Source organism: Citrobacter sp. Ce119 (genome assembly GCF_030334525.1).
Lineage (GTDB): Bacteria > Pseudomonadota > Gammaproteobacteria > Enterobacterales > Enterobacteriaceae > Citrobacter > Citrobacter europaeus.
In genome coordinates this window covers 1-102,816 of the sequence record NZ_JAOWDR010000048.1, presented here as the reverse complement: position 1 = coordinate 102,816, position 102,816 = coordinate 1, and the positions used below count along the sequence as shown (strand labels likewise).

Sequence of the window (102,816 nt, the reverse complement as noted above, 5' to 3'; positions counted from 1 at the left end):
TACTGCTGTCACTATATGCAGCACCGTCCGGTGCCTGAGACGGCGCGTTTTGCAGAACACCCGCAGCAGTGGGGTCATATCCACTGGCCGGAAGCGCTTGACGTTGAATCACGGACGGCACCGAATAATGATTCAACCGCCGGTGTGTAAGAATGTAATCACACTTTTCCGCAATCAAATCTTATTTATCTCTGTCGCAATAATAAATCATGCCCGTAAATTTAAAGTTGATTCCACCGGTGGCTCAGAAACCTAAACTTCCGATCGGCAGACGCTGGTTGAAAGGTCTGACTGGATTACTGGTGATAGGTTCCGGTTGGGCTTATTTTACCGGGTTGTCATTTCATTCGTCGGTATTCTGGATATTTTCAGCCGGGCTCCCGCTTACCGTGTGGCTGGTTGCAATATGGCTGCGTATTATGGTTTACCTTCCCGTGTTAATTCAGGCCCAGGCCTGGGATCGACGAAGAGAGGAGTTATTACTGCGTGAAATTCGTCGTGGTCGTCGCGCATTGCAGATATTGCACAGCGCATTTATTACGCCACACAGTGAGCACCAGCCAACGGGCAGCTCTTCTGTAAATATGTTAAAGCAGAATAAGCCTCTCCTGCATATGCAACCATCATGGCATGGAATAGAACGTTTTCGCCATAGTCGCTTACCCCTGGAGCCAGGGATGAAGCGAGATGACCTGGTTAAGCAGATATTCGACAGATTAATGGCTGGAATTGCACGACATCTTAACCAACTGCCGGACCATCAGCCCATAGCGCTATTGTTTGAAACCAATACATCACTATCTCGCCAGCGGTTGCACACGCTTTGGTGCAATGCCTGGCAACAACGTGATATTCGTCAACCCATCGAGCCTGTGACCGGGTACGGGTTGAACGTTATTGATAGCTGGCTGGACAGTCGAATCCACGAAGAAACGGTATTACTGATCATCGCGCTGCAGGTTGCTCCAGACGATCCAGATGGGACCGGGGAGGCGGCCGTTGCACTGCTGTTTGGCAATCGCATGACCCAAAATATCCTTCCTCCTCTGGCATGGGTTCATCGACCGGAAGCGAGTTTTGCCGACACGTTGGCAGAGAGCATTGCTCAAGCGTTGGATTGGGTGCCCGTTCAACCTGAAGATGTCCACGATCTCTGGTCATCCGGTCTGTCGCACCAGCAGCAAAGTACGATAGCTGCGCTGAATGCGCATCCGCCTCTTCAGGGGATAGAGATGAATAGCCGGTTATATAACCTTGACCGAACGTTAGGTGAAACGGGGTGCGTTGCCCCCTGGCTGGCTATCGCTGCCGCAGCACAAGGTACAAAAGAGTCGCAACTGATTATGAGTGGTGAAACAGGGAGCACAAAAATGTGGAGCGTGGTGGTTTCACCTTGTCAGACTGCAAAGGAGAAGGTCTAAGTGATGCGGTTTTTATTACCGATTAAAAATCCGACAGTGCGTTACTGGCTGATAGCAATGGCACCTATGCTGATTTCGGCAATTGCCTGCCTGATAATCTGGTACTGGCCAGAAAAAGTCGGCATGTTGCCGGGAAGCCTGAAACATTCTCGCTGGATAACCGGGTTGGGGGCGACAACTGCGGTAACCGGTGTATATGCGGTATTGACCTGGTTTAGCGCGCGATCTTCTGGTCGCCAGAGTTTCGACCTTACCCGGGCGCATATCCAGGGTGATGATCAACCTCGCATTAGTGAGAGTTACCAACATCACCAGCAGTCGACCCCATTTGCGGATATGTACGCGTATCTACACCGTCAGTATGGACTCTTCTGGCGTCAGCGGGTGCGTGTAATACTTGTCATCGGGGAAGAGACTGAAGTCGCATCGATTGCGCCAACGCTTGCCGAGAAACAATGGCTGGAAGGTGAGGGTACCGTACTGATTTATGGTGGTAGCCCGCAGGAATCAGTAGATCTCGGACCTTTATCGACGTTGCGTAAATTACGCAGTGCCCGACCTGTGGACGGAATCATTCTGTCGCTCAGCTACGAACAAGCATCAAGCGCTCAATGGATGAGTGATTCGCGACGAAGCCTGGAGCAAACAGGTAACGCATATCACTGGCTACCGCCAATATGGTTGTGGCAAACGGACCCGAGCATGCAAGGGACCCGCATTACTCAGGCGGTAGGTGTTTTCTTTCACGAAAAGACTTGCCCGGAGAGTGTTGGTCGCGAGCTAACCCGTTTGCTGCCGCAGCTATGTGAACAAGGGATGCGTCAGATTTTTACTGATAACCGCCATGATTATCTATTGCGACTTGGGCAGTGGCTGAAGTTGGGAGGGATTGAAAGCTGGCAGCGGATCCTCACGCCGTGGCTGTCTGGTAAGCAATGGCGGATGCCCATATGTGGGCTGATGTTTAGTCCCTCTGTAACGGTCGCGGCGGCGTCAGTTATTCATGCGCATTACTGGTCACCACCGGCCGCGTTTCATGGCGTACTGAAAAGGGGGGCTCAGGCTACTGGGCGGCATATGGGGTTATCCCGAGGTCGGATAATGTGTTACGTGGTGGCGGTAGTTATCGGTCTGTGGGGCGTTGGCAGCCTGATATCGTTTGCCGCCAATTATTATCAAATGACTTCCCTGACAAACAAAGCGCAGCAGTTGGCGATCGGTGAGCAGGTATCAGATGCTGAACTGATACAACTGAATGAACTGCGAAATGATATTGAGCGCATTCAGACACAAAAAAACACAATAGGGTGGCGTCATTTTGGTCTGAATCATGATACTGAATTATTGGCCGTTTTACTCCCGATTTATGGGGTGGCAAATAATCGCCTGATGAGAGACGAGGCTGCGCGGGTGTTGTCTGAAAAACTCGATGCTCTGACGCATCTTCCGCCGGGAAGTCAGCAACGCGCTGACCTGGCAAAATCGGCATACGATCAGCTTAAAGCCTGGCTGATGATGGGCCGCCCGGAAAAGGCCGACCCCGCCTTTTTTTCTCAGGTGATGACGCTGACACAACCGACGCGTAAAGGGATTTCTACCGGTATCTGGCAGAGTCTGTCGCCGGACTTGTGGGGATTTTACATGCAAACTTTACCTGGGCAGCCTGACTGGAAAATTATCCCAGATGCACAGGTGATGGTGGCAACCCGGCAGATCCTGCTAGCGCAGATTGAACAACGTAATGGCGATAATGCTATATATCTGAAAATGCTGGGATCCGTTTCCCGCAATTTTCCGGATATGCCCTTGGCGCAGATGACGAATGATACGGATGCCGCGCAATTGTTTACCACTTCGGAAACCGTTCCTGGGGTATTTACCCGCCAGGCATGGGAAGGGCAGGTGCAGCAGGCAATAGCTGACGCAGTGGCATCACGCCGCGAAGAAATTGACTGGGTGCTGAGCGACAATCAAAAAAAAGGTCGTGCTGAGGTTTCTCCTGAAGCATTAAAACAACGACTGACAGATCGCTATTTTAGCGAATACTCTGGGTCATGGCTTAAGTTCCTCAACAGTTTACGCTGGAAGCCGGCGCGAAATCTTTCAGATGTTGTGGATCAGCTTACGCTAATGAGCGATGTACGCCAGTCACCGGTAGTTGCACTGATGAATACTTTGGCATGGCAGGGGCAGGCAGGAAAAAAACGTGAAGCCCTGTCCGATTCATTGATGAAATCGGCAGAAAAAATATTGCAGAAAGAAGAGGAGGCACCGGTTATTGACCAACATGCAAACGATATGACCGGTCCGTTAGATGAAACGTTTGGCCCATTACTGGCGATAGCCGGTAAGGGTGATACGCCGAATAACCTAACGACTGAAACCTCATTAAGTTTTCAAACATTTCTCACTCGCGTGACCCGAGTCCGCCTGAAGCTGCTCCAGGTCACTCATTCAGCCGATCCGCAGGTCATGATGCAGCAACTGGCACAGACGGTGTTTCAGGGCAAAAATATTGATCTTACCGATACGCGGGAATATGGCAGTTTGTTAGCAGCGGGGTTAGGAGAGGAGTGGAGTGGTTTTGGTGACGCGCTTTTTGTGCAACCCCTGACGCAGGCATGGGAGCAGGTCCTGCAACCATCGGCTGCGGGAATAAATGAGAGCTGGCAACGTACGGTTGTTTCTGACTGGCAGGAAGCAACAGATGGCCGATATCCGGTGAGTGAGGGGCGCAGTGATATTCCACTGCCGGTTCTGGCTGAGTTTATTCGACGTGATACCGGAAAGATCGACCAATTTCTTCATGAGAATCTCGCGGGTCTAATGCACCGTGAGGGGCGTCGCTGGGAAGTAGACGAAATGAATACCCAGGGATTAATTATTAATCCGGAATTTATCCAAGCCGTTAACCGTCTTGGTGAGGTTCGCGACGCCTTATTTGCTGATGGTAGTCAGGGGATGCGTTTTGAGCTGCGCGCGCGCCCAGTACCGGACGTTGTGGAAACGATACTTTCCATTGACGGACAGCGACTGCACTACTTTAACCAGATGGAAAGCTGGCAGAGTTTCCGTTGGCCGGGAGAAAGCCAGAGACCCGGCGCCATGCTGACCTGGACAACCACGCAGGGAGGGGCAAATCTTTACGGGGACTATCCGGGAGAATTAGGCTTAATTCGTTGGCTGGAACAAGGACGAGCGGAGAAACGTGATGATGGAATGTGGCAACTCACCCTCAGTGCGCCAGACGGTAAAAAACTGTGTTGGTTAATGCGCACTGGGCCAGGCGGTGGGCCGCTGGCATTATTAAAATTGCGAGGTTTTGTCCTGCCGAAGGATATTTTTTTGGTGAGTCGCCAACGAAATTCAGACGCTGGAATAAACTAGCCCAGCCTTCAGATGCTCAAATACGTTCCTGACGAATGTGTCCCTCTTATGTCACTTCAACGAAACTCGAAATCTATCGGTATATAAAAATAATATGCTGACGATAAAGAGCAGTAAGGAGAATATATGGCTGGATGTTATTTGGTTGTAGGCGATAAAACCACCTGCGGAGGGGTAATTATTGAAGGTGATCCCACGCATACTATTATGGGGATACCTGTAGCAAGAGAATTTGACCGGGTTACCTGTGGGCGTTTTATTGGCATATTCAGCATTGTTGGCGGAATTGTGCCCGATACTATCAACGGTCGAATGCCTGCCGGCTCGCAGGAAAGTCAAAGTACCTGTCCATGTCAGTCTTTGTTTATTCCTTCCATGATAACTGACACCTACACTATTTAATAAATGAGTATTCCATGGATGATTTAACCCTGCGTTACTTTGACGCCGAAATGCGCTACCTGCGCGAAGCGGGCGAGGAGTTTGCCCGCGCCCATCCTGACCGGGCGGCGATGTTGAATCTGGATTGCCCTGGTGCTCGCGATCCTTATGTCGAGCGGTTGTTTGAAGGCTTCGCTTTTCTTATGGGGCGGCTGCGGGAAAAACTGGATGACGACCTACCGGAACTGACCGAAGGGTTAGTGAGTTTGCTATGGCCGCATTATCTGCGGACGATCCCTTCGTTAGCGATTGTGGAGTTGACGCCACAATGGCGCGAGATGAAAGAGCGGATGGTTGTAGAGAAAGGATTTGAGGTGCTTTCTGGCCCGGTAGGTGATAAGCGCACCCGCTGTCGTTACACCACTACTCGGGATGTCACATTGCTGCCGTTGTTGCTGGAGATGGCGCGACTGGACACCGATCCGGACGGACGTTCCGTGATCAAACTGCGTTTTTCCTGCAGTGAGCTGGCCGACTGGCAGCAGGTAGATCTGAGTCGACTTGCATTTTATCTCAATGCCGATGCGCCGCTGGCCTGTGCATTACATGAAGCGTTGTCGCTAAATGTGGCGACTATACGTTTGCGATTGCCAGGACAGACAGATGATCAAGCGCTGGAAGCCTGGTTCACGCCAGGGGGATTTGGCAATGAGGATAACCTCTGGCCGAAGGATAGCGGTGCGTTTGGCGGTTATCAGCTGTTGTTGGAGTACTTCACTTTTCGGGAAAAATTTATGGCGCTGGCGCTCTGCGGACTTGAACAGGTTGTTCTCCCGCAAAGGCTCCCCTGGTTCGAACTTGATGTCGTTTTGAAACGCCGCTGGGATTATGACTTCACCTTCAGTGAAAAACATATCCGCCTGCACTGTGTGCCAGTGATAAACCTTTTTCCTCTGGAGTCTGACCCGCTGACCCCTGATGCCTTGCAGACCGAATATTTGTTACGTCCGATGCGTATTCAGGATGGCCACACTGAAATTTACTCTGTAGATTCCGTTATTTCGTCAAAGCACTCCGGGCATCAGGTTTTTGTGCCATTCACCAGTTTTCGCCACAAAGGGGGAATGTTACGCCATGACGCACCAGAATATTATTATCACACCCGAGTAAAACGTGGCCCTTCCGGTCTACATGATACCTGGCTAATCCTCGGTGGTAAGGCTTTTGATAACTACAGCGTACCTGAAGGCGAAAGCCTGTCATTAAGTCTTACCGGTACGAACGGTCAACTACCTCGTCGGGTATTACGCAGTACGTTGCTCGACACCGTTGTAAAGTCTACCGCGGCGAATGTCCGAGTCCGTAATCTGACGGCGCCAACGCTTCCCTGTTATCCACCAAACCGTGACCGTTTTCACTGGCGTGTATTAAGCCATCTGGGGAGCAGTTTTCTGTGGATGATGGATAACCCGGAAGTATTGCGTGGAACTCTGGCGCTTTATGACTGGACGGACGATGAAATGAATCGACGCCGTCTGGCCGCTATTGTTGACGTTAAGCACAGCGAAACGGAGCGTTTCGAGCGCGGGCATCTGCTACGCGGTGTGCAGATAGAGGTCACCCTTGATAGCAATGGTTTTGCCGGCCGCGGAGACATCTGCCTGTTTGGTGAAATGCTCAATCGCTTTTTTGGACTCTATACCGACATCCACCTGTTTAATCGGTTGATTCTGATCTTACAACCTACGGGGGAGCAGCTAGCATGGGACGAAAATCCGCGCAACCCAGGGATGCGCTAACATCACGTCTGAAAGAAGATATTAGTCGTATTAATTTTTATCGATTTTGCCAGCTTCTGGAAAACCACGGCGCTCACCGACTGGGGGAAAGTGATAACCCGCATGATGATATGGTGCGTTTTCGTCCCCATCCTGGTGTAGGGTTTCCCGCTAGCGAACTGAAAGCTATTGAGTGCGATCCTGAGCATCCGGATGCCCCTCTTACGGTCCGCTCAACCTTCATGGGGCTTTACGGTGTGGATTCACCGCTGCCGACAACATACATAGATGACATCACGCAAAGGCGCGATGGTCACGAGGTACTGGAAACCTTCCTCGATATTTTCAACCATCGTATTTTGACGCAGTTTTACCGCATCTGGCGAAAATACAGTTACCCAGCCACTTTTGAAGCGGGGGGGCGCGATAGTACTTCGCGCTGCTTATTGGGACTCATTGGCTTAGGGATCGCCGGTACACAGGAGCATATTGCCACACCGTCATCGCGTTTCCTCGCCCTGTTGGGGATTATGCGCCAGCCCGGGAGAACGGCAGAAGGTATTGCCCGGTTGGTCAACTTACTGGCGCCGAACACGCGTACTGACGTCATAGCACACGATCTGCGTACGGTGGCGATTCGACAACCTGCAGGACTGTTTGATGAACAACCATTAAGGCTGGATGGCCATACGATACTGGGGGATGAGGCAACCGATGCAGCCAGTCAGTTATTAATTTCACTCGTGACTGATGATGCAACAGAAACGGAGGGCTGGTTACCCGATGGGGGGCTTTTGACCGACTTGCTGGTATTACTGCGTGTTTATCTGGGGTGGCGCTATCGGGCGCGGATTATGTTGACTCTTCCCACCCGTCTGCTTCCTGAGCCTGTGCTGGGTGAGTCACCTGTGCGACTGGGTCTTACCTGTGTTAATGGTCTGCAAAAAGGAGACAGGGACTTACCGGACGACTTCACGGTAGAACTTGAACATTACCGTGGTCTGACACCCGCTATGATAAATAAGGGCATAAAGCGTGTTCATTACCGTTTTTAAAATGAAAAATATTCTTCCCGTACTGGCATTAATACTCAGTGGCTGCGGCTTCTTTCAGTCAGTAAGTGACGGTACCCGCTCCGCTGCAAGCTCTCTTTTTTATAAACAGATTAAGATATTACATCTTGATATCTCTGGCCGGGCCGCGCTCAATACTGACAGCCGCGAGCAAAACAGCGCGCCACAGTCGGTTATAGTGCGTATTTACCAGTTAAAAGATGAGAAGCGTTTTAATCAGACTCAGTACGAACAACTGGTCGGTTACGGGGCTAACCTGTTAAAAGAGGATTTACTGGCTGAGCAGTTTGTGGTGGTTAAGCCCAATAGCGCCGTGACGCAGGATATGCCGATGGAAGAGGGAACACAATTTGTGGCGATTGTGGCTCTGTTTCGCGATCCTGATATGACCAAGGGCAACTGGCGGTTGGTGGTCAAACGCAACGATCTTGACCCCGATGAGGCACGTAAAATCGTGCTTGATGGCCATAGTATGACGATGCTGCCAGAGGAAAAGTAATCCCTCATAGAAAAGGGCGCATCGGCGCCCTCTGTTTTATTAGTCAGTGAACGGGATGATGATTTCGCCCGGTTTCACCTCAATACCTTTCGCCAGTTTTTTCGCCAGCGCTTCACCCTGGCTACTGTCATCCTGCAGAATATACGCTGGCTGCTGATTGAAATAGTTTCGCAGCGACTGATTCAAATAAGGCATCAGCGTTTGCAGCACCGACTGCATTTTTTCCGGTGTGACGATGGCATCCACAACTTCCATCTCTTGCAGATAAATCGCGCCTTTTTCTTTATTGAAGACCGGTAAGGCTTTGAGTTTCAGCTTCATGGTCGCTTTTTGAGTGCCAAACAGCGAGTTCATGTCCAGGTTGGCATCACCGGTCAGCGTCACTTTATTGGGTTCTTCACGGCCTATCTGGCTGGCGAGATTGTTTAGTACGATATGCGCTTCAGCGACGCCAGGCAATCCGATATCTTTAGAAAAGTTATTATGTTTCGCCAGGGCCTGATTAATCTCTTGCTCGCTAACCGTGTATTGCGTGAGTTGATTACAACCAACCAACAGGCCGCTGACAATGAGCGCAGCGGCAAAAAGAAGCTTTTTCATGGGGTTCCTCAACATGATGCTTGTGGTGTAATCGTGACACAAAGCATCATCGAGTACCAGCGCCGCGGCTACCAGCAGAAAAAACTGAAAAATGCGCGTACGCCGGATTGGCTATCAGGCGTCAGGCTCCAGCATACCCCTCGTTGGGCGTTTGAGGCTGAATTGCCAGCCCAGCGCCAGGAAAGTGATGAAGCCGATGATACCGAGCATCATCCAGGGCAGTTCAGGCTGCGCCAGGGCTTTACCCATGTCAAACAGCCAGCCGCCGCCGACATAACCAATTGCGCCACCGATAGCGAGCCCCAGTCGACTGAATCCCATATAGCTTCCTCGGGCACGTGCATTCGCCAGCGAGGCGCTCAGGGTTTCACGCGCCGGTTCGGCGATGATCGAGCCAATATAGAAGGTGCAGATCAGGGTAAACAACTGCTGCAAATTCCCGACCAGCCCGATGGGCATCATGCTCAGAGACATCACCAGCAGCCCGGCCATCAGGCGATGCTCAAGGCGAAAGCGTTTTTCGCTCCAGCGAGCAATCGGGTAGAGCAACGTTAAAGAGAGGCACGCCTCGATGGCGTACATCCATTTTACAGCAGCCGGTGAGCCAGCGATGTCGTTCACCATGATTGGCAGCATCAGCATCACCTGCACTGCCAGCATGTAATAGCCTGCCAGCGTCAGCACATAGGTGACAAAGCGCTTGTCATGCATGACATGGCTCATCCCTTCGCGCACCGGTATTTTTACCGTCGACAGCTTCCATGCCGGGAGCAGCCAGGCGTTAAACGCCGCGCACAGAACGAATAAAATTGCGCCGGTGGCACATACCAGACGAAAATCGTATTGCAATAACCAACTGCCGAGCAACGCGCCGACCACGGCCCCGGCGCTATCCTGCATCATCAGAATAGAGAAAAAACGCCCGCGCTTTTCCGGGCGGATCAGTTTGACCACCAGCGCCGAGCGGGGAGGGTCGAACAGCGTACCGCCCAGCCCGGAAAGAAAGCAGGAAAACCACAGCAGCCACGGCTCATGAGCAATGCCCATGGTGGCAAATCCGGCAGCGCGCATCAGCATGCCGGTGACGATCATTGGTTTGGCGCCGAAACGGTCCGCAATAGCGCCGCCGAAAATACCCAACCCCTGCTGGATAAATTGACGTAATCCAAGTGCGATACCGACCATCACGGCAGCCCAGCCCATTTGGTCGACGAAACGAATTGAGATCAGCGGGAAAACGACGAAGAAACCCAGCACGACCAGCATATTATCGATGAGAAGGAAGTATTTACCCAGGTTCCTTGCCTGCGAGACTTGCGACATTTCCCCTCCAGGGAAAAACTCGTCACTCTGGATAGAGTTTAAAAGATAAGCACCTCCTATTCTGCGGTGTCGTCATCGCTTTTCCCACCCTTCGCGGGACAATATTTTTTTATCAAAAGTCCGTCTTGATAGAGAGTTTTCATCAAAATGTGTGAATAATTCAAAAAATGGCATTTTGCTCTTTTCACAGGGTGTATTCGCACAGGTATAGTAATGCGAATAGCGTATTGAAGACGTTACGGGAAGGAGTAGGTATAGAATGTTTGGCTATCGCAGTAACGTGCCAAAAGTGCGCTTAACCACGGACCGCCTGGTCGTGCGTTTGGTGCATGAGCGTGATGCCTGGCGTCTGGCAGATTATTACGCAGAAAATCGTCATTTCTTAAAACCCTGGGAACCCATTCGCGATGAAAGCCACTGCTATCCGTCCGGCTGGCAGGCGCGTCTGAGTATGATCTCTGAGTTTCATAAACAAGGCACCGCTTATTACTTTGCGCTGCTTGATCCGGAAGAAAAAGAAATTATCGGCGTTGCTAACTTCTCGAACGTGGTGCGGGGATCCTTCCACGCCTGCTATCTCGGTTACTCCATTGCGCAGAAGTGGCAGGGACAGGGACTGATGTATGAAGCCTTAACGTCGGCCATCCGTTATATGCAGCGCACGCAGCACATTCACCGCATTATGGCTAACTACATGCCACATAATAAACGCAGCGGTGACCTGCTGGCGCGACTGGGTTTTGAAAAAGAAGGATATGCTAAAGACTACCTGCTGATTGACGGGCAGTGGCGCGATCACGTGCTGACGGCGTTGACGACATCAGAATGGACCCCCGGCCGCTAAGTTTCAGATGCAGCCATGATTAATGGAGAAGACGATGAAATACGAATTAACCGCCACCGAAGCACGAGTGATTGGCTGTTTATTAGAAAAACAAGTGACTACGCCTGAACAGTATCCGCTCTCCGTAAACGGAGTGGTAACCGCCTGCAACCAAAAAACGAATCGTGAACCGGTGATGAACCTGTCGGAATCGGAAGTACAGGATCAGCTTGATAACCTCGTGAAGCGGCATTTCCTGCGCACGGTAAGTGGCTTCGGCAATCGCGTCACGAAATATGAGCAGCGGTTCTGCAATTCGGAGTTTGGCAATCTTAAACTCAGCGCGGGGGAAGTGGCGCTCATCACCACGCTGTTGCTGCGCGGCGCCCAAACGCCGGGTGAACTGCGTAGCCGCGCATCCCGTATGTACGAATTCAGTGACATGGCCGAAGTGGAGTCGACGCTGGAGAAGCTGGCGACCCGGGAAGATGGTCCTTATGTCATTCGCCTGGCGCGCGAGCCGGGCAAACGGGAAAGCCGTTATATGCACCTGTTTTGTGGTGACGTTGATGAAGCAATTGCCGCGGCAGATGAACCTCCGGTAGCAACGGGGGATCTGCAGGCGCGCGTTGAGGCGCTGGAGTCAGAAGTTGCGGAGCTCAAACAGCGGCTTGATTCCTTACTGGCGCATTTGGGAGACTAACGTGAATAAATTACGCATCGGCGTTGTCGGCCTCGGTGGGATTGCACAAAAGGCCTGGCTACCCGTGCTGGGCGCTAGTGCCGACTGGACGCTGCAAGGGGCATTTTCACCTTCGCGGGAAAAAGCGCTGCGTATCTGTGATACCTGGCGGATCCCCTACGTTGATTCTCTGGTGAATCTGGCGCAAACCTGCGATGCGGTTTTCGTTCATTCCAGTACCGCGACGCACTATGCGGTAGTAAGTGAACTGCTAAACGCCGGGGTGCATGTGTGTGTGGATAAACCACTGGCGGAAAATTTACGCGAGGCAGAGCAATTAGTGGAGTTGGCCGCGCGGAAAAAGCTGACGCTGATGGTCGGGTTTAACCGTCGATTTGCGCCGCTTTATCAGGATCTCAAAGCTCAGTTGGCTAATGCGGCGTCTGTCCGTATGGATAAGCACCGTACGAACAGCGTCGGGCCGCACGATCTGCGCTTCACTCTGCTGGACGATTATCTGCACGTAGTCGATACCGCATTGTGGCTGGTGGGAGGAAAGGCGCAGTTAAACAACGGCACGCTGTTAACCAATGAATCCGGTGCGATGCTTTATGCGGAACACCATTTTTCTGCCGGGCAAATGCAGATAACGACCAGTATGCATCGCCGCGCAGGTAGTCAGCGTGAGTGTGTGCAGGCGGTGACGGACGGCGGCCTGATAGACGTAACTGATATGCGGGAATGGCAGGAAGAGCGTGGGCAAGGCGTGGTGCACAAACCGATCGCAGGCTGGCAAACCACTCTGGAACAGCGGGGTTTTGCCGGATGCGCACGTCATTTTATTGAGTGCGTGCAAAATCAGACGGTTCCCCAGACGGCAGGCGAGCAGGCGCTACTGGCCCAGCGCGTTGTCGAAATGCTGTGGCGGGAGGCGATGGCTGAATAACCCCCTGTAACATCTGGCGGTAGTAATTCATTGTAATCCAGGTACTATATGCCAACTCAAAAATAACACCTCTTTTCAATCATAGGCTGGTTTGTTGGCCTGGTAAGATGCTGCGGCGTCGCCATCAGGCACAGCAAAAGTGTCGGATAGCGGCGAGCATGCCTTATCTGACCTACGGGCAGGTTTGTCGGGGTTTTGCCTCAGAGTCTGGAATACAACATAGATGAATTTATTAAAGTCGCTGGCAGCCGTCAGCTCGATGACGATGTTTTCACGTGTGCTGGGTTTTGCGCGTGATGCGATTGTCGCCAGAATCTTTGGCGCAGGGATGGCGACAGATGCCTTTTTTGTGGCATTCAAACTTCCTAACCTGCTGCGCCGAATCTTTGCTGAGGGCGCTTTTTCGCAGGCGTTTGTGCCTATCCTGGCTGAGTACAAAAGTAAGCAAGGTGAAGATGCGACCCGCGTGTTTGTCGCTTACGTTTCCGGGCTGTTGACCCTGGCGCTGGCCGTGGTGACGGTCGCCGGGATGCTGGCTGCCCCGTGGGTGATTTTAGTCACCGCGCCTGGGTTTGCCGACACCGCCGACAAATTTGCGCTGACTACTCAACTGCTACGCATAACCTTTCCGTATATTCTGCTGATCTCACTGGCTTCGCTGGTTGGTGCGATCCTTAACACCTGGAACCGCTTTTCTATTCCGGCGTTTGCGCCGACTTTTCTGAATATCAGCATGATCGGTTTCGCGCTGTTTGCAGCACCTTATTTTCATCCTCCGGTGCTGGCGCTGGCGTGGGCCGTTACGGTTGGCGGTGTGCTACAGCTGATTTACCAGCTGCCGCATCTGAAAAAAATTGGCATGCTGGTGCTGCCGCGGGTGAACTTCCGCGATGCGGGTGCGATGCGCGTCGTCAAGCAAATGGGCCCGGCGATCCTTGGGGTTTCCGTCAGCCAGATTTCACTGATCATCAATACGATTTTTGCCTCGTTTCTGGCCTCTGGCTCGGTTTCATGGATGTACTATGCCGACCGTCTGATGGAGTTTCCGTCCGGCGTACTTGGCGTAGCGCTGGGGACTATCCTGCTGCCATCGCTGTCCAAAAGCTTTTCCAGCGGGAATCATGATGAGTACTGCCGGCTGATGGACTGGGGGCTGCGTTTATGTTTTCTGCTGGCATTACCGAGTGCCGTCGCATTAGGGATTCTGGCCAAACCGTTGACGGTGTCTCTGTTCCAGTACGGGAAATTTACTGCCTTTGACGCCGCCATGACTCAACGCGCGCTGGTGGCGTACTCGGTCGGTTTGATTGGCTTGATCGTGGTGAAAGTGTTGGCCCCAGGTTTTTATTCGCGCCAGGATATTAAAACGCCGGTCAAGATTGCCATTGTCACGCTGATTATGACCCAGGTAATGAACCTGGCGTTTATCGGACCGCTGAAACATGCCGGGTTGTCGCTGTCGATTGGTCTGGCGGCGTGTCTGAACGCTTCACTACTGTACTGGCAGTTGCGTAAGCAGAAAATCTTCACCCCGCAACCGGGCTGGGCCTGGTTCCTGACGCGACTGGTGATTTCTGTACTGGTGATGTCGGCGGCGCTGGTCGGGATGCTATACATTATGCCGGACTGGTCGCAGGGAACGATGTTGTGGCGCCTGCTGCGTCTGATGGCTGTCGTAGTGGCAGGTATTGCCGCTTACTTTGCCGCGCTCGCCGTGCTGGGCTTTAAAGTGAAAGAGTTTGTGCGCCGGACGGCGTAACAGATCAATGCCGGATGGCGGCTTAACGCCGTATCCGGCCTACAAAACGCGTAGGCCTGATAAGCAAAGTGTTATCAGGCTTGCATCAGATAGAGAATTTTTTCCCGCCGCGGTGCGCAGCAGAGGTTTGACCGTTTGCGCCATACAGCGCCGGTTCCTGGTGCGGTTTCAGCACTTGTATTGCTTGTTGATTGCGCTCGATCTGTCCTTCCAGCAGCCAGCCATTGTGCTGATTGAGGTCGCGTAGGTGCTGTGTTTTCATGGTGATGGTTTGCCAACGCTCGGCAATTTCATCATTAGCGCTGCGCGTGGCATCATGCTCCAGACGGCGCTGCTGCTCCAGATAATCAAGGGTTGCCAGCAAAGAGCTTTTTTCTTCTGTAATACGCTGAAGCAGGCTGCCGTTGATATATCCTGCGGAAAGTTGCTGCTGTTCAGCATCCATTACCGTTTTCAGGTCATTGAGGACGGTCGTCATCTGGTCAAGTATTTCTGACAAACGAGTCATACTTTATTTACTCTGTAAGTAGCTCTGCGCCTCGCGGATCAGCGAGTCGGCAATTTTTCCAGTGTCCATCTTCAGCTCACCGTTACGGATCGCGGTTTTCAGTGCTTCGACGCGTTCCATATTGATGTCATTGGTGCCGGGCTGCATCAGTTTAGCCTGGGCGTCGCTCAGCATGACGCTGGTGCTGGTGGTGGCGGTGGTTTTTTCCTTCCGCGCTTTTTGTACCGGCGCATCGCTGGTTTCACGTGGCTGAACGGTACTTACTGGTTTCAATGGTGAGGTACGATCAATGCTCATTTTGTTTTTCCTCATCGAGGGGTTACGCTATAGCGGCCCGCTGTAATCATTGGTTGTTTATCTATCGGCACACGCTAAAAAATCTTTAACCTATTATAGGTTAATCAGAATATTCCCATCAGAATCGACGATGCCGCTCACCACCTGGCCTGAAACCATCCGCACTCGCGCATTCTGTGCAACGGCGGCATTGTTCAGCGCTTTGCCTTCGGCATTCACCCGAAAACCCTCTCCGTTGGCGATAACCAGTACGCGCTGACCGGCCTTGATCCGCCAGGCCTGGCGCAACATTGAAAGCTGTATCGGTTGACCTGGCACCAGATCGCGCAGGCTTACGGCATCCTGTACTTGACTCATATCCAGCACCGCGCGCGGTGGTAGTTGGTCCAGTCGACCTCGTTTTAACGTTACGCTGGCCTGAGTCAGGGCGCTACCCCGGGCTACGGGCGCGGCGGCTACCACGTAGTTTCCTGTGGCCTGCACGTTCACCTGCAGATAACGTTTTTCGTTGGCGCATCGCGCCAGCACGTTCACATTGCCCCACAGTTTTGCACTGCCGGACACGCTTAATGCGGGTTGCTCGCAGCTCGGCAGTAAGTTTGGTGACGTTCGGATAGTGACCATCACCTCATCGCTAAATCCGGCCAGACGCTGGGAGAACCATGCTGTTAGCTGAGAATTCAGGTCTTGCGCCAGCGTCATAGGGCTGAACAGCAGTGCTGCAACGACTATTCCACGTTTAAACGTTTGCATCAAAACCTCGTGCTTTTTCAGGTAGTGGCAGGATTTTACCTGTGTGACGCAGTCATCAACGCAACAAATAGCGACGCATTTTGCGTTTATTCCGGCGATAACGCGCGCGTAATGGGATTTAAGCTGTCGGCTGAATTTTGTCATTTGCGGAGGAGATATGCTCGATAAGCTCGACGCCGCCTTACGTTTTCAACAGGAAGCGCTGAATTTGCGCGCCCAACGCCAGGAAGTATTGGCGGCCAACATAGCCAATGCCGACACGCCGGGGTATCAGGCGCGTGACCTGGATTTCGCCAGTGAATTGAAAAAAGTCATGGTGCGAGGACGGGAAGAAACCGGCGGTGTCTCGTTGACGCTGACCTCTGCACAACACATTCCGGCCCAGACCGTTTCCGCTCCTTCTACGGAGCTGCTCTACCGTATTCCTGACCAGCCGTCTCTCGATGGTAACACGGTGGATATGGACCGGGAGCGTACGCAATTTGCCGACAACAGCCTCAAATATCAAATGGGGCTAACCGCGCTGGGTGGACAAATCAAAGGCATGATGAACGTGCTGCAAGGAGGGAACTAATTCGTGGCGCTGTTAAATATTTTTGATATCGCAGGCTCTGCGCTGACGGCTCAGTCTAAGCGTCTGAACGTGGCGGCCAGCAACATGGCGAATGCGGATAGCGTCACCGGACCCGACGGTCAACCGTATCGTGCGAAGCAGGTTGTTTTTCAGGTTGATGCCGCGCCAGGCGCAGCAACCGGCGGCGTGAAAGTTGCTGATGTCATTGAAAGCCAGGCGCCGGATAAGCTGGTTTATGAGCCGGGTAATCCGCTGGCCGATGCGAATGGTTACGTAAAAATGCCGAATGTGGACGTCGTCGGCGAAATGGTCAACACCATGTCAGCCTCGCGTAGCTACCAGGCAAACGTCGAAGTGCTCAACACCGTGAAAAGCTTGATGCTCAAAACGCTGACGCTAGGCCAGTAAAGGAGGCGCACATGTCTATTGCTGTAAAAATGAATGACCCAGGCACCACTGGCGTTAATGACGCCACGGGGAAGAATTCGCTGACGGGCAGCAACGCTGCTGATCTGCAAAGCAGCTTTCTGACGCTGCTGGTTGCACAGCTGAAAAACCAGGATCCAACTAACCCGCTGCAAAATAACGAACTGACCACCCAACTGGCGCAAATCAGTACCGTGAGCGGAATAGAAAAACTGAACACCACGTTGGGGTCGATCTCCGGACAGATCGACAACAGCCAGTCGCTGCAGGCCAGTACTCTGATTGGCCATGGCGTCATGATCCCGGGCACTACCATCCTGACCGGTAAAGGTACGGAAGAGGGCGCCAAAACCACCACCACGCCGTTTGGCGTTGAGCTGCAGCAACCAGCAGATAAGGTTACCGCAACCATTACCGATAAAGATGGCAAGGTGGTACGCACCATTGATATTGGCGGTTTGAAAGCGGGCGTTCATACCTTTACCTGGGACGGCACCATGACCGATGGCACGGATGCGCCAAGCGGTTCTTACAACGTGTCAATTGCTGCCAGTAATGGCGGAACGCAACTGGTGGCGCAGCCGCTTCAGTTTGCGCTGGTGCAGGGAGTTATTCGCAGTAACGGCGGTAATACGCTGGACCTGGGCACCTATGGAACCACCACCCTCGACGAAGTACGGCAGATCATTTAAGCCTTCACACTTATCAGGAGTAAGTCATGGCCTTTTCACAAGCGGTCAGCGGTCTGAACGCTGCAGCGACCAACCTCGATGTCATTGGTAACAACATCGCCAACTCCGCCACCTACGGTTTTAAGTCCGGTACGGCATCCTTTGCCGATATGTTTGCCGGTTCTAAAGTGGGTCTGGGCGTTAAAGTTGCGGGTATTACCCAGGACTTTACCGACGGCACTACGACCAACACCGGTCGCGGGCTGGATGTTGCTATTAGCCAGAACGGTTTTTTCCGCATGGTAGACAGCAACGGTTCCGTATTCTTTAGTCGTAATGGTCAGTTTAAGCTCGATGAAAACCGAACGCTGGTTAACATGCAGGGGCTGCAATTAACGGGATACCCGGCTGCCGGTACGCCGCCAACTATTCAGCAGGGCGCAAATCCAGGCCCAATCACTATCCCGAATACGCTGATGGGGGGAAAATCCACCGAAACGGCGACGATGCAGATCAACCTGAACTCATCAGCAAAAGTTCCGACGAATAAGTTTTCGCCGTCTGATGCTGACAGCTATAACAAACGTGCGCCGCTGACGGTATTTGACAGCCAGGGAAACCAGCACGACGTTAACCTTTATTACGTTAAAACCGGTGATAACACCTGGGATATCTGGACTCAGGATTCCAGCGTAGCAAACTCGCCGCTGGTGAAATCAAGCCAGATGACCTTCGACACCAATGGCTCTCTGGAGGCCGTTAAAGGTTATACCGAAGTGAAGCCGACGCCTCCTGCGACTGAATCAACCTGGACGCTGGGCGCGGCAAATGCAACACCTTCGTTTTCGATCACTACCGGCACGATAAACGGCGCAGTCCCTGCGACATTCACTCTTAGCCTGCAGAACTCTATGCAGCAAAACACGGGTACAAACAGTGTGATTGCCGCTACGCAGAATGGCTACAAGCCGGGCGATTTGGTTAGCTACCAGATTAATAATGACGGTACCGTGGTTGGTAACTACTCCAACGAGCAAACGCAGGTTTTAGGACAGATCGTGCTGGCAAACTTCGCCAACAACGAAGGTCTGGCTTCTCAGGGCGACAACGTCTGGGCTGCGACTCAGGCTTCCGGCGTGGCGTTGTTGGGTACGGCAGGCTCAGGTAACTTCGGCAAGCTGACCAACGGCGCGCTGGAAGCGTCAAACGTGGATTTGAGTAAAGAACTGGTGAATATGATTGTCGCTCAGCGTAACTATCAGTCGAACGCGCAGACCATCAAAACCCAGGATCAGATCCTCAACACGCTGGTCAACCTGCGCTAAGCGCCTGACGGGATGGCTTAATGGATCACGCAATTTATACCGCCATGGGCGCGGCCAGTCAGACGCTGAATCAACAGGCGGTGACGGCCAGCAACCTGGCAAACGCTTCAACGCCGGGTTTTCGTGCGCAGCTCAATGCCCTGCGTGCGGTTCCCGTTGAGGGATTGTCTTTACCGACGCGTACGCTGGTGGTGGCCTCCACGCCGGGGGCCGATATGACGCCGGGTCAGATGGACTATACCTCGCGTCCACTGGACGTGGCGCTGCAACAGGATGGCTGGTTAGCTGTGCAGACCGCGGACGGTAGCGAAGGATATACCCGAAATGGCGCCATTCAGGTAAGCCCTACGGGTGAACTGACTATTCAGGGTCACCCGGTGATTGGCGAAGCCGGACCAATAGCCGTACCGGAAGGTTCAGAAGTCACCATTGCGGCAGACGGTACGATCTCGGCGCTTAATCCTGGCGATCCGGCCAATACGGTCGCGCCAGTCGGGCGACTGAAGCTGGTGAAGGCGACGGGGAGTGAAGTACAACGTGGTGATGATGGCATGTTCCGTCTGACTCAGGCCGCGCAGGCTACTCGTGGTGCGACGTTACAGGCCGACCCCAGCATTCGCGTCATGTCGGGCGTGCTGGAAGGCAGTAACGTCAAACCGGTTGCTGCGATGAGTGACATGATCGCCAACGCCCGCCGCTTTGAAATGCAAATGAAGATTATCAGTAGCGTGGATGATAACGCGGGCCGCGCCAACCAACTGCTGTCGATGAGTTAACACAGGACATTTTATGATCAGTTCATTATGGATCGCCAAAACCGGCCTGGATGCGCAGCAAACCAACATGGATGTGATTGCCAACAACCTGGCAAACGTCAGCACCAACGGATTTAAGCGCCAGCGTGCGGTGTTTGAAGATCTGTTGTACCAGACGATTCGCCAGCCTGGCGCCCAGTCTTCTGAACAAACCACACTGCCGTCTGGCTTGCAGATAGGTACCGGTGTGCGTCCGGTCGCGACCGAGCGTTTACACAGCCAGGGGAACCTGTCGCAGACCAACAACAGTAAAGATGTGGCGATTAAAGGGCAGGGATTTTTCCAGGTTATGCTGCCTGATGGCACGTCTGCTTATACCCGTGACGGTTCATTCCAGGTGGATCAGAACGGTCAGTTGGTGACGGCGGGTGGTTTTCAGGTTCAGCCAGCCATCACCATTCCGGCTAACTCGCTCAGTATCACCATTGGCCGCGACGGTATTGTCAGCGTGACCCAGCAGGGCCAGGCTGCGCCGGTTCAGGTAGGCCAGCTTAACCTGACAACCTTCATGAACGATACCGGTCTGGAAAGTATTGGTGAGAATCTGTACACCGAAACGCAGTCATCCGGTGCGCCGAATGAGAGCACGCCGGGTCTGAACGGCGCGGGTCTGCTGTACCAGGGCTATGTTGAAACCTCTAACGTCAACGTGGCGGAAGAGCTGGTAAACATGATCCAGGTTCAGCGCGCTTACGAAATCAACAGTAAAGCGGTATCGACCACCGATCAGATGCTGCAAAAACTGACGCAACTCTAAAGTGTGGTCCGGTGGGGTGAAAGCCTCACCGGCACACTGATTTTGAAGATGACCGCAATGCGAAAATACGCGCTTCACCCATACCCAATTTTAGCCCTGCTGGTGGTTTCACTGACAGGATGCGCCTGGATCCCGGCCACCCCCCTCGTGCAGGGCGCGACGTCTGCCCAGCCTGTTCCAGGTCCGACGCCGGTGGCGAATGGCTCAATCTTCCAGTCGGCGCAGCCGATTAACTACGGTTATCAGCCGCTATTCGAAGACCGCCGTCCGCGCAATATTGGCGATACGTTAACCATCGTATTGCAGGAAAACGTCAGCGCGAGCAAAAGTTCTTCGGCTAACGCCAGCCGTGACGGCAAGACTAACTTTGGTTTTGATACCGTCCCGCGCTATCTGCAAGGTCTGTTCGGTAACGAACGTGCTGACGTAGAAGCGTCAGGGGGTAACTCCTTTAACGGTAAAGGCGGCGCGAACGCCAGCAATACCTTCAGCGGTACGCTGACCGTAACGGTCGATCAGGTACTGGTGAATGGCAACTTACATGTCGTGGGTGAAAAACAGATTGCCATTAATCAGGGCACTGAATTCATTCGCTTCTCCGGGGTCGTTAACCCGCGCACCATCAGTGGCAGCAACTCCGTACCGTCAACTCAGGTTGCGGACGCGCGGATTGAGTATGTCGGCAACGGCTACATCAATGAAGCGCAGAATATGGGCTGGTTGCAGCGTTTCTTCCTTAACTTGTCGCCGATGTAAGCGAGGTACCCAGTGTTTAAATCTTTAGTTGGAATGGTACTGGTGCTGATAGCCACCATTGCGCACGCTGACCGTATTCGTGACCTGACCAGCGTTCAGGGAGTGCGGGAAAACTCGTTGATAGGTTATGGGCTGGTAGTCGGTCTGGATGGTACGGGCGACCAGACCACCCAGACGCCGTTTACTACGCAAACGCTCAACAACATGCTTTCGCAGTTGGGGATAACCGTGCCAACTGGCACCAACATGCAGTTGAAAAACGTGGCGGCGGTGATGGTTACCGCGCAGTTTCCAGCTTTTGGTCGCCAGGGGCAAACGATTGACGTGGTGGTCTCTTCCATGGGGAACGCCAAAAGCCTGCGCGGCGGCACGCTGCTGATGACTCCACTGAAAGGGGTCGACAGCCAGGTTTATGCGCTGGCGCAAGGGAATATTTTAGTTGGCGGTGCGGGTGCAGCTGCGGGTGGCAGTAGCGTGCAGGTTAACCAGCTCAATGGCGGACGTATTACTAACGGCGCAATTATTGAACGTGAATTACCCAGCCAGTTCGGCGGCGGTAACACCATTAATCTGCAGCTCAATAATGAAGATTTCACGATGGCGCAGCAGATTACCGACACCATTAACCGCTCGCGTGGCTTTGGTAGCGCAACAGCGTTGGATGCCCGAACCATTCAGGTGCGCGTGCCAAGCGGCAACAGTTCGCAGGTCCGTTTCCTTGCTGACATCCAGAATATGGAGGTCAGCGTCACGCCGCAGGATGCGAAAGTGATTATCAACTCGCGTACCGGATCCGTCGTAATGAACCGCGAAGTCACGCTGGATAGTTGTGCCGTGGCGCAAGGCAACTTGTCGATTACGGTAAACCGTCAGGCGAATGTCAGCCAGCCGGATACACCGTTTGGTGGTGGACAGACAGTGGTAACGCCACAAACCCAGATCGATCTGCGCCAGAGCGGTGGTTCGCTGCAAAGCGTGCGTTCCAGCGCCAACCTGAATAACGTCGTACGTGCGCTTAATGCGCTGGGGGCAACGCCGATGGATCTGATGTCCATTCTGCAATCGATGCAGAGCGCGGGATGCTTACGCGCCAAACTGGAAATCATCTAATGATTGGTGACAGCAAACTGCTGACCAGCGCCGCCTGGGATGCGCAATCACTGAACGAACTGAAAGCGAAAGCGGGTCAGGACCCGGCGGCGAATATCCGCCCGGTCGCCCGTCAGGTTGAAGGGATGTTCGTGCAGATGATGCTGAAAAGCATGCGTGAAGCGCTGCCGAAAGATGGTGTGTTTAGCAGCGATTCGACACGTTTGTATACCAGCATGTATGACCAACAAATTGCGCAGCAGATGACCGCAGGTAAAGGTCTGGGGCTGGCGGAAATGATGGTTAAGCAGATGACCGAAGGGCAGGCGCAACCCGCAGACGACGCGCCGCAGGTGCCAATGAAGTTCTCGCTTGAAACGGTGACCAGCTATCAAAACCAGGCGCTGACGCAACTGGTGCGTAAAGCCATTCCCCGGGCGACGGAAAGCATTGATGAGCCGCTGTCAGGTGACAGTAAAGACTTCCTCGCCCAGCTATCGCTGCCAGCTAAGCTGGCCAGCCAGCAAAGCGGGGTTCCGCATCATCTTATTCTGGCACAGGCGGCGCTGGAGTCCGGATGGGGGCAGCGACAAATCCGTCGTGAAAATGGCGAACCAAGCTTTAACATTTTTGGCGTGAAGGCTTCGGGAAGCTGGAAAGGCCCAACCACCGAAATCACCACCACCGAATATGAAAACGGTGAGGCGAAAAAGGTGAAAGCCAGATTCCGCGTGTATAGCTCTTACCTGGAGGCGCTGTCGGATTATGTCGGTCTGATATCGCGTAACCCGCGCTATGCGGCGGTGACCGCTGCCGCGACAGCCGAGCAAGGCGCACAGGCATTGCAAAATGCCGGTTACGCAACTGACCCTAACTATGCGCGTAAATTAACCAACATGATCCAGCAGTTGAAATCGATGAGCGAAAAAGTGAGCAAAACCTACAGCACGAACATCGATAATCTCTTTTAAATAGCTCAAGTCTACCGACCTGCTGCCGATAATAACGAGTATTGAAGGATTACAAGGAACCTCCATGTCCAGCTTGATTAATAACGCGATGAGTGGACTTAGCGCAGCGCAGGCCGCGTTGAATACCGCCAGTAATAACATCTCCAGCTATAACGTTGCCGGGTACACCCGCCAAACGACAATTATGGCGCAGGCGAACAGCACGCTGGGTGCGGGGGGCTGGGTTGGCAATGGCGTCTATGTTTCTGGCGTACAGCGCGAATATGATTCTTTTATCACGAATCAGTTGCGTGCAGCGCAGAACCAGAGCAGCGGCCTGACAACGCGCTATGAGCAAATGTCGAAAATCGACAATCTGCTTTCCAGTAAAACCAGTTCAATTTCCACCTCAATGCAGGGTTTTTTTACCAGCCTGCAGACGCTGGTCAGTAATGCAGAAGACCCGGCTGCGCGTCAGGCACTGATTGGTAAAGCTGATGGTTTAGTGAATCAGTTCAGAACAACCGATCAGTATCTGCGCGATCAGGATAAGCAGGTCAATACTGCGATCAAAGCCAGCGTAGATCAGATCAACAACTACTCAAAGCAGATTGCCAGCCTCAACGATCAGATTTCCCGTCTGACCGGCGTTGGCGCGGGCGCATCGCCTAACGATCTACTCGATCAGCGTGACCAACTGGTTAGCGATCTGAACAAACTTGTCGGCGTTGAAGTCAGTGTCCAGGATGGCGGCACCTATAACGTAACGATGGCGAACGGCTATTCACTGGTACAGGGCAGCAACGCCCGCCAACTGGCCGCAGTACCGTCCAGTGCCGATCCAACACGCACTACGGTTGCCTATGTTGATGGCGTTGCCGGAAATGTTGAAATTCCTGAAAAACTCATTGATACCGGCTCATTGGGCGGTTTGATGACGTTCCGTTCTCAAGAGCTGGACCAGACGCGTAACACGCTGGGGCAACTGGCACTGGCGTTTGCCGATGCATTTAATACGCAGCATAAAGAAGGTTTTGATGCCAATGGTGATGCTGGTAAAGACTTCTTTGCTATCGGCGGTCCATCTGTGCTCAGTAATACCAAAAATACTGGGACAGGGTCGTTAACTGCAAAAGTTACTGATAGCTCAGCAGTGCAGGCTACTGATTACAATATTACTTTTGATGGTACTGACTGGCAGGTAACTCGCCTTGCAGATAATACCAGCTTTAAGGCGACCGTCACTGGTGGAAAAATGTCCTTTGATGGGCTGGAGATAACCGTAGGGGCGGGAGCGAAAGCGAATGATAGCTTTACGGTGAAGCCAGTGGGTAATGTCATTGTTGATATGAAAGTGGCTGTGACTGATGAGTCGAAAATCGCCATGGCCGAAGTATCCAAAAATGATATCGATCCAGATAAGGATAAAGGGAAAAGCGATAACCGTAACGGCCAAAAATTGTTGGATCTGCAAACCAAAGCGACTGTCGGAAATAAAACCTTCAATGACGCGTACGCAACGCTGGTGAGCGATGTCGGGAATAAAACCGCTACCCTGAAAACCAGCGCCACCACCCAGAACAACGTAGTTACGCAGCTTTCTAATCAGCAACAGTCGATTTCCGGGGTTAACCTCGATGAAGAGTACGGCAATTTGCAGCGTTATCAACAGTATTACCTGGCCAACGCACAAGTGCTGCAAACAGCAAATTCGCTCTTTGATGCGCTTCTGAATATTCGCTAAGGGAGAGGGACTCAATGCGTATTAGTACTCAGATGATGTACCAGCAGAACATGCGTGGCATTACCAACTCTCAGGCCGAATGGATAAAATTTGGTGAGCAGATGTCAACGGGCAAACGCGTGATCAACCCGTCTGACGATCCGATTGCCGCCTCGCAGGCTGTAGTGCTTTCTCAGGCTCAGGCGCAAAACAGCCAATATACGCTGGCGCGTACTTTCGCGACGCAAAAAGTGTCACTGGAAGAGAACGTTTTAAGCCGGGCGACGACCGCGATTACCGCGGCGCAGGAAAAAATTGTCAACGCCGGCAACGGTACATTGAGTGATGACAACAGAGCATCGTTAGCGACTGATTTGCAAGGGCTCCGCGATCAACTGATGAATTTGGCTAACAGTACCGACGGTAATGGTCGCTATATCTTTGGCGGCTACAAAACCGAAGTTCCACCATTTGCCCAGACTGATGGTACTTATAGCGGTGGAACTGAAAATATCACCCAACAGGTTGATGCCGCTCGGTCAATGGTGATTGGTCATACCGGAGATAAAATTTTTAACTCGGTGACCAGCAACGCGGTTCCGGAGCCAGATGGTAGCAAGTCTGAAACGAACTTATTCGTAATGCTGGATACAGCTATTGCAGCCCTGAATACGCCGATTGAAGGCGATGATGTGGCGAAAGCAAAGGCCGCTGAAGCGATTGATAAAACCAACCGTGGTTTAAAGAATTCACTCAATAATGTGTTGAGCGTCCGTGCGGAATTAGGCACGCAGCTTAGCGAATTAAGCTCGCTGGATTCACTGGGAGCCGATCGTGCACTGGGTCAAACTCAGCAGATGAGCAATCTGGTGGATGTTGACTGGAACGCAGCGATTTCGTCCTACGTGATGCAGCAGGCTGCACTGCAGGCATCGTACAAAACGTTTACCGATATGCAGGGCATGTCGCTGTTCCAGCTTAACCGGTAACGACCTTTTTTGAACATATCATGAAACTGGATATGTTTGTCTGCCCGCTCCTTTAACACCCCGGAGCGGGCATTTTTTTAGGCCACGGTTGTTTTTCTCAGTGACAGATTCCCCGTTAATCTTATTACCAGCGCAATCGCACCGCTAAACGTTGCCAGCGTAACCACACCTTCCCAGTCTGCCTGCGCGTAGACCTGACTTCCGAGAACCGAACCCAACGCCATACCGATAAATACCATTGTAAACAGTAGCGCGTTCAGGCGTCCACGTGCCTGGGGCTCGAGGCCATAGACCAGGTTCTGGTGGGCAACCAGGCTGGATTGCAATCCGAGATCAAAACCTACCGCCGAAAGGGCAATAAGCAGCCACTGCCCCTGTACTGGCAGGGCGGGTAACAGGAACATCAGGGCGAAAGATACTGTTACCAGCAAAGCACCTAACTGCGCCACTTTCGCTGCGCCCACTTTGTCGGCAAGATGGCCTGCCAGCGGCGCGGCAAGCGCACCAGCCGCGCCCGCGATACCAAACGCGCCAGCCATAGCGCTACCCATGTGATAATGCTCAGATAACATCACTGCCAACGTGGACCAGAAGGCGCTAAAGGCAACAGACAGAAAGCCTTGTGCCAGCGCCGCGCGGCGCAATGCGGGATACCGCTGCCACAGTTGCGCCATTGAGAGCAGTAATGACGGGTAGCTCAGCGTGGAATGGGCAGCAAAACGAGGGAGCACTTTCCACATGATGGTGGAAATCACAGCAATGCTGAAGGCTGCGAGTTGATACATTTCGCGCCAGCCAAACGCCTCACCTATTAGCCCGCTAACGGTACGTGAAAGTAAAATTCCCAGCAGCAGGCCCGTCATCACGGTACCTACCGTTTTTCCCTGCTTGCCTTCAGGGGCCAGAATTGCCGCAGCGGGAACGATGTCCTGCGCCATGGTTGCCGCCATTCCCATCAACAGGCTGACCAGTAAAAGCGAATGCAATTGGCCGGTAAAGCTGCAGGCCAGAAGCAGTACGGCGAGCGCGAGGCTTTTCAACAGGATTAGCGTCCGACGGTCATAGCGGTCGCCTAATGGTAATAAAAAGAAAATCCCCAACGCGTAACCCGCCTGGGTTAGCGTCGGAACCAGCCCCATGCCGGTGATGCTTAGGGCCAGATCCTGACCCATTAAGGGCAGAAGCGGCTGGGCATAATAGATGGATGCCACGCTGAATCCGGCGCCTGATGCCAGTACAAAAATAACCCAACGGGTAAGGGCGGTATGTGTGTTCACAGTTGATTCCTCAATCACAGGATGTGCGGCTATTTTTAACCTTCAGCGGGTGGCGCGGTAGCGAGCGCGGTGGTAAAACAGTTATACGTCAGACGTATGAAGAAACTTGGAATGGTAAAAACTGAGCGTATAGACAGAGTGGAGCTGATGCGCACGTTTGTGCGTATCGTCGAGGCGGGGTCGCTTTCAGCAGCGGCAAAGCAGATGGGGACAACGCAGGCGACCGTCAGTCGACGGTTACAATCCCTGGAAGCGCTGCTGGGTGTAAAACTGATCATGCGCACCACGCATGCGATGAAACTGACCGACGACGGCGAACGCGGCTACCAGCATGCCAAGAATATTATTGATGCCTGGCTGGCGCTGGAAGATGGACTCAATGTTACGGAGGATGAACCGGTGGGAACGCTGCGAGTACGTGCTCCGCATGCGTTCGGGCAGCAACAGCTTCTTGAACCGCTTTTGCAGTTTCTTTCGCGCTATCCGCAGTTGTCGGTAGAGTGGATGCTCAATGATAAAACCGTTGATTTCCTGAGCGATAATATTGATTGCGCCATCAGGGTTGGGGCAGAGGTTGATCCAGCGACGGTCTCGGTTTTACTGGCTGAGGTTCCTCGTAGCATGGTAGTGAATCCTGCTTTGCTTGAGCAATATAGCGAGCTTTCGCATCCGGAGCAGTTATCAACGCTGCCATGGATTGCAGTGAACACATTTTACCAGCACAGCGTTTCGTTGCTGCATCGACCACGTAATGAACCTGTTACGCTGAATATTACACCCAGATTAAGCACCGACAGCATTTATGTCGCAAGAAATGCCGCCCTGGCAGGGTTGGGTGTGGCCATTGTTTCAAGCTGGATGGTCGAGGAGGATATTGCTCGTGGACGACTGGTTACGCTGCTACCCGAGTGGCATGCGGCGTCGTTGCCTGTACATTTGGTTTATCCCTGGGCGCGTTACTATCCCACCCGATTACGCAAGTTTCTGGCGTTAATGAAAGATGTCATGCCGCAGCTAACGGGGATGAAACGCGTAGAGCAGGTATAAAAAAGCCGACCCGAAGGTCGGCTTTGATGTTGATTACGTCTTACTCAACGGGCTGTGGGCGTGTTGCTGGCGCAGTCGCCTGATGTGTGGCGCTGTGTCCACCTGCGGCACCTTTCCCTTCAAAGGCGAATGCCGGGCGCTGCCACTCGCTATGACGCGGCGCTTCAGGCACATACTCTGGTGCCGGTGCGCGCGTCATCGGCGCGGTTGCATGGCTGTGAAGATGTTCCGTGTCAACGCTGGTTGCGACAACTTCAGCCTTAACGACTGCGGCTTCGACGACAGGAGCTGCAACAACTTCTTTCGGCGCTGCAACTTCTTCAACAACCGGTGCGGTTTCCACAACTGGCGCTGTTTCCACAACCTCAGCGATCTCTTCAACCACTTCAGGCTGAGAAATAACAACTTCCGCAGGCGCATCGACAACCGGCGCAGTCACGACTTCAGCGACAGGTTCGGCTTTCGCAACGGTTTCCTCGGCAACAGGTGCGTCGGATTCGGCGATAATTTGCGGTTGTTCATCGACCGGAGTAGCAATGACTTCCGGATGCGTGGTTTCAACCTGTGCGGTTTCAACAGCGGCGGCCTGAGGTTCGGCATTAACCACCTCTGGCTGTACGGTTTCAACCGACGCCGGGGCGTCCACAATGTGCTCAACGGCAGCTGCAACCTGAGGCTCTACGGCCACAGTCGCAGTTTGCTCCTGAACCATTTCCTGTTCGCGCTGCTCTTCAACCTGCTGATCCTGAGGACGAGCGACAGGGTAGCGGATCCATACTTTGCCGGACGCTAATTCTGGAGATGCGCAGGCGACCGTTAATGGCATCGGCGACTGAACCGGATAACGCTCGTCACGATAACGACGACGACGCTGACCACTTACGCGCAGATGGCGAGGAGAACGACGGGAACGACGCGGCATACCATTTGAGTCGCGCGCTTCGCTGTTGTCATCCTGCTCAGTCGCAACGACGACTGGCAGATCAACTTTCGCCAGTTCGGTACGCTGTGCCGGTGCTGGCTGTTCAGTTGGTTGAACGACAGCCGTTTCAGCGATCGCAGCGGCAGTTGCCACTTCAGCTTCAACAGCCGGGCTATCTGTGAAACGAACTTTCTGATTCAACTGACGCTGTTTACGGCGAGTCTGAGGCTGACGTACGCGCTCTTCCTGCTCGGTATCCCGCGCTGGCTGTTCAGCCAGGTTCAGCTCTTTAACTTCTTGCTGCGCCTGACGTTTGTCATCGTTACGACGGCGGTTGCGCTCGCGACGCGGAGCCTGCTGCTCATCACCGGATTTCGCTTTGTCGGCGACATCAACGGACTGCTGGCGGTTATCGCGCGCTTCCGCATTTTGCTGCTGAGACTGACGGCGGTTACGGCGGTTATCTTCACGGTTTTCGCCGCTTTCTGATCGCTCGTTACGGTTATCACGATCGCCACGGTTGTCGCGATTATCACGACGGTCGTTACGGTCGCGACGATTGTTCTGCCGCGGTTTACGACGATCCTGCTGGCGTTCGGTTTTCTCTTCAGCTTTCGGTGCAGGTTGTTCAACCGGTTTCACTTCTTCGCTGCCACCGAAGATGGACTTCAGTGCGCCAAAGAAACGGCTAATCAAACCCGGTTGTGCGGCGACGGCTGCGGTCGCTGCTGCGGCTTTAGGCGCGGCGGCTTTCGCTGCAGGCTCCTGCGGTGCAGGGGCTGGCGGCACGTCTGGCATAGCAAAGGTAGCTAATGCCGGCTGTTCTGGCTGTTTACGCTCGACGTATTCTTCTTCCGTCGGCAATGCCATCGCTTCTTCATGCAGTTTTGGCAGCAGGTAGCTCAGGGTTGGTGTTTCTTCCCCTTTGCGTACACGCAGTACGGAGTAATGCGGGGTTTCCATCTGATCGTTTGGCACAATCACACAGCGCACGCCATTCTGACGCGTTTCGATGGCATTTACCGCGGTACGTTTTTCGTTGAGCAGGTAGGATGCGATCGGCACAGGAACAATAGCATGAACTTCCTGGGTATTTTCTTTCAGCGCTTCTTCTTCGATCAGACGCAGAATAGACAGCGACAGTGATTCGTTGTCACGTACGGTACCCGTACCGGAACAGCGTGGGCATACGTGATGGCTGGATTCACCCAGAGACGGGCTCAGACGCTGACGGGACATCTCCAGCAGGCCGAAGCGTGAAATATGACTGATCTGAATACGCGCCCGGTCCTGACGCACGGCTTCGCGTAGACGGTTTTCAACCGCGCGCTGGTGGCGAACCGGAGTCATATCGATGAAGTCGATGACAATCAGGCCACCGAGGTCGCGCAGACGCAGCTGACGAGCAATTTCATCGGCAGCTTCAAGGTTGGTGTTGAACGCTGTTTCTTCGATGTCGCCGCCGCGGGTAGCGCGTGCGGAGTTGATATCGATAGCGGTCAGCGCTTCGGTGCTGTCGATAACGATTGAGCCGCCTGACGGCAGGCGCACTTCGCGCTGGAACGCAGACTCAATCTGAGACTCGATTTGATAGTGGCTGAACAGCGGAATTTCACCGGTGTACAGTTTGATTTTGCTGCTGAAATCCGGACGACCCAGCGCGGCGATGTGCTGACGCGCCATCTCCATCACTTTCGGGTTGTCGATGAGGATTTCGCCGATGTCCTGACGCAAGTAGTCACGGAATGCGCGAACGATAACGTTGCTTTCCTGATGGATCAGGAACGGAGCAGGGCGACTGTCAGCGGCTTTTTGAATCGCTTCCCAGTGCTTCAGGCGGAAGCTCAGGTCCCACTGCAGCGCTTCGGCGGATTTGCCGACGCCTGCGGTACGCACGATAAGCCCCATGCCATCAGGCAGTTCCAGACTTGCCAACGCTTCTTTTAATTCGGTACGGTCGTCGCCTTCAATGCGACGGGAGATGCCGCCCGCGCGCGGGTTGTTCGGCATCAGAACCAGATAACTCCCTGCCAGGCTGATAAAGGTAGTCAGCGCAGCGCCTTTATTGCCGCGTTCTTCTTTATCGATCTGAACGATGACTTCCTGACCTTCGCGCAACACATCTTTAATGTTGGGACGACCATGGGAGTTGTAATTAGCGGGGAAGTATTCGCGGGCAATTTCTTTTAACGGGAGGAAACCGTGACGTTCAGCGCCGTAATCAACAAAAGCCGCTTCCAGACTCGGTTCAATACGGGTAATTTTGCCTTTATAGATGTTGGCTTTTTTCTGTTCGTGTCCAGGACTTTCGATATCCAGATCGTACAGACGCTGCCCATCTACAAGGGCGACACGCAACTCTTCCTGCTGAGTCGCGTTAATTAACATTCTTTTCATCGTAACTTACTCATTATTCTTACATTGACGACTAAGCTGCGGGCAGAGTAATGCCTTTCCGGGTGTGAACCGATGGCCTCGTGTCTATTCGCGTCGCCAACCTCACGGTTATCGTCAGCTCAAAGAGGCGCAGAGTGTCGGTTGCCTGTATTTCATACGGAAACACAGCGCAATTATCAGGGGAACAGTCTGGGTGTTACTCTCCAGAAAAGCTTCCTTATTACCGGTAAGGACTGCAACCCGCAGCCCGCTAACTGCCTGAAAGATCAATACGTCTTACGCCATTGCTGCGTTGATGATCGGTCGGGCAAAATTGGGTCATTCCGGAAAAGTTCTTGTTTTAACAAGATTCAACACGGAAACAACCTCATTATTCCACTGCTAACCTTGTTATAGCAAGATGACTTTTGCCATTTATCACCCGGTTACTCACAGTTTTTTCACTTCCGCGTAGTGATTGCTTTAATAACCACCAAATCGGCTATGTCAAACTGAAGTAATAAGGTATAGCAGTTAATATAAGCATAGAAAAATGTGTGGCGCGAATCTTGATGGCTATTTAAAATCGGCCCCCATGAAAACAGAGACTCCAGCCGTAAAAACAGTTGCCATTACTGCCGACGAAGCAGGGCAACGCATCGACAACTTTTTGCGCACCCAACTCAAGGGCGTGCCAAAAAGTATGATTTATCGCATTTTGCGTAAAGGCGAAGTGCGGGTGAACAAAAAACGCATTAAACCCGAGTACAAACTCGAAGATGGGGACATTGTGCGTATTCCACCTGTACGTGTCGCTGAACGTGAAGAAGAGGCCATTTCACCGAATTTGCAGAAGGTCGCGGCGCTGACCGATGTCATTTTATATGAAGATGACCACATTCTGGTGCTTAACAAACCCTCAGGTACGGCCGTGCATGGCGGAAGCGGATTAAGCTTTGGTGTAATTGAAGGCTTACGCGCGTTACGTCCGGAAGCGCGTTTCCTCGAACTGGTGCATCGCCTGGACCGGGATACCTCCGGTGTGCTGCTGGTTGCTAAAAAACGCTCAGCTTTACGTTCGTTGCATGAGCAGTTGCGTGAAAAAGGGATGCAGAAAGACTATCTGGCGCTGGTGAGAGGCCAGTGGCAGTCGCATGTCAAAACCGTGCAGGCGCCGCTGTTGAAGAATATTCTGCAAAGCGGCGAGCGTATCGTGCGGGTGAATCAGGAAGGCAAGCCGTCGGAAACACGCTTTAAGGTGGAGGAGCGCTATGCGTTTGCCACGCTCGTGCGCTGTAGTCCGGTGACAGGGCGTACGCACCAGATTCGTGTGCATACCCAATATGCCGGGCATCCGATAGCCTTTGACGATCGCTATGGCGACCGCGAGTTCGATAAGCAACTCACGGACACCGGACTGAACAGGCTGTTCCTGCATGCCGCGGCGTTAAAATTCACCCATCCGGGGACGGGTGAAGTAATGCGTATTGAAGCGCCGCTGGATAAGCAGTTGAAGCGCTGCCTCGAGGTATTACGCCGCAAAGCCTGACGCGCGTTGCTTATCAGGCCTACAATCGCGTTATGCGCTGTAGGCCTGACAAGACGCATCGCGTCGCCATCAGGCAGATTAACTAGGCGTTCAGCGGGTTCATCTCTTCCCGGCGCAGCATTTGACACAATGCGATCAGCGGCAGGCCGATCAGCGTATTTGGGTCGCGGCCCTCAAGACGCTCAAAGAGAGCAATACCTAACCCCTCACTTTTAAAACTACCGGCACAATGTAGCGGGCGTTCTTTGCGCAGGTAATCATCAATTTCCGCTTCGCTTAAATGCCGAAAATGGACATCGAACGGCTCAACCTCAGTTTGTAAATGTCCGGTAGCTGAATTATAGAGCGCCAGTCCGGTGTAAAACGTTACAATATTGCCACGGGCTTTGAGTAATTGTTGGCGCGCATTTTCTTCTGTTAACGGTTTGCCGGTTATTTCACCATCAAGAACACAAATTTGATCGGAGCCGATAATAAGGTGCGCTGGATAGCGGTGGGCGAGAGATTGCGCTTTTTTCTGCGCCAGTCGCGAGACTAAATGGCGTGGCGCTTCGCCGGGTAACGGCGTTTCATCCACCTCGGGAGCCGCGCATTCGAACGGAATTGCCAGTTTTTCAAGTAAAGCGCGACGCCAGGGAGAGGTCGAGGCAAGTATAAGTTGAGGCATATTTTTCCCCTCGCATATAGCGTATTGATGAGAGCCATTTTAAACTATGGACTTCGTCCTACAAGCTGGCTGTATTGGCTTGTGTTGAGCGATTTTAAGTCGATGACCCGCAATGTGTGCGAATTATTGGCAAAAGGCAACCACAGGCTGCCTTTTTCTTTGACTATATGACGTTACAAAGTTAATATGCGCGCCCTATGCAAAAGGTAAAATTACCCCTGACTCTTGATCCGGTTCGTACGGCTCAAAAACGCCTCGATTATGAAGGTATCTATACTTCTGATCTGGTTGAGCGCGTCGCCGATTCTGTAGTCAGTGTGGACAGTGATGTGGAATGCTCCATGTCGTTCGCGATCGATAACCAGCGCCTTGCCGTCATAACCGGTGATGCAAAAGTATCGGTTACGCTCGAATGTCAGCGTTGCGGGAAACCGTTCCCACTTCATGTTCACACAACATATTGTTTTAGTCCTGTCCGTTCTGACGAGCAGGCTGAAGCACTCCCGGAAGCGTATGAGCCGATTGAGGTTAACGAATTCGGTGAAATCGATCTGCTTGCAATGGTTGAAGATGAGATTATCCTCTCCTTGCCGGTAGTTCCGGTGCATGATTCTGAACACTGTGAAGTGTCCGAGGCGGACATGGTCTTTGGCGAATTGCCTGATGAAGCGCAAAAACCAAACCCATTTGCCGTATTAGCCAGCTTAAAGCGTAAGTAATTGAGGAGTAAGGTCCATGGCCGTACAACAGAATAAACCAACCCGTTCCAAACGTGGCATGCGTCGTTCTCATGACGCTCTGACCGCAGTCACCAGCCTGTCTGTAGACAAAACTTCTGGTGAACAACACCTGCGTCACCACATCACTGCCGACGGTTTCTACCGTGGCCGTAAGGTAATCGCTAAGTAATCACGCATGACTCGATGGCTTTCCCGCTACGGTGAGAAAGACAAAGAGTACACGCGTGATGAAGCTTAGTGAGGCTTTCCCCGGGTAACTGGGGAAACACCTAACCGGGCAGCGACGATACCTTGACACGTCTAACCCTGGCGTTAGATGTCATGGGGGGAGATTTTGGCCCTACCGTGACAGTGCCTGCAGCATTGCAGGCACTGAATTCTAATTCGCAACTCACACTTCTTTTAGTCGGGGATCCCGATACAATCACGCCATTACTTGCCAAAGCTGACTTCGAACAACGTTCACGTCTGCAGATTATCCCTGCTCAGTCAGTTATTGCCAGTGATGCCCGGCCCTCGCAAGCTATTCGCGCCAGTCGTGGAAGCTCAATGCGTGTTGCCCTGGAGCTCGTGAAAGAAGGTCGAGCGCAAGCCTGTGTGAGCGCCGGTAATACGGGCGCGCTAATGGGACTTGCGAAGTTATTGCTCAAACCTCTTGAGGGGATTGAGCGTCCTGCGTTGGTGACGGTTTTACCCCATCAGCAAAAGGGCAAAACGGTGGTGTTGGATTTGGGCGCCAACGTGGATTGTGATAGCACGATGTTGGTGCAATTTGCCGTCATGGGTTCCGTGCTGGCAGAAGAGGTGGTTGGCATTGCCAATCCCCGAGTTGCGTTGCTCAACATCGGCGAAGAAGAAACCAAGGGTCTCGACAGTATTCGGGATGCTTCTGCAGTGCTAAAAACAATCCCTTCTATTAATTATATCGGCTATCTTGAAGCCAATGAGTTACTGACTGGCAAAACCGATGTGTTGGTCTGTGACGGCTTTACAGGTAATGTCACATTAAAGACGATGGAAGGTGTTGTCAGAATGTTCCTTTCACTGCTGAAGTCTCAGGGTGAGGGCAAAAAACGGTCGTGGTGGCTGCTGTTATTAAAACGTTGGTTACAAAAAAGCCTGACAAGGCGATTTAGTCACCTCAACCCCGACCAGTATAATGGCGCCTGTCTGTTAGGATTGCGCGGCACGGTGATTAAGAGTCATGGTGCAGCCAATCAGCGAGCATTTGAAGTCGCGATTGAACAGGCAGTGCAGGCGGTGCAGCGACAAGTTCCTCAGCGAATTGCCGCTCGCCTGGAATCTGTATACCCAGCTGGATTCGAACTGCTGGACGGTGGCGAAAGCGCAACCTCACGAGCACACAGATAACGATGTGTTTGTGAATGCTGCCAACGTATCAGCGATTTGCTCGTGGCGGTATATAACCAAAAAGTGACTGAGCGTACATGTATACGAAGATTATTGGTACTGGCAGCTATCTGCCTGAACAAGTGCGTACTAACGCCGATTTGGAAAAAATGGTTGAGACATCTGATGAGTGGATCGTTACTCGTACAGGTATCCGTGAACGCCATATTGCAGCGCCAAATGAAACAGTTGCGACGATGGGCTTTGCCGCCGCAAACCGCGCAATTGAAATGGCGGGCATCGACAAAGAACAAATTGGTCTGATTGTGGTTGCCACCACGTCATCCACTCACGCATTTCCAAGCGCGGCATGCCAGATCCAAAGTATGCTGGGGATCAAAGGCTGTCCGGCGTTTGACGTTGCGGCCGCTTGTGCCGGTTTCACTTACGCGCTGAGCGTTGCCGACCAGTACGTTAAGTCTGGCGCAGTGAAGCATGCTCTGGTGGTTGGCTCAGATGTTCTGGCCCGTACCTGTGATCCAACCGATCGCGGAACGATCATTATTTTCGGAGATGGCGCGGGTGCGGTTGTACTGAGCGCATCTGAAGAGCCTGGCATTCTCTCCACGCATCTGCACGCGGATGGTCGCTATGGCGAACTGTTAACGCTGCCCAATGCCGATCGCGTTAACCCGGAAAACCCGATCCACCTGACGATGGCGGGTAACGAAGTCTTTAAAGTCGCGGTGACCGAGCTTGCACACATCGTTGATGAAACGCTGGAAGCGAATAATCTGGATCGTTCTGCGCTGGACTGGCTGGTGCCGCATCAGGCAAACCTGCGTATTATCAGCGCAACAGCGAAAAAGCTGGGTATGTCGATGGATAATGTTGTCGTGACGCTCGACAGACATGGCAATACCTCCGCGGCCTCCGTACCGTGCGCGCTGGATGAAGCCGTCCGCGACGGGCGTATTAAAGCTGGGCAGTTGATATTGCTTGAAGCCTTTGGGGGTGGATTCACCTGGGGCTCTGCGCTGATTCGTTTCTAGTATAAGGATTTAACCATGACGCAATTTGCATTTGTGTTCCCGGGGCAGGGTTCCCAGACCGTTGGGATGTTGTCTGAAATGGCGGCAAACTACCCAATTGTTGAAGAAACTTTTGCTGAAGCATCAGCTGCGCTGGGCTATGATCTGTGGGCGTTGACTCAGCAGGGTCCGGCCGAAGAACTGAATAAAACCTGGCAGACGCAGCCAGCGCTGTTGACCGCCTCGGTCGCGCTTTATCGCGTATGGCAGCAGCAGGGTGGCAAAACACCTGCGCTGATGGCGGGTCACAGCCTGGGCGAATACTCTGCGCTGGTATGTGCGGGTGTTATCGGTTTTGCCGATGCCGTACGTCTGGTTGAACTGCGTGGTAAATTCATGCAGGAAGCCGTGCCGGAAGGCACTGGCGGCATGTCTGCTATTATCGGTCTGGATGACGCTGCTATCGCTAAAGCGTGTGAAGAGTCGGCCGAAGGCCAGGTGGTTTCACCGGTTAACTTTAACTCACCGGGTCAGGTGGTTATTGCCGGGCACAAAGAAGCCGTAGAACGTGCCGGCGCTGCCTGTAAAGCTGCTGGCGCTAAGCGTGCTTTGCCGCTGCCGGTCAGCGTTCCTTCTCACTGCGCGCTGATGAAGCCTGCTGCTGAGAAACTGGCTGTTGAATTGCAAAAAATCACGTTTAACGCGCCGACCGTTGCGGTTGTCAACAACGTCGACGTGAAGTGCGAAACCGACGCTGACGCTATTCGCGATGCGCTGGTTCGTCAGCTGTACAGCCCGGTTCAGTGGACTAAAACCGTTGAATTTATGGCATCCCAGGGCGTAGAGCACCTGTATGAAGTTGGTCCGGGTAAAGTTCTGACCGGTTTGACGAAACGTATTGTTGACACCCTGACTGCTTCGGCACTGAATGAGCCGGCGGCACTGTCTGCGGCGCTAGAGCAATAAAAGAGGAAGACCATGAGTTTTGAAGGAAAAATCGCGCTGGTTACCGGTGCAAGCCGTGGCATTGGCCGCGCAATTGCTGAGACACTCGTTGCCCGTGGCGCGAAAGTTATCGGTACTGCCACCAGCGAAAGCGGCGCGCAGGCCATTAGTGATTACTTAGGTGCAAATGGTAAAGGTCTGATGTTGAATGTGACCGATCCGGCATCTATCGAATCTGTTCTGGAAAATATTCGCGCAGAATTTGGTGAAGTCGATATCCTGGTCAATAATGCCGGGATTACTCGTGATAACCTGTTAATGCGCATGAAAGATGACGAGTGGAACGATATCATCGAAACCAACCTGTCATCTGTTTTCCGTCTGTCAAAAGCGGTAATGCGAGCTATGATGAAAAAGCGTCATGGGCGTATTATCACTATCGGTTCTGTGGTTGGTACCATGGGAAATGCGGGTCAGGCTAACTACGCTGCGGCGAAAGCGGGTCTGATCGGCTTCAGTAAATCACTGGCGCGCGAAGTTGCGTCTCGTGGCATTACTGTAAACGTTGTTGCTCCGGGCTTTATTGAAACGGACATGACGCGTGCGCTGTCTGATGATCAGCGTGCGGGTACGCTGGCGGCAGTACCTGCGGGTCGTCTTGGCGAACCGAAAGAAATCGCCAGCGCGGTTGCATTTTTAGCTTCTGACGAAGCAAGTTACATCACAGGTGAGACTTTGCACGTCAACGGCGGGATGTACATGGTTTAACCACGATGAAAAATATTTGCGTTATTGTAGGTCTTGGCCTCAAAATAACGTAAAATCGTGGTAAGACCTGCCGGGATTTAGTTGCAAATTTTTCAACATTTTATACACTACGAAAACCATCGCGAAAGCGAGTTTTGATAGGAAATTTAAGAGTATGAGCACTATCGAAGAACGCGTTAAGAAAATTATCGGCGAACAGCTGGGCGTTAAGCAGGAAGAAGTAACCAACAATGCTTCCTTCGTTGAAGACCTGGGCGCAGATTCTCTTGACACCGTTGAGCTGGTAATGGCTCTGGAAGAAGAGTTTGATACTGAGATTCCGGACGAAGAAGCTGAGAAAATCACTACCGTTCAGGCTGCCATTGATTACATCAACGGCCACCAGGCGTAAGTGAACATCTCCAGGCGGTCATTCGACCGCCTGAGTTTTATCTTTTTATCCCACTTGAATTATTTTCCCTCCCTGGAGGACAACCGTGTCTAAGCGTCGTGTAGTTGTGACCGGACTGGGCATGTTGTCTCCTGTCGGCAATACCGTAGAGTCTACCTGGAAAGCTCTCCTTGCCGGTCAGAGTGGCATCAGCCTGATCGACCATTTCGATACTAGCGCCTATGCAACGAAATTTGCTGGCTTAGTAAAGGATTTTAACTGTGAAGACATTATCTCGCGCAAAGAACAGCGCAAGATGGATGCTTTCATTCAATATGGAATTGTCGCTGGCGTTCAGGCCATGCAGGATTCTGGCCTCGAAATTACGGAAGAGAACGCTCACCGTATTGGCGCCGCTATTGGCTCTGGTATTGGCGGTCTCGGTCTTATCGAAGAAAACCATACCTCTCTGGTAAACGGTGGACCGCGTAAGATCAGCCCGTTCTTCGTTCCGTCGACGATTGTTAACATGGTGGCAGGTCACCTGACCATCATGTACGGCCTGCAGGGGCCAAGCATCTCCATCGCGACGGCCTGTACTTCAGGCGTACATAACATCGGTCATGCCGCACGTATCATTGCATACGGCGATGCAGACGCGATGGTTGCGGGTGGTGCAGAAAAAGCCAGTACGCCGCTGGGCGTGGGTGGTTTTGGCGCAGCACGTGCGTTGTCTACGCGTAATGATAACCCGCAAGCGGCAAGCCGCCCGTGGGACAAAGATCGTGATGGCTTCGTGTTGGGCGACGGCGCAGGCATGGTGGTACTGGAAGAGTACGAGCATGCAAAAGCGCGCGGTGCAAAAATTTATGCTGAAGTCGTTGGTTTTGGCATGAGCAGCGATGCTTACCACATGACGTCACCACCGGAAAACGGTGCAGGCGCTGCGCTGGCAATGGTCAACGCATTGCGCGATGCGGCTATCGAAGCAGGTCAGATCGGCTATGTTAACGCGCATGGTACGTCTACTCCTGCAGGTGATAAAGCTGAAACCCAGGCAGTGAAATCTGTCTTTGGCGATGCGGCAAGCCGTGTGATGGTCAGCTCCACTAAATCCATGACCGGACACCTGTTGGGTGCGGCGGGCGCGGTAGAGTCTATTTTCTCTATCCTGGCGCTGCGCGATCAGGCTATTCCACCAACCATCAACCTGGATAACCCGGATGAAGGTTGTGACCTGGACTTCGTACCTCACGAAGCGCGTCAGGTTAGTGGTCTGGAGTTCGCCCTGTGTAACTCCTTCGGCTTCGGTGGTACTAACGGCTCTTTGATCTTTAAAAAGATTTAAGTTCGTCAGGTGATGCGTTAGCATCGATAGCAATTTAAAAAGGTCCGCTTGTCGGGCCTTTTTTTATTCGGTTTTCCACCCTTGTCCTGTGTACCTCATCCTGCCAAACTAGCGGACCAGAAATAAGGAGCCACCATGTTCTTAATTAATGGCTGCGAGCAAAATATGCTGGCCGCAAGCGATCGAGCGACCCAATTTGGTGATGGCTGTTTTACCACTGCGCGCATTATTAACGGTGAAATATGCCTCTTTGCAGCGCATCTTGAACGTTTACAAAACGCTTGCCAAAAATTGCTGATCTCTTTCGAACATTGGTCAGAGCTGGAAAGTGAAATGAAAATGCTGGCGCAAGGACACGCGCGTGGTGTGTTGAAAGTTATTGTCAGCCGTGGCAGCGGTGGCCGGGGTTACAGTGGTGCAAACTGTCGCAATGCCACACGTATTATCTCTGTTTCAGCCTGGCCCGATCATTACGATCGTTGGCGGCAAGAGGGGATTACGCTGGCGCTAAGCCCAGTGCGACTGGGGCGTAATCCGCTACTTGCCGGACTTAAACATCTGAATCGACTGGAGCAGGTGTTGATTCGCTCTCATCTTGAGCAGACGGACGCAGATGAAGCGCTGGTCCTTGACAGTGAGGGATGGGTTACGGAATGCTGTGCGGCTAATTTGTTCTGGCGTAAGGGCGATGTGGTATACACTCCCCGGCTGGATCAGGCAGGCGTGAACGGCATTATGCGACAATTCTGTATCCGGATGCTGGCACAATCGCCGTTCAGTATTGTCGAAAAGTATGCCGGGTTGGAAGAGGTTATGCAGGCCGATGAAATTGTCGTCTGTAACGCGTTAATGCCTGTTATTCCCGTGCGTGCTTGTGGCGACACATTGTTGTCTTCACGTTTGTTATTCGATTTTTTAGCCCCACTTTGTGAGCACCCGAATTAGTCATGAAAAAACTGTTACTCGTTGTCCTGTTATTGCTGGTTGTGCTGGGCATTGCCGCGGGAGTGGGAATGTGGAAAGTTCGCCATCTGGCGGACAGTAAATTATTGATTAAAGAAGAGACGATTTTTACGCTGAAAGCGGGTACGGGCCGTCTGGCTCTCGGCGAACAGCTGTATGCGGACAAGGTTCTCAATCGTCCGCGCGTGTTCCAGTGGTTGCTGCGAGTGGAACCCGAACTGTCGCATTTTAAAGCCGGAACCTACCGTTTTACGCCCGATATGACGGTGCGGGACATGCTGCAACTGCTGGAAAGCGGTAAAGAGGCGCAGTTTCCGTTACGTCTGGTTGAAGGGATGCGCCTGAGCGATTACCTCAAACAGCTGCGTGATGCCCCGTATATCAAACATACGCTGAGCGATGATAGCTACGAGACCGTTGCCGAGGCGCTGAAGCTGGAAAATCCGCAATGGGTGGAAGGCTGGTTCTGGCCAGATACCTGGATGTATACCGCCAATACAACCGACGTGGCGTTGCTAAAACGTGCGCATCAGAAGATGGTTAAAGCGGTGGATACCGTCTGGGAAGGGCGCGCTGAAGGCCTGCCTTATCAGGACAAAAATCAGCTGGTAACCATGGCCTCCATTATCGAAAAAGAGACAGCGGTAGCCAGCGAGCGCGATCAGGTGGCTTCAGTCTTTATTAACCGCTTACGTATGGGTATGCGTTTACAAACCGATCCGACGGTGATTTACGGGATGGGGACACGGTATAATGGCAAATTGTCGCGTGTGGATTTAGATACCCCAACCGCCTATAACACCTACACCATTACGGGGCTACCGCCTGGCCCGATTGCCATGCCGGGAGAGGCCTCGTTGCAGGCCGCGGCGCATCCGGCAAAAACGCCGTACCTCTATTTCGTGGCTGACGGTAAAGGTGGCCATACGTTTAATACCAATCTTGCCAGCCATAACCGGTCCGTGCAGGATTACCTGAAAGTGCTTAAGGAAAAAAATGGGCAGTAACTATATCGTCATCGAGGGCCTGGAAGGCGCCGGAAAAACCACCGCGCGTAACGTGGTTGTAGAGACACTTGAGCAACTCGGTATTCGTGACATGGTTTTCACCCGCGAACCTGGTGGAACGCAGCTCGCTGAGAAACTAAGAAGTCTGGTGCTGGACATTAAGTCGGTGGGTGACGAGGTCATCACCGATAAAGCCGAAGTTCTGATGTTTTACGCCGCACGCGTACAATTGGTCGAAACCGTTATTAAACCTGCGCTGGCAAAAGGCGCATGGGTAATTGGCGACCGCCACGATTTGTCGACTCAGGCGTATCAGGGGGGCGGGCGCGGCATCGACCAAAATATGCTGGCGACCCTGCGCGATGCGGTGCTCGGTGATTTTCGCCCGGACCTGACGCTCTATCTGGACGTGACTCCGGAAGTCGGATTGAAGCGCGCGCGCGCGCGCGGCGAGCTGGATCGTATTGAGCAGGAATCTTTCGATTTCTTTAATCGCACCCGCGCGCGTTATCTTGAGCTGGCGGCCAAAGATGCCAGCATTCGTACTATCGACGCGACGCAGCCGCTGGAGTCTGTGATGGCAGATATCCGCAATACCATCACCCAGTGGGTGAAGGAGCAGTGCGCATGAAATGGTATCCATGGTTACGACCGGATTTTGAAAAACTGGTAGCCAGCTATCAGGCGGGTCGTGGTCACCATGCGTTACTGATTCAGGCGTTACCCGGTATGGGCGACGATGCGCTGATTTACGCGCTCAGCCGCTATTTAATGTGCCAGCAGCCCGAAGGACATAAAAGCTGCGGACAGTGCCGGGGCTGTCAGCTGATGCAGGCGGGGACGCATCCTGACTACTACTCGCTGCTGCCGGAAAAAGGCAAAAGCACGCTGGGGGTTGATGCGGTACGCGAAGTCAGTGAGAAATTGTACGAGCATTCACGCCTGGGGGGGGCGAAAGTGGTGTGGATCCCGGATGCCGCCCAGCTAACTGACGCCGCCGCCAATGCCTTGTTAAAAACGCTGGAAGAGCCTCCGGCGCAGACCTGGTTCTTCCTCGCCAGTCGAGAGCCTGCACGTTTATTGGCCACGCTACGTAGCCGCTGTCGGTTATATCACCTTGCGCCACCGGCTGAGTCGTACGCTATTTCCTGGCTTGCCCGAGAAGTGACCGCGTCTCCAGAAGCGCTGCTTAGCGCATTACGCCTGAGCGCAGGTTCGCCTGGCGCAGCAATTACGCTGTTACAGGCTGAAAGCTGGGCGCATCGCACAGATTTTTGTGCGGCACTGGGGAACACATTAAACGCAGGCGACTGGTATATCTTGCTCGCGGCGTTAAACCACGATCAGGCTGCCGCCCGTTTACACTGGCTGGCAACGTTGTTGACGGATGCGTTGAAACGTCCATATGGGGTTTCCCATTTAACGAATCCTGATGCGCTGGACCTGATATCTTCTATCGCAGAACGGTTATCCGTCGCCCAGATACAGGCGATACTCGGTGACGTTTGTCATTGCCGTCAGCAGTTGCTGAACATTACAGGCATAAACCGTGAACTGATGCTAACCGACCTTATCCTGCGTATTGAGCATTACCTGCAACCGGGCACCGTACTGCCTGTTCCCCATCTTTGAGAGAGACATTATGTTTTTAGTCGACTCACACTGCCATCTTGATGGCCTGGATTATCAATCTCTGCATAAGGACGTGGATGACGTGCTGGCGAAAGCGGCCGCACGTGATGTGAAATTCTGTCTTGCCGTTGCGACCACTCTGCCAGGATATCGCAGTATGCGCGAACTGGTCGGTGAGCGTGACAATGTGGTTTTCTCCTGCGGCGTGCATCCGTTAAATCAGGATGAAACCTATGATGTTGAAGAGCTGCGCCGCTTTGCTGCCGAAGAGGGGGTGGTGGCGATGGGAGAAACTGGTCTGGACTATTTTTATACGCCGGAAACAAAGGTGCGCCAGCAGGAATCTTTTATCCACCATATTCAGATTGGCCGCGAATTACAAAAGCCGGTCATCGTGCACACCCGCGATGCGCGAGCCGATACGCTGTCTATTCTGCGCGAAGAAAAAGTGACGGATTGTGGCGGCGTACTACACTGTTTTACAGAGGACAGAGAAACGGCGGGGAAATTGCTGGACCTCGGTTTTTATATCTCGTTTTCCGGCATCGTCACGTTCCGCAACGCAGAACAGCTCCGTGATGCCGCCCGCTATGTTCCTCTGGACCGGTTATTGGTTGAGACGGATTCTCCCTACCTTGCGCCTGTACCGCATCGTGGGAAAGAGAACCAGCCCGCCATGACTCGTGACGTTGCGGAGTACATGGCCGTAGTGAAAGGTGTTGCCGTTGAAGAACTGGCGCAGGCAACCACTGATAACTTTGCCCGCCTGTTTCACATCGACGCTTCTCGCCTACAATCAGTTCGTTAACTGACTTTTTTTAAAGCTCGTAATTAATCACCAATGCGAGTAAAGTTCACCGCCACAAAATGGGCGGTGAATAACCAGTTTGACACATTCAGAAACTCATTTTATCGGAATGTGCGGATTTTGCGGCCATCCACGACTGAATTGTGATAGCCGTCAAACAAAAACAAACTGAATTATTTTACTCTGTGTAATAAATAAAGGGTACTTAGATGCCCTGTACACGGCGAGGTTCTCCCCCCTCGCCAATGCGTGAGAACGTAGAATACACAAAGTCATTCAGGCTGCATCAAGTCGGCAAGTGAGTGAATTGCAGGAGCTTACTTGAGTAAGTGACTGGGATGATCGAGCGCAGCCAACGCTGAGGCGGTTTGAAGGATGAAGTGTATAAGCACAAATACTCAGGAGCACTCCTAATTATGTTTAAGAATGCATTTGCTAACCTGCAAAAGGTCGGTAAATCGCTGATGCTGCCGGTATCCGTACTCCCGATTGCAGGTATTCTGCTGGGCGTCGGTTCCGCTAACTTCAGCTGGCTGCCAGCCGTTGTATCGCACGTAATGGCAGAAGCAGGCGGTTCTGTTTTTGCAAACATGCCGCTGATTTTTGCTATCGGTGTTGCGTTAGGCTTCACCAACAACGACGGCGTATCTGCACTGGCATCCGTTGTTGCTTACGGCATCATGGTCAAAACCATGGCTGTTGTTGCGCCGCTGGTTCTGCATTTACCTGCTGAAGAGATCGCCGCTAAACACCTTGCTGATACGGGTGTTCTCGGGGGGATTATCTCCGGTGCGATTGCAGCGTATATGTTCAACCGCTTCTACCGTATCAAATTGCCTGAGTATCTGGGCTTCTTTGCGGGTAAGCGCTTCGTTCCTATTATTTCTGGTCTGGCCGCCATCTTCACGGGTGTGGTTCTGTCCTTCATTTGGCCACCAATCGGTACTGCTATTCAGACGTTCTCCCAGTGGGCTGCATACCAGAACCCGGTCGTGGCGTTCGGTATCTATGGCTTCATTGAACGCTGCCTGGTGCCGTTTGGTCTGCACCATATCTGGAACGTTCCATTCCAGATGCAGATCGGTGAATACACCAACGCTGCAGGTCAGGTTTTCCACGGCGACATCCCTCGCTATATGGCGGGTGACCCGACTGCAGGCAAACTATCCGGTGGCTTCCTGTTCAAAATGTACGGTCTGCCGGCTGCCGCTATTGCTATCTGGCATTCTGCAAAACCAGAAAACCGCGCGAAAGTGGGCGGTATCATGATCTCCGCGGCGCTGACCTCGTTCCTGACCGGTATTACCGAGCCGATCGAGTTCTCCTTCATGTTCGTGGCGCCGATCCTGTACATCATCCACGCGATTCTGGCTGGTCTGGCATTCCCGATCTGTATCCTGCTGGGTATGCGTGACGGTACGTCGTTCTCCCACGGTCTGATCGACTTTATCGTTCTGTCCGGCAACAGCAGCAAACTGTGGCTGTTCCCGATTGTCGGTATCGGTTATGCGATCGTGTACTACACCATCTTCCGTGTGCTGATCAAAGCGCTGGACCTGAAAACGCCGGGTCGTGAAGATGCTACCGAAGACAGCAAAGCAGGCGCATCCGGTGAAATGGCTCCGGCTCTGGTTGCAGCATTCGGCGGTAAAGAAAACATCACTAACCTCGACGCGTGCATCACTCGTCTGCGCGTCAGCGTGGCTGACGTTGCCAAAGTGGATCAGGCTGGCCTGAAGAAACTGGGTGCGGCGGGCGTTGTGGTAGCTGGTTCCGGTGTTCAGGCTATCTTCGGGACGAAGTCCGATAACCTGAAAACTGAAATGGATGAGTACATCCGTAACAGCTAAGCAGTAAGAAGTTGGGGAGAACTAAGGCAGCCTGCGGGCTGCCTTTTTTATTGTATTAATTAGCCTGAACGCGAATCGGCGCGGTAGCGGCGAACAGCCACGGACGTGCCTCTGCGTTCACGCGAGGGGATAACGACTCTCTGACCTGCTGGTGATAATCATCAATCCACTGCTTCTCTGCATCGCTGAGCAGATGCCGTTCAACCAGATTCAAATCAATCGGCACCAGCGTCAACGTTGAGAAACGACAGAAACCAGGACGACTGTTGATAATCTCCACCTGATTCTCAATACGGATCCCATATTGCCCGGCCAGATAATAACCCGGTTCGATGGTAATGATATTGCCTGCTACCAAAGGCCAGGGGTTTACTTTTTTGGCGATGCGATGGGGCTGCTCATGAATAAGTAGCTGATGGCCGACCCCGTGTCCTGTTCCATGATCAAAATCCAGACCTAAATCCCACAACGCCCGACGACTAAAGGCATCCAGTTGATGTCCCTGAGTACCGCTGGGGAACTGCAGCGAGATAAGCGACAAAAAGCCTTTCAACACGGCGGTGTAATGCAGACGACGCTGCGGATCCTGTGGACCAAACGCGAGGGTGCGCGTCGTATCCGTCGTACCATTATGGTACTGGCCGCCGGAATCATTCAGGTACATGGCCTGAGAGGTAATTGGCGTATTGGTTTTTTCACTGGAGTGGTAATGGCACATTGCGGCATTGCTGGCAGAGGCTGAAATCGTGCTGAAACTTTGCTCGATAAATCCCAGCTGCTGCTGGCGAAATTCCAGTTGCTTTGCCTGCGCTTCCAGTTCGGTGACCGGATTGCCTGCAGCTTCGCGCAAGGGGACTTCATGCGTAAGCCAGGCGAGGAAGTTAACCCAGGCAGCGCCATCCTGTTCATGGCATTCCCGATAGCCTGCCAGTTCCACGTCATTTTTGTGCGCTTTCATCAGGGTGATGGGGTCAGGAGCCCACAAGACGTTGCCGCCGTGTTCTTCAATGGCAAAACGCAACGCAACCGGGGCGTAGTCTCTATCGACCAGGAAGCGCTTACCCTTAGCCAACTGCTGGCAGCGCGCCAGGAAACTCTCTTGCGGGGCCAGCGTAAGCGTATTCAGCAGCGATGCGGGGAGCTGCTGCGTTTTGTTGCTATCCACAAACCATTCCAGCTCACCGCTGCGATGGAGCAGGGCAAACGAAAACGGCACTGGCACCATGGCCAGATCCGAACCGCGTACATTCAACAGCCAGGCAATGTTATCCGGCAGGGTGATCGCCAGGACGTCGGCCTGGTGCTGAATGAGTTGCTCCACGACGCGGGCACGCTTTTGCGTACTGCTTTCCCCGCTGATTTCAATGGGCATTTCACGAATGATTCCACAGGGTGCCGCCGGGCGGTCGAGCCACACCTGGTCGAAAGGATCCTGTGCAAGAGGCACCAACTCGCAATGCGTTGCTGAAAGCGCTTCAAACTGGCTGTTGACCATCAGCAGCGGTTCAAAGCCGATACGCGCGCCCGCTGTAACGTGAGACTGCAAATAGTCAGCCAGCGGTTCATCGTGTAAATGATGAATTTCAAAATCATCAAGCGAGACTTCATTGCGCACCTGGACCTGATAACGTCCATCGACAAACATTAATGCGCGGTCTTGCAGGACCAGCGCGAGTCCCGCAGAGCCGCTAAAACCGGTCAGCCAGGCCAGCTTATTGTCATGCGGCGTACAATCTTCGCTTTGATGAGCGTCGGCGCGCGGGACAATCATTCCATCCAGCCCCTGCACTATCAGCAGGTTACGCAGGGCGGAAAGAGGAGTTGAGTTGTGCATAGTTACCTTCAGGCCTTAACGGAACGGCGGTTCGTTGAACGTACGTAATTTACGGGAGTGCAGTCGGTCGCCTTCAGCACGCAGACGATCGATAGCCCGGATACCTATTTGCAGGTGCTCGGAAATGGCGCCTTCATAAAAACGGTTGGCCTGACCAGGCAGTTTGATCTCGCCATGGAGCGGTTTATCGGAAACGCACAGCAGCGTGCCGTAAGGAACGCGGAAGCGGTAGCCCTGGGCGGCGATGGTGGCGCTTTCCATATCGATAGCCACCGCGCGGCTGAGGTTGAAACGCAGCGCAGAAGCGGAATAGCGTAGCTCCCAGTTACGATCGTCAGTGGTGACGACGGTACCGGTACGCAGGCGCTGTTTAACCTCTTCACCGGGCATACCGCTGACTTCTTTGGTGGCGTCATACAGTGCGCGCTGTACTTCCGCAATGCTCGGAATTGGGATATCCGGCGGTAGAACTGCATCCAGCACGTGATCGTCACGCAGATAAGCGTGGGCCAGAACATAGTCGCCAATCGCCTGGCTTTCACGCAGCCCGCCACAGTGCCCAATCATCAGCCAGACGTCAGGGCGCAGTACGGCCAGATGATCGCAAATGGTTTTGGCGTTAGACGGGCCAACGCCAATATTGACCAGCGTAATCCCCTGACCGTCGGCGGTGATTAAATGCCAGGCAGGCATCTGGTGTTTCTTCCAGGCGAGGTCGGAGATGGCTTCTTCCGGAGCTTCAGTTTCTGCGGTGATCCAGATCCCGCCTGCGCATGACAGCGCGATATACGGGCTGTCCGGGTCGAGGATCTGGCTGCAGCCCCAGCGCACGAACTCATCGACGTAGCGGGTGTAGTTGGTGAACAGCACAAAAGGCTGAAAATGTTCAACCGGCGTTCCTGTGTAGTGACGCAGTCGTGCCAGCGAAAAATCTACGCGTCGGGCGTCGAAGTGCGACAACGGGGAGAATTCCGCCGGATGAAAAATCCCGTCTGCCGTTTCGTCACCAATCTGGGACAATTCTGTAGTGGGAAAATGGCGCGTTAATCCGGCGCTCATCGAGCGGTCAAGCGTCAGTTCAGAACCGTCAATGACGTATGGATAGGGAATTTCATGCAGCGATGGCTCGACGGAGATATGCGCATCATAATCCTGATACAGCAGCGTGAGCTGTTCCTCAAGATACGGACGAAAAAGCGACGGACGGGTAATCGTCGTGGTGTAGCTGCCCGCGTGGGTAAAACGGCCATAGGCGCGGGTTTTCGGGGGATTTGTGGCGCTGCCGTCCCAGGTGACACAAAGCGACGGGTAAACAAAAAGACCATTATGGCGGGCTGTTACGTCAGGGAGCGTCCCTGTTTCAATATACTTACCAATGGCGCTTCGCAGTGCTTTAACCGACTGCTCGTACAGCGCGTCCAGTTTATCCAGTGCCTGAGCTGGTGTCAGGCTGGAGCCCTTATTGATCATGTCTGTCTCCTTGTTCCACAGATGTACTGCACTCCCGATAGTATGTCACAGGAATATGAAACAAAAGTCAGACGTTGAGGAAGATTGTGCGAAGGCCGGACGACCTTCGCACCATGGCTTAACCGTGCTGCTTATCCCGCATCAGCAATGCGGTGGCGGCAGAAATAAGACAACCAGCCATCAGATAAATGGCCACGCTATGCCAGTCTCCGCCCGAAAATGTCACCAGTGCCGCAGCAATGAAGGGCGTAAAGCCGCCGCCAACCACGCTTGCTACCTGATAGCCAACGCCTGCGCCGCTGTAGCGGTAGCTTGCGCCAAACAAACCGGTAAACATAGGCTGCTGCACGCAGACCACCATATCGTGCGCGATGTTGGCTAACATTATCGCGAAGAACACGATCCAGAATATAGACTGTGCTTCCAGCGCCATAAAGAACGGGAAGGCGCTCAGCGTACCGACCAGTGCGCCGGTAATGTAGACGCGCCGACGACCAAAGCGGTCCGCGAGCCAGGCAAAGCAGGGGATAGTCAGACAGCTCAGTCCACCCACTAACAAGCCAATATTCAGAAACAGCTCGCGGGGCAGACCCAGGTTCTGCGTGGAGTAATTAAGAGCAAACGCGGTGACGATATACATCGTCAGCAATTCACATAAGCGCAGAGCGATAATTTTTAAAAATGCGCCCGGATGACGGATTAACGCCTCGACTACCGGTAGCCGCTTTTTCTCTGGCTGCGGTGCCTGCTGCTGCTGTTCAAATTCGGCAGATTCATCCATACGGTTACGCATCCACAATGCCCCCAAAACCAGCACAATGCTGAACAGGAACGGAATACGCCAGCCCCAGCTCAGGAACTGCTCATCGGTGGTTTGCGAGCTAATCAGCGAGACCAGACCGGTAGAGAGCAGCAGTCCGACGCCGTAACCTACCTGAACGCCACTGCTGTAGAAGGCTTTTTTGTTTTTCGGCGCGCTTTCGACCGAGAGTAACGCCGCGCCGCCCCATTCACCGCCAACGGCGAATCCCTGAATAGCACGCAGCGTTACCAGCAGCACAGGGGCCCACCAGCCAATGGTGTCAAAGGAAGGAATAATCCCTATCAGCGCAGTAGCAATCCCCATCATCCAGACGGTGAGCATCAGCATACGTTTACGGCCCAGGCGATCGCCGAAGTGGCCGAAGATCACCCCGCCTAAAGGACGGAACAAAAATCCGACGCCAAAGGTGGCGAATGCGGCAAGCGTTCCCATCGCTGGGCTGACCTGCGGAAAGAACTCGCGATTAAAGACCAGCGCGGCGGTGATGCCATAAAGCAGAAAATCATACCAGTCGACCACGGCGCCAGCGAAGCTACCAAGCGCAGCGCGTCGGGCACGATGAAGCGAAGAGGCGTCCTGTTGGGGACCCGTGGAGGTGAGGGTGGAATCCATAGTTATCCTGTCTGTACTGTCTTTTAGTTATTAGTATTTAGGTTGGGTTACACACATTGCAGTCGATATATTAACGACCATTATGAGATTACCGCGACAGATGCGATGAGAAAACGATTATCTCTCTCAACATGGGACAAGATGAAAAATAAGACGAATGAAAAACAGTAATGCAGAAAAGCAAAAAGCCCGCTAAAAAGCGGGCTTTTCTAAATATGGCTCCTCTGACTGGACTCGAACCAGTGACATACGGATTAACAGTCCGCCGTTCTACCGACTGAACTACAGAGGAATCGTTTGAACGAGGCGCATAGTAGCGAGGGTGATGAGGCTTGTCAAAGGGGGAAATACATTTGTGCGTTCGTTTGCTGACAAAATCAGCAAAGCGGCGATCTTTCCATCTTTTTAAGCTTTTGCCCCATTCTGGTGCGCGCCTACCTCTTCCAGGGCAATCGAAGTAAGCCATACAGATGTAAATAATGTTTTTTGCGCACCTTTGCTCCAGACTTTACGCGGTTTTAGCCGTAAAACACGGCATGTGACGAAACTGGCAAGCATCTTGCAATCCTGAATTCAATGACTGCCAGCACGGGTTCTGGTATTCCGACAGGAGGCAAAATGAACTTCAGACGACTGAAATATTTCGTGAAAATCGTCGATATTGGTAGCCTGACCCAGGCAGCGGAAGTGTTGCACATTGCACAACCTGCGCTAAGCCAGCAGGTCGCCACGCTGGAAGGCGAGCTGGATCAGCAATTGCTGATTCGCACCAAGCGTGGCGTCACGCCGACGGAAGCGGGGAAAGTGTTGTATACCCATGCCCGGACCATTTTGCGTCAGTGCGAACAGGCGCAGCTTGCGGTTAATAATGTGGGCCAGACTCTTGGGGGACAGGTCTCTATTGGCCTCGCGCCAGGTACGGCGGCGTCATCCATCACTATGCCGTTATTACAGACAGTACGTGCAGAACTGCCAGATGTACTGGTCTATTTGCATGAAAACAGTGGGGCGGTGCTGAATGACAAGCTGCTCAGCGGGCAATTAGATATGGCGGTACTCTATGAGCGTTCACCCGTGGCGGGTATCAGCAGCCAGCCGTTGCTAAAAGAGGATCTTTACCTGGTCGGCACGCGTGAGTGTCCGGGGCAAAGCGTCGATCTGGCCACTGTGGCGCAGATGAATCTGTTTTTACCACGGGATTACAGCGCAGTTCGTCTGCGTGTGGATGAAGCTTTCTCGCTACGTCGCTTAACCGCTAAAGTCATTGGCGAAATTGAGTCTATTGCCACCTTAACGGCTGCTATTGCCAGCGGTATGGGCGTTACGGTATTGCCTGAGTCGGCGGCTCGTTCATTGTGCAATGCTGCAAACGGCTGGATGGCGCGGATAACAACCCCATCGATGAATCTGCCATTATCATTGAACGTCTCGGCCAGAGGGAGCTTATCGCCTCAGGCACAGGCCGTGAAGGAAATCCTGTTATCGCTGGTTAGCCGCCCTGCGCTGGAAAACCGTGAGCTGCAACTGGTCAGCTAAACCTTATTCCCGCGAGGAATAAGATGCAGGTTTTTATTATTTGTTATGCCGGGCGTCAGACTTTAACAATAGCGTAATGTCTGATGTGCCCGGAGCGAAAAGTGAATTTCCAGCAACTTAAAATAATCCGCGAGGCGGCCCGTCAGGATTACAACCTGACGGAGGTCGCGAATATACTGTACACCTCCCAGTCTGGCGTCAGCCGACACATTCGTGAACTTGAAGATGAACTGGGTATCGAGATATTTATCCGTCGCGGTAAACGCCTGCTGGGCATGACCGAACCGGGTAAAGCCTTGCTGGTTATTGCTGAACGTATTTTGAATGAGGCCAGCAACGTTCGCCGACTGGCGGATCTGTTTACCAATGACACGTCCGGTGTACTGACGATCGCTACCACGCATACCCAGGCGCGTTATAGCCTGCCAGCAGTAATTAAAGCCTTTCGTGAGCTGTTCCCTGAGGTGCGACTCGAACTGATCCAGGGTACGCCGCAGGAAATCGACGTGCTGCTGCAAAATGGCGGGGCAGATATCGGGATCGCCAGTGAGCGACTCAGCAGCGATCCACTGCTGGTGGCTTTTCCCTGGTTTCGTTGGCATCACAGCCTGCTCGTGCCATATGATCATCCCTTAGCGAAGACTTCTCCACTTACGCTGGAATCCATCTCACACTGGCCGTTGATTACCTATCGTCAGGGGATCACGGGACGTTCCCGTATCGATGAGGCGTTTGCGCGTAAAGGGTTAGTGCCGGATATTATCCTCAGTGCCCAGGATTCGGATGTGATTAAAACCTATGTGTCGCTGGGTTTGGGGATTGGACTGGTGGCAGAACAATCCAGTGGCGAGCAGGAGGAGGGGAGCTTGACCCGTCTGGATACCCGGCACTTATTTGATGCAAATACGGTCTGGCTGGGCCTGAAACGCGGGCAACTGCAGCGCAACTACGTCTGGCGATTTATCGAGCTATGCAACGCAGGGTTATCCGTCGATGAAATCAAACGCCAGGCGATGGAACCGGATGACACCGTGATTGACTATCAAATTTAAGGATAACGTTATATCTATCTCATGAATTGATAAACCAATGGCTCAGGTTATAAGTGCGGTTTTGTTATGGCGATTTTCGGCTGTAACATGTCGCGCTTTAACAAGACTCTAACGGATTGTTTAACCTGAGCCCCGGTATGATTGTCATTCAGTTTTTGATTTGGAATATAACAGACTGAGCTGTTCGGGAAGGCTGATGACTTCTGTTAAAATACCACGTGAAAGATGGATGTAGCCTTCGGTTTTGAGTATTGCCAGGATCCGCATTATCCCGCTGCGCGAGAGAAATGAGTGATTCATGATATAATTGGCAGCGGTAATATTGTTCCTGATGGACTCAGGCTCATCTATTAACTCAAGAAGGTGAATGCGTATAATCTCATAGGAAGATAGTTGTGATACTGCCAGACAATGAGAGTAGACTTTAGCCGCAGAATAATCTTGCAGTGCAGCAAATGACTTCCAGAGGTTTAATCTGTCGACTATTTCGTATAATTCAGTCTGTGGAATAAGCAGCAGTGTCGATGTTTCTTTTGCTTTGGCATAAAGATGGCGTGAATAGGATAACTGAATGTTAGCGCCAAAGATAAATGGTGCATTTTCTGAGTTGAGCACCATTCCGTCACTGATTCTACAAAGAGATATGCTGCCCTTAAGTAAAATTACGCAATGCCGCTCATTGTTTTGAGTCAGGCTAATGTGTCGTCTTTTAATGATACTAATTGTGTTACCACGGTGACCAATTGCTTGAAGTAAAATCTCTATATCTTTCGTGGGTTTAACTAATTTTATTAATACGTCATCCTTGACGCGATTTCTGTTGTTCATTGGTTTTCCCTTTTTAAAATAATGCTGTGACGTAGTGTTGTATTAAATGTATGAAACGTGATTTTAAAAATAAGTCCAAAGATAGACAAATTTAATCTTGCAAGATTTTTTCGATATACTAAATTTCATCCGGGTAATGCACGTGGTTTAAATAGGATGAGTTAATGTAACGCGTTATTTGATTGTTGGCAATTATATTTAAATATATTTGGTGATGATTTCTCATTGATCGAGAGAATAATTTATATAGCAAAGCCCATTCATTGGGTGAATGAATGGGCTTTGCTATATAATTAAATTCAATTTTTTATTGAGCAAAAGTGAGTGTTCTGTGAACAGAGTATAGAATGCCAGATTATCCTAGTATCTCCCGCCTGAGTTCCTGTTCATCCATCAGCCCGTACTGAGAGGTTTGTCAGGTCAAATATTGACGAATATCGGAAGGCGTATAGTATTGTTCCCATAACGCCCTCATCATCAACATATAGGGTTCAACATAAGTAAAAAAAGCCTGATAACTTTCACAAAAATAATTAAGTTGCGGAACACCGCATCGGGAAAGTGCTACGCGATCTTTTGCACAACCGCCGTGACAGACGAATTCTACTTTGCAACTCGCACATTCTTCTACCAGTGTCGGTTTGGATGATTCTACTCTCTGATTCGTCGAGTTTTGCTGCATCGCGGTTGCAATAGGTTGATTGCTGTCACGCATAAAATATTTCGAATTAACAACGCGATCGCAATGATAATTATCATCGTTTATTTTCAGCGCTAACGCGCTATCATCACACGAAGCATAAACACATGTTGGCACAGATAACCCGCACCACGCAGCAAATGCATGCTCAAAGATGGGGATTTTAATCGTGCCGATATCCAAACGTACCCAGGTATAAAAAATCGTCTTCAAAAAAATCCCCAGTGCGGCTGGCCCAAGGCTTTGCGCATCCACACCGCCTTGTACAAGCGGTCTAAGTAAGGGAATAAACTGCATATGGCGGCTACCCAGACTTTTTAAATAATGGTAGATGCGCAGCGGATGGTGGCTATTTTCGGTGTTAACGACCGTCAGTGTGCTAAATTCAATATCATATTTTTGCAATAATCTCGCAGCGTTTTCAACCTGATAGTTTGTTGATTTACCGGAAATCGTATCGCAGGCATTGTCATGTAATGCAACATCGCTATCCACTGAAATGCAAATCATAAACTGGTTTTTCTTGAAGAACTCACACCATTCATCATCTAAAAGAATTCCGTTGGTTTGAAATGTATTAATAATATTTTTACTTTGCGCATATTGCTGTTGTAGCTCTATGACTCGTTCAAAGAAATGAAGTCCGCCAGGCATTGATTCACCGTCCTGCCAGGTAAAAACCACATCACTCGCTTCCTCAGTATCAATTTTTCGACGAATAAATAGCTGAAGTGTCGTATCATCCATACAGTACGTATTGCATTCTGGGGAGTGTTCCGTGTTATTAATGCAAAAGCAACTCTTACAATGTAAATGACATAATGGAATGGAGTTTTTCATCATTACATGGCAACTTTTCATTATCGATTACCCTCATAAAAATATTATGCTATTTGCTTTGTAATATGTGAGGAACAGGTGATGCCATCTATAAAATAAACAGCATCACCTGGATTGTTTATTTTTTACTCACTTCAACACGCATTTCGTTGATTTCGTGGGGAACGATTTTGTGCCCCGATTTCAGATAATCAATCACGACATCAGACATATTATTCCCGGCGCGGACTTGTACATTTTTCCCTTCTTTAAATGCCAGAAAGCCATCGCCTCCCAAAGCAAGGAAGGTCGTGGTCGCAACATGGTAAGTCTGCGTATCTTCAATCGCTTTGCCATTGATTGTGAACGATACTATGCGCTGCCCGACCGGATTCTGCGGCATGTAACGCACTTCAGCACCTTTTGACATTTGCAGTATGCCATTGGTGAGAGATGCCCCATGTTCCATGAGATTGCGCAGCTCCTTACCGCTAAGATCCATCTCAGTTAGCTCATTCTTAAAGGGGAAAGTACTGGTAATATCACCAAAGGTAATGGGACCCGCGTTGAGATCAGCACGTAAACTACCGGAGTTAATCAGTGCGATCTGTGCATCCGGTGCAGCGACGAGCATTGCATCTGTAAATAAGTTGCCTAGTTGCGATGATTCGCCATAGGCACGGGTTAACATGATCGGGGATTCACCGACTGGCTGACGCACAATATCCGCGAGTTTTTTATTCCAGCCATCGATAACTTTTTGTGTTGTTGGATCAGGTTTCCACTCATCAGCAAAAATTGTTTTCAGCTCGAAGCTTTTAACTTTTTTTGTATTCGCCCCTGGTTCAACATCAAGTATCAATTTACCTACATCGATACCACCACTGTCAGTAGAAAGGATTAGCGTATCCCCCACTTTGATAGGTTCCGGTGTTCCAACATGAGCGTGTCCGGTGATGAGAATATCAAGCCCTTTAACCTGACTAGCGGTCTGAATATCTTTGTCCAGTGCACGTCTAACGTCCGTACTACCGATACTGGACTGACGAGCCGGAACGCCTTCGTGAACGAGCGCAACGGTGACGTCAACTTTACCCCGCAACTCATCCAGATAATGCTGCAGATATTTCACCTCATCGCGAGCTTCGATTCCCTGGTTCTTGAGGGCAGCTGCTGATTTATCAAAGCGGTTACTTTTATCATTATCGAGCCCCTGGATCGAGAGTTCTGAAATGGTGTCATTGAATGCATACACACCGTGCAGCCCAATAACGCCAATTTTCACGCCATCCTTTTCCAGGATGGTATACGGTTTGTTCCAGAATGGTATCTCGCTGTCCTTGTGGAATACATTCCCCAACAGAACAGGAAATTTTGCTTTGCTCAACTGCCGCAAGAGATTATCCCAGCCATGGTCGAATTCATGATTACCTATTGATACTGCATCAAAGGGCATAGTATTCATGATGTCAATGATGGCCTGACCCTTAGTCAGGCTGCTGATATACGGCCCGGTAAAATAGTCACCGGCGTCAAAATAAAATGTGGCTTTATTTTTGGATTTTTCCTGCTTGACTAAAGTGCTTATATTAGCGAATCCACCAATTTCACGTTTACCGTCTGCTACATAGGGGACTTTATAAGTATCAACATGAGCATGGAGATCATTGGTATAAATAATGGTGACATCTTTGGCGCAGGCCCAAAATGGCAATGTCAACAGAATACCTGCTGTAATCGTTTTTACCTTCATAGCTAATTCCTTGCAGATTGTTTAAAAAGCGTAACCAACAGTTAAATAGTATGCCCACCCCGTTGAGTCTATAGAGGTGATGTCTCCGTCGCTGTTAAATGCTTTACTACCTTCTTCAAATTGTCCACCATGATAGAAATAACGCAGGGTGGCGCCAAAGTTCCAGTGAGGATAAACCAGACTGAGTACATTTGTGGAAACTATCGAGCTATTTGTTCGGGAGTAAAATTGCTGCTCGCCACCTGATTTTTCTTTTAGGTCTGAACCAAAGTCAAAGTTGGTAAAGCCGACGTAATTTAGGTTTCCACCAAATATTGTGGTAATAGGAATGACATATTTTACTTTAAAGCGATAACCATCCCATTCGTTTTCGTTGGCTGCATTGTAATTGTTTCCTTGATATTTGGCATAGATATTTGCAGATAACGTCATCGGTAGTCCCGTTTCAATATCTGTCCCTATCCCCATATACCATGTGCTCTGACGTTGTCCTGCATTGGTTCCTGCATCATAGATATAGTTGTGGGCAAAATACCATTCTTTAAATGGACCAAAACTTAGGTCGACCCCTGTTAGTTTGTCGATGCTAAAGCGCGGTTCTATCTCCATAAAAAATGGAGAACCGTTGTCCCAAATGCCGATATCATTATCATTGCCTATACCAAAAAACTTAGGTAAGTCAGCATAGCCATAGAAATCAAACCAATCCACATGTGCCCATGCACGATACTCGGGATATAAGTCGGCTCTTTTTAGTGGCCCAAAACGAGTGGAGTTGCTCCCAACTATATTAATACTTTGATGCCACCAGTCTGATACATATTCATTATTCGCTGAGGCTGCCATTGTTAGCGTAGGGAAAAGCATAAATGCGCCGGATAATATTTGTGCTATTTTTTGCATGCGTAGGGGTACCTTCCACAGAGATTTGTTAATAAAGATGGTTCATGTAATGGAAAATATATTCGTGAACCTATTTTGCCGTGCTTACATCGACTACTCTCATTTCAAGATCGGGTTTCAAAGGATTATGAGTCTTGACATAATCAATGATTGACTCAGCAGAGGTAGTACTATTGATAGTTTTGATATTGGTTCCTTTTAAGAACGCTTCAAATCCATCTCCACCCGTCGCGCAAAATGAGTGTGTAACAACCCGATATGTTCTGGTTGGATCCACAGGTTTATTATTAATAGTGAAACTTATGATTCGCTCACCCAAAGGTTTTTTACTGTCATACTCAACATGAATGCTTTTTGACACTTGCAAAACCCCATTAGTAAGATTAGTTGCGTGGATCATTAAATTGATGAGATCCTTTCCGGTGAGATCCATTTCAACAAGTTCGTTATTAAATGGGAAGGTAGTAATTACATCACCATATCGTAAATTTCCTTGTGGTAAATCAGCACGCAATCCTCCACTATTCTGTAATCCCACGACGGCGTCCGGCGCCTTGGCCATCATGGCGTCAATAACTAAATTACCAACCGGTGATGATTCACCATAAGAGCGGGTGAAGGGGGCTGTTGTTGACCCAATGATTTGATCGGTGATATTTTTCAGCTTAGCATTCCATTCATCAATCATAGCTTGAACTATAGGGTCTGGTTTATATTCGTCTGCAAATACAGTGATTAATTTACCGTCATAGCCGTCAATTTTTTTAGTCTGCGGGTTAAAATCCAATACTAATTTACCGATATCAGTACCATACGCATCTGTGGAAACAATGAGCGTGTCATTGACTTTAATTGGCTCAGGGGTGCCCACATGAGCATGTCCTGTAATTAACACATCAATACCCTCAAATTTCTTTGCGGTATCGATATCGGCTTGCAACATTCTGGCTACGTCTTTATTGCCAAAACTTGATTGACGTGCTGGCGTACCTTCATGGATAAGCAGCACAGTGATATCCACTTTACCTTTTAATGCATCAAGCCCTTTTTGAATATAAGGTGCTTCATCACGGGCCTCTGAACCCGCATAAGCCTTAGCGGCAACGGTGTCATAAAACGCAAATTTTTGATGTATACCAATTACGCCAATTTTTAAGCCGTCTTTTTCGATAATCGTCCAGGGTTTGTTCCAGACGGGTTTGTCACTGTTAGTATAAAAAACGTTACCCAGTAAAACCGGAAATTTTGCTTTTGCTAACTGCTTAACCATATTATCAACGCCATGGTCAAATTCGTGGTTCCCTACGGATACAGCATCAAACGGCATGGTATTCATGATGTCGATAATTGCTTCACCTTTTGTCAAGGTGCTTATATAGGGGCCGGTGAAATAATCTCCGGCGTCGAAGAAAAATACATCTTTGTTTCTTTTCTTCGCATCATTAACGATGGTGGCTATATTCGCAAAACCTCCTACCAGACGTTCTTTATCGACGGCCGGAATTTTCCCTGGAGATACATGAGCATGTAAATCGTTAGTGTAATAGATCGTCACATCCTTTGCGTTAACTGATGCGGCTAATGTTGCGGACAGGCACAATGTAATAAAATTAAGCTTTGTTCTTATCTTCATAGCCAAACCCTTTCAGCTTTATGAGTAATTATTATATTTCAATCAAGATCTCATGCAGATGTTTGCATGTTTTTATTACTTTTCAGTAATGCTTCCATATTCGACTTTAAAGATAAGAAATAGCCAATAAAGCCGAATATTTTCAACTAATGACACCGATTAGAACTTATTAAGGTAATAATATTTATTTTTTCACGTCAGCAACGCGCATACCGTTAAGTTGTTCATCGGTGATGGTGTTACCTGCTTTAAAGTAATCGATCACTGCGTTGTAAACGTAATACCCACCTGTTGTGTTACGCGCTTTACCCTCGGTAAATGTGGTGAAGCCGTCACCACCATCAGCAAGGAAGTTTTGGGTAGCAATGTGATAAACCGTCGCATCTTCAACTGCCTTACCATTAAGTGTAAGTTCCAGGACCCGTTGTCCTACGGGTTTACTGCTGTCGTATTTCATTTCCAGGCCTTTTGAGACCTGCAACACGCCATTACTTAAACTTGCGCCATGTTCCATCAGACTACGTAATTGTTTACCGGTAAGATCCATCGTGACCAGTTCGTTAGGGAATGGGAATGTACTAATGACACCGCCCATCGTAATCGCGCCAGACGGGATCTCACTGCGGATACCGCCAGAGTTGGTTAAGGCCAACTGTGTGTTTTTACCCGCAGCGGCCAGCAAAGCATCCGCAGCCAGGTTGCCCAGCGAAGCTGATTCACCATATGCACGTGTTAATTCAACCGGCGACTGCGCCACCGTCTGTCCTACCACTTCGTCAAGTTTCTTATTCCAGCGGTCAATCACCTGCTTTGTTTGCGGATCGGGCTTCCACTCATCTGCGTAAATGGTTTTAAGTTCGAAATTTTTCATCGTAAAACTATGTGGCTTATCTTTGTAGTCCAGTACCAGTTTCCCTACATCGATACCACCGCTGTCTGTCGAGAGGATCAGCGTATTGCCTACTTTAATGGGTTCCGGCGTACCGACATGCGCATGTCCGGTAATCAGAATATCCAGACCTTTCACCTGGCTTGCCGTCTGAATATCCTTATCCAGCGCACGACGTACATCGGTACTTCCTATACTGGACTGACGGGCAGGCGTGCCTTCATGAACCAGTAATACGGTCAAATCCACTTTATCCTTAAGTTCATCAATATAACGCTGTAACCATTTAATCTCATCCCGTGCTTCAATACCTTCGCGCATTGCAGCAGAAACGGTATCATTAAAGGCAAATACGCCGTGCAAACCTATAACGCCAATTTTCACGCCATCTTTTTCAATAATGGTATATGGCTTATCCCAAAACGCTTTATCACTGTTCTGATAAAAAATATTGCCCTGCACAATAGGGAATTTCGCCTGGCTTAGCTGGAGTAACGTATTATCCCAGCCATCATCAAATTCATGATTGCCCATGGTGACAGCATCAAATGGCATGGTATTCATAATATCAATGATCGCCTTGCCCTTCGTTAAGCTGCTGATATAAGGACCGGTAAAATAGTCACCTGCATCAAAAAACCATGTGGCTTTGTTTTTGCTTTTCTCTTTTTTTACCAAAGTGGTGATATTCGCCCAGCCGCCGATATCACGCTTACCATCAGCAATCCACGGCACTTTATAAGGTTCCACATGTGCATGGAGATCGTTGGTATAAATAATGGTGACATCCTTGGCACAGGCCCAGAATGGTAATGTCAACAAAATACCCGCAGCAATCACTTTTAATTTCATAAACTGTTCCTCTATTCACATTTATTCGGGGTATTTTACATTCCGAAAGACATTGATATGTGCGTCTGTTCACACAATCAAATCGAGGTTATAGTTCAAAATCAGCGACCTTTGGAAATCGTTGGTGGCTCATGTCGACTTTATTTACAATTAATACCTGCAAGACGTTTGGGTGTCGCAATTTAGGGTTAGCTACATCTGAAGATTACAGCTGGCCGAACTATAGGTTGGGTTATCCGGCATTGCACTGTCGGGCATGTGGGAGTTATCCCCCACTATTTGAAGCACAACAATTTAATGAATGGGTGACTGTTTACTTAAGCGCATACGCCTCTGAAAGTGGCCATTTTTGTCCCGTATGTTATGGCAAGAAAACTATTTGTTATGGTTATAATCCGCAAAGAACACAGCGCGTTCAGTGCTGCGCCTGCAAAAAAGTCTGGACACCTAAGCGGCAATTACCAAGAGAAGTAATATCACCAGAACGGATTGAAACGGTTCCTTTAATTGTACCGTTCCAGGGGGCGGAAGCAGATCAGAAACTCTATGTCCTGCTCAGTTTCGATGCTATTCGAGGTAATATTCTTCATCTATCTACTAATTTTACTCAGCACCCGGTCGGGGAAACCTTACGTTATCTCTGGAGAGGCAATATCGAGCCTGATTTGGATCGCAGTGATATCGTAAAACACGTTGATATGCGTGAGATGCAGTTTTTACAACGCAGTCAGTTCGATGAGATTCAGTATGGAAGTGCGGTACTCAAACGTAACGCCAATGGTTCTATTCTGCGTCCGGTTATATCAGCTCATGGGCATTTTCGGCTGTTGAAGACCCTCTTTCCTGAGATAAAGACACATGTTATTTCTCACGAATGTTTTCTTCGCGGAGCGGTTATTACTGTTTGGGCAGAACTGTTTCGCCAACAACAAGCTGAGCTTTGGTTTATAGAGGAGGATATAAGTGACAGTGATACAAATACTCCCTGGTATTTTCAGGGCAAAACGCGGCATGGCTGGTGGCAAAGTCAGTGGTCGCTTTGGATACAGGAAAAAAACCGTAAGATGGTTTGCCCATTAACCGGCGGGGATGGCAAAAATGCCAGGACAATTTCTTTAACGGCCAGTCGGCGCTATATTCGCTGGCTATACAAACAAACTAATTTTACTCGCAGTACCCAAATATCCGCAGGAAGCGTAACGCAAATACTAATTTCCCTCGCGCATGAATATAACGGTAAACTTTAATAGCGGCTCCTGATGATGAGTCTCGGGTAAATCTTCCCTGTCATGATGTTATGACCTCCTTTTTTGATTGATATCATAAAGGGTTCATGTAGGTACATGAACCCTTGAAATATATGTAATTTAATCGATTACTCGTGCTTTTTAAAAATACATCTCTTTATTAATTTACAGTAATTGAGGCTGTAGTGATTAATGAAGACAGTTCTGTTTCGGCAAATAATCTTGCACGGTAACCCTCTCCAGGGTATTGAGGTGCACCATCAGAATCACTCATGTCGAATTCAAAAATGACATTACCGAGGATGTCAATTTTGAAAAAACGACGACCGTACCACGGTATATCTTCATTGCTACCCATATAGATGTAATCATTGTGAATTCTTAACAAAATAGCATTTATCGATCGATTCGTGAGTAATGATATCTGTGTGTTATTGATGTTGATAATTCTATTTATTAGTGGAATGCATAAGAGGAGCTAGCGGGAGAGGGCGTAATCCATTAGCAAAACGGCTACCGGGTTTCAGTGGGGAACGCAGATAATCTCGTACGCCACATTATCTGTGGCTGGATGAATACGGATACTCGTCTGGCGCAATTCGGGATTCTTGTTGATTACGCGATAGTTGAGATACTGAAGGCGTGCACCCAACTGGGCGACTGTAGTCCATGAAAATCAGGAAGATTTTTCACGCTAACTTATTGAAACCTGATGATATCAGTATTCATAAGTAAGTCTGAAAGCAAAAAGCCTGCTTAGTTTCCTAAGCAGGCTTCTTAAATTTGGCTCCTCTGACTGGACTCGAACCAGTGACATACGGATTAACAGTCCGCCGTTCTACCGACTGAACTACAGAGGAATCGTGTGAACGAGGCGAATATTAGCGATGCCACTCAGCGTTGTCAAAGCCTGAATCGCTAAATTCGATCGTTTGCCGAAATATTCCTCATTTCGCCGATTATTCAGGCGCAACAGGTTGTTTTATGCACTTTTCCCGTTCGGGACGCGGGTATTTCCACAGCCAACGGCCTGTGACCATACGCCAGTAAAATAACGCCGCGCGCACAGCCCAATCGAAGAACATCCCTAACCAGACACCGACTACGCCCCATCCTAGAACGATCCCCAGGGTATAACCTACAACGACGCGACAGCCCCACATGCCCAACATTGATACCCACATAGCAAAACGTGCATCGCGAGCACCTTTAAAGCCAGCTGGTAATACCCAGGAAGCCGCCCATATCGGCATAAATGCCGCATTGAGCCAAATCAGAATGACAATGACCTCTTTTACATCCTGATCCTGGGTATAAAACGCGGCCATCACGCCAGCAAAAGGGGCGGTTAGCCAGGCGATGGCGGTTAAGCCAATTGTCGACAGCCAGAAAACATGGCGTAACTGGATTTCAGCCTGGGCAATCTGGCCATTTCCCAAACGCCTGCCGGTAATGATTGTCGACGCGGAACCTAAAGCATTCCCCGGGAGGTTGATGAGCGCAGCGATAGAAAATGCAATGAAGTTTCCGGCAATTACGCTGGTGCCCATGCCTGAAACAAACATCTGTGTTAACAGTTTACCGCCATTAAACAGTACCGACTCGATGCTTGCCGGAATTCCGATCCCCATAACCTCCCAGATGATGGCGAGATTGAGGGGTTTAAAATAGCTTTTGAAGGGAATACGTAGCGCCGGATTAAAACCAATCATCAGTACCCAGATAATGGCGATTGCACCGATGTAGCGTGAAATGGTTAGCCCGAGTCCGGCCCCCACGAATCCCAGCCCTTGCCAGGAAAAGATCCCGTAGATCAGGATGCTGCTGATGATGATATTCAGAATGTTCATGCCGCCGTTGATCAACAGCGGTATTTTGGTATTTCCGGCTCCGCGTAGTGCACCGCTACCGATCAACGCAATGGCTGCCGCCGGGTAGCTGAGCACAGTGAGCTCCAGATAGGTAAGCGCCAAAGCCTTAACGTCTGGCGTTGCTTCACCTGCGACAACGTCAATAATATGTTGACCAAAATAATGAATGACCGCGGCCAGCACGGTAGCAAAAATTGTCATGATCACCAGCGATTGTCTGGCCGCGGCTCTGGCCCGTCGACGATCCCGTTTTCCCAGACTAAATGCTACAACCACCGTGGTACCCAGATCGATGGCGGCGAAAAATGCCATGATGACCATGTTGAAACTGTCGGCGAGGCCGACCCCAGCCATTGCTTCTTTTCCCAACCAGCTCACCAGGAAGGTACTCAAGACCCCCATCAACAGCACACAGGTGTTTTCCAGAAAAATAGGGACAGCAAGCGGGGTGATTTCGCGCCAAAAGAGAACCTTATAACTCTTGCGTTTGGCATACCAGGGCGTACGGGAAGCGACCTGGCGTAAGGCAGCGGAGACGTTCAAAGTGGACCTTAAAGAAGAAAGTTGAAACCTCATTTCAAATGATGAGGGAGAATCCAAAAAGCTGCAAAGTTTTTTCCATTTAAAATGTCTGTAAATGCAACAAACTGTCGAGAGAAGCATCAATTGATACGCATTCATAGAAATGGGGTTTGACAAAAAAATTTTCGCCGCTAAGATAAGCCTCCACAACGATTCCTCTGTAGTTCAGTCGGTAGAACGGCGGACTGTTAATCCGTATGTCACTGGTTCGAGTCCAGTCAGAGGAGCCATATTTAAGAAGCCCGCTTAAGGAAACTTAAGCGGGCTTTTTGTTTTTCAGTCCAGTTATCCACCTGATGGGCAGGTGGAGCGTGATGTGTTTAGAATCAGAACTGATAGCTGGCGGTAACGCTGACGTTGCGCGGCTCACCATAGACAATAGAACCGTCGACATTGGTGTCGTAGGTTTTATCGAACAGGTTATTGAGGTTACCCTGCACAGAGAAGTTTTTTGTTACCTGATAGCGGGTGAACAAATCTACCAGGGCATAGCTTCCTTGTTCCGCGCGGAGTGTGCCATAAGGCGTGACCGTATCGCTGTAAACGCGATTCTGCCAGTTAACTCCTCCGCCGACGGTCAGTTCCGGCATAGCCGGCAGGCGATAACGGGTGAACAGTTTGACCGTGGTACGCGGCAGGTTTGGGTTCACCGCATTGCCTTCGTTGTCTTCAGCAACATAGCGTGTCGCGCCAAACGTCATCTGCCAGTTATCGGTGATTGCACCGTTAACTTCGAATTCGACCCCTTTGCTGACCGTACCATCCATCGCTTTATAGGCCGTGTCGCCATTGCTACCGGCGATTGGCACACCGGTTGATTGCGCCACGTTATCCTGTTCAATGCGGAACACCGCGAGGGTGGTGGTTAAACGGCTATTCATCCAGTCGGACTTCAGGCCAAGCTCATAGTTGTTGCCGGTAATCGGGGAGAGATATTTGCCGGAACTGTCGCGCTTGTTCTGCGGTTGAAAGATTGAGGTATAGCTGGCGTAGGTAGACCAGTTATCGTCAATATCATATACCAGACCCGCATATGGCGTGGTGTGGTTTTGCTCCATGCTGTAGGTCAGGGTGTCGATACGCCAGTTGGTATAACGCGCGCCGACGATCAAATGCAGTGGGTCGGCTAGCGAAATACGCGTTGCGGCGTAGAGCGATTTCATGTGCGTGGTATCGTCCTGAGCCAATGATTGCGGGTTCCAGTTGGTTTCCGGGAAGTTACCATCGAAGGTATAGAAACTGCCGATTTCATTGGGGAAGACGTTCGCCCACGAGCTTTCATAACGGTTATTCTGTTTACTGTAGCTGCCGCCAAGCATCAGATTATGCTGACGACCAAACAGGTCGTAACCGCCGTCGGCGAACAGATCGACGGCATCCACTTTACGTTTACCGCTGTTCCAGCCGGTTCCACCGACGTAGTCATAGCCCGGACCATAGCTGCCATACGGGCCAACCAGGGTGCCGTCGGCCTTGTTGACATAGGCATCAACGTACATCATTTTACTGTCGAACTTGACCTCGGAGTGGGTGGCGTTCATGGTCGCCTGCCAGGTATCGGCAAAACGTTGTTTGACGGTGACAAACACTTTATTGAAGTCTTTATCGTTGTACGCCCAGTCCGGCGCAGTGCTGCGCGAGCGGTCGTAGCTGTTTTTACTGCCATCGGTATTCCAGCGCGGCAATCCACCCCAGGTTGGGCTGTTGATATCAATGCGCTGGTATTCATAACCTGCAGACAGACTGGTGGTGTCGCCCAGATCGGCATCGACAATCCCGGAGAAGAACATTTTTTCGCTGTTGTAGCGATCAAGCCAGGAATCGTTATTCTGGTAGCCCGCCACGATGCGACCGCGCACGTTGCCGTCTGCAGTGAGCGGGCTTTGCAGATCGGTCACATAGCGTTGTTTATTCCAACTGCCATATTCCGCAGAAACATTACCGGTGAACTCGCGGCTGGTGGCATGCTTTCGGATCATGTTAATGGAGGCGGAGGGGTTACCCGTTCCGGTCATCAGCCCGTTTGCGCCACGGACCACTTCGACACGCTCGAAGAGGGCCGTGTCGGAAAGAGCGTCACCGAGATTCCAGCGGGATTCGAAATAGGTCGGGATCCCATCCACCATGTAGTTATCAATCTGAAATCCGCGAGAGTAGTAGCTGCTGCGATCTGAATCTGCCTGGCTTTTACTTATCCCCAACGTGTTATCCATCACATCGCCCAGCGTTTGCAACTGCTGATCTTCCATGCGCTGTTGGCTGACGATGCTGACCGACTGCGGAATATCGCGCTGCGTCATCTGCATTTTGGTGCCAGCGGTCGTCGATTTAACGCTGTAATCCTGCTCTTCGCTGGATGCGGCTGGAGCAGAACCCTCCACGATCACGGTTTCTTCAGAAGGGGCTGCGAGGCTGGTGGTGGGCAATAGCGCTAACGTGATGCAGGCTGCCAGTAAAGAAGGGGCAACCCCCGGCTGGCGTTGAACATTCCCGTTGAGTGTTGTGAAAGACATCGAAAAGTCCTTGATAATTATTAATATTAAGTTCGAATCACCGGTAGTGTGATGAACCCTTTGGTTGTAAATTATTAAGTGCGCATGTAAATACAAATGCGAAATATACGCATTAACATTCAATATGTAAACAGATGCTACGCGATAAATGAAATATTGTTTCAGTACTATGCTTAAGCGATAGCGATGGGAAATGGTTATAAGAACAGCAGCGGCAAAGGATTTTGCTTAAATAATCGAGGGTTAAAGTTGAAAGAGCGTGAGTAACTCGCTCATACTCTATACTCGCAGAGTTACCCGGCGTAGCATGGCATAACGCTTGGGCTGTTAATGAAAAAGGAAAACGTCGTGGCAGAAGAAACTATATTCAGCAAAATTATCCGTCGTGAAATTCCGTCGGATATCGTGTACCAGGATGAACTGGTCACCGCGTTTCGTGATATTTCCCCTCAGGCACCTACGCATATTCTGATCATTCCAAACGTCCTGATCCCGACCGTCAACGATGTGACGGCGGAACACGAGCAGGCGCTGGGGCGCATGATCACCGTTGCGGCGAAAATCGCCGAGCAGGAAGGTATTGCTGCAGATGGGTACCGTCTAATCATGAATACCAATCGTCATGGCGGTCAGGAGGTGTATCACATTCATATGCACCTGTTGGGTGGCCGTGCGCTCGGTCCAATGCTTGCGCATAAAGGTCTGTAAGCATGACCAGAGGATGCATTGCACTTTCACTGAGCTTGCTGCTACTGGCTGGCTGTCGGACACATCCTGAAATTCCGGTAAGTGATGAACAGTCGCTGGTGATGGAATCAACGATTCTGGCGGCGGGCATTACAGCAGAACAGCCGACGTTAACCACGTCTGATATTCAGGCCTCGGCATCCTCTCGACTCTATAACGAAAGACAAGAACCCGTTACCGTTCATTATCGGTTTTACTGGTATGACGCCAGAGGGCTGGAAATGCACCCTCTGGAAGCGCCACGCAGCATGACTATCCCGGCTCATTCGTCGGTGATGCTGTACGGCAGCGCCAATTTTCTGGGGGCGCACAAGGTTAGACTTTATCTTTATTTGTAAGGGGTGAATCTTGATGATCAAAATGAATCGCTACGCACTGATTGCCGCGCTGGCGATGTTTCTTTCTGGCTGTGTGGTGCAACGTGAACCCGCACCGGTAGAGGAAGTGAAGCCGGTGCCGGAACAACCCGCGCAGCCGCAACAGCCGGTACCGGTTGTACCAACGGTGCCAACCATACCGCAGCAGCCGGGTCCGATTGAGCATGAGGACCAAACGGCGCAGCCGACGCCACGTCAACGCCACTATGACTGGAACGGGGCTATGCAGCCGATGGTCGGCAAAATGCTGCAGGCTGACGGCGTCAAAGCGGGAGGCGTTCTGCTGGTTGATAGCGTCAATAACCGCACCAACGGCTCGTTGAATAGCGGTGAAGCCACCGAGACCTTGCGTAACGCGCTGGCGAATAACGGTAAGTTTACTCTGGTTTCTGCCCAGCAACTGGCTGTCGCCAAGCAGCAGTTAGGTTTGTCGCCGAACGATAGCCTGGGAACGCGCAGCAAAGCGATTGGGATCGCCCGCAACGTTGGCGCACAGTATGTGCTCTATTCCAGCGCTTCCGGCAACGTCAATTCGCCTGCGCTGCAAATGCAATTAATGCTGGTACAAACTGGCGAGATAATCTGGTCAGGTAAAGGTGCCGTTCAGCAACAATAACCGATTGACGCGCGACGAAGTCTTGTCGCGCTATTTCCCACAGTATCATCCCGTCGCAGCCAGCCAGAGCGGCCTGAGCGGCGGGAGCTGCATCATCGAACATCATACTCACCGCTTAGTGCTGCGTCGTCATCACGACCCTGATTCGCCGGAATCGCATTTCTTACGCCATTATCATGCGTTAAAACATCTGCCAGAAAGTCTTGCGCCGCGCCCTCGCTTTTATACGCGTGGGTGGATGGCGGTCGACTTTTTACACGGCCAGGTAGAATCCAGATTACCGGACGCCGACGAACTCGCTGGCTTATTGTATCATCTGCACCAGCAACCCCGATTGGGCTGGCGAATCAGTCTGCTGCCGTTACTTGAGCAGTACTGGCAGTGTGGCGATCCGGCGCGTCGTACGCCATGTTGGTTACGTGCGCTGAAGCGGCTACGGAAACGCGGTGAGCCTCGACCTTTGCGTCTGGGGCCGCTGCATATGGATGTCCACGGTGACAACATCGTACGTACATCCTCAGGGCTGCGGCTGATTGACTGGGAATATGCTGGTGACGGTGATATCGCCCTGGAGCTGGCGGCGGTATGGGTCAGTGATGAATCCCAGCACCAGCGGCTGGTTAACGCCTACGCTCAGCGATCGCACATTGAGCAAAACGCGCTGTGGCGACAGGTTAGACGATGGCGGCCCTGGGTAATGATGCTAAAGGCGGGGTGGTTTGAGTATCGCTGGCGACAAACCGGCGATCGACAATTTATCAGGCTGGCCGATGAAATCTGGCGGCAGCTAACAATGAAAGGATAAGGAGAGCAGTGTGGGCCCAGTAATGTTGGATGTCGAAGGGTATGAGCTGGACGCTGAAGAGCGTGAGATTCTGGCGCATCCGCTGGTAGGTGGGTTGATTCTCTTTACCCGAAATTATCATGACCCGGAACAGTTACGTGAGTTAGTGCGCCAGATCCGCGCGTCATCGCGCAATCATCTGGTCGTGGCGGTAGATCAGGAAGGCGGACGCGTACAGCGTTTTCGTGAAGGATTTACGCGTTTGCCAGCGGCCCAATCCTTTGCCGCGCTGCACGGTCTGGAAGAGGGCGGCAAACTGGCTCAGGACGCCGGATGGTTAATGGCCAGCGAAATGATCGCCATGGACATCGATATCAGCTTTGCGCCGGTACTGGATGTGGGGCATATCAGCGCGGCAATTGGCGAGCGCTCTTACCATGCCGATCCGCTGAAAGCGCTGGCTATGGCGACCCGCTTCATTGACGGTATGCACGCTGCTGGCATGAAAACCACCGGTAAACATTTCCCCGGACATGGGGCGGTGACGGCGGATTCACACAAAGAAACGCCAACCGATCCACGCTCAGAAGCTGACATTCGGGCGAAAGATATGTCCGTGTTCCAGACGTTGATTACTGAAAACAAACTCGATGCCATTATGCCTGCGCACGTCATCTACAGTGACGTGGATCCACGTCCGGCGAGCGGCTCGCCGCACTGGCTGAAAACGGTATTACGTCAGGAGCTTGGCTTCGATGGCGTCATTTTCTCCGACGATTTGTCGATGGAAGGGGCGGCGATTATGGGAAGCTACGCGGAGCGCGGTCAGGCATCGCTGGATGCCGGTTGCGATATGATCCTGGTCTGCAATAATCGTAAGGGAGCGGTCAGTGTGTTAGATAATCTGTCGCCGATCAATGCAGAACGTGTTACACGTTTGTATCATAAAGGTTCATTTTCACGTCAGGAACTGATGGACTCTGCACGCTGGAAGACGGTAAGCGCCCAGCTCAACCAGCTTCATGAGCGCTGGCAGGAAGAGAAAGCAGGTCATTAACGCAAGTTTGGCGAGGATGCGATGATTATCTATTTACACGGTTTTGACTCTAACAGCCCGGGCAACCATGAAAAGGTGTTGCAACTGCAGTTCATCGACCCGGATGTCAGGCTGATTAGCTATAGTACGCGGCATCCTAAACATGATATGCAGCATCTGCTGAAAGAAGTGGACAAAATGCTGCAGCTTAATGTGGACGACCGTCCGCTGATTTGTGGCGTGGGGCTCGGGGGATATTGGGCTGAACGCATTGGTTTTCTGTGTGATATTCGTCAGGTCGTGTTTAATCCTAACCTGTTCCCGTATGAGAACATGGAAGGAAAAATTGACCGGCCTGAAGAGTATGCAGATATCGCGACAAAATGCGTGACCAATTTCCGCGAAAAGAATCGCGATCGCTGCCTGGTGATCCTGTCACGTCATGATGAAGCGCTCAATAGCCAGCGTGCGTCAGAAGAGCTGCATCATTTTTATGAGATAGTCTGGGATGAAGAACAGACGCACAAGTTTAAGAATATCTCGCCGCATTTGCAGCGAATCAAAGCGTTCAAGACGTTAGGTTAATCCTTATTGAGCTTTTAAAAAAACAGCCGCTAGGCTAATGCTCGTCAGTTACGAACGTATGGTGAACATGTGATTCCGGCTGAGGGTTCCGTTCACCTCAGCGGTGTCATTTCTCTGAAGCGCAGATACCTGTGAACGTGCAAGGGAGGCTCACCGCCGCCTCCCTTGCAACCCAGGCTCCCGGCGGGAAAATCGTCGCTGCGCGAGTTATTCGTCTTATGCCGTCTGCCTGTTGGGTCGGGGCCGAGCCTGCGTCCCTGCAGGCCGTCCCCTCTGTCCGCATCCCTGCGGACAGCCCCGGTCAGCCGTCAACGCCTCATCGATTTTCAGCCGGACCGGGGTCATCGCTTCAACGCACTGACTTCCAGTTAAATCTTTTTTGCTGTTCAAATATATTCAAATAAAATTGCAGGAGGTCAGGTGTGGCTGGTCCGGCTGAAAATTGCCGACGTGTTTCCGTAAGGCCGGGAGAGCCAGCATGGATGCTGGCTCAGGGCGCGCTTTGCAAGGACGCTTCCTCGCGCCCGGCCCGGTAGCCTGGAGGAATAAGCGGAGGGTATTGCGCAGCAACAATTTTCCTGCCGGGAGCCGGGATTGTAAAGGGCGTGGCGGAGAACGCCCTTTACACGTTCACAGGAATCGGTGCTTCAGAGAAATGATGAGCATGAGGTGAACGGAACTTTTCCTCCGAGATAGCATGTTCTTTACCTCGGTCAGCACAGGTTGAAGCTTTCTGAAACTGAGGCGCTAACTGACTGGCATTACAGCCATCGGGCTGGTTTTTTTGTTCTTAAAGTTCCGGTTGTCTATCTTTTCAGCATCAAAACTTGATACATATCAATTTTGGTATGACCAATGCACCGTTCGTGTTATTCTCACTCTCGAAGAACATTTTCATTATCGTAACTTGTTGTTAATTAAAGGCTATGTTCATAACTTTTAATTAACAATTGGTTAATAAATTTGAGGGGGGTCACGTTGACTACACCATTGAAAAGGATCGTGATTGTCGGCGGCGGTGCTGGCGGACTGGAAATGGCGACACAGCTGGGTAAAAAGCTGGGACGCAAGAAAAAGGCCAAAATCACGCTGGTGGACAGAAACCACAGCCACTTATGGAAACCGTTGCTGCATGAAGTGGCGACAGGTTCCCTGGACGAAGGTGTGGATGCGCTGAGCTATCTGGCGCATGCCCGTAACCACGGTTTCCAGTTCCAGTTGGGGTCGGTGGTGGATATCGATCGTGACGCGAAAACCATTACTCTCGCCGAGCTGCGCGATGAGAAGGGCGATCTACTGGTTCCTGAGCGTAAAGTCCCGTATGACACGCTGGTGATGGCGTTGGGCAGTACTTCCAACGATTTCAACACCCCAGGCGTCAAAGAAAACTGCATTTTCCTGGATAACCCACATCAGGCGCGTCGTTTCCACCAGGAGATGCTGAATCTGTTCCTGAAGTATTCCGCGAATCTGGGCGCTAACGGCAAAGTGAATATTGCTATTGTGGGCGGCGGTGCGACGGGGGTTGAACTCTCCGCCGAGCTGCATAATGCGGTAAAACAGCTGCACAGCTATGGGTACAAAGGGCTGACCAACGACGCTCTGAACGTTACGCTGGTCGAAGCTGGTGAGCGTATTCTGCCTGCGCTGCCGCCGCGTATTTCCAGCGCAGCACATAATGAATTAACCAAACTGGGCGTACGCGTACTGACCCAGACGATGGTTACCAGCGCAGATCAAGGCGGACTGCACACCAAAGATGGCGAATACATTAAAGCCGATCTGATGGTGTGGGCGGCAGGTATCAAAGCGCCAGACTTTATGAAAGACATTGGCGGTCTGGAAACGAACCGTATTAACCAACTGGTGGTTGAACCCACTCTGCAGACCACGCGTGATCCTGATGTCTACGCGATTGGTGACTGCGCCTCCTGCGCTCGCCCGGAAGGGGGTTTTGTGCCGCCGCGCGCTCAGGCTGCGCACCAGATGGCAAGCTGCGCAATGAGCAACATTCTGGCGCAGATGAACGGCAAGCCACTGAAAGCGTATCAGTACAAAGATCACGGCTCTCTGGTCTCGCTCTCTAACTTCTCTACCGTGGGTAGCCTGATGGGTAACCTGACCCGTGGTTCGATGATGGTGGAAGGGCGTATTGCGCGCTTTGTGTACATCTCACTGTATCGCATGCACCAGATAGCTCTGCATGGCTACTTCAAGACCGGTCTGATGATGCTGGTCGGCAGCATTAACCGGGTGATTCGCCCGCGTCTGAAACTGCATTAATATCGACTTGTGGCGCCGGATGATTTATGCATCCTGCGCCTTCCTTCAGAGTTCTCCGAATCATCCTGCGTTCGTGCCTCCTCCTGCTATTTTCATCCGTAATCTGATTGGCATTCCTTACCTTCTGTTGCAAAGTTGTTGCTAATAGCAAAAAAGGAGGAACTCCCGTGAATAAATCAATGTTGGCGGGTATAGGGATTGGCGTAGCTGCTGCGCTGGGTGTTGCAGCGGTGGCCAGTCTGAACGTTTTCGAGCGTGGCCCACAGTATGCGCAAGTTGTCTCTGCAACACCGATTAAAGAGTCGGTGAAAACACCGCGTCAGGAGTGCCGGAACGTGACGGTCACGCACCGTAAGCCGGTACAGGATGAAAACCGTATCGCAGGTTCCGTGCTGGGTGCTGTTGCGGGTGGTGTTATTGGCCATCAGTTTGGCGGCGGACGAGGTAAAGATATTGCCACCGTGGCCGGTGCTTTAGGCGGCGGCTATGCAGGTAACCAGATTCAGGGTTCGATGCAGGAAAATGATACTTACACCACTACGCAGCAGCGTTGTAAAACGGTGTATGACAAATCTGAAAAAATGCTGGGCTACGACGTGACGTACAAAATTGGCGATCAGCAGGGGAAAATCCGCATGGATAAGGACCCCGGCGCGCAAATTCCGTTAGACAATAACGGACAGTTGATACTGAATAACAAAGCGTAAAATAGCATTATCCTGAACATTAGCCCCCCATTCGCTCAGGCTGGGGGGCTTTTTTTATCAGAAGGTTAAGGCATAGTTCAGACCAAAGGTGCGGCCCCGGCCCTTGTATTCATACAGTGAGGGGCTACCGTAGGTTGGGCTGTACAGCAGTGGCGCACGTTGTCCCCACAGCGTGGTGTACTCTTCATTCAGCAGGTTTTCCACGCTGAAGGTCAGCTTACCCAACGGGAGCTGATAGCTGCCGATAAAGTCCATGGTGTTATAGCCATCCAGCTTGTTACCGCTGGCATCGGTCAGATCAAATGTTTGCTGGCTCTGTATGCGTAATGCCCACGGTTCAGGCGCCCAGCCGACCCATGCGGTTGCTTTGGACGGAGAGGCCAGAGTGACATCCCATTTCTGCCATTTACCGTTCTGTTTCACTTCCGATTTAATGACATTAAAGTTGCCGCCCAGACTCCAGTCCGTATCCGCAATGAAATAATCCACCGCACCTTCCAGACCATAAATCCGGCGATCGTCGGGCTGAACGTTAATGGTCATATCACTGCGATTGATAACGATCGATTTATCCGAAGTTGAGTAATAAGCGGCCAGTTGCGTGCGCAGACTATCGCCGGTGTAACGCCATCCCAGTTCGTACGAGTTAACTTTAATCCCTTCCAGGCGTGAATCCGCCACGTTGACGCTGCGCTGAAGCTGATAATGATCGCCAACCAGCGAATAGGTGCCGTTCCCGTAATATTTCCCTGGATCCGGAAGCTCCACGCCCTGAGAGAAGTTAAACCACGTTTGCTGACGGTCGGTCAGGTGGGCGAGGATACCGGCGTTGAACAGGAAATTATCGTAATCGGTTTTGCCGCCCGGAATGGTATCGGCAGAGTTCGCAAGCCCGGTCGCGATTCCCTGCTGTTGAGCATAGCCCACGAAATCATCAACCCTGTTTTCGGTCCATTGATAGCGTACGCCGCCGCTGAGGGTAAAGATGTCGTTAATGTCATAGCTGTTTTGCAGGAAAGGCGCGAAGTTGGTGATGCTATAACCGGGATAACGCCCGGTGGTATAAGCGGTGCGGTTATCCATGCCGCCGGAGGGCAAGGACCAGGCCAGATCGAGGAATTTCTGATTAGAATCGAAGGTCTCGTGATCGGCATCGATACCCCACGTCAGCTCCCAGTTATCCATCAACTGGCTGTTGAGGGTAATTTTGGCGCCAAACTGGTCTGTGTCCTGCTGTGATGCGGAGAAGCTGGTAACCTTACCTTTGCTGAGCGTCGGGAAAGGATAGAATTTCAGGGATTCGTCTCGGTAATAGATTTGGCTGACCAGGTTCTGGCCGAAAAAATCCGCATCTGAATATTGCAGGCTGATCAGATGACGTTCGGTGCCGGGAATACGATCGGAATTCAGTCCGCTGCTGGTATAAGCTTTACCGTTTCCGGTCACGGCTGACATATTCTCGCCGAGATCCAGCCCGTAATCGTCATCCCCCTGGCTCTTATAATATTGCGTAACCAGTTGCAACTGACGGTTGTCGTCAAGTTCAATCGTTCCGGTACCCATCACGTCCAGACGATCGGAGTGCTGCAGGCCGGTTTGGGTGTTATCCAGCATCAGAGCATCGTGATTACCGTCATACCAGCCACCAAACCGTTGATACGCGACGGACATGCGCCCGGAAGCACGATCGGTTCCTCCGCTCACCGCCGCGGCAACGCGTTCATCATGATCGTTACTGTTGTTGAAGCCGCTTTTACTCCCCAATTCGAGTTCTACTTCACGCTCCGGCTGACCTTTTTTGGTGACGATGTTGATTAATCCGCCGGTACTGCCGCCACCATAAAGTGAGGTTGCGCCAGAGATGACTTCAATATGCGCAATGTTAAATGGGTCAATGGAGTCAAGCTGACGACTGTCGGTTCGCGAGGAGTTCAGACGAACGCCGTCAATGAGTACGACGATGGCGCGACCGCGCATATTCATGCCGTAGTTTGTGCGTCCCTGGCTACTGACATCGATTCCTGGGATTAACTGAGCAAGAACATCCTTGAACTCTTTACCACCCTGAACTTGCTGTTCAATCTCGCTTCCTTCAATAACCCAGGTCGTTTGTGCCATTTCTGCCACGGTACGTTGGCTACGGTTGGCGCTGACGATGAGGTTATCTTCCTCAGCCGCAATGGCCGGGAGGGTTAAAGATAACAGGAGAGGATTGAGCACCCAGAGACGCTTATGCATTTGTATTCCTTTTAAAAAAGAGTCGATCTGTTTTTGTTATGGCGGTAAAGAAACCGATGGTTACATTGTGAAACAGGCGTTAAATCAAATGCGAATATTGCTGATAATAATTGTTGTTATCAATATGTTTTACAAAAAATGATCAGATAAGATGATGAAAACAATAGGGAATGTAGGGGTAATGCGCGGAGTTTTAACCGGGGGCTGTACCAGCTCCCGGTCATGTCAATACAGCGGGGAAAAGCGGGAAAGGCTTAGGCTTTGATGAGCTCGGGCCAAAGCCGCAGGGTTGTATGTGCGATCTGCATCAGTTTTTCAAATGTTGCACCTTCACGGGCGCTGATCGACATACCCTGTAAAATACAGTTCAGGTATTCGGCCAGTTTTTGCACGTCGCAATGGGCCGGGATTTCGCCTCGCTGCTGGCGCTGGTGAAGAAACTGGGTAAGCGTCTGTTCTTGCATTGCATGGCGGGATTTCACCGTGTGCGCAATATCGCGGGAAGAGGCTGCCAGCGTCGCAGAAGTGTTAATCATGAAACATCCCGCCGGGGTGTCCTTGCTGGTGAAACAGGTCGCTATGGCGGTGAAATAGTCTTCCAGTGCGGACTCCAGACTTTTTTCTTCGCAAAACAGCTGGGCTTCGTGTTTCGCCGCAAAGCGGGTGATGTAGCGGTCCAGCACGGCACGAAACAACCCTTCTTTATTGGTGAACTCTGCATACAGCGTGGGCGCTTTTGCGCCGGTGGCTTCTACGAGATCGGCGAGCGAAGTCGCTTCATATCCGTGCTGCCAGAAGAGTGTCATGGCCTTATCAAGCGCGGCTTCCCTGTCGAACACTTTTGGTCGGCCACGGCTTTTTTTAGCACAACCTGTCGTTTCAGTTGTCATGGCGCCGATGTACCTTTGTTAGGTTTATTGAATAACCATTATAAAAATATTCGACTGCACACTCCAGCGGATTCACGATAAAAATAATATATAGCTATTAGTATGAAAAATAAGGTCTTTGTGTTTTATTTAACGATCATTATAAAAAAATGTTGACGTGTGACCTGGATCACATCTATGATTTACCTATCGATCGTTAAGTTAATCTTTTCGACACACATTCATCTGCTAAAGGTCACTATCATGAAAAACGTAAAAACTCTGTTTGTTGCTGCTGTTCTTAGCTCACTGTCATTTGCAAGCTTTGCCGCCGTTGAAGTTCAGGCCACACCTGCTGGTCAAGAGAAAGTCGGTACTATTTCTGCGAATGCGGGGACTAACTTAGGTTCTCTGGAAGATCAGCTGGCGCAGAAAGCGGATGAGATGGGAGCGAAGTCTTTCCGTATAACTTCCGTTACCGGTCCTAACACCCTTCACGGGACTGCAGTTATCTACAAATAAGATTTAACCCATCGCAATGCCACTGCGAGTTAAATAAAAAACCCCCGCGGAATAAAATCCAGCGGGGGTTTTTTTATGTGCAGAGTTTACATCGGTTGTTGGGCAACGTCGTAATGACGGGTCACATCGACCGGCATTCCTGAGCGAATTTCCATTGCATGTTCCATGACCGCAGGATCCGTTTGCGCCGCATTTTTAAACGTCTGCATGGATGCGTTCAGCACGATCGGCAGCAACTGCGGGTCGTCATTGATTTTTTCGGACAGCGGCTGGTGTACTTCCACCAGGCGCGCGCCGTTAGGTTCAACAGATGCTTTGATCGGCGTATTGATAATATTGACCCTGGTTCCTGGCTTCACCTGACGGAACAGGGTTTCGATATCACCGTCGCGTAAACGAATACAGCCGGAACTGACGCGCATTCCAATGCCAAAATCAGCATTGGTTCCGTGCAGCAGGTACACACCGCCGTATGCCGCTAAACGAATCGCATGATGGCCCATCGGGTTATCCGGGCCTGCAGGTACAACGGCAGGTAGGTCGATCCCGTTTGCTTTGTATCGCGCGCGGATGTTTGCCGTAGGCGTCCAGGTGGGGTTGGCGCGTTTATCTGAAATGGTGGTTACCATTGTTGGCGTTAACGTGTCACCACCTAACTGGCCAATACCAATAGGATACACGGTCACCGAATTGGTCCCCGGCTGGTAATAGTAAAGACGCAGTTCGGCGAGGTTGATAACAATGCCTTCGCGCGGCGCATCCGGCAGCAGAGTTTGTAACGGGATAGTCAGCACGCTGCCCGGGCGTGGTACGTAAGGGTCAACGCCAGGGTTGGCCTGCAGCAGCGCCAGAAAGCCGACATTGTACTTTTTCGCAATCGCTTCCAGAGAACCGCCATTGTCTTCAACAACATGAACGGCATTCTGACCCACCACGCGGCTTCCCGGTGGCGGCAGCGGCCAGGTGTTTGCCTGAGCCGGAAGTGCTAACGCGAAGGTCGCGGCAAGCGTAAAAAACGCTAACCAGCGAGAGAGTCGATTATTGTTTAACATCACCATAAATCCATTGTTTTTACGTGGTTTTTATTATGTAAAAGTAAACAAGAATTATGGCGGTTTGCTGTGTCGGGAAGTGCAGGGAAGTGCAAAGAGTTTGTAAATTCAACAGGCCGGGTGAGGGGGCTCACCCGGCCTGTTCACTAGGCTACGGCGTTTTCTTCAAGCTGGCGCATAAACTGGCGTACCCAGTCAATTCGGGTTTTACGCTCGCTCAGATCTTGCATAAATTTCAGTCGGGTTGGACCGTCGAGGCGGAAGTGCTGCGGCTGTTTTTGCAGTAACCCAATCAGCCAGACCGGGTTAACGTGGTTTTTCTCGGCAAATTCAATAGTACCGCCTTTTTCATTACCTTCGAGCTTTCTGATCCCCAGTTTCTGCGCCTGCTGGCGTAAACGGGCGATATCCAGCAACGTACGAGCCGGGTCGGGCAGCAGGCCGAAACGGTCAATCAGTTCGACCTTAATTTCTTCCAGCTCGTTTTCACCTTTGGCACTGGCAATCCGCTTATAGAACGACAGTCGGGTGTTAACATCCGGGATATAGTCATCTGGCAGTAGTGACGGCATGCGTAGTTCGACTTCGGTTTGCTGGCTGGTGAGATCTTCCAGCGAAGGCTCACGCCCCTCTTTGAGCGCATCGACGGCATTTTCCAGCAGCTCCATATACAGCGAGAAGCCGATGCTTTCCATGGAACCACTCTGATCTTCACCCAGCAATTCCCCGGCGCCGCGAATTTCGAGGTCGTGGGTCGCCAGCGCAAAACCTGCGCCCAAATCTTCCAGCGAGGCGATGGCCTCCAGGCGTTTTTGCGCGTCGGTGGTCATCGCTTTTGGATGCGGCGTCAGCAGCCAGGCGTATGCCTGATGGTGTGAGCGCCCCACACGACCGCGCAGCTGGTGCAATTGCGCCAAACCGAAGTGATCGGCTCGTTCGATGATGATGGTGTTAGCGGTGGGAATGTCGATCCCGGTTTCGATAATGGTGGTACACACCAGCACGTTAAAACGTTGATGGTGGAAATCGTTCATCACGCGTTCCAGTTCGCGCTCGCGCATTTGTCCGTGGCCGATACCAATCCGCGCTTCCGGCACCAGTTCCGCTAGTCTGTCAGCAGTTTTCTGGATATTTTCGACATCGTTAAACAGATAATAAACTTGTCCCCCGCGCAGAACTTCACGCAGGATTGCCTCGCGCACGACCAGGTTGTCATATTCGCGCACGAAGGTTTTGACTGCCAGACGACGGGCAGGCGGTGTGGCGATGATCGACAGATCGCGCATTCCGCTCATTGCCATATTAAGCGTACGCGGAATTGGCGTTGCCGTCAGGGTCAGAATATCGACATCTGCGCGCATCGCCTTGATGCGTTCTTTGTGGCGAACGCCGAAACGATGCTCTTCATCGACAATCAGCAGACCCAGATCTTTTAACTTCACATCCGCTTGCAGCAGTTTGTGCGTGCCAATGAGAATATCGATTTTACCTTCGGCAACCTGCTCCAGAATCTGCGCTTGCTCTTTGGCGCTACGGAAACGGGACAACATCTCGATGCGTACCGGCCAGTTGGCAAAGCGATCGCGGAAGTTGTCGAAGTGCTGCTGCGCGAGCAGGGTGGTAGGCACCAGCACGGCAACCTGCTTGTGGTTCTCTACGGCAAGAAAGGCAGCGCGCATCGCGACTTCGGTTTTACCAAAGCCGACGTCACCACATACCAGGCGGTCCATGGCCAGCGGCTGGCACATATCGCTGAGTACCGCGTTGATCGCCTGCGCCTGGTCAGGCGTGGTTTCAAACGGGAAGCTGTCGCAAAACAGCTGGTACTGCTCACGGTCATGCTTAAAGGCGAAGCCTTCTTTCGCCGCGCGCTGGGCATAAATATCCAGCAGCTCTGCTGCGACATCGCGTACCTTCTCAGCGGCTTTCTGTCGGGCGCGGGACCAGGCATCGCCGCCAAGTTTATGCAGCGGCGCATTCTCTTCTGCACCGCCGGCATAGCGGCTGATCAGATGCAGTGACGACACCGGCACGTACAGTTTGGCGTCGTTGGCATAGGTGAGCATCAGATATTCACCGGTGATACCGCCCGCTTCCAGCGTGGTCATCCCGGCATAACGACCCACGCCGTGCTCCAGATGCACCACCGGTTGACCGGGATGCAGCTCTGCGAGGTTACGAATTAACGTATCCGGATTGATGGTGCGACGAGAATCCTGGCGACGGCGCGCCACGCGTTCCCCGAGCAGATCGCTTTCACAAATCAGCGCCAGATTGCGTTTGCTATCGATGAAGCCGTGCTCAGCTGCGCCAATCATCAGATAACGACCGTTATCTACGGCCTCATCGAGTCGTAATATCCGTTTCGGCGCCACTTTAATGCGGGCGAGCAGCTCGCCAAGTGCTTCACGGCGACCTTCACTTTCCACTGAGAAAATCACCGGACCGGTGAAGCCCTCAAGAAATTTACGTAACGCATCTAGTGGTGCTTTTTGCTGCGCCTGAACGGCGATGTCCGGCAGTTTCTGGAACCCGAGGTTGGTATTCGCAGCTTTGTTCGCCAGACTCTCGGTTTTCAGTTGAACGCGCGGCCAGCGTTTAAGTTCAGAAAACAGCTCATCAACCCGTAGCCACAGGGATTCCGGCGGCAGAAGCGGACGCATTGGATCAACGCCGCGATTCTCAAAACGTGACAACGTATCGGCCTGGAAGCGTTCTGCGCTGGTCTCGATATCACCGGTATTCACCAATAGCGTATTGGCGGGGAAGTAGCTGAACAGCGGCGGCAGCGTTTCGCTGAAAAACAGCGGTTGCCAGTATTCAATACCCGCAGGTAACGTGCCTTTACTGACCTGCTGGTAAATATGCTCGGCGTCGCGTTTCACCTCAAAGGTATCGCGCCACTGGCTACGGAATAGCTCAATGGCCGTTTTGTCAGTCGGGAATTCGTGTGCGGGTAGCAAATTAATGGCATCGACTTCTTCCAGCGTGCGCTGGGTGTCGGTATCAAACAGACGCAGACTGTCGATTTCGTCATCAAAGAAATCCAGGCGATAAGGCAACTCGCTACCCATCGGGAACAGATCCAACAGTGCGCCGCGCGTGGCGTATTCACCGTGTTCCATGACCTGATCAACATGGCGATAGCCAGCGCTGTCCAGCTGTTCGCGCAGGGCGTCGCGCGAAAGCCTCTGACCTTTTTTCATGACCAGCGCATGGCCGTGCAGATAGCTGTGCGGACAAACACGCTGCATCAGGGTATTTACCGGAACGATCAGCACGCCGCGCTGCATGGCTGGCAGCTGATACAGCGTGGAGAGACGCGAGGAGATTATCTCCTGATGAGGAGAAAAGCTGTCGTAGGGAAGCGTTTCCCAGTCGGCCAGGTTCATTACCATCTGGTCGGTAAACTGACGAATTTCATCATGCAGACGTAAAGCATTTTGCATGTCCGGCGCGATCAGTACCACTGGACCGGCGTGATGTTCGGCGATTTCGGCAACCAGCGTTGCGCAGGCCGCGCCGGTAAGCTCACCCAACTGGCGCTGATCGCCTGCTTTCGCTGGGAGCGTGTAACGATGTTGTTCAGGCATTCGGTTGTCAGGATCTCGTTTAGATATACATCTGATAAGCAATGTTCTTTATTATCCGTGATCGTTTCTCATAAGCAAATTGATTCGCCCCCGAATGGGGGCAAAAAGCGCGTTGGGGTTAGCGCGAGGCGGTCGATAAAGAGGGTGGGGAAAAGAGCAGATCGGCCACGGTTTTCTGTGAGATTTTACGCACCAGCAGGCCAAACAGGGTGCACAGCAGCAGGCAGGCGAACGGATACACCAGCAGCAGGGCCAGCTCCGTGTATGCAGGCCAGACGGCATGATTAATTTTGGGGATTAGCGTTAAGCTGAACAGTTCAACCAGAATACGGTGAGTGGTGTAGATGGCGATGGTATTGGCGCCAATCACGCTTAGCGGACTGGATGCGCGCATGCCAAAGCGGCGTTCAAATTGATAAAACAGCTTCATGATTAGCACAATGGAAAGAAGAGAAAGCAATAGTGACACATTTGCCAGCCACGCGATGACGGCGGCGATTGCGCTAACCAGAAAAATGATTGCATGGCGGCGCAGGGGCACCTCCTTGATCCACACCAACAGCGTTGCGCCAAACCACGCGCCGAGGCTATACCAGGGCAAATTGCGAATCACGCTGTTCATTCCCCACCACGGCGTTGGGACAAAATTGATAGCCACGCTCAGCACCACAAATAACGCCAACAGCGGCACCGCCCAACGACTGAAAATTTTACACAGTACAAAATAGACAATCAGTGCATACAGATACCACAGGCTGGTGCTGGCGGTCAGCATCCCGTGGGTGAAACCCGCTATCGAACCGGCATAGGCAGCGTTGGCTGCATGGCTCAGATCGCGCTGTGGGGCCAACCAGTTATTGAGAGTCACTAACGCCAGCCATTGCATTACCCCCCAGATCACCAGCACCCAGGCAATACTCCAGATCCGTTTATCCACGCAGGTTGTCCATGGGACGCTATCGATGTAGCGACGGATCAGATACCCCGAAATAAAGAAAAACACCGGCATGCGAAACGGCGCCAGGTACAAATTGAGGTAAATCCAGCATTTGCTCAGCATCTCTGAAAGCGGATGCTGAAAGGTGATGAGGTGCGGGTAAAACGTGATTACCGAGTGGTAAATCACCACCAGACAAATACATAACCCTTTGATCTGATTAATCCATAGTTCTTTTTTACTCATTGAGACGGCGTATCCATATTGATTGCTATAGCCTGCCATCCTGCGCAACCCGCTGCGCGCTGTAATGCGTAACTGTCTGCTTTTTGTTTTTTTAAGATAAAGATCAGGGACCCGGACTGAAGGGCGGAGGGACAACTTTAGCGGATTGATTTATTTATACTTTTAGGAATAGTGCTGACGAACACTTACGGTTCAGTCATTTACCCATTCCGCTTTCGCTTATATACTCGTGACTTTGCTAACAGCAACCAGACGGATTTCATGTACCAACCTGTCGCTCTATTCATCGGCCTGCGTTATATGCGTGGGCGTGCAGCAGATCGCTTCGGTCGCTTCGTTTCCTGGCTCTCCACCATTGGCATTACTCTCGGGGTAATGGCGCTGGTCACGGTGTTGTCGGTGATGAACGGTTTTGAGCGCGAGCTGCAAAACAATATTCTTGGCCTGATGCCTCAGGCCGTTCTCTCGTCTGAACAGGGTTCGCTCAACCCGCAGCAACTGCCAGAAAAAGCGGTGGTGTTGAACGGCGTCAACCGCGTTGCGCCTATAACTACGGGAGATGTGGTGCTGCAAAGTGCGCGTAGCGTGGCGGTCGGTGTGATGCTGGGTATCGATCCGGCGCAAAAAGATCCGTTAACGCCGTATCTGGTCAATGTGAAGCAAACAGATCTGCAGCCGGGTAAGTATAATGTCATCCTCGGAGAGCAGCTTGCCGGACAGTTGGGCGTTAATCGTGGCGATCAAATTCGCGTGATGGTGCCCTCGGCCAGTCAGTTTACGCCAATGGGGCGTCTGCCGAGCCAGCGTCTGTTTACGGTAATTGGCACCTTCGCCGCCAACAGCGAAGTCGACGGCTACCAGATGCTAACCAACATTCAGGATGCCTCACGGCTGATGCGCTATCCGGTGGGTAATATTACCGGCTGGCGTCTGTGGCTGAACGAGCCGCTGAAGGTTGACACGCTGAGCCAGCAAACGCTGCCGCAAGGTACTAAATGGCAGGACTGGCGCGAGCGCAAAGGGGAATTGTTCCAGGCCGTGCGCATGGAAAAGAACATGATGGGGCTGCTGCTTAGCCTGATCGTGGCGGTGGCGGCTTTTAATATTATTACCTCACTGGGTCTGATGGTAATGGAGAAGCAAGGGGAAGTGGCGATTCTACAAACGCAGGGGCTGACGCCGCGGCAGATAATGATGGTGTTTATGGTTCAGGGGGCCAGTGCCGGGATTATTGGCGCGCTGTTGGGCGCTGTGCTGGGCGCATTGCTTGCCAGCCAACTGAACAACCTGATGCCCATTATCGGCGTGCTTCTGGATGGCGCTGCGCTGCCGGTCGCCATCGAGCCGCTGCAGGTTATCGTTATTGCGCTGGTGGCGATGGCCATCGCGTTGCTGTCTACGCTTTATCCTTCCTGGCGCGCTGCCGCCACTCAACCCGCTGAGGCTTTACGTTATGAATAAGATCCTGTTGCAATGCGACAACCTGTGCAAACGCTATCAGGAAGGCACTGTGCAGACCGATGTACTGCACGATGTCAGTTTTTGCGTCGGCGAAGGTGAGATGATGGCGATTGTCGGCAGCTCCGGCTCCGGTAAGAGTACGCTGCTGCATCTGTTAGGCGGGCTGGATACACCGACTTCCGGCGACGTCATTTTTAGCGGTCAGCCAATGAGCAAGCTCTCGTCGGCGGCGAAAGCGGAACTGCGCAATCAGAAGCTGGGTTTTATTTACCAGTTCCACCATTTGCTGCCGGACTTTACCGCGCTGGAAAACGTGGCGATGCCGCTATTGATCGGCAAGAAAAAACCGGCTGAAATCACCGAGCGCGCGCGGGATATGTTGAAAGCGGTAGGGCTGGACCATCGTGCCAGTCATCGCCCATCCGAACTGTCTGGCGGGGAACGCCAGCGCGTGGCCATCGCCCGTGCGTTGGTAAATAACCCGCGCCTGGTTCTGGCAGATGAACCAACGGGTAACCTTGATGCGCGTAACGCGGACAGCATTTTCGAACTTCTGGGTGAGCTGAACCGCTCTCAGGGTACGGCATTCCTGGTGGTGACGCACGATCTGCAGTTGGCGAAGCGGATGAGCCGTCAGCTTGAGATGCGCGATGGTCGCCTGACGGCTGAACTGAGCCTGATGGGAGCTAAGTAATGGCTTCGCCTTTATCATTATTGATTGGTCTGCGCTTTAGTCGTGGTCGGCGGCGTGGCGGTATGGTTTCGTTGATTTCCGTGATATCCACCGTTGGTATCGCGTTGGGCGTGGCGGTGTTGATCGTCGGTTTAAGCGCCATGAACGGATTTGAACGTGAGCTTAACAACCGTATTCTGGCCGTAGTCCCTCACGGAGAGATTGAAGCTGTAAATCAGCCGTGGAATAACTGGCAGGAAGCGCTCGACAAGGTACAAAAAGTGCCGGGTATTGTCGCTGCGGCACCTTATATTAACTTTACCGGACTGGTGGAGAGTGGGGCGAACCTACGCGCGGTGCAGGTGAAGGGCGTTGACCCAAAACAGGAACAGCGTTTAAGCGCGCTGCCATCCTTCGTGCAAAACCACGCCTGGGATAATTTCAAAGCCGGTGAGCAACAAATCATCATTGGTAAGGGTATTGCCGATGCGCTGAAGGTGAAGCAGGGCGACTGGGTGTCGATTATGATCCCTAACGCCAGTGCGGATCATAAGTTACAGCAGCCTAAACGCGTGCGTTTGCACGTTACGGGGATCCTGCAACTGAGCGGTCAGCTCGATCACAGCTTTGCCATGATCCCAATGGAAGATGCGCAGCAATACCTGGACATGGGAACCAGTGTTTCCGGGATCGCGCTGAAAGTTAACGACGTGTTTAACGCCAATAAACTGGTGCGAGACGCAGGTGAAGTCACCAATAACTATGTTTATATTAAGAGCTGGATCGGTACTTACGGTTATATGTATCGTGATATCCAAATGATCCGCGCCATTATGTATCTGGCGATGGTGCTGGTGATTGGCGTGGCCTGTTTTAATATCGTTTCCACGTTAGTGATGGCGGTAAAAGACAAAAGCGGCGATATTGCGGTATTAAGAACCCTCGGGGCGAAAGATGGGTTGATCCGTGCCATTTTTGTCTGGTACGGCCTGCTGGCGGGGCTTTTCGGTAGCCTGATAGGCGTCGTTATTGGGGTGATTGTCTCGTTGCAACTGACGCCGATAATAAACGGGATTGAAGCGCTTATCGGGCATCAGTTCCTGTCCGGTGATATCTATTTCATTGACTTCCTGCCATCGGAATTACACTGGCTGGATGTGATTTACGTGCTGGTGACAGCACTCGTGCTGAGTCTTTTGGCAAGTTGGTATCCGGCGCGTCGCGCCAGCAATATTGATCCTGCGAGAGTACTTAGCGGCCAATAACAACAATAATACACTAAAGCATTCATGCTGCATCAAGGCGTAGCCAACGCAGAGGCATCTTGAAGGATGACGTGTATCAAGGAGCGGTGATGTATTACGGATTTGACATCGGCGGGACCAAAATTGCGCTGGGCGTGTTTGATAAGCAACGTCGTCTGCAATGGGAGACTCGCGTGCCTACACCTCGTGACAGCTACGATGCTTTCCTTGATGCGGTCTGCAATCTGGTAACGGAAGCGGACCAGCGATTTGGTGTCAAAGGTTCGGTTGGCATTGGCATTCCTGGCATGCCGGAAACGGAAGACGGCACGCTATACGCGGCCAACGTTCCTGCCGCCAGTGGTAAACCGCTCCGCGCCGATCTCAGCGCTCGCCTTGACCGCGATGTGCGTCTGGACAACGATGCGAACTGTTTTGCCCTCTCCGAAGCCTGGGATGACGAGTTTACCCAATATCCGCTCGTGATGGGGTTGATCCTCGGCACGGGCGTCGGCGGCGGTCTGGTGCTTAACGGGAAATCCATTACCGGACGCAGCTATATCACCGGCGAGTTTGGTCATATTCGTTTGCCAGTCGATGCGCTGACGCTGATGGGCTTTGATTTCCCGCTGCGCCGCTGTGGATGCGGTCAACTGGGATGCATCGAAAGCTATCTTTCCGGCGGTGGATTTGCGTGGTTGTACCAGCATTACTACCATCAACCGCTGGATGCCCGTGAAATTATCGCACTGTGGGAGCAGGGTGATGAACAAGCGCGTGCCCACGTTGAACGCTATCTGGATTTGCTGGCGGTGTGTCTTGGCAATATCCTGACTATCGTCGATCCCGATTTGGTGGTGATTGGCGGAGGCTTGTCGAATTTTACCGCTATTACGACGCAACTGGCGGACCGACTGCCACGTCATCTGCTGCCGGTTGCCCGGGTGCCGCGTATTGAGCAGGCACGGCACGGTGATGCGGGCGGGATGCGCGGGGCCGCTTTCCTACATCTTACCGATTAATACAAAGAGGTTGTTATGCTGTCGCGTCGGGGTCATCGGTTAAGCCGCTTTCGTAAAAATAAACGCCATTTGCGCGATCGCCTGCGTCAACGAATCTTTTTCAGAGACAGAGTGGTGCCTGAATTGATGGAAAAACCAAGAGTGCTGGTACTGACAGGGGCGGGAATCTCCGCTGAGTCAGGAATTCGAACATTCCGCGCGGCGGATGGTCTCTGGGAAGAACATCGGGTCGAGGACGTTGCGACTCCGGAAGGATTTAGTCGAAACCCGGAACTGGTTCAGTCGTTTTATAACGCCCGTCGCCATCAGTTGCAGCAGCCAGAAATCCAGCCTAATGCGGCGCATATCGCGCTGGCAAAACTCGAAGCCGAGCTGGGCGACCGTTTTTTACTGGTGACGCAGAACATTGATAACCTGCATGAACGTGCAGGCAGCCAGAACGTTATCCATATGCACGGCGAACTGCTGAAGGTTCGCTGTTCGCAAAGCGGGCAGATTCTGGAGTGGACGGGCGATGTGACCCCGGAAGATAAATGTCATTGCTGCCAGTTTCCTGCGCCGCTAAGACCGCACGTGGTGTGGTTTGGTGAAATGCCGCTGGGCATGGATGAAATTTATATGGCGCTGGCAATGGCGGATGTGTTTATTGCCATTGGCACATCGGGCCATGTTTATCCGGCTGCGGGTTTTGTGCATGAGGCAAGACTGCACGGGGCGCATACGGTAGAGCTCAATCTCGAGCCGAGCCAGGTGGGAAGCGAATTTGAAGAGAAGTATTACGGTCCGGCAAGCCAGGTGGTGCCTGAGTTTGTTGAGAAGTTATTGAAAGGACTGTAACGGCTATCCGGGCAATATTGCTTAAGTTTGTACAAGCTGGCGGTCCTCACGCAGGGCCGCCATAATCAAAAATCCTGCGATGTAAAAACAACAGATCAGCGCCAACGCGCTCAGCCACACGGGCAGCCGGGTAATGTAGACGAGGCTGCACGAGATAATCACCAGAATAATTCCGGTATACATGGGGTGCGCAATCCAGGCAAAAATACCGCGCGTAACCCGTTTGGCGCTGGGTAAATAGTAGCCTGTCCACGTGTGGCTTTCACCTAAATCCCATTTTCCTTTGATGACCAGCGCGTTACCGACGATCGCCAGAATGAGACATCCCCACTCCACCGGGCCAATCTGATGATTGAAAAACAGGCTGTAGCCAAAAACCAGGATCGGTATTAAAAAAGTGAGTCGTAGCAGGCGGGTTGCGGTGATGGGCAGCAAAGGACGAGCGTTTACCGGCTGTTTACGAGGGAAGATCACCAACGTAAATACGATCAGATTAGCCAATTCAAGTATCAGCCAGAGCGTTGCCATTGGAAGTCTCAGAAGCCGACCTGGAATACTGTAAGCATAGCCAGAAACTGGAGAGCGGGAGTCAGTCGAAAGACGTAAAAGTCGGGTTGGCAGGTAGCAACCCGGCGCAGCGAGGCCTGCCGGGTTGCACGAGTATTAGCGTCCTGCTTTCAGCTTCTGATAATACTCTTCATAGATAGCGCTGGCGGAACCGACATCGTTCTGCCATTCCCCTTTGTTGATGGTTTCTGCGTCAGGGTAGAGCGTTTTATCATTCGCGACTTCAGGACTTAACAGCTTACGTGCTGCCAGGTTTGGCGTCGGATAACCAATAGTTTCCGCAACTTCTTTCGCCACGTCCGGGCGCAGCAGGAAGTTAATCAGCTTCAGCGCACCTTCTTTGTTTTTGGCGTTAGCCGGTATAGAAAGGCTGTCCATCCAGAAAATACCACCTTCTTTTGGCCATACCACTTCCAGTGGAGTACCCGCCTGGCGCGCCACATACGCGGAGCCGTTCCACACCATTCCCAGATTAACTTCGCCTTCCATATACGGGTTGGCCGGGTTGTCAGAGTTAAATGCCGCAACGTTAGGCATCAGCTTCTTCAACTCGTTATAGGCGGCTTCAATCTCTTTAGGGTCGGTGGTATTGCCGGAATATCCCAGTTTGCGCAGCGCCATCTGGAACACTTCACGCGCATCATCCGTTAACAACAGGCTGCCTTTGTACTCCGGTTTCCACAGATCGGCCCAACTGGTTACGGTTTTCGGGTCGATGGCATCGCTGTTAACGCCAATGGCCGTCGCACCCCAGATATACGGGATGGAGTAGTCATTGTTCGGGTCAAACGGCTTATTGAGCATTTCCGGGTCGAGGTTGTGGAAGTTGGTTAACGTCGACTTGTCGATCTTCTGGATCATGCCTTCTTTGCGCATTTTGTCGACATAATAGGTGGACGGTACCACCAGATCGTATGCGCCGTCTTTATAGGTTTTGAGCTTGGCGTACATGGTTTCATTCGACTCGTAGGTCGAATAGATAACCTTAATGCCGGTCTCTTTGGTGAACTGCTCCAGCAGCCCAGGCGGGACATACTCGGTCCAGTTATAGAAATAGAGCGTGTTGTTGTCATTCGCGTGAGCGGCGCTCATGCCCAGTGCCAGAGCACCCGCCGCGAGCAGGTGGCGTGACCATTTTTTCATCATTTAACGTCCCCTGAATTAAGGGCCTTAGCGGCCCTTGGTTTTATCACGTGCAATAAGCTGGCTGGCGATCACCATAACCAGCGACAGAACCAACAAAATGGTCGCCAGCGCGTTCACCTCTGGTGATACGCCGACCTTAACCATCGAGTAGATTTTTAATGGCAGAATTTCATAACCCGGCCCGGTAACGAAGGACGAAACGACGACATCATCCATCGACAACGTAAAGCTCAGTAGCCAGCCTGCAGCTACGGCAGGCATAGCCAGTGGTAGTATGATCTTGCGCAGAATAGTCACTTCACTGGCGCCGAGATCTTTGGCCGCCTCAAGCATGCGTACATCAAAACCTTTCAGGCGTGAGTAAACCGTCACCACCACAAAAGGCAGACAAAAAGTGATATGCGAGAACAGCAGCGACCAGAAACCGAGCTGAATACCGATCAGCATAAACAGCACCAGTAAAGAAATCGCCATCACGATATCCGGCGACATCATCACCACGAACAGCATGCCGCTGACAAACGGCTTGCCGCGAAAGCGGTAGCGGTACAGTGCGACCGCTGTAAGTGAGCCGATCAGCGTGGCGAACGTGGCGGAGAGCACCGCCATCGTCAGCGAGTGCTGCGCCGCCTGCAGCAGACTGTCGTTATTCATCAGCAGGCCGTACCATTTGGTGGTGAAACCCTGCCAGTTGATACCAAAGCGCGAGCTGTTAAAGGAGTTCACAATCAAGATAATGATTGGAATATACAGATACGCGTAGATAGCGGTCATAAAACCGCCGCGAAGCAGTCGACCGATCATTCGAGTTCCACCTTCTTGTTCAGCAAGCGGGAGGCGCGCCAGTAGATCAGCAGCATCAGACCCATCACGATGGTCAGGGTAATACTGGTGGCGGCACCGAACGGCCAGTCGCGGATGTTCAGGAACTGAACTTTAATCACGTTGCCAATCAGCAAGTTTTTTGCTCCGCCCATTAGGTCGGAAACGTAAAACAGGCCCATTGCGGGCAGCATAACCAGCAGGCATCCGGCGATAATCCCCGGCATCGTCAACGGAATAATGATGCGGGTAAAAGTCTGAAGTTTACTGGCGCCTAAATCGCGTGCGGCTTCCAGCAGCGGTTTATCGAGCTTTTCAATGCTGGAATAGAGCGGCATCACCATAAACGGCAGCAGAATGTACACCAGCCCGATAATCACTGCGCTGGGGGTAAACATGATGCGAATGGGAGTATCAATAACGCCAAGCCACAACAGAAACTCGTTGAGATAGCCTTTGGTGCTGAGAAAAATTTTGAGTCCGTAGATGCGAATAAGCGAGTTGGTCCAGAACGGAACAATCAGCAGGAACAGCAGCAATGGGCGCACTTTTTCCGGCAGTTTCACCAAAAACCAGGCAAACGGATAACCGAGAACCAGACAGGCGAACGTGGCAATCAGCGCCATATTGAGGGAGTGAACCAGCACCTCAAAATAGAGCGGATCGAGCAGGCGCGTATAGTTTTCCAGCGTAAAGACCATTTTGACGAAATTGGCGTCGTCGCGGGTCAAAAAGCTGGTGCCGATGATCATCAGGTTGGGCAGAAAGACAAATAACACAAGCCAACCGACAATGGTGACAATCACCACACTCTGGAATTTACTTGTGTTCTTCATCAGCCAGTACGACCTCCCAGCTTTCTACCCAGTTAATCGCCATTTTCTGGTCGAGAGAGTGGTCAAAGTCAGGGTCGTCTTCGTTGAAGAATTCACTGACCATCACCATCTTGCCATTTTCCAGTTCCACAACCGACTCCAGCGTCATGCCTTTGTAGTTGCGTTCACGCACATAGCCGATAAGACCTTCAATATGATTATCGTCGTTGATCTCATCAACGCGCAGATCTTCCGGGCGCAATAATACGTGCAGTTTTTGTCCAGGCACCACCGCGAAGTTGACGTAAATGTTGCACTCGCGGCCTTCCACATTAGCACGAACGCGCTGATCGTCCAGACGTTCTATCACCGTGGCGTTAAACATATTAATCTCGCCGATAAACCCGGCGACGAACAGATTTTTCGGCTCTTCGTAGATTTCGCGCGGCGTACCATCTTGCTCAATCTTGCCATCGCGCATCACCACGATACGGTCTGACATGGTCAGCGCTTCTTCCTGGTCGTGCGTGACAAAAACAAAAGTGATACCAAGTTTACGTTGCAGCGCTTTCAGTTCGTTCTGCATCTGTTTGCGCAGCTTGTAGTCCAGCGCAGAAAGGGATTCATCTAACAGAAGTAAGCGGGGTTTGTTGACCACAGCTCGGGCAATCGCTACGCGCTGCTGCTGTCCACCGGAGAGTTGATGCGGCTTTCGTTGGGCGAACTCTTCCAGTTGCACCATGCGTAGAGCTTCGGTAACGCGGGGAGAAATGTCGGCTGCGGGCGTTTTTTGCATGCGTAAGCCAAAAGCCACATTCTCAAACACGGTCATGTGGGGAAATAAGGCATAGCTTTGGAAGACGGTGTTCACGTAGCGGTTTTCCGCAGGAACGTGAGTGATGTCCTGGTTGTCCAACATAATATGACCGGAATCAACTGTTTCCAGGCCGGCTATCAGGCGAAGAACGGTTGTTTTACCGCAGCCAGATGGGCCGAGCAGCGTGAGAAACTCGCCATTATTGATGGTCAAATCCAGGCTGGAAATCACCTCTTTGCCATCGAAACTTTTGCGAATTCCCGCTAATTGCACCAGTGGAGAAAGCGAACGCGGTTGTTTATTCAATTTTTTACTCTGTCCCATGTAAACGCAACGGATGGCTGACCGATGCGGGGTTTGTGGTTAACCACCTTGATGACTCTTAATGAGGGCCGTTATTCTACGGCAAACCATGGTAATCGCCAATCCTTGTTGCTAATTACTGACTTAGCCCTATAGTCAGAGGGGATGTCAGGGCGAAATATTCTCATTTGCGGGGATAAAAGTGACCTGACGCAATATTTGTCTTTTGTTGCTTATTGATAATGTTGTCACAAAAAGTGAGGGTGACTGCATGGATAAACTACTTGAGCGTTTTTTACACTACGTGTCGCTGGACACCCAATCAAAATCGGGCGTGCGGCAGGTACCCAGCACCGAAGGACAGTGGAAGTTATTACAACTGCTCAAACAACAGCTCGAAGAGATGGGGCTGGTTAATATTTCACTGAGCGAAAAGGGGACGCTGATGGCGACGCTGCCCGCTAACGTTGCTGGCAATATTCCCGCGATCGGCTTTATTTCCCATGTGGATACCTCACCGGATTTCAGCGGTAAAAACGTTAATCCGCAAATCGTTGAAAACTATCGCGGCGGCGATATTGCGTTAGGCATTGGTGATGAAGTTTTGTCGCCGGTGATGTTTCCGGTACTGCATCAACTTCTGGGCCAGACGCTGATCACCACAGACGGTAAAACCCTGCTGGGCGCAGATGATAAAGCAGGCGTGGCGGAAATCATGACCGCGTTGGCTGTGCTTATCCATAAAGATATTCCGCACGGTGATATCCGCGTGGCCTTTACGCCAGACGAAGAGGTCGGCAAAGGGGCGAAGCATTTTGACGTTGCGGCATTCGATGCGCAGTGGGCCTACACCGTTGATGGCGGTGGCGTAGGGGAGCTGGAGTTTGAAAACTTCAACGCCGCGTCGGTTAATATAAAAATTGTCGGCAACAATGTGCATCCCGGTACCGCAAAAGGGGTGATGGTGAATGCGCTGTCGCTGGCGGCGCGTATTCATGCGGAAGTTCCGGCAGACGAAAGCCCGGAGACGACGGAAGGCTACGAAGGCTTCTATCACCTGGCGAGCATGAAAGGGACGGTTGATCGGGCGGATATGCACTACATCATCCGTGATTTTGACCGCAAGCAGTTTGAAGTGCGTAAACGCAAGATCATGGATATTGCCAAAAAGGTCGGCAAAGGATTACACCCGGACTGCTATATCGAACTGGTGATTGAAGACAGCTACTACAATATGCGCGAAAAAGTGATTGAGCATCCACACGTTCTGGATATCGCCCAAAAGGCGATGCGCGATTGCGATATTGAACCGGTGCTGAAACCCATTCGTGGCGGCACTGACGGCGCGCAGCTGTCGTTCATGGGTTTACCGTGTCCGAATCTGTTCACCGGCGGCTACAACTATCATGGTAAGCATGAGTTTGTAACCCTGGAAGGAATGGAAAAGGCGGTGCAGGTGATTGTGCGTATTGCGCAGCTCACCGCGAAGCAGCAGTAAATTAATTGACAGAGGCCGGATAAGCGGAGCGCCATCCGGCCTGGAATATTGCTCTCCAGTAGGCCTGATAAGACGCGTAGCGTCGCATCAGGCACTGTCCGCATTATCCTTCGAAGAACCAGTACCCGCTGTTGACCAGCGCGGCAAGCATGGCAAGGAAAGACGGATCTTCCAGCGCATCCTCAAAGTTCTCAGCTGTCAGCACAATATGGCTGGCCAGCGCTTCCAGGGCAGGGCGATGCGGCGAATCAATTTTCTCACCGTTGGCGTAGACGTCGTCGCCAATACGCAATACGCGCAACCCGCCCAGACGCACTAATACATCCCCTTGCTTCAGGGCATCGTAAATTTCGTCTGGCTGATAGGGTGGCTCCGGCGGAGCAATATCCAGCTCATGACGAGACTGAGAGATAAACTCGCCAAACCACTGCTGGAAATGTTCCGGCTGATTAATCAGACCGAGCATCATTTCGCGCAGCTTGTCCATCTCCTGCGGCAGAACGTCAGCCGGGTGATCGCGCGGCGGCAGGTCAGGATCGCTGTAATACGTGCTGCCCAATTCACGTTGCAAAACGTAATCGGCGAATCCGCTGATCAGCTCGCGAGTGTTTGGCGCGCGAAAACCGACCGAATAGTTCATCGCATTTTCCAGCGCATAGCCTTCGTGCGGGAATCCTGGTGGAATATACAGGATATCGCCGGGTTCCAGCTCTTCATCAATGATGGCTTCAAACGGGTCGACCTGCAGCAGGTCCGGATGAGGGCAGTGCTGCTTCAACTGCAGTTTTTCGCCCACGCGCCAGCGACGACGTCCGGTTCCCTGAATGATAAACACATCGTACTGATCCAGGTGTGGGCCAACGCCGCCGCCGGGTACGGAGAAGGAGATCATCAGATCGTCGATGCGCCAGTCCGGCAGTTCGCGAAACGGGCGCATCAGCGCGGCGGTTGGCTCATGCCAGTGATTGACCGCCTGCACTAACAATGACCAGTTGTTCTCGCCGAGATGATCATAGCTTTCGAACGGACCGTGGCTCACCTGCCATTTACCGTCCTGGTGGCTGACGAGTCGGCTGTCGACTTCGCTTTCCATCGCCAGTCCAGCCAGTTCGTCAGGAGAGAGTGGATCAATAAAGTTGTTAAACCCGCGTTTTAAGACCACCGGGCGTTTCTGCCAGTGACGTTCAAGAAAATCGGGCCAGTTAAGTGTGAGTTGGTATTCCATAATGAGCATCCCGCAGGCTGGTATCTGCAACCGATTATAACGGATACTTAACCTCAAGCGTGAAGTCAGTACATATTTATTACATGCGACGATTACTCGTCTTTCTGACCCGGCTGCTGACGGCCAAAAATAACTTCCATACGCGCGCCACCCAGCAGGCTGTCGCCAGCAATAATCTGTCCGTCATACTGCTCGGTGATTTCTCTCGCCACCGCCAGGCCGACGCCTTGTCCGGGACGTAGCGTATCTACGCGTTGTCCACGGTCAAACACCACTTCCCGTTTGCTTTGCGGAATACCGGGGCCATCATCTTCAACCAGAATATGCAGTTGATCCTCAGACAGTTGCGCTGAAATCTCGACAAACTCCAGACAGTATTTACAGGCGTTATCCAGCACGTTACCCATTACTTCGACAAAGTCGTTCTGCTCGCCCACAAAACTGATTTCGGGTGAGATATCGAGATTAATGTTAACGCCTTTACGCTGATACACTTTATTCAGTGCCGAGGTGAGTTTATCCAGTAACGGCGCGACCGGATGCAGTTCGCGGCTGAGCAGGGCGCTGCTGCCACGCATACTGGCGCGATGCAGGTAATAGCCTATCTGCTGCGAAATACGGCTGATTTGTTCCAGCATAATGGGTTCTGCATCGCTCACGTTCATTTTTTCATTACGCATTGAGCGGAGCGTGCTTTGCAAAACTGCCAGCGGTGTTTTCAGGCTGTGGGTGAGGTCCGTTAACGTGGTGCGGTATTTGTCGTAGCGCTCGCGTTCGCTTTTTAAAAGCCGATTAAGATTGCGGACCAGGCTGGTCAGTTCGCGCGTCGTGGCGGGGTTTAGCATCTCACGATGATGTTCCTCAAGTTCACGGACTTCACGCGCCAGCGATTCAATAGGTCGTAGGCTCCACCAGGCGGCCACCCATAACAGCGGAATGACCAGCAACAGATTGGCGACCAGCACATAAATAAACCAGCTCCAGACCATATACGAGCGTTTTAGCTCAATAGGAATGGTATCGACAACCACAATAGTCAGTTGCGGCATTCTGGCGGTGGCGGGATAGACGTTCACTGCTACCGAATGGGTCATTTCGGCATCGTCGTCATCTTCTCTGACTTCTTTTAACTGCTGCTGAGCAGAGTGATCTTCGCCCAGTAAGGTGCTGGTGGCGTCTACATTGGCTTCAATTTCATGAAAGCCGTTCGTTTTTAGCCAGTCCGGTTGGATACTTTGCGTCAGCCAGGGAACATTGCGCTGCGCCCACAACAACTCACCACTTTCGTTATAGATCAGTGACATTGTTGGGCTTTGCATATCGAGATTCTCAGGCAGCTCGATGTTTATCTTGCCGTTCTCCCACTTTGCCAGGGTATAGAACAGATTACTTTCTCCCCGTAGCAGGCGGAATGTTGTCTTATCAAAGCTGACGCTATAGCCCACCAGGGCAACCATGCCGTAGGCCAGCGAAAGCACCAACACCACGCCTGCGGTTGCCAGTAAAAAGCGCAACCGCAGCGATAATGGAAAAAAATGACGCAATAATTTATTCATTAGCGCAGTTCAAAAAGATATCCCTGGCCACGCACGGTGGTGATGACATCATCCGGGTATTGCGCCTGAATTTTTTTACGCAAACGGCCCATCAAAACATCAATGGTGTGACTTTCACGCAGCTCGGCATCCGGATAAAGCTGCAGCATGAGCGAATCTTTACTCACCACTTTGCCATTATTACGGATGAGCGTTTCCATAATGGTGTATTCAAACGCCGTGAGCTTGATAACTTCATCATTGACGGATAACTCGCGGCGAGAGAGGTCCACCTGAAAAGGCGGAAGGGAGATAATTTGCGATGCCAGACCGCTGTTGCGACGCATCAGTGCCTGCATGCGCGCAGCCACTTCTTCAATGTGAAACGGTTTGGTGACGTAATCATCAGCGCCGGCGCTGAGTACTTCCACCTTGTCCTGCCAGCCTTCACGCGCGGTTAACACCAGAATCGGCAGCGAAACTTCATTACTGCGCCAGCGGCGGATCAAGGATAAACCGTCTTCATCGGGGAGTCCTAAATCAACGATCGCGATATCCGGCAAATGTTCATTCAGATAATAGTCCGCTTCCTTCGCATCTTCTGCATCATCCACCTGATGCCCTAAATCCTGTAACTGAACCTTGAGGTGGTGGCGTAATAAAGCATTATCCTCGACGACCAATACGCGCATCATCTTTTCTCCCTAAAATAACGGTATGAATAGTGTAACGCTGATTATGTGGATTGAAAGCAGCGCTATGAAATTAAATAACTTTTCTCATGCTCCCCTGCCCGTGGGGGCGTCCTGGGGGCAATGCCGTTGGCATCTGATTGTTCAGCATGTTGACCTGATCCTGGTTCATGTCGCCAATCCACTTGGAGTAAACCTCGTACACCATTCGCGCATCTTCATGTCCCATCTGACTCGCTATGAATGACGGATTCGCTCCGGCCATCAACGTCCAGCATGCGTAGGTATGCCGTGACTGATAAGGATTCCTTTCGCGGATATTGGCAAGTTTAGTGCCTCGCTTCCAGCCATAGGCAATCGAGTTCTTGGAGAAGTAACTGCCTTTTTTTGACGAATATGCTGTCGGTGAAAAAACGAAGCGAAGAGATTGCTGCTCAGTTTTTCCGATCTCCCGATGGTGAAATCGAATTTCTTGCTTCGGATTAGCGCCGGTGACTTCGTATTGTTCCTTCAGTGCATCCAGAGCAGGTTTAAGCAACGTTATCGTCCTTATTCCGGCATCTGTCTTAGGGGGTACAAATACTCGCTTATTCGTCAAACTTCTGGATACGTGGATTTCACCTTTTACCAAATCAATGTCTTCCCATGCCAGGGCGCATATCTCGCCCGGCCTCATCCCCGTATGTACGGCAACAATAATGATTAATGCCTGGCTACGGGGAAGGGCGGCTATCAGAGCCTGGTACTCATGAAGTAAAAGTGGGTCGGGATCATTTTTAGATAACTTGAGTCGCGACACTCCTTCATAAGGAGCATGCAATATAAACTGGCTTCGGTTTGCGAGCTTAAGCATTTCTGATAAAACTGCCATCTGTTTATTGACTGTTGAGGGCGCGCGGCCCTGCCTGGTCAGATTCGGCATTGCCGGGTTAATAATTGTCCCGGTCAATAACTCCTTTCGGTAATGCAAAATATCGGCATGCTCAATATCTACCAGACGGGTATTTTCTCCGACTACACGCAGTAACGTATTTACGACCGAAGTAAGCGATAGCAGTGTTGCACCAGATACCTCTAAGGCTTTGGTGTCTGTAAAAAAATCACTTAGTTCTTTAAACGTGGTAATTTTTTTGGTTGTGATGAACTTCTTAAGCGCTTTGGATTCCGGGAAACGTTCCGCATAGTCGAACTTACCGAGCTGTATTTCACTTGTTATGAGCGCACGAAGATTTCCAGCTTTTTTGATGTTGCTGCTGTTCACCGTCCAGCCGCGAAGGACTTCGCGGCAACGTTTGCCGCGATAGGTAAATGTGATCCGTATTTTTCCATTATGCAGCTCAACGCCGGTTGGAAAGTCCATCATGCATCCTGTACTAATTGGTTAATCTTTGGATAGTTGTACCAAAGCAGACCTTTAGAATTGTCAGTTTCCCCGAGAGCTGTCAGATGTTTGAAATGCACGCCTTCGATCCACAAATTCAACCGATAACTTTTAATTTGTCTTTCCGACAAGCCGGTCTTTTCTGTTAGTCGCGCTTCAACCATCCACTCTTCGCTGAAAATGAGTTGCGACATACATAACTCCGATGCCGCCAGCCACAACAGTACATGCTGCAGCTGGCTGTAAGTGAAAACCTAAAATCAGTTTTTTGTCAGGCGCTGCCAGATTGCAGATACGTATTTGACCTGATGCCGGGCGTCAGAAAGCGCATTGTGCATGTCGCCTTCAAACGGGATGTCGAAGCGCGGGTTGATACCGACAGATTTACCCAGTTCAACCATGGTCCTTACGTCCCTGTCATTCCAGAACGGAACAGCGAAGGGAGTCTCTGCTAATGCATATGCGCGGCGGAGAATGACGTTATCAAACGAGCATCCATTACCCCACAGCTGAACAGTGTGACTACCGTTAGCAGCATTTTCAGCAATGAAGTCAGCCAGTAGTTCAAGGGTTTCACGCAGCCCCATGGCCTCATCAACCAGAATTGCAGAGCGGGCTTCAGATGATTGTTTCAACCACCACTGAATTGTTGACGCATCCGGTTTCATGCCAAACGACATCGATGATTCAAGACTGACAACCTGGTAAAATTCGGCACCAGTGTTACCAGTTGAAGGATCAAAATATACGGCGCCGATAGAGACTATTGGTGCATCAGGACCGCTGCCCATAGTTTCCAAATCAACCATCAGGTGAGTATAAAAAGCGTTCAGGTGATCCGTATCTATATGGTGAACGGGTTCATTATTCAGGGAAGCTGGAGGCTCACCAGTTGCATCAGTGCTTTCAACTGGCAAAGCTGCTGCTTCGCCCTGAGGCACATCAGGATTGGCTTTGATTTCGCTGTTGTCAGTTTTTTCCATCTGCACATCGCTGGTGGTTTCCTCGGTATTGGCTTGATGTAATTTTTCTTCGACCGCGCGCTGGCGTACCTGGTCTACGACAGAAAGCGCTGGCGCCGGCTGGTTACCCATCAGGCCATCAATGGAGAAAACACCGTTGCCCATGTTGGCGATTTCTGGTTGCTCGGTTATTGCCTTCTGTTCAGCTGTGGACTTCTCTTTAATCTCGTTTTCCCAGCTTTTTTCTGGTACGTGACCGGCTGCCGCCAGAGTTTCTTCAGTTGGGTGCTGGTGGTCGGTTTCAGTCAGGTTTTTGTTGATGTAACGGCTCAGCAGTTCCGGGAAATGGTGA

At 51.5% G+C, this 102,816-nt stretch carries 90 protein-coding genes, 3 tRNA genes and 1 pseudogene; 56 read left to right on the top strand and 38 right to left on the bottom strand.

The annotated features are described in order from the left end of the window. Positions 1 to 209: 209 nt before the first annotated feature. The 6 genes and pseudogenes from OGV80_RS12230 (at position 210) to tssJ (ending at position 8,539) form a co-directional block, all read left to right on the top strand. A complete protein-coding gene (locus OGV80_RS12230; protein ID WP_502873996.1) occupies positions 210 to 1,421 on the top strand; it encodes a KPHS_23130 family T6SS system protein in 1,212 nt (403 codons plus the stop codon). A 3-nt stretch (positions 1,422 to 1,424) separates the two neighbouring features. Beyond that, positions 1,425 to 4,808, top strand: coding sequence for an ImcF-related family protein (locus tag OGV80_RS12225; RefSeq protein ID WP_286515012.1), 3,384 nt, complete (start codon positions 1,425 to 1,427; stop codon positions 4,806 to 4,808). A 126-nt stretch (positions 4,809 to 4,934) separates the two neighbouring features. After that, positions 4,935 to 5,201, top strand: a pseudogene (locus OGV80_RS12220) (PAAR domain-containing protein); the annotation flags it as partial. A 23-nt stretch (positions 5,202 to 5,224) separates the two neighbouring features. Continuing rightward, positions 5,225 to 6,988, top strand: coding sequence for a type VI secretion system baseplate subunit TssF (gene tssF / locus OGV80_RS12215; RefSeq protein ID WP_087052665.1), 1,764 nt, complete (start codon positions 5,225 to 5,227; stop codon positions 6,986 to 6,988). Continuing rightward, a complete protein-coding gene (gene tssG / locus OGV80_RS12210) occupies positions 6,952 to 8,022 on the top strand; it encodes a type VI secretion system baseplate subunit TssG (RefSeq protein WP_087052664.1) in 1,071 nt (356 codons plus the stop codon). The genes tssF and tssG overlap by 37 nt, the downstream gene beginning before the upstream one ends. A 1-nt stretch (position 8,023) precedes the next feature. After that, positions 8,024 to 8,539 (top strand): type VI secretion system lipoprotein TssJ, encoded by a 516-nt coding sequence (tssJ, locus tag OGV80_RS12205; protein ID WP_043017884.1) that lies wholly within the window; start codon positions 8,024 to 8,026, stop codon positions 8,537 to 8,539. A gap of 39 nt (positions 8,540 to 8,578) precedes the next feature. Here tssJ and OGV80_RS12200 read toward each other — a convergent pair whose 3' ends face one another. Both OGV80_RS12200 and mdtH read right to left on the bottom strand, forming a co-directional pair. Continuing rightward, positions 8,579 to 9,139 (bottom strand): lipoprotein, encoded by a 561-nt coding sequence (locus OGV80_RS12200; RefSeq protein ID WP_286515006.1) that lies wholly within the window; start codon positions 9,137 to 9,139, stop codon positions 8,579 to 8,581. 114 nt (positions 9,140 to 9,253) lie between these two features. Beyond that, complete coding sequence (mdtH, locus tag OGV80_RS12195) at positions 9,254 to 10,462, bottom strand: multidrug efflux MFS transporter MdtH (protein ID WP_003036166.1); 1,209 nt, start codon at positions 10,460 to 10,462, stop codon at positions 9,254 to 9,256. Positions 10,463 to 10,721: 259 nt separating this feature from the next. On the opposite strand from mdtH, the gene rimJ reads away from it, so the two are divergent. From rimJ to murJ, 4 genes are all read left to right on the top strand, one after another. Beyond that, a complete protein-coding gene (gene rimJ / locus OGV80_RS12190) occupies positions 10,722 to 11,306 on the top strand; it encodes a ribosomal protein S5-alanine N-acetyltransferase (protein ID WP_006685101.1) in 585 nt (194 codons plus the stop codon). A 34-nt stretch (positions 11,307 to 11,340) separates the two neighbouring features. Beyond that, entirely contained in the window at positions 11,341 to 11,988 is a 648-nt protein-coding gene (locus tag OGV80_RS12185) for a YceH family protein (protein ID WP_043015906.1), read from the top strand. Between the two features lies 1 nt (position 11,989). After that, a complete protein-coding gene (locus tag OGV80_RS12180; protein WP_200000444.1) occupies positions 11,990 to 12,913 on the top strand; it encodes a Gfo/Idh/MocA family protein in 924 nt (307 codons plus the stop codon). Positions 12,914 to 13,136: 223 nt separating this feature from the next. After that, entirely contained in the window at positions 13,137 to 14,672 is a 1,536-nt protein-coding gene (gene murJ / locus OGV80_RS12175; RefSeq protein ID WP_047412118.1) for a murein biosynthesis integral membrane protein MurJ, read from the top strand. An 85-nt stretch (positions 14,673 to 14,757) separates the two neighbouring features. On the opposite strand, the gene flgN is transcribed toward murJ, so the two are convergent. The 3 genes from flgN to flgA all read right to left on the bottom strand — a co-directional run bounded on the left by flgN (position 14,758) and on the right by flgA (position 16,230). After that, positions 14,758 to 15,180, bottom strand: a complete 423-nt coding sequence (gene flgN / locus OGV80_RS12170; RefSeq protein ID WP_043015909.1) for a flagella biosynthesis chaperone FlgN — start codon at positions 15,178 to 15,180, stop codon at positions 14,758 to 14,760. Between the two features lie 3 nt (positions 15,181 to 15,183). Then, complete coding sequence (flgM, locus tag OGV80_RS12165) at positions 15,184 to 15,477, bottom strand: flagellar biosynthesis anti-sigma factor FlgM (RefSeq protein WP_003832153.1); 294 nt, start codon at positions 15,475 to 15,477, stop codon at positions 15,184 to 15,186. Positions 15,478 to 15,570: 93 nt separating this feature from the next. Next, entirely contained in the window at positions 15,571 to 16,230 is a 660-nt protein-coding gene (flgA, locus tag OGV80_RS12160) for a flagellar basal body P-ring formation chaperone FlgA (RefSeq protein WP_043017885.1), read from the bottom strand. 157 nt (positions 16,231 to 16,387) lie between these two features. Here flgA and flgB point away from each other — a divergent pair, with 157 nt between their 5' ends. The 11 genes from flgB to flgL all read left to right on the top strand — a co-directional run bounded on the left by flgB (position 16,388) and on the right by flgL (position 26,305). Next, positions 16,388 to 16,804, top strand: coding sequence for a flagellar basal body rod protein FlgB (gene flgB, locus OGV80_RS12155; RefSeq protein WP_016152626.1), 417 nt, complete (start codon positions 16,388 to 16,390; stop codon positions 16,802 to 16,804). Positions 16,805 to 16,807: 3 nt separating this feature from the next. Continuing rightward, the gene (flgC, locus tag OGV80_RS12150; RefSeq protein ID WP_006685091.1) at positions 16,808 to 17,212 is read left to right on the top strand and encodes a flagellar basal body rod protein FlgC; all 405 of its coding nucleotides are present in this window, start codon (positions 16,808 to 16,810) and stop codon (positions 17,210 to 17,212) included. Positions 17,213 to 17,223: 11 nt separating this feature from the next. After that, a complete protein-coding gene (gene flgD / locus OGV80_RS12145; protein WP_043015910.1) occupies positions 17,224 to 17,922 on the top strand; it encodes a flagellar hook assembly protein FlgD in 699 nt (232 codons plus the stop codon). A 26-nt stretch (positions 17,923 to 17,948) separates the two neighbouring features. After that, entirely contained in the window at positions 17,949 to 19,226 is a 1,278-nt protein-coding gene (gene flgE, locus OGV80_RS12140) for a flagellar hook protein FlgE (RefSeq protein ID WP_043015911.1), read from the top strand. Between the two features lie 20 nt (positions 19,227 to 19,246). Beyond that, positions 19,247 to 20,002, top strand: coding sequence for a flagellar basal body rod protein FlgF (locus tag OGV80_RS12135; RefSeq protein ID WP_016156188.1), 756 nt, complete (start codon positions 19,247 to 19,249; stop codon positions 20,000 to 20,002). Between the two features lie 13 nt (positions 20,003 to 20,015). Next, positions 20,016 to 20,798: a flagellar basal-body rod protein FlgG gene (flgG, locus tag OGV80_RS12130; RefSeq protein WP_003036202.1), complete on the top strand. Its 783-nt coding sequence runs from the start codon at positions 20,016 to 20,018 to the stop codon at positions 20,796 to 20,798. Positions 20,799 to 20,855: 57 nt separating this feature from the next. Then, entirely contained in the window at positions 20,856 to 21,554 is a 699-nt protein-coding gene (gene flgH, locus OGV80_RS12125; protein WP_087052661.1) for a flagellar basal body L-ring protein FlgH, read from the top strand. Positions 21,555 to 21,587: 33 nt separating this feature from the next. Next, positions 21,588 to 22,664, top strand: coding sequence for a flagellar basal body P-ring protein FlgI (locus tag OGV80_RS12120; RefSeq protein ID WP_087052660.1), 1,077 nt, complete (start codon positions 21,588 to 21,590; stop codon positions 22,662 to 22,664). Next, a complete protein-coding gene (gene flgJ / locus OGV80_RS12115; protein WP_043015914.1) occupies positions 22,664 to 23,614 on the top strand; it encodes a flagellar assembly peptidoglycan hydrolase FlgJ in 951 nt (316 codons plus the stop codon). The genes OGV80_RS12120 and flgJ overlap by 1 nt, the downstream gene beginning before the upstream one ends. Positions 23,615 to 23,678: 64 nt before the next feature. Further along, positions 23,679 to 25,337 (top strand): flagellar hook-associated protein FlgK, encoded by a 1,659-nt coding sequence (gene flgK, locus OGV80_RS12110; protein ID WP_087050399.1) that lies wholly within the window; start codon positions 23,679 to 23,681, stop codon positions 25,335 to 25,337. Positions 25,338 to 25,351: 14 nt separating this feature from the next. Next, a complete protein-coding gene (gene flgL / locus OGV80_RS12105) occupies positions 25,352 to 26,305 on the top strand; it encodes a flagellar hook-associated protein FlgL (RefSeq protein WP_080625389.1) in 954 nt (317 codons plus the stop codon). 77 nt (positions 26,306 to 26,382) lie between these two features. Here flgL and OGV80_RS12100 read toward each other — a convergent pair whose 3' ends face one another. Next, complete coding sequence (locus OGV80_RS12100; RefSeq protein ID WP_286515001.1) at positions 26,383 to 27,582, bottom strand: MFS transporter; 1,200 nt, start codon at positions 27,580 to 27,582, stop codon at positions 26,383 to 26,385. Positions 27,583 to 27,678: 96 nt separating this feature from the next. On the opposite strand from OGV80_RS12100, the gene OGV80_RS12095 reads away from it, so the two are divergent. After that, positions 27,679 to 28,629 carry a LysR family transcriptional regulator gene (locus tag OGV80_RS12095; RefSeq protein ID WP_230586299.1) on the top strand — a complete coding sequence of 317 codons (951 nt, stop codon included), beginning with the start codon at positions 27,679 to 27,681 and terminating at the stop codon, positions 28,627 to 28,629. 40 nt (positions 28,630 to 28,669) lie between these two features. Here OGV80_RS12095 and rne read toward each other — a convergent pair whose 3' ends face one another. Next, the gene (gene rne / locus OGV80_RS12090) at positions 28,670 to 31,948 is read right to left on the bottom strand and encodes a ribonuclease E (protein WP_286514999.1); all 3,279 of its coding nucleotides are present in this window, start codon (positions 31,946 to 31,948) and stop codon (positions 28,670 to 28,672) included. A 574-nt stretch (positions 31,949 to 32,522) separates the two neighbouring features. Here rne and rluC point away from each other — a divergent pair. Next, positions 32,523 to 33,476 carry a 23S rRNA pseudouridine(955/2504/2580) synthase RluC gene (gene rluC, locus OGV80_RS12085; RefSeq protein ID WP_167373425.1) on the top strand — a complete coding sequence of 318 codons (954 nt, stop codon included), beginning with the start codon at positions 32,523 to 32,525 and terminating at the stop codon, positions 33,474 to 33,476. Positions 33,477 to 33,558: 82 nt separating this feature from the next. Here the strand turns inward: rluC and OGV80_RS12080 are convergent, their stop codons facing one another. Next, positions 33,559 to 34,143: a Maf family protein gene (locus OGV80_RS12080; RefSeq protein ID WP_087052657.1), complete on the bottom strand. Its 585-nt coding sequence runs from the start codon at positions 34,141 to 34,143 to the stop codon at positions 33,559 to 33,561. Between the two features lie 197 nt (positions 34,144 to 34,340). On the opposite strand from OGV80_RS12080, the gene yceD reads away from it, so the two are divergent. From yceD to ptsG, 14 genes are all read left to right on the top strand, one after another. Continuing rightward, positions 34,341 to 34,862: a 23S rRNA accumulation protein YceD gene (gene yceD, locus OGV80_RS12075; protein ID WP_003036239.1), complete on the top strand. Its 522-nt coding sequence runs from the start codon at positions 34,341 to 34,343 to the stop codon at positions 34,860 to 34,862. 16 nt (positions 34,863 to 34,878) lie between these two features. Continuing rightward, on the top strand, positions 34,879 to 35,052 hold the full coding sequence (rpmF, locus tag OGV80_RS12070; RefSeq protein ID WP_003036242.1) for a 50S ribosomal protein L32: 174 nt from the start codon (positions 34,879 to 34,881) through the stop codon (positions 35,050 to 35,052). A gap of 122 nt (positions 35,053 to 35,174) precedes the next feature. Next, positions 35,175 to 36,254 (top strand): phosphate acyltransferase PlsX, encoded by a 1,080-nt coding sequence (gene plsX, locus OGV80_RS12065; protein WP_072033327.1) that lies wholly within the window; start codon positions 35,175 to 35,177, stop codon positions 36,252 to 36,254. Positions 36,255 to 36,331: 77 nt separating this feature from the next. Next, positions 36,332 to 37,285 carry a beta-ketoacyl-ACP synthase III gene (fabH, locus tag OGV80_RS12060; protein WP_016152639.1) on the top strand — a complete coding sequence of 318 codons (954 nt, stop codon included), beginning with the start codon at positions 36,332 to 36,334 and terminating at the stop codon, positions 37,283 to 37,285. Between the two features lie 15 nt (positions 37,286 to 37,300). Next, entirely contained in the window at positions 37,301 to 38,230 is a 930-nt protein-coding gene (fabD, locus tag OGV80_RS12055; RefSeq protein WP_043015923.1) for an ACP S-malonyltransferase, read from the top strand. Between the two features lie 12 nt (positions 38,231 to 38,242). Continuing rightward, positions 38,243 to 38,977: a 3-oxoacyl-ACP reductase FabG gene (fabG, locus tag OGV80_RS12050; RefSeq protein ID WP_016149936.1), complete on the top strand. Its 735-nt coding sequence runs from the start codon at positions 38,243 to 38,245 to the stop codon at positions 38,975 to 38,977. Between the two features lie 154 nt (positions 38,978 to 39,131). Further along, the gene (acpP, locus tag OGV80_RS12045) at positions 39,132 to 39,368 is read left to right on the top strand and encodes an acyl carrier protein (RefSeq protein WP_000103754.1); all 237 of its coding nucleotides are present in this window, start codon (positions 39,132 to 39,134) and stop codon (positions 39,366 to 39,368) included. Between the two features lie 85 nt (positions 39,369 to 39,453). Then, entirely contained in the window at positions 39,454 to 40,695 is a 1,242-nt protein-coding gene (gene fabF / locus OGV80_RS12040) for a beta-ketoacyl-ACP synthase II (RefSeq protein WP_043015924.1), read from the top strand. A 135-nt stretch (positions 40,696 to 40,830) separates the two neighbouring features. After that, a complete protein-coding gene (gene pabC, locus OGV80_RS12035) occupies positions 40,831 to 41,640 on the top strand; it encodes an aminodeoxychorismate lyase (protein WP_087050401.1) in 810 nt (269 codons plus the stop codon). Between the two features lie 2 nt (positions 41,641 to 41,642). Then, a complete protein-coding gene (yceG, locus tag OGV80_RS12030; protein ID WP_075146320.1) occupies positions 41,643 to 42,665 on the top strand; it encodes a cell division protein YceG in 1,023 nt (340 codons plus the stop codon). Next, on the top strand, positions 42,655 to 43,296 hold the full coding sequence (gene tmk / locus OGV80_RS12025; protein WP_286514996.1) for a dTMP kinase: 642 nt from the start codon (positions 42,655 to 42,657) through the stop codon (positions 43,294 to 43,296). Before yceG ends, tmk begins: the two co-directional genes overlap by 11 nt. Continuing rightward, complete coding sequence (gene holB / locus OGV80_RS12020) at positions 43,293 to 44,297, top strand: DNA polymerase III subunit delta' (RefSeq protein WP_286514994.1); 1,005 nt, start codon at positions 43,293 to 43,295, stop codon at positions 44,295 to 44,297. Before tmk ends, holB begins: the two co-directional genes overlap by 4 nt. A 10-nt stretch (positions 44,298 to 44,307) precedes the next feature. After that, entirely contained in the window at positions 44,308 to 45,105 is a 798-nt protein-coding gene (locus tag OGV80_RS12015) for a metal-dependent hydrolase (RefSeq protein WP_003036276.1), read from the top strand. A 416-nt stretch (positions 45,106 to 45,521) separates the two neighbouring features. Further along, positions 45,522 to 46,955: a PTS glucose transporter subunit IIBC gene (gene ptsG / locus OGV80_RS12010; RefSeq protein WP_003036277.1), complete on the top strand. Its 1,434-nt coding sequence runs from the start codon at positions 45,522 to 45,524 to the stop codon at positions 46,953 to 46,955. A gap of 55 nt (positions 46,956 to 47,010) precedes the next feature. Here ptsG and OGV80_RS12005 read toward each other — a convergent pair whose 3' ends face one another. The 4 genes from OGV80_RS12005 to OGV80_RS11990 all read right to left on the bottom strand — a co-directional run bounded on the left by OGV80_RS12005 (position 47,011) and on the right by OGV80_RS11990 (position 51,986). Further along, positions 47,011 to 48,789, bottom strand: coding sequence for an aminopeptidase P family protein (locus tag OGV80_RS12005; RefSeq protein ID WP_286514993.1), 1,779 nt, complete (start codon positions 48,787 to 48,789; stop codon positions 47,011 to 47,013). A 15-nt stretch (positions 48,790 to 48,804) separates the two neighbouring features. Next, positions 48,805 to 50,259: an AMP nucleosidase gene (locus tag OGV80_RS12000; protein ID WP_087050405.1), complete on the bottom strand. Its 1,455-nt coding sequence runs from the start codon at positions 50,257 to 50,259 to the stop codon at positions 48,805 to 48,807. Positions 50,260 to 50,377: 118 nt separating this feature from the next. Beyond that, complete coding sequence (gene shiA / locus OGV80_RS11995; RefSeq protein WP_043015932.1) at positions 50,378 to 51,694, bottom strand: shikimate transporter; 1,317 nt, start codon at positions 51,692 to 51,694, stop codon at positions 50,378 to 50,380. Between the two features lie 216 nt (positions 51,695 to 51,910). Further along, positions 51,911 to 51,986, bottom strand: a tRNA-Asn gene (locus OGV80_RS11990). Between the two features lie 326 nt (positions 51,987 to 52,312). On the opposite strand from OGV80_RS11990, the gene nac reads away from it, so the two are divergent. Together nac and cbl are read left to right on the top strand one after the other, a co-directional pair. Further along, complete coding sequence (gene nac / locus OGV80_RS11985) at positions 52,313 to 53,230, top strand: nitrogen assimilation transcriptional regulator NAC (protein ID WP_087051065.1); 918 nt, start codon at positions 52,313 to 52,315, stop codon at positions 53,228 to 53,230. Positions 53,231 to 53,331: 101 nt separating this feature from the next. Next, the gene (gene cbl / locus OGV80_RS11980; protein ID WP_043015934.1) at positions 53,332 to 54,282 is read left to right on the top strand and encodes an HTH-type transcriptional regulator Cbl; all 951 of its coding nucleotides are present in this window, start codon (positions 53,332 to 53,334) and stop codon (positions 54,280 to 54,282) included. A 144-nt stretch (positions 54,283 to 54,426) separates the two neighbouring features. On the opposite strand, the gene OGV80_RS11975 is transcribed toward cbl, so the two are convergent. From OGV80_RS11975 to OGV80_RS11950, 6 genes are all read right to left on the bottom strand, one after another. Further along, on the bottom strand, positions 54,427 to 55,110 hold the full coding sequence (locus tag OGV80_RS11975; RefSeq protein ID WP_087052649.1) for a helix-turn-helix domain-containing protein: 684 nt from the start codon (positions 55,108 to 55,110) through the stop codon (positions 54,427 to 54,429). A gap of 415 nt (positions 55,111 to 55,525) precedes the next feature. Next, positions 55,526 to 56,650, bottom strand: coding sequence for a radical SAM/SPASM domain-containing protein (locus OGV80_RS11970; RefSeq protein ID WP_353654548.1), 1,125 nt, complete (start codon positions 56,648 to 56,650; stop codon positions 55,526 to 55,528). Between the two features lie 118 nt (positions 56,651 to 56,768). Continuing rightward, positions 56,769 to 58,382: a bifunctional metallophosphatase/5'-nucleotidase gene (locus OGV80_RS11965; protein WP_286514990.1), complete on the bottom strand. Its 1,614-nt coding sequence runs from the start codon at positions 58,380 to 58,382 to the stop codon at positions 56,769 to 56,771. 21 nt (positions 58,383 to 58,403) lie between these two features. Next, positions 58,404 to 59,285: a nucleoside-specific channel-forming protein Tsx gene (locus tag OGV80_RS11960; RefSeq protein ID WP_286514988.1), complete on the bottom strand. Its 882-nt coding sequence runs from the start codon at positions 59,283 to 59,285 to the stop codon at positions 58,404 to 58,406. Between the two features lie 70 nt (positions 59,286 to 59,355). After that, positions 59,356 to 60,918 (bottom strand): bifunctional metallophosphatase/5'-nucleotidase, encoded by a 1,563-nt coding sequence (locus OGV80_RS11955; protein WP_286514987.1) that lies wholly within the window; start codon positions 60,916 to 60,918, stop codon positions 59,356 to 59,358. Positions 60,919 to 61,102: 184 nt separating this feature from the next. Then, positions 61,103 to 62,659, bottom strand: a complete 1,557-nt coding sequence (locus OGV80_RS11950; protein ID WP_286514985.1) for a bifunctional metallophosphatase/5'-nucleotidase — start codon at positions 62,657 to 62,659, stop codon at positions 61,103 to 61,105. A 131-nt stretch (positions 62,660 to 62,790) separates the two neighbouring features. Here OGV80_RS11950 and OGV80_RS11945 point away from each other — a divergent pair, with 131 nt between their 5' ends. After that, the gene (locus OGV80_RS11945) at positions 62,791 to 63,906 is read left to right on the top strand and encodes a cytoplasmic protein (protein ID WP_286514984.1); all 1,116 of its coding nucleotides are present in this window, start codon (positions 62,791 to 62,793) and stop codon (positions 63,904 to 63,906) included. A gap of 160 nt (positions 63,907 to 64,066) precedes the next feature. Here the strand turns inward: OGV80_RS11945 and OGV80_RS11940 are convergent, their stop codons facing one another. From OGV80_RS11940 to OGV80_RS11930, 3 genes are all read right to left on the bottom strand, one after another. Next, positions 64,067 to 64,264, bottom strand: coding sequence for a hypothetical protein (locus tag OGV80_RS11940; protein WP_123914909.1), 198 nt, complete (start codon positions 64,262 to 64,264; stop codon positions 64,067 to 64,069). Positions 64,265 to 64,690: 426 nt separating this feature from the next. Beyond that, positions 64,691 to 64,766 (bottom strand) — tRNA-Asn (locus OGV80_RS11935). 99 nt (positions 64,767 to 64,865) lie between these two features. After that, entirely contained in the window at positions 64,866 to 66,353 is a 1,488-nt protein-coding gene (locus OGV80_RS11930) for an EmmdR/YeeO family multidrug/toxin efflux MATE transporter (protein ID WP_286514980.1), read from the bottom strand. A gap of 160 nt (positions 66,354 to 66,513) precedes the next feature. Here OGV80_RS11930 and OGV80_RS11925 point away from each other — a divergent pair. Continuing rightward, positions 66,514 to 66,589: transfer RNA gene (locus OGV80_RS11925), tRNA-Asn, on the top strand. A gap of 96 nt (positions 66,590 to 66,685) precedes the next feature. Here OGV80_RS11925 and fhuE read toward each other — a convergent pair. Then, entirely contained in the window at positions 66,686 to 68,872 is a 2,187-nt protein-coding gene (gene fhuE / locus OGV80_RS11920) for a ferric-rhodotorulic acid/ferric-coprogen receptor FhuE (RefSeq protein ID WP_193144789.1), read from the bottom strand. A 348-nt stretch (positions 68,873 to 69,220) separates the two neighbouring features. Between fhuE and hinT the strand changes: the two genes are divergently transcribed. From hinT to OGV80_RS11880, 8 genes are all read left to right on the top strand, one after another. Then, a complete protein-coding gene (gene hinT, locus OGV80_RS11915; protein WP_016156204.1) occupies positions 69,221 to 69,580 on the top strand; it encodes a purine nucleoside phosphoramidase in 360 nt (119 codons plus the stop codon). A 2-nt stretch (positions 69,581 to 69,582) separates the two neighbouring features. Continuing rightward, positions 69,583 to 69,957, top strand: coding sequence for a YcfL family putative periplasmic lipoprotein (locus tag OGV80_RS11910; protein WP_043015973.1), 375 nt, complete (start codon positions 69,583 to 69,585; stop codon positions 69,955 to 69,957). A gap of 13 nt (positions 69,958 to 69,970) precedes the next feature. Continuing rightward, positions 69,971 to 70,612, top strand: coding sequence for a penicillin-binding protein activator LpoB (gene lpoB / locus OGV80_RS11905; protein WP_047412030.1), 642 nt, complete (start codon positions 69,971 to 69,973; stop codon positions 70,610 to 70,612). After that, the gene (gene thiK, locus OGV80_RS11900; RefSeq protein ID WP_100194257.1) at positions 70,593 to 71,417 is read left to right on the top strand and encodes a thiamine kinase; all 825 of its coding nucleotides are present in this window, start codon (positions 70,593 to 70,595) and stop codon (positions 71,415 to 71,417) included. The genes lpoB and thiK overlap by 20 nt, the downstream gene beginning before the upstream one ends. A gap of 10 nt (positions 71,418 to 71,427) precedes the next feature. Continuing rightward, positions 71,428 to 72,453: a beta-N-acetylhexosaminidase gene (nagZ, locus tag OGV80_RS11895; protein WP_043015976.1), complete on the top strand. Its 1,026-nt coding sequence runs from the start codon at positions 71,428 to 71,430 to the stop codon at positions 72,451 to 72,453. Positions 72,454 to 72,474: 21 nt separating this feature from the next. Beyond that, a complete protein-coding gene (gene ycfP, locus OGV80_RS11890; protein ID WP_043015977.1) occupies positions 72,475 to 73,017 on the top strand; it encodes an alpha/beta hydrolase YcfP in 543 nt (180 codons plus the stop codon). A gap of 978 nt (positions 73,018 to 73,995) precedes the next feature. Beyond that, positions 73,996 to 75,300: an NADH-quinone dehydrogenase gene (ndh, locus tag OGV80_RS11885; protein ID WP_047412019.1), complete on the top strand. Its 1,305-nt coding sequence runs from the start codon at positions 73,996 to 73,998 to the stop codon at positions 75,298 to 75,300. 167 nt (positions 75,301 to 75,467) lie between these two features. Further along, entirely contained in the window at positions 75,468 to 76,007 is a 540-nt protein-coding gene (locus OGV80_RS11880; protein ID WP_032936150.1) for a glycine zipper 2TM domain-containing protein, read from the top strand. 57 nt (positions 76,008 to 76,064) lie between these two features. Here the strand turns inward: OGV80_RS11880 and OGV80_RS11875 are convergent, their stop codons facing one another. After that, complete coding sequence (locus tag OGV80_RS11875; protein WP_200000482.1) at positions 76,065 to 78,245, bottom strand: TonB-dependent siderophore receptor; 2,181 nt, start codon at positions 78,243 to 78,245, stop codon at positions 76,065 to 76,067. A gap of 254 nt (positions 78,246 to 78,499) precedes the next feature. Continuing rightward, the gene (comR, locus tag OGV80_RS11870) at positions 78,500 to 79,135 is read right to left on the bottom strand and encodes a TetR family copper-responsive transcriptional repressor ComR (RefSeq protein ID WP_087051051.1); all 636 of its coding nucleotides are present in this window, start codon (positions 79,133 to 79,135) and stop codon (positions 78,500 to 78,502) included. A 243-nt stretch (positions 79,136 to 79,378) separates the two neighbouring features. Between comR and bhsA the strand changes: the two genes are divergently transcribed. Beyond that, positions 79,379 to 79,636 carry a multiple stress resistance protein BhsA gene (gene bhsA, locus OGV80_RS11865; protein ID WP_043017889.1) on the top strand — a complete coding sequence of 86 codons (258 nt, stop codon included), beginning with the start codon at positions 79,379 to 79,381 and terminating at the stop codon, positions 79,634 to 79,636. Between the two features lie 86 nt (positions 79,637 to 79,722). On the opposite strand, the gene ldtC is transcribed toward bhsA, so the two are convergent. From ldtC to OGV80_RS11850, 3 genes are all read right to left on the bottom strand, one after another. Further along, entirely contained in the window at positions 79,723 to 80,688 is a 966-nt protein-coding gene (gene ldtC / locus OGV80_RS11860) for a L,D-transpeptidase LdtC (protein ID WP_200000484.1), read from the bottom strand. A gap of 146 nt (positions 80,689 to 80,834) precedes the next feature. After that, positions 80,835 to 84,281 (bottom strand): transcription-repair coupling factor, encoded by a 3,447-nt coding sequence (mfd, locus tag OGV80_RS11855; RefSeq protein ID WP_080625367.1) that lies wholly within the window; start codon positions 84,279 to 84,281, stop codon positions 80,835 to 80,837. Positions 84,282 to 84,399: 118 nt separating this feature from the next. Continuing rightward, complete coding sequence (locus OGV80_RS11850) at positions 84,400 to 85,464, bottom strand: acyltransferase family protein (protein ID WP_043015983.1); 1,065 nt, start codon at positions 85,462 to 85,464, stop codon at positions 84,400 to 84,402. Positions 85,465 to 85,725: 261 nt separating this feature from the next. On the opposite strand from OGV80_RS11850, the gene lolC reads away from it, so the two are divergent. The 5 genes from lolC (at position 85,726) to cobB (ending at position 90,701) form a co-directional block, all read left to right on the top strand. After that, positions 85,726 to 86,925: a lipoprotein-releasing ABC transporter permease subunit LolC gene (gene lolC / locus OGV80_RS11845; RefSeq protein WP_003030806.1), complete on the top strand. Its 1,200-nt coding sequence runs from the start codon at positions 85,726 to 85,728 to the stop codon at positions 86,923 to 86,925. Beyond that, positions 86,918 to 87,619 (top strand): lipoprotein-releasing ABC transporter ATP-binding protein LolD, encoded by a 702-nt coding sequence (gene lolD, locus OGV80_RS11840; protein WP_080625366.1) that lies wholly within the window; start codon positions 86,918 to 86,920, stop codon positions 87,617 to 87,619. Before lolC ends, lolD begins: the two co-directional genes overlap by 8 nt. Next, on the top strand, positions 87,619 to 88,863 hold the full coding sequence (gene lolE / locus OGV80_RS11835) for a lipoprotein-releasing ABC transporter permease subunit LolE (protein ID WP_047412003.1): 1,245 nt from the start codon (positions 87,619 to 87,621) through the stop codon (positions 88,861 to 88,863). Before lolD ends, lolE begins: the two co-directional genes overlap by 1 nt. Before the next feature lie 89 nt (positions 88,864 to 88,952). Next, positions 88,953 to 89,864 carry an N-acetylglucosamine kinase gene (nagK, locus tag OGV80_RS11830; RefSeq protein ID WP_043015985.1) on the top strand — a complete coding sequence of 304 codons (912 nt, stop codon included), beginning with the start codon at positions 88,953 to 88,955 and terminating at the stop codon, positions 89,862 to 89,864. Positions 89,865 to 89,879: 15 nt separating this feature from the next. Beyond that, positions 89,880 to 90,701, top strand: a complete 822-nt coding sequence (gene cobB / locus OGV80_RS11825; RefSeq protein WP_003832281.1) for a Sir2 family NAD+-dependent deacetylase — start codon at positions 89,880 to 89,882, stop codon at positions 90,699 to 90,701. Between the two features lie 21 nt (positions 90,702 to 90,722). On the opposite strand, the gene OGV80_RS11820 is transcribed toward cobB, so the two are convergent. The 5 genes from OGV80_RS11820 to potA form a co-directional block, all read right to left on the bottom strand. Beyond that, positions 90,723 to 91,229, bottom strand: a complete 507-nt coding sequence (locus OGV80_RS11820; protein WP_087052710.1) for a methyltransferase family protein — start codon at positions 91,227 to 91,229, stop codon at positions 90,723 to 90,725. A 135-nt stretch (positions 91,230 to 91,364) separates the two neighbouring features. Continuing rightward, positions 91,365 to 92,411, bottom strand: a complete 1,047-nt coding sequence (gene potD, locus OGV80_RS11815; protein ID WP_003030797.1) for a spermidine/putrescine ABC transporter substrate-binding protein PotD — start codon at positions 92,409 to 92,411, stop codon at positions 91,365 to 91,367. A gap of 27 nt (positions 92,412 to 92,438) precedes the next feature. Beyond that, positions 92,439 to 93,218 (bottom strand): spermidine/putrescine ABC transporter permease PotC, encoded by a 780-nt coding sequence (potC, locus tag OGV80_RS11810; RefSeq protein ID WP_003030794.1) that lies wholly within the window; start codon positions 93,216 to 93,218, stop codon positions 92,439 to 92,441. Continuing rightward, positions 93,215 to 94,072, bottom strand: a complete 858-nt coding sequence (gene potB / locus OGV80_RS11805; RefSeq protein WP_043015988.1) for a spermidine/putrescine ABC transporter permease PotB — start codon at positions 94,070 to 94,072, stop codon at positions 93,215 to 93,217. Before potB ends, potC begins: the two co-directional genes overlap by 4 nt. Continuing rightward, positions 94,056 to 95,192 (bottom strand): spermidine/putrescine ABC transporter ATP-binding protein PotA, encoded by a 1,137-nt coding sequence (potA, locus tag OGV80_RS11800; RefSeq protein WP_075146303.1) that lies wholly within the window; start codon positions 95,190 to 95,192, stop codon positions 94,056 to 94,058. Before potA ends, potB begins: the two co-directional genes overlap by 17 nt. 250 nt (positions 95,193 to 95,442) lie before the next feature. Here potA and pepT point away from each other — a divergent pair, with 250 nt between their 5' ends. Next, complete coding sequence (gene pepT, locus OGV80_RS11795) at positions 95,443 to 96,669, top strand: peptidase T (protein WP_286514970.1); 1,227 nt, start codon at positions 95,443 to 95,445, stop codon at positions 96,667 to 96,669. Between the two features lie 103 nt (positions 96,670 to 96,772). Here the strand turns inward: pepT and roxA are convergent, their stop codons facing one another. From roxA to OGV80_RS11765, 6 genes are all read right to left on the bottom strand, one after another. After that, entirely contained in the window at positions 96,773 to 97,894 is a 1,122-nt protein-coding gene (gene roxA / locus OGV80_RS11790) for a [50S ribosomal protein L16]-arginine 3-hydroxylase (protein ID WP_003030786.1), read from the bottom strand. 92 nt (positions 97,895 to 97,986) lie between these two features. Then, positions 97,987 to 99,450: a two-component system sensor histidine kinase PhoQ gene (phoQ, locus tag OGV80_RS11785; protein ID WP_043015991.1), complete on the bottom strand. Its 1,464-nt coding sequence runs from the start codon at positions 99,448 to 99,450 to the stop codon at positions 97,987 to 97,989. Continuing rightward, positions 99,450 to 100,121, bottom strand: coding sequence for a two-component system response regulator PhoP (gene phoP, locus OGV80_RS11780; protein ID WP_003846709.1), 672 nt, complete (start codon positions 100,119 to 100,121; stop codon positions 99,450 to 99,452). The genes phoQ and phoP overlap by 1 nt, the downstream gene beginning before the upstream one ends. Positions 100,122 to 100,194: 73 nt before the next feature. Further along, the gene (locus OGV80_RS11775; RefSeq protein ID WP_044700610.1) at positions 100,195 to 101,481 is read right to left on the bottom strand and encodes a site-specific integrase; all 1,287 of its coding nucleotides are present in this window, start codon (positions 101,479 to 101,481) and stop codon (positions 100,195 to 100,197) included. Beyond that, entirely contained in the window at positions 101,481 to 101,696 is a 216-nt protein-coding gene (gene xisR, locus OGV80_RS11770) for an excisionase family protein (RefSeq protein ID WP_032943036.1), read from the bottom strand. Before xisR ends, OGV80_RS11775 begins: the two co-directional genes overlap by 1 nt. A gap of 66 nt (positions 101,697 to 101,762) precedes the next feature. Beyond that, positions 101,763 to 102,816, bottom strand: a 1,054-nt coding sequence (locus OGV80_RS11765) for a 3'-5' exonuclease (RefSeq protein ID WP_286514968.1), incomplete at its 5' end; no start/stop codon positions are given.

Excerpts from the sequence above, each read along its gene's own strand:
- OGV80_RS12230 (WP_502873996.1), top strand. The coding sequence starts at position 210 with ATGCCCGTAAATTTAAAGTTGATTCCACCGGTGGCTCAGAAACCTAAA.
- OGV80_RS12225 (WP_286515012.1), top strand. The coding sequence starts at position 1,425 with ATGCGGTTTTTATTACCGATTAAAAATCCGACAGTGCGTTACTGGCTG.
- tssF (WP_087052665.1), top strand. The coding sequence starts at position 5,225 with ATGGATGATTTAACCCTGCGTTACTTTGACGCCGAAATGCGCTACCTG.
- tssG (WP_087052664.1), top strand. The coding sequence starts at position 6,952 with ATGGGACGAAAATCCGCGCAACCCAGGGATGCGCTAACATCACGTCTG.
- tssJ (WP_043017884.1), top strand. The coding sequence starts at position 8,024 with ATGAAAAATATTCTTCCCGTACTGGCATTAATACTCAGTGGCTGCGGC.
- OGV80_RS12200 (WP_286515006.1), bottom strand. The coding sequence starts at position 9,139 with ATGAAAAAGCTTCTTTTTGCCGCTGCGCTCATTGTCAGCGGCCTGTTG.
- mdtH (WP_003036166.1), bottom strand. The coding sequence starts at position 10,462 with ATGTCGCAAGTCTCGCAGGCAAGGAACCTGGGTAAATACTTCCTTCTC.
- rimJ (WP_006685101.1), top strand. The coding sequence starts at position 10,722 with ATGTTTGGCTATCGCAGTAACGTGCCAAAAGTGCGCTTAACCACGGAC.
- OGV80_RS12185 (WP_043015906.1), top strand. The coding sequence starts at position 11,341 with ATGAAATACGAATTAACCGCCACCGAAGCACGAGTGATTGGCTGTTTA.
- murJ (WP_047412118.1), top strand. The coding sequence starts at position 13,137 with ATGAATTTATTAAAGTCGCTGGCAGCCGTCAGCTCGATGACGATGTTT.
- flgN (WP_043015909.1), bottom strand. The coding sequence starts at position 15,180 with ATGACTCGTTTGTCAGAAATACTTGACCAGATGACGACCGTCCTCAAT.
- flgM (WP_003832153.1), bottom strand. The coding sequence starts at position 15,477 with ATGAGCATTGATCGTACCTCACCATTGAAACCAGTAAGTACCGTTCAG.
- flgA (WP_043017885.1), bottom strand. The coding sequence starts at position 16,230 with ATGCAAACGTTTAAACGTGGAATAGTCGTTGCAGCACTGCTGTTCAGC.
- flgB (WP_016152626.1), top strand. The coding sequence starts at position 16,388 with ATGCTCGATAAGCTCGACGCCGCCTTACGTTTTCAACAGGAAGCGCTG.
- flgD (WP_043015910.1), top strand. The coding sequence starts at position 17,224 with ATGTCTATTGCTGTAAAAATGAATGACCCAGGCACCACTGGCGTTAAT.
- flgE (WP_043015911.1), top strand. The coding sequence starts at position 17,949 with ATGGCCTTTTCACAAGCGGTCAGCGGTCTGAACGCTGCAGCGACCAAC.
- OGV80_RS12135 (WP_016156188.1), top strand. The coding sequence starts at position 19,247 with ATGGATCACGCAATTTATACCGCCATGGGCGCGGCCAGTCAGACGCTG.
- flgG (WP_003036202.1), top strand. The coding sequence starts at position 20,016 with ATGATCAGTTCATTATGGATCGCCAAAACCGGCCTGGATGCGCAGCAA.
- flgH (WP_087052661.1), top strand. The coding sequence starts at position 20,856 with ATGCGAAAATACGCGCTTCACCCATACCCAATTTTAGCCCTGCTGGTG.
- OGV80_RS12120 (WP_087052660.1), top strand. The coding sequence starts at position 21,588 with ATGGTACTGGTGCTGATAGCCACCATTGCGCACGCTGACCGTATTCGT.
- flgJ (WP_043015914.1), top strand. The coding sequence starts at position 22,664 with ATGATTGGTGACAGCAAACTGCTGACCAGCGCCGCCTGGGATGCGCAA.
- flgK (WP_087050399.1), top strand. The coding sequence starts at position 23,679 with ATGTCCAGCTTGATTAATAACGCGATGAGTGGACTTAGCGCAGCGCAG.
- flgL (WP_080625389.1), top strand. The coding sequence starts at position 25,352 with ATGCGTATTAGTACTCAGATGATGTACCAGCAGAACATGCGTGGCATT.
- OGV80_RS12095 (WP_230586299.1), top strand. The coding sequence starts at position 27,679 with ATGAAGAAACTTGGAATGGTAAAAACTGAGCGTATAGACAGAGTGGAG.
- rne (WP_286514999.1), bottom strand. The coding sequence starts at position 31,948 with ATGAAAAGAATGTTAATTAACGCGACTCAGCAGGAAGAGTTGCGTGTC.
- rluC (WP_167373425.1), top strand. The coding sequence starts at position 32,523 with ATGAAAACAGAGACTCCAGCCGTAAAAACAGTTGCCATTACTGCCGAC.
- OGV80_RS12080 (WP_087052657.1), bottom strand. The coding sequence starts at position 34,143 with ATGCCTCAACTTATACTTGCCTCGACCTCTCCCTGGCGTCGCGCTTTA.
- yceD (WP_003036239.1), top strand. The coding sequence starts at position 34,341 with ATGCAAAAGGTAAAATTACCCCTGACTCTTGATCCGGTTCGTACGGCT.
- rpmF (WP_003036242.1), top strand. The coding sequence starts at position 34,879 with ATGGCCGTACAACAGAATAAACCAACCCGTTCCAAACGTGGCATGCGT.
- fabH (WP_016152639.1), top strand. The coding sequence starts at position 36,332 with ATGTATACGAAGATTATTGGTACTGGCAGCTATCTGCCTGAACAAGTG.
- fabD (WP_043015923.1), top strand. The coding sequence starts at position 37,301 with ATGACGCAATTTGCATTTGTGTTCCCGGGGCAGGGTTCCCAGACCGTT.
- fabG (WP_016149936.1), top strand. The coding sequence starts at position 38,243 with ATGAGTTTTGAAGGAAAAATCGCGCTGGTTACCGGTGCAAGCCGTGGC.
- acpP (WP_000103754.1), top strand. The coding sequence starts at position 39,132 with ATGAGCACTATCGAAGAACGCGTTAAGAAAATTATCGGCGAACAGCTG.
- pabC (WP_087050401.1), top strand. The coding sequence starts at position 40,831 with ATGTTCTTAATTAATGGCTGCGAGCAAAATATGCTGGCCGCAAGCGAT.
- yceG (WP_075146320.1), top strand. The coding sequence starts at position 41,643 with ATGAAAAAACTGTTACTCGTTGTCCTGTTATTGCTGGTTGTGCTGGGC.
- tmk (WP_286514996.1), top strand. The coding sequence starts at position 42,655 with ATGGGCAGTAACTATATCGTCATCGAGGGCCTGGAAGGCGCCGGAAAA.
- holB (WP_286514994.1), top strand. The coding sequence starts at position 43,293 with ATGAAATGGTATCCATGGTTACGACCGGATTTTGAAAAACTGGTAGCC.
- OGV80_RS12015 (WP_003036276.1), top strand. The coding sequence starts at position 44,308 with ATGTTTTTAGTCGACTCACACTGCCATCTTGATGGCCTGGATTATCAA.
- ptsG (WP_003036277.1), top strand. The coding sequence starts at position 45,522 with ATGTTTAAGAATGCATTTGCTAACCTGCAAAAGGTCGGTAAATCGCTG.
- OGV80_RS12005 (WP_286514993.1), bottom strand. The coding sequence starts at position 48,789 with ATGCACAACTCAACTCCTCTTTCCGCCCTGCGTAACCTGCTGATAGTG.
- OGV80_RS12000 (WP_087050405.1), bottom strand. The coding sequence starts at position 50,259 with ATGATCAATAAGGGCTCCAGCCTGACACCAGCTCAGGCACTGGATAAA.
- shiA (WP_043015932.1), bottom strand. The coding sequence starts at position 51,694 with ATGGATTCCACCCTCACCTCCACGGGTCCCCAACAGGACGCCTCTTCG.
- nac (WP_087051065.1), top strand. The coding sequence starts at position 52,313 with ATGAACTTCAGACGACTGAAATATTTCGTGAAAATCGTCGATATTGGT.
- OGV80_RS11975 (WP_087052649.1), bottom strand. The coding sequence starts at position 55,110 with ATGAACAACAGAAATCGCGTCAAGGATGACGTATTAATAAAATTAGTT.
- OGV80_RS11970 (WP_353654548.1), bottom strand. The coding sequence starts at position 56,650 with ATGAAAAACTCCATTCCATTATGTCATTTACATTGTAAGAGTTGCTTT.
- OGV80_RS11965 (WP_286514990.1), bottom strand. The coding sequence starts at position 58,382 with ATGAAGGTAAAAACGATTACAGCAGGTATTCTGTTGACATTGCCATTT.
- OGV80_RS11960 (WP_286514988.1), bottom strand. The coding sequence starts at position 59,285 with ATGCAAAAAATAGCACAAATATTATCCGGCGCATTTATGCTTTTCCCT.
- OGV80_RS11955 (WP_286514987.1), bottom strand. The coding sequence starts at position 60,918 with ATGAAGATAAGAACAAAGCTTAATTTTATTACATTGTGCCTGTCCGCA.
- OGV80_RS11950 (WP_286514985.1), bottom strand. The coding sequence starts at position 62,659 with ATGAAATTAAAAGTGATTGCTGCGGGTATTTTGTTGACATTACCATTC.
- OGV80_RS11945 (WP_286514984.1), top strand. The coding sequence starts at position 62,791 with ATGTCGACTTTATTTACAATTAATACCTGCAAGACGTTTGGGTGTCGC.
- OGV80_RS11940 (WP_123914909.1), bottom strand. The coding sequence starts at position 64,264 with ATGGGTAGCAATGAAGATATACCGTGGTACGGTCGTCGTTTTTTCAAA.
- OGV80_RS11930 (WP_286514980.1), bottom strand. The coding sequence starts at position 66,353 with ATGAGGTTTCAACTTTCTTCTTTAAGGTCCACTTTGAACGTCTCCGCT.
- fhuE (WP_193144789.1), bottom strand. The coding sequence starts at position 68,872 with ATGTCTTTCACAACACTCAACGGGAATGTTCAACGCCAGCCGGGGGTT.
- OGV80_RS11910 (WP_043015973.1), top strand. The coding sequence starts at position 69,583 with ATGACCAGAGGATGCATTGCACTTTCACTGAGCTTGCTGCTACTGGCT.
- lpoB (WP_047412030.1), top strand. The coding sequence starts at position 69,971 with ATGATCAAAATGAATCGCTACGCACTGATTGCCGCGCTGGCGATGTTT.
- ycfP (WP_043015977.1), top strand. The coding sequence starts at position 72,475 with ATGATTATCTATTTACACGGTTTTGACTCTAACAGCCCGGGCAACCAT.
- OGV80_RS11875 (WP_200000482.1), bottom strand. The coding sequence starts at position 78,245 with ATGCATAAGCGTCTCTGGGTGCTCAATCCTCTCCTGTTATCTTTAACC.
- comR (WP_087051051.1), bottom strand. The coding sequence starts at position 79,135 with ATGACAACTGAAACGACAGGTTGTGCTAAAAAAAGCCGTGGCCGACCA.
- bhsA (WP_043017889.1), top strand. The coding sequence starts at position 79,379 with ATGAAAAACGTAAAAACTCTGTTTGTTGCTGCTGTTCTTAGCTCACTG.
- ldtC (WP_200000484.1), bottom strand. The coding sequence starts at position 80,688 with ATGTTAAACAATAATCGACTCTCTCGCTGGTTAGCGTTTTTTACGCTT.
- mfd (WP_080625367.1), bottom strand. The coding sequence starts at position 84,281 with ATGCCTGAACAACATCGTTACACGCTCCCAGCGAAAGCAGGCGATCAG.
- OGV80_RS11850 (WP_043015983.1), bottom strand. The coding sequence starts at position 85,464 with ATGAGTAAAAAAGAACTATGGATTAATCAGATCAAAGGGTTATGTATT.
- lolC (WP_003030806.1), top strand. The coding sequence starts at position 85,726 with ATGTACCAACCTGTCGCTCTATTCATCGGCCTGCGTTATATGCGTGGG.
- lolD (WP_080625366.1), top strand. The coding sequence starts at position 86,918 with ATGAATAAGATCCTGTTGCAATGCGACAACCTGTGCAAACGCTATCAG.
- lolE (WP_047412003.1), top strand. The coding sequence starts at position 87,619 with ATGGCTTCGCCTTTATCATTATTGATTGGTCTGCGCTTTAGTCGTGGT.
- nagK (WP_043015985.1), top strand. The coding sequence starts at position 88,953 with ATGTATTACGGATTTGACATCGGCGGGACCAAAATTGCGCTGGGCGTG.
- cobB (WP_003832281.1), top strand. The coding sequence starts at position 89,880 with ATGCTGTCGCGTCGGGGTCATCGGTTAAGCCGCTTTCGTAAAAATAAA.
- OGV80_RS11820 (WP_087052710.1), bottom strand. The coding sequence starts at position 91,229 with ATGGCAACGCTCTGGCTGATACTTGAATTGGCTAATCTGATCGTATTT.
- potD (WP_003030797.1), bottom strand. The coding sequence starts at position 92,411 with ATGAAAAAATGGTCACGCCACCTGCTCGCGGCGGGTGCTCTGGCACTG.
- potC (WP_003030794.1), bottom strand. The coding sequence starts at position 93,218 with ATGATCGGTCGACTGCTTCGCGGCGGTTTTATGACCGCTATCTACGCG.
- potB (WP_043015988.1), bottom strand. The coding sequence starts at position 94,072 with ATGAAGAACACAAGTAAATTCCAGAGTGTGGTGATTGTCACCATTGTC.
- potA (WP_075146303.1), bottom strand. The coding sequence starts at position 95,192 with ATGGGACAGAGTAAAAAATTGAATAAACAACCGCGTTCGCTTTCTCCA.
- pepT (WP_286514970.1), top strand. The coding sequence starts at position 95,443 with ATGGATAAACTACTTGAGCGTTTTTTACACTACGTGTCGCTGGACACC.
- roxA (WP_003030786.1), bottom strand. The coding sequence starts at position 97,894 with ATGGAATACCAACTCACACTTAACTGGCCCGATTTTCTTGAACGTCAC.
- phoQ (WP_043015991.1), bottom strand. The coding sequence starts at position 99,450 with ATGAATAAATTATTGCGTCATTTTTTTCCATTATCGCTGCGGTTGCGC.
- phoP (WP_003846709.1), bottom strand. The coding sequence starts at position 100,121 with ATGCGCGTATTGGTCGTCGAGGATAATGCTTTATTACGCCACCACCTC.
- OGV80_RS11775 (WP_044700610.1), bottom strand. The coding sequence starts at position 101,481 with ATGGACTTTCCAACCGGCGTTGAGCTGCATAATGGAAAAATACGGATC.
- xisR (WP_032943036.1), bottom strand. The coding sequence starts at position 101,696 with ATGTCGCAACTCATTTTCAGCGAAGAGTGGATGGTTGAAGCGCGACTA.